97 protein-coding genes and 1 pseudogene (2 of these 98 cut by a window edge) are annotated in these 115,343 nt (G+C 62.3%); 36 read left to right on the forward strand and 62 right to left on the reverse strand.

Annotated elements, in window-relative coordinates:
* On the forward strand, positions 1–24 hold the 3' end of the coding sequence (locus AC07SI_RS16920; protein ID WP_065906497.1) for a Cof-type HAD-IIB family hydrolase. 801 nt of this gene lie to the left of the window's left edge; 24 of the gene's 825 nt are visible here — the last part of the coding sequence; its start codon lies off the left edge, out of view; the stop codon is at positions 22–24.
* Positions 25–86: 62 nt separating this feature from the next.
* Here the strand turns inward: AC07SI_RS16920 and AC07SI_RS16925 are convergent, their stop codons facing one another.
* On the reverse strand, positions 87–347 hold the full coding sequence (locus AC07SI_RS16925; protein ID WP_065906499.1) for a hypothetical protein: 261 nt from the start codon (positions 345–347) through the stop codon (positions 87–89).
* A 344-nt stretch (positions 348–691) separates the two neighbouring features.
* Between AC07SI_RS16925 and AC07SI_RS16930 the strand changes: the two genes are divergently transcribed.
* Positions 692–2,017, forward strand: coding sequence for a sigma-54 dependent transcriptional regulator (locus tag AC07SI_RS16930; RefSeq protein WP_065906501.1), 1,326 nt, complete (start codon positions 692–694; stop codon positions 2,015–2,017).
* Between the two features lie 89 nt (positions 2,018–2,106).
* Here AC07SI_RS16930 and fapF read toward each other — a convergent pair whose 3' ends face one another.
* From fapF to AC07SI_RS16965, 7 genes are all read right to left on the reverse strand, one after another.
* Positions 2,107–3,414 carry a fibril amyloid transporter FapF gene (gene fapF / locus AC07SI_RS16935; RefSeq protein ID WP_495006126.1) on the reverse strand — a complete coding sequence of 436 codons (1,308 nt, stop codon included), beginning with the start codon at positions 3,412–3,414 and terminating at the stop codon, positions 2,107–2,109.
* A 49-nt stretch (positions 3,415–3,463) separates the two neighbouring features.
* Positions 3,464–4,213, reverse strand: a complete 750-nt coding sequence (gene fapE, locus AC07SI_RS16940; RefSeq protein ID WP_201144173.1) for a fibril amyloid subunit FapE — start codon at positions 4,211–4,213, stop codon at positions 3,464–3,466.
* Positions 4,214–4,250: 37 nt separating this feature from the next.
* A complete protein-coding gene (fapD, locus tag AC07SI_RS16945) occupies positions 4,251–4,928 on the reverse strand; it encodes a fibril amyloid maturation endopeptidase FapD (RefSeq protein WP_065906508.1) in 678 nt (225 codons plus the stop codon).
* A 62-nt stretch (positions 4,929–4,990) separates the two neighbouring features.
* On the reverse strand, positions 4,991–5,698 hold the full coding sequence (gene fapC / locus AC07SI_RS16950; RefSeq protein WP_495006127.1) for an amyloid-like fimbrin subunit FapC: 708 nt from the start codon (positions 5,696–5,698) through the stop codon (positions 4,991–4,993).
* 67 nt (positions 5,699–5,765) lie between these two features.
* The gene (gene fapB / locus AC07SI_RS16955) at positions 5,766–6,329 is read right to left on the reverse strand and encodes a fibril amyloid subunit FapB (protein ID WP_495006128.1); all 564 of its coding nucleotides are present in this window, start codon (positions 6,327–6,329) and stop codon (positions 5,766–5,768) included.
* The gene (fapA, locus tag AC07SI_RS16960) at positions 6,326–6,778 is read right to left on the reverse strand and encodes a fibril amyloid chaperone protein FapA (protein WP_120448380.1); all 453 of its coding nucleotides are present in this window, start codon (positions 6,776–6,778) and stop codon (positions 6,326–6,328) included. Before fapA ends, fapB begins: the two co-directional genes overlap by 4 nt.
* Positions 6,779–7,107: 329 nt before the next feature.
* Positions 7,108–8,106: a FecR family protein gene (locus tag AC07SI_RS16965; protein ID WP_495006129.1), complete on the reverse strand. Its 999-nt coding sequence runs from the start codon at positions 8,104–8,106 to the stop codon at positions 7,108–7,110.
* 152 nt (positions 8,107–8,258) lie between these two features.
* Between AC07SI_RS16965 and AC07SI_RS16970 the strand changes: the two genes are divergently transcribed.
* Positions 8,259–8,528 carry a PepSY domain-containing protein gene (locus tag AC07SI_RS16970; RefSeq protein WP_016979404.1) on the forward strand — a complete coding sequence of 90 codons (270 nt, stop codon included), beginning with the start codon at positions 8,259–8,261 and terminating at the stop codon, positions 8,526–8,528.
* Between the two features lie 20 nt (positions 8,529–8,548).
* Here the strand turns inward: AC07SI_RS16970 and AC07SI_RS16975 are convergent, their stop codons facing one another.
* Positions 8,549–13,678: a dermonecrotic toxin domain-containing protein gene (locus AC07SI_RS16975; RefSeq protein ID WP_495006130.1), complete on the reverse strand. Its 5,130-nt coding sequence runs from the start codon at positions 13,676–13,678 to the stop codon at positions 8,549–8,551.
* Between the two features lie 179 nt (positions 13,679–13,857).
* Between AC07SI_RS16975 and AC07SI_RS16980 the strand changes: the two genes are divergently transcribed.
* A complete protein-coding gene (locus tag AC07SI_RS16980; RefSeq protein ID WP_495006131.1) occupies positions 13,858–14,895 on the forward strand; it encodes an Ldh family oxidoreductase in 1,038 nt (345 codons plus the stop codon).
* A 31-nt stretch (positions 14,896–14,926) separates the two neighbouring features.
* Here AC07SI_RS16980 and AC07SI_RS16985 read toward each other — a convergent pair whose 3' ends face one another.
* Positions 14,927–15,247 carry an ElaB/YgaM/YqjD family protein gene (locus AC07SI_RS16985; RefSeq protein ID WP_016979401.1) on the reverse strand — a complete coding sequence of 107 codons (321 nt, stop codon included), beginning with the start codon at positions 15,245–15,247 and terminating at the stop codon, positions 14,927–14,929.
* A gap of 164 nt (positions 15,248–15,411) precedes the next feature.
* Between AC07SI_RS16985 and AC07SI_RS16990 the strand changes: the two genes are divergently transcribed.
* Complete coding sequence (locus tag AC07SI_RS16990) at positions 15,412–15,666, forward strand: hypothetical protein (RefSeq protein ID WP_003190904.1); 255 nt, start codon at positions 15,412–15,414, stop codon at positions 15,664–15,666.
* On the opposite strand, the gene AC07SI_RS16995 is transcribed toward AC07SI_RS16990, so the two are convergent.
* The gene (locus tag AC07SI_RS16995; RefSeq protein ID WP_207200653.1) at positions 15,638–16,552 is read right to left on the reverse strand and encodes a LysR family transcriptional regulator; all 915 of its coding nucleotides are present in this window, start codon (positions 16,550–16,552) and stop codon (positions 15,638–15,640) included. The genes AC07SI_RS16990 and AC07SI_RS16995 overlap by 29 nt on opposite strands.
* 83 nt (positions 16,553–16,635) lie before the next feature.
* On the opposite strand from AC07SI_RS16995, the gene AC07SI_RS17000 reads away from it, so the two are divergent.
* Entirely contained in the window at positions 16,636–17,562 is a 927-nt protein-coding gene (locus tag AC07SI_RS17000; protein ID WP_495006132.1) for a carbon-nitrogen hydrolase family protein, read from the forward strand.
* Between the two features lie 526 nt (positions 17,563–18,088).
* Here the strand turns inward: AC07SI_RS17000 and AC07SI_RS17005 are convergent.
* The 3 genes from AC07SI_RS17005 to AC07SI_RS17015 are packed head-to-tail and all read right to left on the reverse strand — an operon-like array spanning position 18,089 to position 20,548.
* On the reverse strand, positions 18,089–18,640 hold the full coding sequence (locus AC07SI_RS17005; protein WP_495006133.1) for a GNAT family N-acetyltransferase: 552 nt from the start codon (positions 18,638–18,640) through the stop codon (positions 18,089–18,091).
* Positions 18,641–18,645: 5 nt separating this feature from the next.
* Complete coding sequence (locus AC07SI_RS17010) at positions 18,646–19,107, reverse strand: LEA/WHy family protein (RefSeq protein ID WP_106804151.1); 462 nt, start codon at positions 19,105–19,107, stop codon at positions 18,646–18,648.
* A 13-nt stretch (positions 19,108–19,120) separates the two neighbouring features.
* Positions 19,121–20,548: a nucleobase:cation symporter-2 family protein gene (locus AC07SI_RS17015; RefSeq protein WP_106804150.1), complete on the reverse strand. Its 1,428-nt coding sequence runs from the start codon at positions 20,546–20,548 to the stop codon at positions 19,121–19,123.
* A 233-nt stretch (positions 20,549–20,781) separates the two neighbouring features.
* Between AC07SI_RS17015 and AC07SI_RS17020 the strand changes: the two genes are divergently transcribed.
* Positions 20,782–22,407 carry a methyl-accepting chemotaxis protein gene (locus AC07SI_RS17020; RefSeq protein ID WP_065906534.1) on the forward strand — a complete coding sequence of 542 codons (1,626 nt, stop codon included), beginning with the start codon at positions 20,782–20,784 and terminating at the stop codon, positions 22,405–22,407.
* A 91-nt stretch (positions 22,408–22,498) separates the two neighbouring features.
* Here the strand turns inward: AC07SI_RS17020 and AC07SI_RS17025 are convergent, their stop codons facing one another.
* The 5 genes from AC07SI_RS17025 to AC07SI_RS17045 all read right to left on the reverse strand — a co-directional run bounded on the left by AC07SI_RS17025 (position 22,499) and on the right by AC07SI_RS17045 (position 27,618).
* The gene (locus AC07SI_RS17025; protein ID WP_495006134.1) at positions 22,499–23,476 is read right to left on the reverse strand and encodes an NAD(P)-dependent oxidoreductase; all 978 of its coding nucleotides are present in this window, start codon (positions 23,474–23,476) and stop codon (positions 22,499–22,501) included.
* Entirely contained in the window at positions 23,473–24,771 is a 1,299-nt protein-coding gene (locus AC07SI_RS17030; protein ID WP_065906536.1) for an MFS transporter, read from the reverse strand. Before AC07SI_RS17030 ends, AC07SI_RS17025 begins: the two co-directional genes overlap by 4 nt.
* Positions 24,772–24,816: 45 nt before the next feature.
* Positions 24,817–25,758: a sugar kinase gene (locus tag AC07SI_RS17035; protein WP_106804147.1), complete on the reverse strand. Its 942-nt coding sequence runs from the start codon at positions 25,756–25,758 to the stop codon at positions 24,817–24,819.
* Positions 25,751–26,533 (reverse strand): sugar phosphate isomerase/epimerase family protein, encoded by a 783-nt coding sequence (locus AC07SI_RS17040; protein WP_106804146.1) that lies wholly within the window; start codon positions 26,531–26,533, stop codon positions 25,751–25,753. Before AC07SI_RS17040 ends, AC07SI_RS17035 begins: the two co-directional genes overlap by 8 nt.
* 71 nt (positions 26,534–26,604) lie before the next feature.
* The gene (locus tag AC07SI_RS17045) at positions 26,605–27,618 is read right to left on the reverse strand and encodes a LacI family DNA-binding transcriptional regulator (RefSeq protein WP_495006135.1); all 1,014 of its coding nucleotides are present in this window, start codon (positions 27,616–27,618) and stop codon (positions 26,605–26,607) included.
* Between the two features lie 304 nt (positions 27,619–27,922).
* Here AC07SI_RS17045 and AC07SI_RS17050 point away from each other — a divergent pair, with 304 nt between their 5' ends.
* The 3 genes from AC07SI_RS17050 (at position 27,923) to AC07SI_RS17060 (ending at position 34,528) form a co-directional block, all read left to right on the forward strand.
* On the forward strand, positions 27,923–29,833 hold the full coding sequence (locus tag AC07SI_RS17050; RefSeq protein WP_495006136.1) for a hypothetical protein: 1,911 nt from the start codon (positions 27,923–27,925) through the stop codon (positions 29,831–29,833).
* 209 nt (positions 29,834–30,042) lie between these two features.
* Positions 30,043–32,040, forward strand: coding sequence for a hypothetical protein (locus AC07SI_RS17055; protein ID WP_495006137.1), 1,998 nt, complete (start codon positions 30,043–30,045; stop codon positions 32,038–32,040).
* Between the two features lie 214 nt (positions 32,041–32,254).
* Entirely contained in the window at positions 32,255–34,528 is a 2,274-nt protein-coding gene (locus AC07SI_RS17060; RefSeq protein ID WP_495006138.1) for an autotransporter outer membrane beta-barrel domain-containing protein, read from the forward strand.
* Between the two features lie 52 nt (positions 34,529–34,580).
* Here AC07SI_RS17060 and AC07SI_RS17065 read toward each other — a convergent pair whose 3' ends face one another.
* The 5 genes from AC07SI_RS17065 to AC07SI_RS17085 all read right to left on the reverse strand — a co-directional run bounded on the left by AC07SI_RS17065 (position 34,581) and on the right by AC07SI_RS17085 (position 41,484).
* Positions 34,581–35,180 (reverse strand): LysE family translocator, encoded by a 600-nt coding sequence (locus tag AC07SI_RS17065; RefSeq protein ID WP_495006139.1) that lies wholly within the window; start codon positions 35,178–35,180, stop codon positions 34,581–34,583.
* A 54-nt stretch (positions 35,181–35,234) separates the two neighbouring features.
* Entirely contained in the window at positions 35,235–36,074 is an 840-nt protein-coding gene (locus AC07SI_RS17070) for an AraC family transcriptional regulator (protein WP_495006140.1), read from the reverse strand.
* A gap of 72 nt (positions 36,075–36,146) precedes the next feature.
* Positions 36,147–36,788 (reverse strand): DUF1345 domain-containing protein, encoded by a 642-nt coding sequence (locus AC07SI_RS17075; RefSeq protein WP_065906555.1) that lies wholly within the window; start codon positions 36,786–36,788, stop codon positions 36,147–36,149.
* A 436-nt stretch (positions 36,789–37,224) separates the two neighbouring features.
* Positions 37,225–40,314, reverse strand: coding sequence for a multidrug efflux RND transporter permease subunit (locus AC07SI_RS17080; protein ID WP_065906556.1), 3,090 nt, complete (start codon positions 40,312–40,314; stop codon positions 37,225–37,227).
* Between the two features lie 12 nt (positions 40,315–40,326).
* Entirely contained in the window at positions 40,327–41,484 is a 1,158-nt protein-coding gene (locus tag AC07SI_RS17085; RefSeq protein WP_065906558.1) for an efflux RND transporter periplasmic adaptor subunit, read from the reverse strand.
* A 289-nt stretch (positions 41,485–41,773) separates the two neighbouring features.
* Between AC07SI_RS17085 and AC07SI_RS17090 the strand changes: the two genes are divergently transcribed.
* A complete protein-coding gene (locus AC07SI_RS17090) occupies positions 41,774–42,475 on the forward strand; it encodes a response regulator (RefSeq protein WP_065906561.1) in 702 nt (233 codons plus the stop codon).
* A gap of 3 nt (positions 42,476–42,478) precedes the next feature.
* Complete coding sequence (locus tag AC07SI_RS17095) at positions 42,479–43,780, forward strand: ATP-binding protein (protein ID WP_282397933.1); 1,302 nt, start codon at positions 42,479–42,481, stop codon at positions 43,778–43,780.
* On the opposite strand, the gene AC07SI_RS17100 is transcribed toward AC07SI_RS17095, so the two are convergent.
* The 3 genes from AC07SI_RS17100 to AC07SI_RS17110 all read right to left on the reverse strand — a co-directional run bounded on the left by AC07SI_RS17100 (position 43,781) and on the right by AC07SI_RS17110 (position 45,615).
* Entirely contained in the window at positions 43,781–44,455 is a 675-nt protein-coding gene (locus AC07SI_RS17100) for an anti-sigma factor (protein WP_495006141.1), read from the reverse strand.
* A complete protein-coding gene (locus tag AC07SI_RS17105) occupies positions 44,452–44,982 on the reverse strand; it encodes a sigma-70 family RNA polymerase sigma factor (RefSeq protein ID WP_495006142.1) in 531 nt (176 codons plus the stop codon). The genes AC07SI_RS17100 and AC07SI_RS17105 overlap by 4 nt, the downstream gene beginning before the upstream one ends.
* A 111-nt stretch (positions 44,983–45,093) precedes the next feature.
* Complete coding sequence (locus AC07SI_RS17110; protein WP_495006143.1) at positions 45,094–45,615, reverse strand: DUF3455 domain-containing protein; 522 nt, start codon at positions 45,613–45,615, stop codon at positions 45,094–45,096.
* A gap of 137 nt (positions 45,616–45,752) precedes the next feature.
* Here AC07SI_RS17110 and AC07SI_RS17115 point away from each other — a divergent pair, with 137 nt between their 5' ends.
* Together AC07SI_RS17115 and AC07SI_RS17120 are read left to right on the forward strand one after the other, a co-directional pair.
* Positions 45,753–46,523, forward strand: a complete 771-nt coding sequence (locus AC07SI_RS17115; protein ID WP_201144186.1) for a class I SAM-dependent methyltransferase — start codon at positions 45,753–45,755, stop codon at positions 46,521–46,523.
* A 91-nt stretch (positions 46,524–46,614) separates the two neighbouring features.
* Positions 46,615–47,400, forward strand: a complete 786-nt coding sequence (locus AC07SI_RS17120; RefSeq protein WP_065906582.1) for a sulfite exporter TauE/SafE family protein — start codon at positions 46,615–46,617, stop codon at positions 47,398–47,400.
* A 69-nt stretch (positions 47,401–47,469) separates the two neighbouring features.
* Here AC07SI_RS17120 and AC07SI_RS17125 read toward each other — a convergent pair whose 3' ends face one another.
* Positions 47,470–48,708, reverse strand: coding sequence for an acyl-CoA dehydrogenase family protein (locus tag AC07SI_RS17125; RefSeq protein ID WP_495006144.1), 1,239 nt, complete (start codon positions 48,706–48,708; stop codon positions 47,470–47,472).
* A gap of 268 nt (positions 48,709–48,976) precedes the next feature.
* On the opposite strand from AC07SI_RS17125, the gene sfnG reads away from it, so the two are divergent.
* Positions 48,977–50,062, forward strand: coding sequence for a dimethylsulfone monooxygenase SfnG (gene sfnG / locus AC07SI_RS17130; protein WP_495006145.1), 1,086 nt, complete (start codon positions 48,977–48,979; stop codon positions 50,060–50,062).
* 4 nt (positions 50,063–50,066) lie between these two features.
* Here the strand turns inward: sfnG and AC07SI_RS17135 are convergent, their stop codons facing one another.
* Positions 50,067–51,161, reverse strand: a complete 1,095-nt coding sequence (locus tag AC07SI_RS17135) for a peptidase C39 family protein (RefSeq protein WP_495006146.1) — start codon at positions 51,159–51,161, stop codon at positions 50,067–50,069.
* Between the two features lie 94 nt (positions 51,162–51,255).
* Between AC07SI_RS17135 and AC07SI_RS17140 the strand changes: the two genes are divergently transcribed.
* Entirely contained in the window at positions 51,256–52,842 is a 1,587-nt protein-coding gene (locus AC07SI_RS17140; RefSeq protein ID WP_065906589.1) for a RimK family ATP-grasp domain-containing protein, read from the forward strand.
* A gap of 6 nt (positions 52,843–52,848) precedes the next feature.
* Positions 52,849–53,781: a magnesium transporter CorA family protein gene (locus AC07SI_RS17145; protein ID WP_201144190.1), complete on the forward strand. Its 933-nt coding sequence runs from the start codon at positions 52,849–52,851 to the stop codon at positions 53,779–53,781.
* Positions 53,782–53,865: 84 nt separating this feature from the next.
* Here the strand turns inward: AC07SI_RS17145 and map are convergent, their stop codons facing one another.
* Positions 53,866–54,627 (reverse strand): type I methionyl aminopeptidase, encoded by a 762-nt coding sequence (gene map, locus AC07SI_RS17150; RefSeq protein WP_495006147.1) that lies wholly within the window; start codon positions 54,625–54,627, stop codon positions 53,866–53,868.
* Positions 54,627–54,827, reverse strand: coding sequence for a ParD-like family protein (locus AC07SI_RS17155; protein WP_027606410.1), 201 nt, complete (start codon positions 54,825–54,827; stop codon positions 54,627–54,629). The genes map and AC07SI_RS17155 overlap by 1 nt, the downstream gene beginning before the upstream one ends.
* 251 nt (positions 54,828–55,078) lie before the next feature.
* Between AC07SI_RS17155 and ilvA the strand changes: the two genes are divergently transcribed.
* The gene (ilvA, locus tag AC07SI_RS17160; RefSeq protein ID WP_495006148.1) at positions 55,079–56,101 is read left to right on the forward strand and encodes a threonine ammonia-lyase, biosynthetic; all 1,023 of its coding nucleotides are present in this window, start codon (positions 55,079–55,081) and stop codon (positions 56,099–56,101) included.
* A 233-nt stretch (positions 56,102–56,334) separates the two neighbouring features.
* Entirely contained in the window at positions 56,335–56,604 is a 270-nt protein-coding gene (locus AC07SI_RS17165) for a DUF1652 domain-containing protein (RefSeq protein ID WP_065906595.1), read from the forward strand.
* Here the strand turns inward: AC07SI_RS17165 and AC07SI_RS17170 are convergent.
* The 13 genes from AC07SI_RS17170 to AC07SI_RS17230 form a co-directional block, all read right to left on the reverse strand.
* Positions 56,601–56,999: a hypothetical protein gene (locus tag AC07SI_RS17170; protein ID WP_495006149.1), complete on the reverse strand. Its 399-nt coding sequence runs from the start codon at positions 56,997–56,999 to the stop codon at positions 56,601–56,603. The two genes, AC07SI_RS17165 and AC07SI_RS17170, sit on opposite strands and share 4 nt — an antisense overlap.
* A gap of 78 nt (positions 57,000–57,077) precedes the next feature.
* Complete coding sequence (locus AC07SI_RS17175; RefSeq protein WP_065906599.1) at positions 57,078–57,347, reverse strand: DUF2790 domain-containing protein; 270 nt, start codon at positions 57,345–57,347, stop codon at positions 57,078–57,080.
* A 106-nt stretch (positions 57,348–57,453) separates the two neighbouring features.
* Positions 57,454–58,710, reverse strand: coding sequence for a hypothetical protein (locus AC07SI_RS17180; RefSeq protein WP_495006150.1), 1,257 nt, complete (start codon positions 58,708–58,710; stop codon positions 57,454–57,456).
* Positions 58,711–58,938: 228 nt separating this feature from the next.
* Positions 58,939–59,172, reverse strand: coding sequence for a C1 family peptidase (locus AC07SI_RS17185; protein WP_083221452.1), 234 nt, complete (start codon positions 59,170–59,172; stop codon positions 58,939–58,941).
* A 217-nt stretch (positions 59,173–59,389) separates the two neighbouring features.
* The gene (locus AC07SI_RS17190; RefSeq protein ID WP_065906608.1) at positions 59,390–60,328 is read right to left on the reverse strand and encodes a carbohydrate kinase family protein; all 939 of its coding nucleotides are present in this window, start codon (positions 60,326–60,328) and stop codon (positions 59,390–59,392) included.
* Between the two features lie 12 nt (positions 60,329–60,340).
* The gene (gene xylB, locus AC07SI_RS17195; RefSeq protein ID WP_495006151.1) at positions 60,341–61,822 is read right to left on the reverse strand and encodes a xylulokinase; all 1,482 of its coding nucleotides are present in this window, start codon (positions 61,820–61,822) and stop codon (positions 60,341–60,343) included.
* A 138-nt stretch (positions 61,823–61,960) separates the two neighbouring features.
* Positions 61,961–63,442: a mannitol dehydrogenase family protein gene (locus AC07SI_RS17200; RefSeq protein ID WP_065906615.1), complete on the reverse strand. Its 1,482-nt coding sequence runs from the start codon at positions 63,440–63,442 to the stop codon at positions 61,961–61,963.
* 16 nt (positions 63,443–63,458) lie between these two features.
* The gene (locus AC07SI_RS17205; protein ID WP_495006152.1) at positions 63,459–64,562 is read right to left on the reverse strand and encodes an ABC transporter ATP-binding protein; all 1,104 of its coding nucleotides are present in this window, start codon (positions 64,560–64,562) and stop codon (positions 63,459–63,461) included.
* A 37-nt stretch (positions 64,563–64,599) separates the two neighbouring features.
* Positions 64,600–65,430 carry a carbohydrate ABC transporter permease gene (locus AC07SI_RS17210; protein WP_032886872.1) on the reverse strand — a complete coding sequence of 277 codons (831 nt, stop codon included), beginning with the start codon at positions 65,428–65,430 and terminating at the stop codon, positions 64,600–64,602.
* Between the two features lie 10 nt (positions 65,431–65,440).
* Entirely contained in the window at positions 65,441–66,367 is a 927-nt protein-coding gene (locus tag AC07SI_RS17215; protein WP_065906617.1) for a carbohydrate ABC transporter permease, read from the reverse strand.
* Between the two features lie 123 nt (positions 66,368–66,490).
* Positions 66,491–67,774: an ABC transporter substrate-binding protein gene (locus tag AC07SI_RS17220; protein ID WP_495006153.1), complete on the reverse strand. Its 1,284-nt coding sequence runs from the start codon at positions 67,772–67,774 to the stop codon at positions 66,491–66,493.
* 344 nt (positions 67,775–68,118) lie between these two features.
* Positions 68,119–69,024, reverse strand: coding sequence for an AraC family transcriptional regulator (locus AC07SI_RS17225; protein WP_065906623.1), 906 nt, complete (start codon positions 69,022–69,024; stop codon positions 68,119–68,121).
* Positions 69,025–69,096: 72 nt separating this feature from the next.
* Entirely contained in the window at positions 69,097–70,386 is a 1,290-nt protein-coding gene (locus AC07SI_RS17230; RefSeq protein WP_495006154.1) for a glycosyltransferase, read from the reverse strand.
* A gap of 159 nt (positions 70,387–70,545) precedes the next feature.
* Between AC07SI_RS17230 and tpx the strand changes: the two genes are divergently transcribed.
* From tpx to AC07SI_RS17265, 7 genes are all read left to right on the forward strand, one after another.
* Entirely contained in the window at positions 70,546–71,046 is a 501-nt protein-coding gene (gene tpx, locus AC07SI_RS17235) for a thiol peroxidase (protein WP_120448412.1), read from the forward strand.
* Positions 71,047–71,277: 231 nt separating this feature from the next.
* On the forward strand, positions 71,278–72,582 hold the full coding sequence (locus AC07SI_RS17240; protein ID WP_495006155.1) for an MdtA/MuxA family multidrug efflux RND transporter periplasmic adaptor subunit: 1,305 nt from the start codon (positions 71,278–71,280) through the stop codon (positions 72,580–72,582).
* Positions 72,579–75,680 (forward strand): MdtB/MuxB family multidrug efflux RND transporter permease subunit, encoded by a 3,102-nt coding sequence (locus AC07SI_RS17245; protein WP_065906631.1) that lies wholly within the window; start codon positions 72,579–72,581, stop codon positions 75,678–75,680. The genes AC07SI_RS17240 and AC07SI_RS17245 overlap by 4 nt, the downstream gene beginning before the upstream one ends.
* Entirely contained in the window at positions 75,677–78,784 is a 3,108-nt protein-coding gene (locus AC07SI_RS17250) for an efflux RND transporter permease subunit (RefSeq protein ID WP_495006156.1), read from the forward strand. The genes AC07SI_RS17245 and AC07SI_RS17250 overlap by 4 nt, the downstream gene beginning before the upstream one ends.
* A 167-nt stretch (positions 78,785–78,951) precedes the next feature.
* On the forward strand, positions 78,952–80,361 hold the full coding sequence (locus AC07SI_RS17255) for an efflux transporter outer membrane subunit (RefSeq protein ID WP_226939992.1): 1,410 nt from the start codon (positions 78,952–78,954) through the stop codon (positions 80,359–80,361).
* Between the two features lie 203 nt (positions 80,362–80,564).
* Positions 80,565–82,661, forward strand: a complete 2,097-nt coding sequence (locus AC07SI_RS17260; RefSeq protein ID WP_065906635.1) for a putative bifunctional diguanylate cyclase/phosphodiesterase — start codon at positions 80,565–80,567, stop codon at positions 82,659–82,661.
* Between the two features lie 54 nt (positions 82,662–82,715).
* Positions 82,716–83,462, forward strand: coding sequence for an SDR family oxidoreductase (locus tag AC07SI_RS17265; protein ID WP_065906637.1), 747 nt, complete (start codon positions 82,716–82,718; stop codon positions 83,460–83,462).
* 44 nt (positions 83,463–83,506) lie between these two features.
* On the opposite strand, the gene mapR is transcribed toward AC07SI_RS17265, so the two are convergent.
* From mapR to AC07SI_RS17280, 3 genes are all read right to left on the reverse strand, one after another.
* Complete coding sequence (gene mapR, locus AC07SI_RS17270) at positions 83,507–84,916, reverse strand: GntR family transcriptional regulator MpaR (protein ID WP_065906638.1); 1,410 nt, start codon at positions 84,914–84,916, stop codon at positions 83,507–83,509.
* Positions 84,917–85,012: 96 nt separating this feature from the next.
* Entirely contained in the window at positions 85,013–86,422 is a 1,410-nt protein-coding gene (ccoG, locus tag AC07SI_RS17275) for a cytochrome c oxidase accessory protein CcoG (protein ID WP_495006157.1), read from the reverse strand.
* Between the two features lie 184 nt (positions 86,423–86,606).
* Positions 86,607–86,846 carry a DUF3203 family protein gene (locus tag AC07SI_RS17280; RefSeq protein WP_058425476.1) on the reverse strand — a complete coding sequence of 80 codons (240 nt, stop codon included), beginning with the start codon at positions 86,844–86,846 and terminating at the stop codon, positions 86,607–86,609.
* A 122-nt stretch (positions 86,847–86,968) separates the two neighbouring features.
* On the opposite strand from AC07SI_RS17280, the gene AC07SI_RS17285 reads away from it, so the two are divergent.
* Positions 86,969–87,460: an MgtC/SapB family protein gene (locus tag AC07SI_RS17285; RefSeq protein ID WP_065906642.1), complete on the forward strand. Its 492-nt coding sequence runs from the start codon at positions 86,969–86,971 to the stop codon at positions 87,458–87,460.
* On the opposite strand, the gene AC07SI_RS17290 is transcribed toward AC07SI_RS17285, so the two are convergent.
* Positions 87,438–87,611, reverse strand: a complete 174-nt coding sequence (locus AC07SI_RS17290) for a hypothetical protein (protein ID WP_162946078.1) — start codon at positions 87,609–87,611, stop codon at positions 87,438–87,440. The two genes, AC07SI_RS17285 and AC07SI_RS17290, sit on opposite strands and share 23 nt — an antisense overlap.
* A 203-nt stretch (positions 87,612–87,814) precedes the next feature.
* On the opposite strand from AC07SI_RS17290, the gene AC07SI_RS17295 reads away from it, so the two are divergent.
* From AC07SI_RS17295 to AC07SI_RS17310, 4 genes are all read left to right on the forward strand, one after another.
* Entirely contained in the window at positions 87,815–89,803 is a 1,989-nt protein-coding gene (locus AC07SI_RS17295; protein ID WP_495006158.1) for an alpha-1,4-glucan--maltose-1-phosphate maltosyltransferase, read from the forward strand.
* Between the two features lie 149 nt (positions 89,804–89,952).
* Complete coding sequence (treS, locus tag AC07SI_RS17300; RefSeq protein WP_495006159.1) at positions 89,953–93,300, forward strand: maltose alpha-D-glucosyltransferase; 3,348 nt, start codon at positions 89,953–89,955, stop codon at positions 93,298–93,300.
* Entirely contained in the window at positions 93,297–95,534 is a 2,238-nt protein-coding gene (gene glgB / locus AC07SI_RS17305; RefSeq protein WP_213552878.1) for a 1,4-alpha-glucan branching protein GlgB, read from the forward strand. The genes treS and glgB overlap by 4 nt, the downstream gene beginning before the upstream one ends.
* A gap of 50 nt (positions 95,535–95,584) precedes the next feature.
* Positions 95,585–96,751, forward strand: a complete 1,167-nt coding sequence (locus AC07SI_RS17310; protein ID WP_495006160.1) for a GGDEF domain-containing protein — start codon at positions 95,585–95,587, stop codon at positions 96,749–96,751.
* A gap of 2 nt (positions 96,752–96,753) precedes the next feature.
* On the opposite strand, the gene AC07SI_RS17315 is transcribed toward AC07SI_RS17310, so the two are convergent.
* The 6 genes and pseudogenes from AC07SI_RS17315 to AC07SI_RS17340 all read right to left on the reverse strand — a co-directional run bounded on the left by AC07SI_RS17315 (position 96,754) and on the right by AC07SI_RS17340 (position 103,442).
* Positions 96,754–97,095, reverse strand: a complete 342-nt coding sequence (locus tag AC07SI_RS17315; protein ID WP_495006191.1) for a response regulator — start codon at positions 97,093–97,095, stop codon at positions 96,754–96,756.
* 68 nt (positions 97,096–97,163) lie between these two features.
* Positions 97,164–98,940, reverse strand: a pseudogene (locus AC07SI_RS17320) (ATP-binding protein); the annotation flags it as partial.
* Positions 98,941–99,108: 168 nt separating this feature from the next.
* Complete coding sequence (locus AC07SI_RS17325; RefSeq protein ID WP_065906660.1) at positions 99,109–99,963, reverse strand: CAP domain-containing protein; 855 nt, start codon at positions 99,961–99,963, stop codon at positions 99,109–99,111.
* Positions 99,964–100,044: 81 nt separating this feature from the next.
* Positions 100,045–101,370: an MFS transporter gene (locus AC07SI_RS17330; protein WP_106804115.1), complete on the reverse strand. Its 1,326-nt coding sequence runs from the start codon at positions 101,368–101,370 to the stop codon at positions 100,045–100,047.
* Positions 101,371–101,428: 58 nt separating this feature from the next.
* Entirely contained in the window at positions 101,429–102,622 is a 1,194-nt protein-coding gene (lhgO, locus tag AC07SI_RS17335) for an L-2-hydroxyglutarate oxidase (protein ID WP_065906664.1), read from the reverse strand.
* Positions 102,623–102,731: 109 nt separating this feature from the next.
* A complete protein-coding gene (locus tag AC07SI_RS17340) occupies positions 102,732–103,442 on the reverse strand; it encodes a FadR/GntR family transcriptional regulator (protein ID WP_065906667.1) in 711 nt (236 codons plus the stop codon).
* Between the two features lie 152 nt (positions 103,443–103,594).
* Here AC07SI_RS17340 and AC07SI_RS17345 point away from each other — a divergent pair, with 152 nt between their 5' ends.
* Positions 103,595–104,266, forward strand: a complete 672-nt coding sequence (locus AC07SI_RS17345; RefSeq protein WP_495006161.1) for a GNAT family N-acetyltransferase — start codon at positions 103,595–103,597, stop codon at positions 104,264–104,266.
* A 4-nt stretch (positions 104,267–104,270) separates the two neighbouring features.
* On the opposite strand, the gene AC07SI_RS17350 is transcribed toward AC07SI_RS17345, so the two are convergent.
* The gene (locus tag AC07SI_RS17350; protein ID WP_201144205.1) at positions 104,271–104,873 is read right to left on the reverse strand and encodes a TetR/AcrR family transcriptional regulator; all 603 of its coding nucleotides are present in this window, start codon (positions 104,871–104,873) and stop codon (positions 104,271–104,273) included.
* A 72-nt stretch (positions 104,874–104,945) separates the two neighbouring features.
* Here AC07SI_RS17350 and AC07SI_RS17355 point away from each other — a divergent pair, with 72 nt between their 5' ends.
* Positions 104,946–105,551 carry an NAD(P)H-dependent oxidoreductase gene (locus AC07SI_RS17355; RefSeq protein ID WP_495006162.1) on the forward strand — a complete coding sequence of 202 codons (606 nt, stop codon included), beginning with the start codon at positions 104,946–104,948 and terminating at the stop codon, positions 105,549–105,551.
* A 100-nt stretch (positions 105,552–105,651) separates the two neighbouring features.
* Here the strand turns inward: AC07SI_RS17355 and AC07SI_RS17360 are convergent, their stop codons facing one another.
* The 4 genes from AC07SI_RS17360 to AC07SI_RS17375 all read right to left on the reverse strand — a co-directional run bounded on the left by AC07SI_RS17360 (position 105,652) and on the right by AC07SI_RS17375 (position 109,772).
* A complete protein-coding gene (locus AC07SI_RS17360; RefSeq protein WP_065906750.1) occupies positions 105,652–106,041 on the reverse strand; it encodes a hypothetical protein in 390 nt (129 codons plus the stop codon).
* A 32-nt stretch (positions 106,042–106,073) separates the two neighbouring features.
* The gene (locus AC07SI_RS17365) at positions 106,074–107,330 is read right to left on the reverse strand and encodes a 3-phosphoshikimate 1-carboxyvinyltransferase (RefSeq protein WP_065906673.1); all 1,257 of its coding nucleotides are present in this window, start codon (positions 107,328–107,330) and stop codon (positions 106,074–106,076) included.
* Between the two features lie 545 nt (positions 107,331–107,875).
* Positions 107,876–108,430: a UPF0149 family protein gene (locus tag AC07SI_RS17370; protein WP_495006163.1), complete on the reverse strand. Its 555-nt coding sequence runs from the start codon at positions 108,428–108,430 to the stop codon at positions 107,876–107,878.
* Positions 108,431–108,524: 94 nt separating this feature from the next.
* On the reverse strand, positions 108,525–109,772 hold the full coding sequence (locus AC07SI_RS17375) for a chloride channel protein (RefSeq protein ID WP_495006164.1): 1,248 nt from the start codon (positions 109,770–109,772) through the stop codon (positions 108,525–108,527).
* A gap of 192 nt (positions 109,773–109,964) precedes the next feature.
* Here AC07SI_RS17375 and AC07SI_RS17380 point away from each other — a divergent pair, with 192 nt between their 5' ends.
* Together AC07SI_RS17380 and nudC are read left to right on the forward strand one after the other, a co-directional pair.
* A complete protein-coding gene (locus tag AC07SI_RS17380; RefSeq protein WP_106804109.1) occupies positions 109,965–110,777 on the forward strand; it encodes a crotonase/enoyl-CoA hydratase family protein in 813 nt (270 codons plus the stop codon).
* Between the two features lie 5 nt (positions 110,778–110,782).
* Complete coding sequence (gene nudC / locus AC07SI_RS17385) at positions 110,783–111,616, forward strand: NAD(+) diphosphatase (protein ID WP_065906678.1); 834 nt, start codon at positions 110,783–110,785, stop codon at positions 111,614–111,616.
* Here the strand turns inward: nudC and AC07SI_RS17390 are convergent.
* The 3 genes from AC07SI_RS17390 to AC07SI_RS17400 all read right to left on the reverse strand — a co-directional run bounded on the left by AC07SI_RS17390 (position 111,584) and on the right by AC07SI_RS17400 (position 114,337).
* Entirely contained in the window at positions 111,584–112,363 is a 780-nt protein-coding gene (locus tag AC07SI_RS17390) for a TSUP family transporter (RefSeq protein WP_495006165.1), read from the reverse strand. The genes nudC and AC07SI_RS17390 overlap by 33 nt on opposite strands.
* Positions 112,364–112,556: 193 nt before the next feature.
* Entirely contained in the window at positions 112,557–113,273 is a 717-nt protein-coding gene (gene pcsA, locus AC07SI_RS17395; RefSeq protein ID WP_065906682.1) for a phosphatidylcholine synthase, read from the reverse strand.
* 149 nt (positions 113,274–113,422) lie between these two features.
* Positions 113,423–114,337 carry a class I SAM-dependent methyltransferase gene (locus AC07SI_RS17400; protein ID WP_495006166.1) on the reverse strand — a complete coding sequence of 305 codons (915 nt, stop codon included), beginning with the start codon at positions 114,335–114,337 and terminating at the stop codon, positions 113,423–113,425.
* A 191-nt stretch (positions 114,338–114,528) separates the two neighbouring features.
* On the opposite strand from AC07SI_RS17400, the gene mdeB reads away from it, so the two are divergent.
* Positions 114,529–115,343, forward strand: the start of a protein-coding gene (mdeB, locus tag AC07SI_RS17405; RefSeq protein ID WP_495006167.1) for an alpha-ketoglutarate dehydrogenase. 1,864 nt of this gene lie beyond the right edge of the window; the window shows 815 of its 2,679 coding nt (coding positions 1–815); its start codon is at positions 114,529–114,531; its stop codon lies beyond the right edge, outside the window.

Consider the following 115,343-nt stretch of genomic DNA (forward strand, 5'->3'; position numbering starts at 1 on the left):
CGGTTTATTCTGGCCGCGCAATAAAGGCTGAACTTGCGCTCATGAAGGGTGTGTCACACCGTTAATGAGCGCAAGTTACTCTCGACTTACTTCGGCATCGCCCAGGATTGCAACTGGTGACCGTCTTTATCGAGTTCGGCGCGAGCCTGTAACAACAGGTTTTCCAATTGCGCCGGGTCGGTATATGCACTCGACGACAATTGTTTGCTGCCAATACGGGTGTTGGTGCGGTCGATGACGCTCAGGCTGAGGGCGCCGTTGCCATCGTGCCAGGCCACGCACTGAAAGGGCTGGAAAGCACGGTCTGCGATCAAAAGAGCTTCGTTGATGCGGAGCGGGGCGTTCATGTGGGTCTTCTCTCTCATTGCCCATTCAAGTGAATGCCGTTGGTTGGGCGAGCCAAACGGCGGGTTACTTGTACTGATGCACGATGACGGGGTACGGGTCACATGCTAGAGCAAGATTTTTTAACTTTCCCTGATTAACGTCATGTAAGCGGCTGTTTTGAAAGCTGAATGAAAGTTTCCACGGCGCGCAACTTTTTGCCGGCAGAGACCGGTAAGTGGCTTTTTGCCCAGACTTATAGCAAAACGGTCCAAGCGCTGCGTCAAGACCTTGCTAGTGTTAGCCCCAAGCGTCACAAACCGTTGTTTTAAAATAACTTTAACAATTTTGACGCCAAGGAATAGTCATGATTGTTACACCCGTGCAGCGCCGTTTGCTTGTGGTCGACCCGTGTGACGATTGTCACGGGCTACTGCCCGGCTTGCGCACGGCCGGATGGGAGGTCGACAGCTGTGCCTTGGAGTCCGTCGGCGATCGGTCCTGCGACGTCGGCCTGTTGCGTTTACAGCCCTATCACCTGGAGCGCCCCGAGGCGGTCAAGGAGCTGATCGGCCGCAGCGGCACCGAGTGGATTGCGGTGCTCAGCCAGGACGTATTGCGCCTGCAGAATGTCGGAGACTTTGTCTGCGAATGGTTTTTTGACTTCCATACCTTGCCCTTCGATGTCGCCCGCGTACAGGTGACCCTGGGCCGCGCCTTCGGCATGGCGCGCCTGCGTGGCAAAGGCCACACCCAGGTGGATGAGCCGGAGCACGAACTGCTGGGCGACAGTCGACCGATCCGCGAGTTGCGCAAATTGCTCTCCAAGCTGGCGCCGACCGAATCTCCCGTGCTGATCCGTGGGGACAGCGGCACCGGCAAGGAGCTGGTGGCCAAGACCCTGCACCGTCAATCGCAGCGCCACGCCAAGCCATTTGTCGCGATCAATTGCGGGGCGATCCCGGAGCACCTGATCCAATCGGAATTGTTCGGCCATGAGAAGGGCGCGTTCACCGGCGCCCACCAACGCAAGGTCGGGCGTATCGAGGCGGCCAACGGTGGCACCTTGTTCCTCGATGAAATCGGCGACCTGCCGATGGAACTGCAAGCCAATTTGCTGCGTTTCCTGCAGGAAAAACAGATCGAGCGAGTCGGTGGCAGCCAGCCGATTGCGGTGGATGTGCGGGTGCTGGCCGCCACGCACGTCGATCTTGAGGCCGCGGTCGAGAAGGGCACCTTCCGCGAAGATTTGTATTACCGGCTGAATGTGTTGCAAGTGGTCACTGCGCCGCTGCGTGAGCGGCATGGCGATGTGGCGATGCTGGCCAATCATTTTTCACGCTTCTACAGCCAGGAAACCGGACGGCGACCGCGCAGCTTCAGTGAAGACGCGCTGGTAGCGATGGGGCAGCACCCTTGGCCGGGCAATGTCCGCGAGCTGGCCAACCGCGTGCGTCGTGGCCTGGTGCTGGCTGAAGGGCGGCAGATCGAGGCCGTTGATCTGGGATTGCAGGGTGAACAGGCAATTTCGTTGCCGATGGCTACACTGGAAGACTATAAGCACCGCGCCGAGCGTCAGGCGCTGTGCGATGTGCTCAACCGGCACAGCGACAACCTGAGTGTCGCGGCCCGCGTGCTGGGGGTTTCCCGGCCCACGTTCTACCGGTTGCTGCACAAACACCAGATCCGCTAGGGCGGGTAAACCGAAAAGCCCCGCAACGACCCTTATCGTGGCGGGGCTTTTCCTTGTGGGTTTTCCATCCCTTGCCGGCGATGGTTTGCTTAGAAGTAGTACGGGAATTTCAGGCTGAAGGTAAAGTCCGGCGCATCGTCTGTCATGCCGATCGACAGGTTCGGCACGATCGTCAGGTTGTCCGAGGCTGCAATCGTCATGCCCACGTTGAAGTACCCGGCGTTGGCGTCGCTGGAGACCACCGATTGCCAGTCCTGGCCGCTCTGCTTGACCTTGCTCTTGCGTTGCACCAGATCGGAGACGGAGAACGACATACTCATCTTCTCGTTGAGGGCGAAGGCGACACCCACGCCGAGTTGGAAGCTGTCACCCAGGCTGATCTTGCCGGGGATTTTCTGGTTGACGTTGGGGCTGATATCGCTGAACGAGTCCTCGAAGTTGTGGGTATAGGACAACGAACCGAACAGCACGGCCGGGTCGAAGGTCTTGACCAGGGAGATGCCCGGCGTCACCGACCACACCCCGTTGCCCGTCGGCAGGCTTTCCGGTACGGCGAGGTTGTCGTTGCCCGGTTGTTCGATCAGCTTGATGCCATACGGATCTTGCCCGGTCGGCGCCTTGACGCGCACCGACACCACCGCATCCGGCAGGCTGGCGCTTTCGTCGAGGAATTTGTAGGCAATGCCGAAGTTGACGTCGCCAATGGTCGGGTCGCGGGTCACTGTCCCTTCCGAGGTGGCATTCGAGTTGCCGCCGGCGCCGCCGGACTGGTAGGTCGACTCGCGGTACACCACCGGCACGTTCAGGTCGAATTGCCAGCGATTGTCCAGGTTGTAGCGCCCGGTGAGGTCCAGGGTCCAACTGTCGGACTTGATCCGGTCGAGGTTGATGTTGCCGAGGAAAATCGAATCCAGCGCCAGGAAGCCGTTGAGGGACAACTGGCGGGCGTCGTAGCGGGCATAGGTGATGCCGGTTTCGAAGCTGAACTTGCCGTTGCCGAAGAAGCCACTGGCCTCGTTGTACAGGTTGCTCACGCTCTGGGCGGGGGCCGAGTCGTCCTTGAGGCTTTGCCCATAGGAACTGCCGCCGCCGCCGGCACCGCCCGATGCCGCCGCGGCACCGACGCCGGGCGCACCGGCCACGGAGGTACTTTTACTGAAGTCGGCGGGCGACTTGGCCAGGCGCTTGGGCGCAGGCGTCGCGGGCTGGTCTTCTACCTGTCGCACCCTTTGTTCCAATACCGCCAATGCCTTTTGTTGCACTTCGTAGCGTTGCTTGAGCTCCAGCAGTTCCTGTTTCAGCGATTCAATATCGGCGTCCGGCGCTGCATACAGCATCGTTGCAGGCAGGAGCGTACTCAAACAAACCACGGCACGTAACGATAAAGATCGATGCATGAAGTAAGCCGTCCCTTTCTAATGCGTAAGTGTCGTGGCTCAGCGTAGTTCAATAACCGGCAGGGCGTAGGCCTTTGAGTTGATCCAGATTGAGGTTTTGCGTGATGTTGTTCAGGCCGTTGTTGCCCAGCACCACGTTGAGCTGGGTCAGGTTGTTCACGAAGTTGCTGTTGCCTTGGATGATCGTGCCTTGCAGCACGTTGCCGCCGCCAATTTGCTGCACGACATTGCCTTGGTTGTTATTGGCCTGGAGGGCCATTTGCAACCCGCCATTCTTGGCGGTGACTGTGACCTGGCCCGCTGCGGTGCCGCCGGTAATCGGCTGGCCGGCCATCAAGGCCTGGCCGGACTGGACGAAGTTGGCGGGCGCCAAGCCGTTCTTGCTGACGTTGATATCGACGCCGTTGGTGGCCGTGTTGCCGTCACCGGCGGCACGTACGCTCTGCACAACACCTTGGCCGGTGCCCAGGCCGGCGCCACCGACGACCGTGCCGGTGCCGTTGGGCTGCTGGATCACGCCGTTGCCATCGTTGCCGGTGATCTGCACATAGAACTGCGGGGTGATGGTGGAAGCGTTGACTTGCATGTTGGCGGTGCCGGTGACGGTGGCACCGGCGGCGTTGGTCCAGGTACTGCTCATGACGATGCCAAAGCTCACGATTCGCCCGGGCATCACGTAGCGGCCGCGCAGGTCGGCCATTTCTGAATCCTTGAGCTCGATCGGCTTGAACGCCGACGAAGCATAAACAGGTGCTGAGGCTGTCAGGCACATGACCGTCAGCCAACCGAGAGTGTTCATCGTCTGCTCCTGGAGCGTCCTGCTCCTTATTGCGCTTCTAGAAGAAGTCGCTCTGGATAAAACCGAAGTCCATCAGTTCGCTGTCGCGTACCGGGCTGAATTCGTTCAGCTGGTTCTTGGCGGTCAGTGGCGTGGGCGGGTCGAGCAGGGCATTGGCCTTGTCGTAGCCTTCACCCAGCACGGCGAATACGATGCCGTTCCAGCCTTTGACGAAATCGTCCGTGGCGTAGCGCTTGTGGCCCAGTACGGGATCGCCGATGTACACCCAGTCCTTATCGGCGCGCTGCATGACCACGAAATGCTTGTAGCCGCGAATATCCAGCAGTACGACCACAGGCACTTTCACGGTGAGCAGCACTTGCGCAGTGATCCGGTAGCCCTTGGCACGCATGTTGATGCTTTCCAGGTAGCGCTTCATGTCGAGCATGGAAAAGCCCTGGGTACGCACCAGGTCCTGGTCGGCGTTGACCAGCATGCCCTTGATCACGTGCTCTTCATCCACGTCCATCCAGTACGCTTGGCGCAGGATGGTGGCCAGTGCGGCGGCGCCACAACTGAAATCGGTTTTCTGTTCCACCAGGTTGGCGAACTTGCGCTCGCGGATGCTCTCGACCTTTTTGTAGATCAACCCACCACCGGGCATGACCACGGCCATTTGCCCCGCCCAGGTCGGGCCGGTGAGTGCTAGCAGCAGGAAGAGGGCAACGAGGCGCATGATCGTATGACCTGTTGGACACTGGAATAAAAAAGGGCCTTGTTGCCAAGGCCCTATCAGGATCAGAAGCGAGTGATTGCTACGTTGTTCTGACCTTGGTTGTTGCTACCCGACAGAACGTTGGAGTTCGACACCCCGGAGCTGTAGTTCATCGAGTTGTTCACGCTGGCGTTGTTGACCACTGGTTTGGCGCTCCAGCCATGGCCACTGCTCAGGTTGAGGGTCAGGTTGCCCGACACATCCTGCACGCCGACTGCGGATGCAGCACCGCCGTCGCCATTACCCGAGGCGATTGCAACGCTGTTGCTGGCCTGGTTGGAAGTGCCCGATGCGGCGTTCAGCTGGATGACGCCCGAAGAGTTGTTGCCGCTGTCGTTGAGCGACGCGTTGTTTTTGGTGCCGCTGTTGAGCACGAAGTTGCCGGTGTTCGATTGTGCGGTACCGGTGCTGGCGAACACGAAGTCGGCATCGCCGGAAACGATGGCCACGTGGTTTTTGCCTTGGTTGTTGTCACCGCTCAGCACGTTGCCGTTCGCTACGCCACTGATGTGGTTGTAGGAGTCATTGGCCGAAGCGTTGTTTTTGGTTTTGTCGTTGATCACCACGTTGGAGTGGTTGCTTTGACCATCTGTAGTCGTCGCGGCAGCCGTGGTAGGGGCTGGTTGTGGACCGCCGCCACCACCATGGGGAGGTTGACCCGCTTGAGCAGCAACAGCCATGAGCGCAGCGAGAGCGAAAGCCAGTGGTTTGAGAGCCATTGTAGTTTTCATGGTGTATCTCCTTGCTTCTAATTAGTTGGTTAAGTGTTGGTACGGTCTAGCTATCGACCCAGCTCCATCAGTTGAGTCGTAAGTTCAGGGTGTTAGCCACTCGGTTCCCCACCCCGGCGCTCTGGTTGACCTGTACCACTCCACGGCTGCCGGTGAAGGCCTGGTCGCTGGTAACGACCTGGCGGCTGCCAGTGGTAGGGGTCAATCCTGAGTCTGTTGCAAGCGCAACGTTCTGTTGCGACATGACACTGTCGTCGATGCTTTGCGGACCTGCGTTGATGCTGATCCGCACGGCATTGATCATCTGGTTCTGGGCCCCGGCCGACTGATTGATGCTCAGTACACCGTTGCCGTTGCTGAAAGAGGTGCCCTTGATCGCCGCGTTGGCGTTGAGGGAGCGATCGGCGGGAACGCCGCTGATGCTTTGCGTGACGTTGATGTTCGCCTGGGCGTTGTGGCCTGTAGCGATGGCGACGTTGTTGCTCAATTGCTGCTGGTCACCGGCGGCCTGGTTAAGCATGACCACGCCGTTGTATTGCTTGCCCGAGTTATCCAGGGTGGCGTTGTTGTCGCTGTCGGCCATTGCCGCACTGCAACCCAGCACCGCGAGAAGCATCCATGAACGGTTCATTTCATCGCTCCTCCGACCATGCCGCTGATACCGTTCAGCGGTTCGAGGCCACGTGAGACCGCGCTGTTGATCGTGCCCGAGATGCCGCCACCACTGTGGCCGGGCGCACTGCCTGCACCCAGGCCGATACCGCCGCCGATATTGTTCAATCCGGTGATATCGCCGTTGGGCATGATGCTGCGGGTGATACTGGCGCCGGTGGTGATGCCCGCAAAGTCGTTGTCGCTGAGGACGACGCTGGTCACCGTGGCGATCTGTGCGGACGGATTGGCATTGGCGGTGGTGGGGTAGGGGTCGACGCCGCGAGTGCGGCCGATTGCGTAAGGATTCACATGGCGATCAATCACAATCACACCGTTACCGTCGGCCAGCGCTGGAAGGCTGACGCTGGTTGCCAGCACGCAGCTGACCAGGAGGAGGCTCAATGAACCTTGAGTGTGAGTGACCACGGCACTATTCCTTATTCTTCGCGCTGACCCTAAACAGCGCTGTAAGGGATAGAGCAGAAGGCGTGCCGCTTTTTATTTACCTTTGTTATTCAGGGGGTTGGGATTAGTTAGCGGCAAAGTGATGTCACGGTTGTTTCATCCATGAAACAGGCCCTTGCACACGCGCACTGAACGCACCCCTGCGCAAACGCTTCACCTGGCTGTATCAGCGGCGTAACACCTTGCCGGGTAAACGCAGGACGCCGCCCAGCACGGGCGGTCCAGCGCGTCCAGGTGTAAAAAAAATGGACACTGCGCGCGCAGCGAGGCCCTCACCGGCGCGGGCCGGCTCAGCCTTTCGGGGCTTTACGCGGGATGGAATTGAGTACGGGATTGCCGTCCTGGTTCTGGGTCAGGTAGACCGGCAAAACCTTGGGCAGGGAGGGGATGAGGTTGTTGACCTCATTGATGTTGTAGATGCCGCCGATGCGGATCGCGCCGGTGTTGGCGTCGGCCAGCATCACCGGTTTATTCAGGTAGCGATTGATCAGCGGCAACGCGTCGGCCAGGGCCAGGTTGTCGAGGATCAGCTTGCCCTGGCGCCAGGCCAGTGCGGTGTCATTCGGGCTGATCGGGCGTATGCGCGGCGTGGCATCGCCCAGTTGATAGCTGGCCTGCATGCCGGGGGTGAGGGGCACGCTGCCGTGCACCTGGTCGCTGGCAATCTGCACCGAGCCTTCGAGCAGCATCACTCGCACCTGATCCTCATACGTCCAGACATTGAACTGGGTGCCGGTGACCCGCACCTGGCCTTGGCCGGCGCGCACGATAAACGGGTGAGTGCTGTCATGGCTGACCTTGAAGAACGCCTCGCCCTTTTTCAGCGTGACCCGGCGCTGGTCCTTGTAGTTGCTGTAGACCAACTCGGTGCCAAGGTTGAGTTCCACCTGGCTGCCATCGCCGAGCGTGACCTGCCGCAGGCCCTGCTGGGTGGCCTCGAAGCGTTCGTAGGAGCTGGGCAGCCAGCCCGCTTCCCAGCCGGTAAAGGCCGCGAGTGGCAGGGCGGCCAGGCAGATCGCCGCCGCTACCGCGTAGGTGCGCAGGCGGCGGCGCGGTTTGAACGGCATCACCACTGACGTCGGTTCATGGCGGGGCAGGTGGTCGGCGACGTCCCAGATTTCCAGCATCGCCGCGTATTCAAAGGCGTGCAGCGGGTGGGAATCATGCCACTGGGTAAAAGCCTGACGTTCAGCCGGCGTGCAATCACTCGCGTGCAGGCGCATGCACCAATGCGCGGCGGCGTCGGTGATGGCGTCATATTCGGCTTCTGAAAGGGACTTTTCGCTCATTAACTCATCCTGATTTCGCACATTCTAACCTCCCGAGGCGGACGGCGAGAACAGCCATCATGGCGATTGCACATCAATTGGAACTTATTCTCGTTTGAAAACATCAGAAAACCGAGGACACGAGTCCGTCATTCCCACAATGGAGTACGAACATGCTGAAGAAAACCTTAGTCGCCCTGTGTGCAACCACTGCTTTGCTCAGCGCGGGCGCCGCCCTGGCCGATAAGCCGGGCGCAGGCTGGATCACCATCGAGAAGGCTATCGAGGTGGCCAAGACCAAGGCCGGCTACGTCGAGGTCTACGCGGCGGAAGCCGATGACAACGGCTATTGGGAAGTCAAAGGGCGCAAGTCCGACGGCACCGTGTATGAAGCCCGCATCGACGGCGCTTCCGGCAACATCCTGCGCGACCAGAAAGACTGATACACCCGCCGGGAGCCTGTTCAGGCTCCCGTCTCCAGCCTGCGCCCCAGGTCACTGATGATGCAGGTCACCGAGTCGGCATTGGCCAGGATCGTGTCGATCCGCTTGTCGGCATCGCTCATGAAAATATCCCGGGCCTGCGCAAGGCTGCGCGCACCGGTGGCGCTCAGCACTTTATCCTTGAGAATCCGGGTGCCATTGTGGCTGCCGAAATCCTCCCATTCCTGGCTGAACTCATCCCACACCTTGAACAGGATGCTGGCCGGTGTAGAGATCGAGAAGGCGGTCTGGCGCAGGTCGTCGAGTTCGGTCTTCATCTGCCAGGCACCGCTGGCCTTGACGTTGATCAGGTCCGGGAACGGTCGCATGCTGTCCAGGTAAGCCAAGTCTTCGGTCAGGGACTTGAGGTGGGATATCTCGTGGATCAACACGGTTGCCCGCGCGTGGGCGGAAATGTCGAACGGTGTGTTCAAGCGGTTCTGATAGACGTCCATGTGCGGGTCGAAAAAGCGGTCCAGCAAGTAAATCTTGTGGTCGTGGTCTTCGGGTACGACAAAGGCAAACGTGGTTTGCGGATTGTAGCGATGGGTGCCGCTGACAAAGCGTGTCGAGTGGGCGCCGATCAGCGTGGGATTGGTCAACTCATCAAGCACCTCATCGACGCGCCGCTCTACCCTTTGCACCTGGGCGGGCGTCATCGTGACCACGCCGAACAACTCACCAAAGAATTGCCCGAGCCGGCTGTTGGGGTCGCGCAGCGGCTTGAAGTGCAGGAGGTTGCGCTTGCAGTTGACCGCATAGTACGTCGCGACGTTGAGCGCCTCGTCAATGCACTGCGCCTTCCAACTGGATAACGCCTCGATTTCCTGCAGGCCCACCGCTTCGATATTGATCGCGTCGCGTTCGGCCGCCAGTGTGTAGAGCTTGCCGGTAAAGCGACTCAGGACTTTGCCGTAGCGCGGGTGGCGCCGATTGAAATCCAGCGTCCAGACGCCCTGGGCATCGCATTGCACATAGGGGCCGTGCAGGTCGCCTATGCTCAGGCGCCAGTGGTCTCCTGCTGGTTTCACCGGGTACACCTTGCCTGCCAATGGCACGAAATGATGTTCGCCGCTTGCATCCCGGTAGGGAAGGGTCAGCGCACGAAGCTCCAGTTCGCCCAGGGCAAAATCGTGGGTTTCAAACGCCTGCAGTTGCGTACGCAAGGGCCCGGTGAGGTCCAGGTCCGCCAGCGTCAGTTCGCCCGACGACGGCCTGACCTGGCTATGAGTAGCCGGGGGCTGGGGCAGCAGCCTATCCACCTCCTTGCGCAGTGACGCCAGTTGCGCCACGCCACACACAAAGGCCCTGAGCGCGTGTTGCCAGCGGTGTTGCTGCAAGTCCTCGGCGGAGATTTTGAATTGCTGGTAGCTGCGCCATACCACCAGCGGGTAGGCCAGCTTTCCGGCCATGAACTGCAAGCCCTTGGGGATGCCCTCGGTGAACAGGCTGGTGATGGCGTCCCATTGTGCCTCGCACGCGGGGGAAAACTGCGTGTCGAGCATCTGCTGCAGCATCTGGAGGTTGTCCTGATACAGCCGGCCCAGCACATTGCCGTCGATGGACGCGGCACCGAGGCGGATTTCCGAGAACCCACGGCCCCAACGCTCGCCGAGCAAATTGCGGTAGGTGGCCTGATGGGGCTCCTTCATCTGGCCGACGACCCAGTCCTGCAGGGTGCCGGGGCTGGTGATCGCGTTGACCAGGGCGGCTTCATGCGCGTATTCCTTCAGCAGGTGCTTGGGGCTGTAGGGCGCGTACAGGATCAGGGGCCCGGCAGTTCCGGTTTTCGCACCGATCAGGTAGCAGCCCAGGGCTTTGACCGGTGCTGCGCCCGGGGTGGCGACCAGCTCGAGCGGGCGAATGGTTGCATTGACGCCCGCCACCGCGTCGCGTGCCACGGCATCCGGCATATCAAAGATTTGCTGGATGTAGCTCCAGGCTGATGCGGACAATCGCTCCTCGAGGGTTTGTTCATGGGCGTATTGCAGCAACTGCCAGGGCAACTGCCGACAGAACAGTTGGCGCCGCTGGCGGCTGTCCTCGGTGTCACTTGCGAGGAGCGTCGTGAGTTTCTTCTGATAAAGGTTTTTCAACCCCACTTGCCGAACCAGTTGCACCACGGCGTTGCCGTCTAGTTCCGCCGGTAATGGCGTGGCGGTCCGCGAACGCGGGCGGATATCGTCACCGTTCAGCTGGGGCAAGTGCCGCAGCGCGAAGTCCACGAGGGTCTGGACATTGCCCGTAAGGTCGATACGACCGGGGATCAAGATGCCTTCCGGGTTGATCACCTGCCCCGGAAAGCGCTTGCTGAGCAGGTCCGAGAGGAGGGGCATGACCTCATTGCGCAAGGGCGTGATGCCATGCAGGTAGTCGCGTTCGTCCGGTGCGCTGACGCGATACTGTTCCAACAGCTCGGCCTGCAGGATCTGCTCACGGGGTGCTGCCATGCCCAACCACACCGGCAATGCCTGCTGATAGGTGATGGCCTTCGCGATCGCGATGGCGCGCGGCAGGTTGGTCGGCGGTGGTCGTCGAATCAGGTTGTCCATGCAGTCCTGAAAGCGCTCTGCGCTCAATCGCATCGAGAACAGATGGTCAATCTCGTCACGCATGAAGTCGCTGTAGGTCTGTTGCCGGTTGTGCAGCAGGTGATCGTCGATGCGTCGCAGCGGACCGAGCTGGCAGACCCGATGGGGTATGTACTGCGAGACCGGCAGGTTTTCCACCAGGGGCAGACGCTTGAGGGGATCGCGCAGGCGTCGCACCAGTGCGTCGCACAACGCCTTGATTGACCCGAATGACTCGTAGCCACTGCGCGGGGTCCATAGCAGCGCCACGCCGGAGTTGAACGGATCGATGCCGCCGCGCTCGGTCAAGACAAAACAATTGGCCAAGGCATGCGGCGTGTTGTCCGTGCCGAATCTCAAGGTCAGGCCGTACGCATCCGGTATGAACCCGTTCAGGCCATGGCGGGTCAGCCGGCTCATGCCGTCGGCGTTGAGCACGCTGTCCAGCAGCACCACGCTCTCGGCGGACAGGCTCTTGTGCAGCCAGCGCAATTGCGCCTCGCCCCGCAGCCCCTGCAACATCGCCTGGCTGAGGTGGGCCTGGTTTTGCTCCAGGAGCAGGTTGGGCAGGGTGCGCAGGTCGTTTTCGGCAAGCGTGCGCAGAACCTCGTCGATAATCGCATTGAAGGTAACCAGGCCCAGGTTGTGCAACTGGTAGGCGGTGCCGGCGGTGTACGGTCCGTAGAACCAGGTCAGCGACGATTCACTCAGCGCAGTGGCTTGCCGGGCCAGGCGGGCGATCAAGTGCTGCACCATGCTGGACGACGTCAGGGGCAGGCGTTCTTCGCGCTCCAGGGCAGGGGTGGGATAGGTATTGATAAAGACGGCGTCGGGCTGCAGCTCCAGGTGTCTGCTGTCTAATTCGTCTGCCAGCGCGTGGGCTGCCAGGCTGCGCAAGGTGGGATGGTGCTTGCGCTCCTCGGCCATGGCGACCTCGATGGCCTGCAGGCGCTGCAGGTGCCGCTTGGCTTTTTCCGCCAGCACTGTAGTCGGGCGGCCGTTGCCGCTGGTGACGGGATGCACGCTCCAGCGCCCGTCGGTTTCCTCGGCCAGCAACCGACTGTCGAGCATGGCACGCACATCCAGGGCACTGTCGAGCAACGCCGCCAGGTCGACGTCGCCGCCACTGCGCCGATACAGCCCCAGCGCATAGTCGAGGTTGTCGAGCTGCTTGCTGACAATGTCCTCGAGTGTCTCCTGAAACACATCGCCGACCACGGGCTTGCCGGTCACCTGGACCTCATCCATGCCAATAAACACGCTGCGCTCCTCCACGGAGAGGAAATTGAGCAGCTCATCCTCGTGCCCGGCGGCCTTGAGCATGGCCAATAGCGCGTCGTTGAGGTCTTGCAGGTTCGCGAGCACTTGCAAGCCGCGTGTCTGGGTATAGAGATACGCGTGGGTGTTGCTGATCATCAGCGTGCTGGCGAGGTCGACGTAATGTTGAAAAGGCGCATGCACGCGCACCTTCTCGATATTCAGCTGCGGATCGAAAGCGCTGCGTGCGGCCTGGTCCGGTAGGAACAGCGCGCGCAGTTTCTGGCTTTCCTCGGTGGACACGATCCATGCCTGGTGCTTGAGCAGCAGGTCGGCGCGAAACTTGTCACTGATCACCCGGGCGAAAAACTGCAGGCGTGACTGCGTGCCGTCGAAGTCTTCATGCCAGTAGGTCTGCAGCAGGCTGCTCAATAACGTTGAGAGGATCGCGCTGGTCTGTTCGATCACGTTGTCCCAGCGCTGTTGGTCCTCGGCCAGTTGCTGTGGAGTGAAGGCGCTGGTGTCATGCGCGAGATTGCAATACGTGTGCGTCTGGCCTGCCGGCCAGGCCTGCTGCACATAAAAACGCAACAGCGTGTCGCGCAATGGCTCAGAGGCGACCCAGTGCCCGCCCACGACGGTGAAGGAGTTCACGCGGGTGTCGGCCTGGTTCAGACCACGGAAATGAGGGTGGGCCATGATCCCGAGCAAGGTGTCGAGCATCGCGCGCAGGCTGGGGAGTTGGCGCAATTGGCTGAGCATTGCCGCGACATTTTGTTGTTGGCTGGCGCGGATCGCATCCTCTTGATCCTGCATCACCGCCCCCTGGATGATGGCCGTGGTCACCGCCAGGCGCGCACTGGCCGGCAGCGCGTCACGGGTGTCGATGGACACAAATTGCAGTAACTCACTGCGCTGGCTGGGGTGTGTCAGGCGCTCTTCGAGCGTACTGATCAGGGTGGTGCGGTGGTCGAACAGCTCGAGTCCGCCGTAAGGCGTGTAGAGCACGGCCTTGCCGTCGTCGGGCGTCGGGCTCATCAGGAACGCGCCCGCCAGCACGATGGCGGGTTGGCCGCTGAGGTTGACCAGCAACCTGTCGACCTGCATGGGAAAGCCATGCACCGTGGCGTCCTGGCGTGCCGCGTGGGTGGCGTAATACAGCGTGTGCAGCCACTCGAGGTCCCTGACCGTGAACCCCAGCGCACGCTCTCGTGGCGTAGGTTCCTTGCGGCGGGTCGGGCGAAGGAACTCATCGAAAAAGTACGGTGGGGTAACGCGCGCCATGGTGCATTCTCCGTTGTTGCAGCGGATAGGAGGCCCAAAGTAGGGGCTGGCACGGTGGGCAGGGCGGTAGATAACTGGCGCGCACTGCAAGCGCCCGTTGACAGCAGGCACGGGAGGCGTTGTTTAATCGGCGGTCTGGATTCTTGTTGTCTCTTCCAATTATAAAATCGGAGCTACAGATGTCTGCCCAGTCCCCGATAGTTGACAACGCAACAGCGCTCATCGGTTTTGACGACCTGGTGGGGTTGCTGCACGCGGTGTTCGTGAAGCACGGCACGTCGCCGCAAGTCGCCGCGATCCTGGCGCACAACTGCGCCAGCGCCGAGCGTGACGGCGCCCATAGCCACGGGATCTTTCGCATCCCCGGCTACCTCAGCACCCTGGCCAGTGGCTGGGTCGACGGCAAGGCCACGCCGGTGGTCACCGACGTCGCCTCCGGCTTCGTGCGCGTGGATGCCGGCAACGGCTTCGCGCAGCCTGCACTTGAAGCGGCGCGTGCGCTGCTGGTGGACAAGGCCCGCAGTGCCGGCATCGCGCTGCTGGCGATCCACAACTCCCATCATTTTGCCGCGCTGTGGCCGGATGTCGAACCCTTCGCCGAAGAAGGGCTGGTGGCCTTGAGCGTGGTCAACAGCATGACCTGCGTGGTGCCCCACGGCGCTGACCGGCCACTGTTCGGCACCAACCCCATCGCCTTCGCCGCCCCGCGTGCCGACGGCCTGCCGATTGTCTTCGACCTGGCCACCAGCGCTATTGCCCACGGCGACGTGCAGATTGCCGCGCGCAAGGGCGAGCGCTTGTCGTCGGGCATGGGCGTCGACAGTCTCGGCCAGCCCACCACGGACCCCAAGGCGGTGCTGGAAGGCGGTGCGTTGCTGCCGTTTGGCGGGCACAAGGGCTCGGCGCTGTCGATGATGGTCGAACTGCTGGCGGCAGCCTTGACCGGCGGTAACTTTTCCTTCGAGTTCAACTGGGCCGACCATCCCGGCGCACGTACACCCTGGACCGGGCAGTTGCTGATTGTAATCGACCCGAGCAAAACCGCCGGGCAAAGCTTTGCCGAGCGCAGCCAGGAACTGGTGCGGCAGATGCATGCGGCGGGGTTGCGGCGTTTGCCCGGAGATCGACGTCATCGCACACGGGCGAAGTCGCAGGCGGCAGGGATCGAGATTGAAGCGAAGGATTTGCGGCAGCTACAGGAACTGGCGCAAGGGTAGGAGGGGCTGCGCGCGGCGCAGCCCCAGCGCCTCAGTTGCGGCGACCCAGCAACAGGCCAACCACCAGGCCGAAGCCTGCGGAAATGGCCACGGTCTGCCAGGGGTGGCCACCGATGTAGGTTTCGGTGGCATCCACTACCGGTTTGCTGCGTTCGCGCACGTTGGACACCGAGTCCAACGCCTGCTTGAGTTTGATGGCGACCTGTTCGCGCAGGGTTTCGCCTTCCTCACCTACCAGCGAAGCGCTGCTTTTGAGCAGTTTGTCCGATTCTTCGATCAGCGCCGTCAGTTCACTGAACGCTTGATCCTTGATTTGATCTTCAACAGCTTGGGCGGCGGTTTTGCGGGCCATGGGTGTGACTCCTTGCAGGTGAATGTGACAGTGAACAATGGAGTGCCGGGCGGCGGCAAAAGTTGCAGTTTTTTTGCCTGGACGTGCTTGCCGGGAAAATCCGAATCCGGAAAATTCGACCTACAGTGTAAGATGTCGCCTATTTGTGCAGCAGGTAATTCAACATGAGCTTCAATCTCGCCAACAAGACCCTCGCCGAACGCGCCGAGCTGGAAGATGAAAAGTCGCGCCTCTACGACCTGTGGCAAACCAACCTGGGCAAGGCCAAGGGCGAAGCGGCGCGGTTGTTCGGTGAGCGCGCCAAGCGCAAGGGCAAGTGGGCTGAATGGGTGCGCGCGGAACTCGACGGCATGTCGCCACCGGAGTTCTCCAACATGGTGCGCAGTGAAGTCAACAAGCTGATGGCAGCGGCGAAGTAAAGCCTTCGACAATCGCCTCGCGCACTTTAAGCAGCATCGGGTCCAGTTGGGCCTGGGTGCGCCAGCCCAGCTCCACCGGGTAACGTGGCAATGCCAGCGGGCAGGGCAGCATGCGCAAACCCGTCAGCCCGGCGATGGCCTGCGCGGCGTGCCCGGGGATGGTCGCGACCGCCTGGCTGCCCTTGAGCAGATACGGCAGCGCGGCAAAATGGCTGGTCGACGCACACACATGTCGATTCAGCCCCCGCGCGGCGAGGGCTTCGTCGGTGATGCCGATAAACCCGCCGGATGACACCAGCACATGCTCACGGCGGATGAATTCCTCCAGGCTGATACTTGCCTGGTCCGAATCCACCAGGCAGCGGTAATCGCCTTCCCCCAGCACCTGCCGACTCAAGCGGCCGTGGGCGAACCCTCCGGCGGTAATTGCCAGGTCCAGGGTCCGGTCGAGCAAAGCACCGGCTACGATCTGGCTGTGCGTCTGCCGGAAAATCACCCGCAGCTTCGGCAACCGCAGTGCAATCGCGTCCATCAGACGACGACCGTAGGCAATCTCGAAGTCATCTGACAGCCCCAGCACCACTGAGCGCCCCTGGTAATGCGGATTGTCCGGATGGACCATCGCCAGGCTCTGCCGGCAACGCTCCAGTGCCTCACTGATCACCGGCTTCAACTGATTGGCGCGCAACGTGGGCGCCAGGCCGCGTCCGGTGCGCACGAAGAGTTGATCGTCATACACCTCGCGCAAACGCCGCAGGCCTGCACTGATGGCCGATTGCGTGACGCCCAGGCGCAACGCCGCGCGGCTGGCGCTGGACTCGTCGTGGAGGGCTTCGAAGGTTTTCAGCAGGTTCAGGTCGACCTGGGTGATATTTATTTGGCTCATATCATTCAGCACTGAGGTGGGCTTTATTCATGATCGAGCCTGGCGCAAGAATGGGCAACCCCCCCTTGTTCGGAGTGATCGTGATGCCTGTTTCTACCGTGGCCGCTTTGCAAATTGGCTCATTACCGGGCGGCAAAGCCCAGACCCTTGAGCAGATCCTGGGCTATGAGGACGAGATCCTGCGCAGTGGCGCGAAGCTGGTGGTGATGCCCGAAGCCTTGCTCGGTGGCTACCCCAAAGGCGAAGGCTTCGGCACCCAGTTGGGCTATCGCCTGCCCGAGGGCCGCGAAGCCTTTGCCCGCTATTTCGCCAATGCCATCGACGTGCCTGGCGCAGAGACCGAGGCCTTGGCCGGCTTGTCGGCGCGTACCGGCGCCAGCCTGGTCATCGGCGTGATCGAACGCAGCGCCAGCACGTTGTATTGCACCGTGCTGTATTTCGAACCCACCGGCGGCCTGGTGGCCAAGCACCGCAAGTTGATGCCCACCGGCACCGAACGGCTGATCTGGGGCAAGGGCGACGGTTCGACCTTGCCGGTGATTGACACCGCGGTCGGCCGCGTCGGCGGCGCGGTGTGCTGGGAAAACATGATGCCGCTGCTGCGCACCGCGATGTACGCCAAGGGCGTGGAGGTGTGGTGCGCGCCGACGGTGGATGAGCGCGAGATGTGGCAGGTCAGCATGCGTCATGTGGCGCATGAAGGGCGCTGCTTTGTGGTCAGTGCGTGCCAGGTACAGGCCTCGCCCGAGGCGTTGGGCATCGAGGTTGCCAACTGGCCGGCGGAGCGGCCGCTGATCGCGGGCGGCAGCGTGATTGTCGGGCCGATGGGCGACATCCTGGCCGGGCCATTGCTGGGAGGCGCCGGGCTGCTGACAGCCCAGATCGACACCGATGACCTGGTGCGCGCGCGATATGACTACGACGTGGTAGGGCACTACGCGCGTCCGGATATTTTCGAGTTGGTAGTGGATGAGCGCGCCAAGCCAGGCGTGCGCTACATCACCGACTAACACACGGTAATCCCTGTAGGAACCGGCTTGCCGGCGATAGCGGTGTGTCAGCAACACTTCCAGTGGCTGGCATGCCGCCTTCGCGGGCAAGCCCGCTCCCACATTTTTGGACCGTGGCCACTGTGGTCCAGCGATTCTCCATGGATCTGGATGCGAATCGCTCTAGGGCCAATGACGGCCATGGACTTCACAGGCGTTGCGCTAACCCCTGTGGGAGCGGGCTTGCTCGCGAATGCGGTGGGTCAGTCAAATCACCATCGGCTGACACGCCGCCTTCGCGAGCAAGCCCGCTCCCACATTTTTGGACCGTGGCGACTGTGGTCCAGCGATTCTTCATGGATCTGGATGCCAATCGCTCAAGAGCCAATGACAATCATGAGCTGCGAGTTCTCCAGGCCGACAAAGTTCTTCCTCGCTTGCGCTAACCCCTGTGGGAGCGGGCTTGCCCGCGAATGCGGTGGGTCAGTCAAATCACCAGTGGCTGACACGCCGCCTTCGCGAGCAAGCCCGCTCCCACAGGTGGTGTTCAGCCTTGATGGGATTTGCTTTCAAGCCATTCCTCACGAGTCATTTCCCAGATATCGCGTGGGAAGATGCCTTCGACGAATTCACCGTGATCGGTCCTGATCAAACGCATGCCCGTGCGCTCGGAAATCCGCCGTGACCCCAGGTTCGGCGCAGCCTTGGGCACGCGCAAGACCGCTCGCTTGAGTACGCCGAACCAGTAGTCGGTCACCGCCGCGCTGGCTTCGGTCATCAACCCTTGCCCCTGCCACTGCGGGCCCAGCCAGAAACCGCGATTGTTGTCGTGCTCGTCCATCAGGCTGACGTTGCCGATCAGTTGCCCGGGCGCTGCTTTAAGGCGGATCGACCAGTGCCATTCCTCGCCACGGGCCATGGCGGGCAAGGCGATCTGTTCCAGGTAGGTACGCGCGCCATCGGCCGGGTAGGGCCAGGGCACCAGGGCGTTGAGGTAGCGCACCACCTCCCAATGCGCGAATTGCTGCTGGATCCCGTCGGCGTCGTCCAGGGTCAGCGGGCGCAAAATCAGGCGTTCGGTGAATAGCGTCGGTTGCATGGCAGTTACCAGGTCGCGGTGTTCGGCAGGTCCAGGGTGCCCCGGTCCACGAAGCGCATCGTGCCGAACAGACCGCCTGCGAGTTTGCCGCGCAGCACGTAGGGCAGGTTATTGAGGCTTTGGGTCTGGCTCAGGCCGAGGGTCTGGCGTAACACTGAAAACGCCGAAACGCTGACCGGCACCGTCAGAACAGTCTCGGAAAAACGTGGGATGCTTCCGCCCTGATCACTCACCCCCGACGCCAGCGGCCGGCCATTGACCTCCAGGTCCAGGGCCACGCCGGTGTAGTCGATCGCCGTTTCATTGGGGTTCTGCACCCGCAGCTTCACGGCGAAGCGCACTTCCAGGTCCTGGCTTTGCAGCGGCTCGATGCCGACCACGTTGATGTTCACCGGGTCGCGGTTGGGGAACAGCGCGCAGGCGCTCAAGGTCAGCAGCAACAGCGATACAACCATGAGCTTGCGCATTTGAAAGGGGCTCCTATTGGGTGACGTCCGGATCCTGCATGACCTTGAGGGTAGAGGACTCCGGATCAAATTCATCTTCTTCCAGCTCTATGAACTCTTCCGGCAGGAAAATGTTCAGCAGGATTGCACAGAACGCACCCACGGTGATCGGCGACTCGAAGATGTTGTGCAGCGCTTTTGGCAGCTCGCGCAGCACTTCCGGCACGGCGGCGACGCCCAGGCCCATGCCCAGCGAGATCGCCACGATCAGCACGTTGCGCCGATGCAGCCCGGCTTCGGCGAGGATCTTGATGCCGGCCACGGCCACGGTGCCGAACATGATCAGCGTGGCGCCGCCCAGCACCGGCTTGGGCATCAGTTGCAGCACTGCGCCGATCATCGGGAACAGCCCCAGCAGCACCAGCAGGCCGGCGATGAAGTACGCCACGTAGCGGCTGGCGACGCCGGTCAGCTGGATCACGCCGTTGTTCTGCGCGAAAGTCACCATCGGCAGGCTGTTGAAGGTGGCGGCCATGGCCGAGTTGAGGCCGTCGGCCAGCAAGCCCGACTTGATGCGCTTGATGTACAGCGGGCCCTTGACCGGTTGCTGGGAAATCATCGAGTTGGCCGTGAGGTCGCCGGCGGCTTCCAGCGGCGAAATCAGGAAGATCACCGCCACCGGGATAAACGCCACCCAGTCAAACGAAAAGCCGTACTTGAACGGCACCGGCACGCTGATCAGCGGCACCTGGGGCAGGGCAGCCATGTCGACGCGGCCCAGCCACCAGGCGACGACAAAGCCGAGGGTCAGGCCGATCACGATCGAGCCCAGGCGCAGGAACGGGTTATTGAAGCGGTTGAGCACCACGATGGTCAGCAGCACCAGGGCTGCGAGCCCCATATTGCTGGCGGCGCCGAGGTCGCTGGCGCCAAACCCGCCGGCCATGTCGGTGACCGCTACCTTGATCAGCGACAGGCCCATCAGGGTAATGATGGTGCCGGTCACCACCGGGGTGATCAGCTTGCGCAGCTTGCCGATGAACTGGCTGAGCACCACTTCGATAAACGCCGCGAAAAAGCAGATGCCGAAGATCGTCGAGAGGATCTCATCGGTGCCGCCGCCGCGCGCCTTGACCATGAAGCCGGCGCTGAGAATCACACTGATAAACGAGAAACTTGTGCCTTGCAGGCACAGCAGTCCGGAGCCGATCGGGCCGAATGTGCGCGCTTGCACAAAGGTGCCGAGCCCGGACACGAACAACGCCATGCTCACCAGGTACGGCACTTCGCTTTCCAGGCCGAGCACGCCGCCGACGATCAGGGTCGGGGTGATGATGCCGACAAAACTGGCCAACACATGCTGCAACGCCGCAAAAATCGCCGCGGTGAAGTGCGGGCGGTCTTCCAGGCCGTAGATCAGGTCGGATTTATAACGGGGGCGGGGGGCTTGAGCGTCAGACAAAGTACGGGCCAGGCTGGGAAATGGAGGCGCAGGATGCCAGAAAGTGCCGGTCGTCAGAAGTGTGTAAATATATTTCGAAACACCCGCATTAATTTCTCAAGTCGGCCGATAGCCTGGACAGGCCCCACACACTTATTACAACAGTGGTGCCAGAGGTCCGAACAGCGCGTTGACGCTGACGGATCGTGTCGCGGCAGGGACGCTCGCCAACACTACTTCTTGAGAGCACCCCTATGTCCCTCCGTAATCTGAACATTGCTCCCCGCGCTTTCCTCGGTTTTGCGTTCATTGCGTTGCTTGTCATCATCCTGGGTGTGTTTGCGGTCAACCGCATGACCACGATTCGCCAGTCGTCGCTGGACATGGGGACCAACCAGTTACCCAGCGTGAAGTTTCTCGGCACCATGACCGAAAACGTCCTGCGCCTGCGCATCCTGTCCTTTCGCATCCTGATCAATCGCGAGCCAGCGGCCCTGGACGAGGCCAAGACCCGCGTGGCGGTGCTGATGGACAAGGTCAAGCAGGCCCAGGCGGCTTACGCCGTGATGCCGGCCGGCCCTGAAGAAGCGGCCTTGTACAAGTCCTTCGCGGCGACGCTCGACAGTTATTTCGCCGCACAGGCTGAAATGATGTCGCTGTCCCAGCAAAACAAAGTCGATGAGATGCGCACGCTGATCAACACGCGGATCAAGGACGGTACCGACCTGATGGGCGAGCAGTTGAACAAGCTGATTGCGATCAACGGTGCCGATGCCGATCAGGCTGGCCGCGAAGCCGATGACAGTTACCAGCAGGCCGTCAGCGGCATCATCATTGTGTCGGTGGTCGCTGCGCTCATGACCGTGCTGTTGGCCTGGCTGCTGACCCGCAGCATCGTCACCCCGTTGCGCAAGGCCGTGGAAGTGGCGGAAACCATCGCCGGCGGCAATTTGAGCAAAGTGATCGCGGATGACGGCAAGGATGAACCCGCCCGCTTGATCAGCGCGTTGGCGAGCATGCAAGCCAACCTGCGCCAGACCATCCAGCACATCGCCGGCTCGGCGACGCAACTGGCCTCGGCAGCGGAAGAGCTGAGCGCAGTCACCGAGGAAGCTTCGCGTGGCCTGCAGCAACAGAACAATGAGATCGACCAGGCCGCCACGGCCGTCAACGAAATGACCGCCGCCGTGGAAGAGGTCGCACGCAACGCGGTGTCCACCTCCGAAGCCTCCGGCCAGTCCAACCAGGCCGCGCGGGAAGGGCGCGACCGTGTAGTGGAAACCGTCGGTGCGATCCAGACCATGACCCAGGATGTGCAAAACACGGCAGTGCTGATCGAAGGCCTGGCCTCCCAGGGCCGGGATATCGGCAAGGTGCTGGACGTGATCCGCGCGATTGCCGAGCAGACCAACCTGCTGGCGCTCAACGCCGCGATCGAAGCGGCACGTGCCGGTGAGGCGGGGCGCGGCTTTGCGGTGGTGGCGGACGAAGTGCGGGCCCTGGCCCATCGCACGGCGCAGTCGACCCAGGAAATCGAGAAGATGGTCGCCGGCATCCAGAACGGTACCGGTGAAGCCGTACAGTCGATGCAGCAGAGCAACCAACGCACCCAGAACACCCTGGAAATGGCGCGCGCCGCCGGCGTGGCCCTGGAGCAGATCACCCAGTCCATCAGCCTGATCAACGAACGCAACCTGGTGATCGCCAGCGCATCGGAAGAACAGGCCCAGGTCTCGCGTGAAGTGGACCGCAACCTGGTGAACATCCGCGACCTGGCCACGCAGTCGGCGGCGGGTGCCAACCAGACCAGCGCGGCCAGCCATGAGTTGTCGCGCCTGGCGGTGGATTTGAACGGGATGGTTGCCAGGTTTGTAATCTGATTGGACGTACGGTCAACCCTGGTAGGCGCCGGCAAGCCGGCTCCTGCAGGGGGTGGGCGGGAGCCGATTATTCAGGCCATTTGTGCTGGGGTCATTGCTTCCAGGCCGTGGGGTTGACCAGGTTCTTCGGCCGTTCACCGGCCAACGCCGCGAGCAGATTGTCCACCGCGCATTGGGCCATCGCTTCGCGGGTTTCATGGGTGGCCGAGCCGATATGCGGCGTGGCCACTACATTGTTCAGGCGCAGCAACGGCGAGTCGTGATCCAGCGGCTCGCGCTCGAACACGTCCAGTCCCGCCGCGCGAATCGTGCGTTTTTCCAACGCCTCGGCCAGCGCCGCTTCATCCACTACCTTGCCCCGCGAAATATTGATGAAGATCGTCTCCGGGCCCATCCGCGCGAACTGCTCGGCGCCGATGAGTTTCTCGGTTTCGGCCGTGAGCGGCAGGGTCAGGCAGACAAAGTCGGCCTGTTGCAGCAAGTCATCCAGGCTGCGGTACTGCGCGCCAAAGCGCTTTTCCACGGCGGGCTTGGGCGCGTGGCTGTGGTAGATCACCGGCATGCCGAAGCCGAAATGTCCGCGCTGGGCCAGGGCCTCGCCAATGCGGCCCATGCCGATGATGCCGAGGGTCTTGCCGTGTACGTCAGTGCCGAAGTGCGCCGGGCCGATATTCTTGTTCCACTGGCCGGCTCGCACCATGTCGGCCAATTCGACCACGCGCCGGGCGGTGGCCAGGATCAGCGCGAAGCCAGTGTCGGCGGTGGTTTCAGTGAGCACGTCCGGGGTGTTGCTGAGCAGGATGCCGCGTTGGGTCAGGTAGTCGATGTCGTAGTTGTCGACGCCCACCGACACACTGGCCACCGCCTCCAATTGCGGCGCCAGGTCGAGCAATTGCGCATCCAGGCGCAGGCTGGCGCCGAGCAATCCATGGGCGCCGGGCAGGGCGTCGCGCAGCTTGGCCAGGCCGGCCTGGTCCAGCGCTTCGATCAGGGTGACGTCGGCCTGCTCATGCAAGCGCGCCATCAAGGGGGCGGAGAGTTTTTTGTACAGCACGACAGATTTTTTCATGAGGTTTTGGCCTTCAATTCAAGGGTGGGCAACGGCGCACGTTCACGGTCGCTGGCGCCGGGCTTGAGGAAAATCGTCAGCACCACTGACAGCAGCAACGCGCCGCTCATCAGCAGGTACGAAGCGCCGGGCGAGCCGGTGCTGCTATTGAGGTAACCCACCAGGTACGAGCCACCGAACGAGCCCAGGGCGCCCATGCTGTTGATCAGCGCCATGGCGCCCCCGGCGACGTTGGCCGGGAGGATTTCCGGCACAATCGCGAAAAACGGGCCGTAGGGCGCGTACATGCAGGCGCCGGCAATCACCAGCAGGGTGTAGGACCACCAGAAGTGTTCGGCGCCGAGCACGTAGGACGCATAGAACGCGATGGAGGCAATCAGCAGCGGCGGCCAGACGAAGCGTTTGCGCTTTTGCAGTTTGTCCGAGCCCCAGGACACCGCCAGCATGGCAATCACCGCCGCCAGGTAAGGCAGGGCCGACAGCCAGCCGGCCTCGACCATGTCCATCTGCAAGCCTTTCTTGAGGATCGACGGCAGCCACAACACGAAGCCGTACACGCCGATGCTCCAGCAGAAGAACTGCAGCGCGAGGATGATGACTTTCGGCGAGCGGAACGCTTCGGCGTAGTTCTTCACCGCCTTGATCCCGACCTGCTCGGCGGCCAACGCGCTTTCCAGGTCTTTTTTATGCTGCTCGCTCAGCCACTTGGCGTCGGCGGGTTTTTCATCCGCCAGCTTCCACCAGATAAACGCCCACAACACCGCCGGCAGGCCTTCGATGATGAACATCCAGCGCCAGCTGAAATGCTGCACCAGATACCCCGAGACCACCGACATCCAGAGCATGGTCACCGGGTTGCCGAGGATCAGGAAGGTGTTGGCGCGCGAGCGTTCGGCACGTGTAAACCAGTGGCACAGGTACACCAGCATCGCCGGCATCACGGCGGCCTCGACCACGCCAAGCATGAAGCGAATGACGATCAGCATGTAGGCGTTGGACACCACGCCTGTCAGCGTGGCCAGCCCGCCCCAGAGGATCAGGCTGACAAAGATCAGTTTTTTAACGCTGCGCTTTTGCGCGTAGATCGCGCCCGGCACCTGGAAGAAAAAGTAGCCAAGGAAAAACAATGCGCCCAGCAGCGATGACATGCCGGGAGTGATCATCAGGTCTTCGGCCATCCCGGAGGCGGCGGCGAAGCCGTAGTTGGCGCGGTCCAGGTACGCCAGGCTGTAGGTGATAAAAACGATGGGCATGATGTACCACCAACGACGGGTGGCGAGTTTCACGGTTTCCATGGGGTTGCTCCTGAGCTTGTTGTAGTTGTGGCAACAGGTGATGGATCAGGCAACGGATCGGTTGGGCAATTCTTCGCGCTTGGGTAAACCTTCCATGTCGCCGCGACTCTGCACGGCGCGGCTGCCGATCCAGTTGCCGCGCTGGACCGCCTCGGGAAAGCTGAGGTTTTCCAGCAGGGCACTGATCATGCCCACGGCAAAGCCATCGCCGGCACCCACGGTGTCGACGACCTTTTCGACCGGCACGGCGGCAATAAAGCCTTTGTCCATCTGCGTACGGAAGTAGGCGCCGTCCGGGCCGAGCTTGATCGCCACGGCTTCGGCGCCCTGGTCGAGGTAAAACGCGGCGATATCGGCCGGGTCGTCATAACCGGTGAGCAAGCGGCCTTCGCCCAGGCCCGGCAGGACCCAGTCGGCCAGGGCCGCCAGCGCGTTGATGGCGCTGATCATCTGCGCCTGGCTGGCCCACAGCGAAGGGCGCAGGTTCGGGTCGAACGACACGCTGCGTCCGGCCTTGCGCATTTGGGTCATCAGTTCAACGGACAGCTCGTGGGTAGCGTCAGAAAGCGCCGGCGGAATCCCTGTGGCGTGCAAGTGACGCGCCTGCAGCAGCGCCGGGCTGATGGCGGCGATTGACAAGCGGCTGGCCGCCGAGCCCTTGCGGAAATACTCCACCTGCGGGTCAGCGCCGGCTTCTTCGCGGGACTTGAGTTGAAAGCCGGTCGGGTGCAGCGGGTCGACCGCCACATGCCGGCAATCCAGGCCTTCATTTTTGAGCGTGTCGACCACAAAGCGCCCGAGGGAATCATTGCCCACCCGGCTCAGCCAGGCCACGTTGAAACCCAGGCGCGACAGGCCGATGGCGACATTGCTGTCGGCCCCGGCGATACGTTTGTGAAACTGCGCCACCTGGGCCAGGTCGCCGGTCTGCTCGGCGACAAACATCGCCATGGTTTCACCAAACGAGAGGATATCGATCTCAGACATGCGCATTCTCCGCAGGCGGTTGGCCAAGGTGGGCGAGGGTGGCGACCTGCTGTGCGGTGACCGCGACCAGGTCATCGCCCTGCAGCGGGAATTCCACGGCCCGGGTAATACCTTGAGTCATGTGCTTGAGCAGTTGTTCCCACAGATGCAGGTCGGTGGCGCCAGGCGGCAGCGCCACCAGCTTGCCGTCTGCGCGGCGCGCCACGGCCTTGCAGTGCAGGTAGTCGACGTGCCGGCCCAACAGGCGCGCGGCGGTCAGCGCGGATTGGTCCTGCCACTGCCAGTTGCCGATGTCGAAGGTCATCTTCACCGGCAAGCCTTGGCGTTCGACCTCGGTAAAAAACCGCTGCATCGGCTCGATGCGCCCGCCGTACAGGGTCTGGTCGTTTTCCACCAACAGCTTGACCGAGTGACGGTTGAGCAGGGCGTGCAGGCTTTCCAGGTCGTTGGTATCGGTGAAATAACCCAGCGAGACTTTCAGCCAGCGCGCCCCGAAGGCCTGGGCGCGGTCCAGCGTCGCGCTCAATTCGGCATTCGGCTGCGCGCGGCCGGCGACCCACAGTTCCAGCGGCGATGAGAACACGCACTCCAGGCCCTGCGCAGCAGCGGCTTCGGCCAGTTGCGCGGGTTGTTCGTGGGTCAGCAGTTCTTCACGCCATTCGATGCGCTGGGCACCGGCGGAGGCCAGTAATTGGACAAAACTCAACTGGCCCTGCTGGCGGACCAGGTCGGCGCCGTAGCTGGAAAGGCTGATGGAGACGGGGTATTTATGCATTGTTGTCTACCTCTGAAACCGGTTTCATTTTTATACGCAAATCAACGCTGCAGGAGGCGGCAAGCCGGCTCCTACGTGGGGGTTGTGGAGCCTCGGACAATCAGTTGGGGCAAGAAATCCAGGGTGCGAGTCGGCTCGGTGTCACCGCGCAAACGCTTGAGCAGACAGTCGAAGGCGCTGGCGCCAATCGCCTCGGTCGGTTGGGCGAGGGCGGTGATGCCGGTGCCTACCAGCGGGTACCAGTCCAGGTCATCGAGGGCGATCAAGCCGACGTCGGCAAACAGCTCGCAGCCCAATGCCTTGAGAGCGCGGGTGCAGGCCAGTGCGGCGATGCCGTTGGCGCAGAACAAAGCCTTGCGGCCGGGTTTGGCGAGAAAGCGCTGCAGGCGCTGTTGCAACTGGTCATCCAGTTCCACGATGGCGCCGGTCAATGCCGGACGCCGGGCGATTTCGGCCTTGAAGCTGTCCAGGCGTTCCAGGCGTGAACTGGTGCCATCGGTGGCTTCGCTCACCAGCAATACATCGCGGTAACCCTGCTGTTCCAGGTGCTCCACCGCCATGCGCACCGCCGCCGGGTTATCCAGGCCGACCAGGTCGCTGTGCAGCGGCTCGAGCTTGCGGTCCACCAGCACCAGGGGCATTTCGCGTTGCAGTTCCAGCAGTTGGTCGAGGTGATGGCCGAGCGTATTTACGATCAGCCCTTCGATGTTGTAGGCGCGCAGTGCTGCCAGGTGCTGGCGCTCCTGGGCGTCATCGCGGTCGGTGTTGCACACCACCAGGCTGTAGCCGTGCTGGCGGCAGGCGGTTTCGACACCGTGCATCACGGCAATGGAATAGGGGTTGCGGATATCGGCCACCAGCATGCCGATCAGGCGCGTGCGGCCACGCTTCAAGCCACGCGCCATCTGGTTGGGGCGGTAGCCGAGTTCGTCGATGGCTTGTTCGATGCGCAGGGCGATGGCATCGGAGAGCAAGGCGCGGTCATCGCCGATAAAACGCGACACGCTGGCCTTGGACACACCCGCGCGCTCGGCCACGTCAAGCATGGTCACACGGCTGCGCTGGGCGGCGGAAAATGAATTCACGACGGTTGCACCTTTTTATTCGAGTCAAGGGCTCCAGTGACCGTGGTGCTGGCCCTGAAACCGGTTTCAGGAAACACCATCGACGACCATTCCGTCAAGGGCGGGTGACGATAGTCCTGGCCTTCATCCCGAACCAATCCGACGAATGGCGAGTGGTACCTGTTACTTCTGACAGTATCGGAGGTGTGCGTTTGAGCGCTTAATTCTCTCCAGGATAATTGCGAGGGAAGAGAAAATGCCCAGCTCACATAAACCAGCCGCCCAACCCGGTGTACGGTCTACCAAGGAGGGAGAGGCCCGCGTATTGCCGACTTTCGACGAGGTGGTGGGGGTCGATCCTGCGGACCCGGAAGGGCTGATTCCTCTGCCGGTATCGCTGCAACCGTTGCAGTGCCGTATTCCTCAGTGGGTGCCAGGTCCCTCAGTGGGCAGAACTCATGTCCTCACGCTGTGGTGGCGGGTGCGCGGCGTGAGTGTCGAAGCTGACTCGCAGTCGTTTACCGGGCCGCTGGATCCGGCGCTTTTTCCGTACTCCTTATATGTCCCTGTCGACTTCATGCGGGAACTCGATGCGGTGGTAGAGGCGTTTTATACGGTGACGGATGAAGGCGGCTTCGCGACGCCATCGTTTCCCTGGACGCTGACGGTGGATAACAACCCGCCAAGGTTTCAGGATCCGGACGACAAGGCGCGGTTTGTCGACCCTGCAATAGAGGCCTCCGGCATCACCGAAGCGGTGTTGGCCGCCAACCCGTTCATCGAAGTCGAGATACCGGCCTACATTGGCCGCGCGGGTCGTGATCAGGTCGGTTATTACCTGAGCAATAACACACCGCCGTTTCCGCCCATCCAGACGGGCAGGCAGGAATTTCCACTGATCACCGATCCGCTGATTCTGCGGATTCCTGCCGAGCATTTTCGCGGCCTCAGTAACGGGATCGCCTATTTGCAATACCGCTTATATGATCGCGCCGAAAATTTTACGTTGGCGTTCAGTGCTCCGATGGATTTCCAGGTGAATCTGATTGCTGACCCGAGCAACTTGCCTGCGCCCGATATTCGTCCTCCTGCCTATCTGGACTTCCTGATCAAGCGTGATGATGCGCGAGCGCGGGTCGCGGCGCGGATTCCCCGTGAATACGATGATTTTGCAGCGGGCGACCGTGTCGTGATGTTCTGTGACGGTCGCCCTGTGCTGCCGGCAATACCTATCACCGGCTTCCCATTTCCGGTCGAGATACCCTGGGATATCTTGCGCGGGTCCGGCCCTCTGGCGCGTACCGAGGTGCAAGTCAGGTACGAGATTCAACGTGCGGGGCGCCCACCCGTGCCTTCGCCGTCGAGTTTTTTCTGGGTCGACCTGACTATCGCCGGACAGGATCACGCCAATGCGCCCGCGCTGCTCAATACCACGCTGGAGCGGGTGGATGTGTACGGCAAAGGCTCTGGATTACACAATGAACTAGATTTTCGTGATGCGACGGCTGGCGCTGAGGTATGGGTACGCCTCTACCAGAACCCGGTAGCGGGAGAGCGGCTGGAGCTATATTGGAACGGCGTGGGGCCGGTGGCCCACTATGAAGTGCAGCCGGGAGATATGTTCGACCAGCCGGTACCGTTCACGGATGTGCCCGGTAATGTGATTGTCAGCGGTGGTAATTTCCCGGACTTGCCGGTGTATTACACCACCAGTAACGGGGTGAACGAACAGCATTCAGACTCGACGCCCGTCAATGTTCATGCGGCGCCGTTGATTCAGTTTGATGCCCCATTGATACAACATAGGCTGCACGGTGGTGGCAACTATCTTACTTGCGAATCGCGCCCGGCTATTTGCCATGGCGTGTATTGGTTCATACGCGATGACAGTAGATTTCAAACAGGCGATGAAATTCAATTTTTTTGGCAAGGTTATGCACAGAATAACGGCGAAGAGCCGATTGCAGATACTGACTTCAGCGTGACGGTTAATTATGTCGCCAACGGGCAAGCGGTCAGGGTGTGGCCGTGGGACACGAAGATTGAACCGATGCGTAGATTTGCATCGGCGATCGCCAGGTTTTTCGTGCTTCGGCGGGGTGTTGTGATAGGCCAGTCCGCGCAGAAACTGGTGCGTATTGATCGCGTGTATCCCGGTTCTGCAAAGATTTGTCAGCCAGGCGATGACGGTTTTTGTGATTCACTCGATGATGAGTGCCCGAACAGTCAGGGATGATTGTCGGGAGGGTATAACCCACTGATTTGTTTGAGTGAGCCTGTCTCCATAATCCAGCCGTGAATACACTTCGGTTGCGGAATCGCTTGAACTTTTTTTGTCGGTGAGTAGCGGTAGGGATAATAAGAAAGTTGCACATGTTGTGTGGATCTATGGGCGTCGTCGCGCGCTCGACAGAGTAATCTTTTATACTAAAGAGAGTGACTCACATGAAAAAGATAGTTCCCAAGTCCAAACAAACAGGTGTGGGGCCCACCGCGGTTCCCATTGTACTGCCTGCCCCGACTATTACCGGGTTGGTTGATCCGATCGAATACCCGGGCCTGATTTTCAGAGAAGCGGCCGATAAAAACTTTCTTGAAGTGGATATTCCGCTGTGGTCTCCCGCGCCTACCAACCCCGCAAGGCCCGATAGCCTGGATATCCATCTTGATGATATCGGTGATTTCCAAACCGGGCGCATCATCAGTGAACCGGTATTTTTCCCACCGCCCATTCCAGCCTTCTATACGGTCAATATTGCGCGGCGATTCCTCACTGAAGGTGATCACACGGTCAGCTACAGAGTCATCCAGAGCTCCGGGAATGACTCAGGCTCGTTTGAGGCGCCGCTGGTCATCGACCGAACCGCTCCCTACGACAGCATTCCCGACGGGCCTCGCCGTTTGACGCTACCGCCTGGATGGGCGGGCAGCGTCACTCAGGCGCTGCTGGACGCAAACCCCACCGGCGTACCCTTCGGGATTCCAGCGTATGTCGCGGAGGGGGCCCAGCCCGGTGATAGATGGCGCGCGTACAACGGCGACTCACTGGAGGTTCTTGGGGAGGGCCCGGTGTTCCCCGACAGCGTGGTGCGCTTCACCCAGGCCATGGCCGATATGGGGGATGGCCCTCGTAGGTTGAGGTACCGCTTGGTCGATGTCGCCGGCAATATCAGCGACCCTTCGTTCGAACTGCCTGTCACGGTGGGGTTGCGACCTGCGCCAGTACTTAGCCCGCCGGGTGTAAGGGATGCGCTTTCCTTGACGGGCGTAGGTGACCGCCTCATTGATCGTTTCGATACCGCCGCCTCTTCCGGCATGTTTGTGATTATTCCGATTTACGACGTTGATCGTGCGAACGATCAACTGCTGGTGCGCCTGACCACCACGCATGGCTCTCGGGACGTAGGTCCCTTCCCATTGGGTGGGTCTGCACTGCCGTACAACTTCCATGTGGGCTTTCAGACGCTGGTCGACTTGTACGCTACGAGTACCGGCAGCATCAACTTGAGGGTGGAATATGCGGTGGATCGAGGGGGGGTGATGCATTGGGTCCCCACGCCTACCAACATCGACCTCGACCTGCAGGTGGGGGGGCCGATCAACCCTTGGGAGCCTGAGCTGATCAACCCCAACCTGCCACTGCCAATCCTGACGGGGCGTGGCTCAGGGTTGACCAACGAATTGGATGAACGCGACTCACAGATGAATGCCGATGTCGTCGTACGCCTGTGGAGTGGTGCTCCGCCGCCGTCTGCAATGCGGTTCTGGATCAATCTGTTCTACCAAAACGAACTGGTCGATAGAAAAGAGGTGGACCCCGCGACCGCCATGCCCGGTGATGAGATCGACATGGAAGTGCCATTTCCGTTCATCCAGAAGCATTCCAACAATCTGATTCCACTGCGTTACGAAATCGAGATCAGTGGTACCAACAACCGGGTTTCATCACCGTCCCAGGACATCAACGTCAATGCCAACGTGATTGCGTTCCCTCCACCGCGGGTCCTTAACGCCTTGCCCGAGATCCCAGGTATTGCGCCTGCAGAAATCGTGTGCAACACGTTGCAAGGACCGGATCGCGAGGTGCATGTATTTGTGCCACCTCATGAACTGTTGGCGGTCGGCATGATTATCACGCTGAATTGGACGGGCTGCAGTGACAATGATGGCGCAGTCCCTATTCCTGCGGCGAGCGGGGCGTTTCTGTTCGGGCCATTGAAATTCGAGCACACCCAGTTGGGCTTCACTGTCCCCGTCAGGCCTTACGCGACCTACGTGAAACCCATCAGTGTGGCAGCGCTGGATATGGGGTCGGTCAATATCACCTACACCGTACCCATCATTGGTACCCCGTCTCCTGTTCTTTCCGCCGAAGCCATCCTGTTGGTGAGAGGGGTTCGCCCAGGTCCGGTCTACTGTGACGGCTCACCTTGGCCGAGCTGAGTGCGGGCCTATGTCGTACTAATAAAGAGGAGCCTGGCTCCTCTTTTTTTTGACCATTGAGGCGTCGGGCAACTCAGCTATTAATCGCAGATAAGTCCTACATACCCATTCCCCCTTCCTCACTAACCTGCGCCCCGTCATGACCTGGGCCTATATCGCTTGGTGCCGGTCAATTCGTTCCCTTTCGGGAAGGTTCTTTACGGGTATACATGCAATGACTATCGATGCACGGTTCAAAAAACATCCTTTGGCCCTGGCGCTCCAGGTGCCTGCTGTCGGCCTCCTGTTGCTGGGCGCCACCTTCACCCATGCCACCACCACATTGCACCCAGGCTTGGAGCGCACTATCGAGGCCGGTGTACGGGTGGACGACTGGATCATCAGCGAGAATGCCCACTTGACGTCCAACGGTGCCCAGATGCTTCAGTCGCGAGTGACTGCCGGTGCACTGACCCTGAACGCAGGTAGCAAGGCGCAGGACATTTACGCGACCCAGGGTTCGCAAATCAACCTCGACGGCGCATCGGTAGAAGCCCGCGGTACCGCCGCCTTTGCCATCAACCTGCAAGGCAGCAACGCCCAGATCAGGGGCAGCCAGGTCATCAATCACAACGGTGTCGGCCTCTTGGCTGCACGTAACTTCCTCACTGATGAGGGTTCGACAGCCACTGTTTTCGACAGCACTATCCTGGGCTCCACTGAAGGTGCGCGGGCCACCTCATTCAGCCAGCTCGACTTCTTTGGCTCGGATGTCATTGCAACCGATGAGGATGGCATCGGCGTATTGTTGCTGGGCGGGGCCGCCAGTGCGGTCGCCAGCGTCATTACCGGTGGCGAGAATGGTGTACGCCTGAGTTATGAAAGTGCGGACATGAACAGCAGCAGCCTGGTATTGAACCGCTCGCATGTCGAAGGTCGCAACGGTGCCGCGCTATTGGTGGAAGGCGACGAATACGGCACGACCGAGGCAGATATCCACGTGCTCAACGGCTCGACCTTGAGCGGCGGCAACGGCAATATCCTGGAAGTCACCGGCGGCGCCAGCGCCAACATGAACGTCGACCGCAGCGTCCTGGTGGGTGACATCGTGGTCGAAGAGGGCGGCAGCGCGAAAGTGCAGCTCAACAATGGCTCCTGGCTGACCGGCCAGTTGAAGAACGTCGCCGAGTTGAGCGTCAACGATGCCTCCAATTGGGTATTGGTAGGCGACAGCAATGTCGACGCCTTGAAGATGGGCGGCGGCGCCGTGCACTTTGGTGGGCCGGATGAGTTCTACCAGTTGGACGTCAAGAGCCTGGAAGGCAACGGCACGTTCATCATGCACACCGACTTTGCCACTCACCAGACCGACTTCCTCAACGTGGAAGGCAAGGCCGAGGGGAACCACCGCCTGTTGCTGGACGCCACCGGTTCGGAACTGGCCAGCGGCAAGCCGATCAAGGTGGTGCATACCGAAGGCGGCGACGCACACTTTTCCCTGGTGGGCGACACCGTGGACATCGGCGCCTATGCCTATGGTCTGCAAAAGGACGGCAACGACTGGGAACTCGACCCGACGCGTCGCGGTACCAGTACCAGCGCCCACTCGGTACTGGCGTTGTTCAACAGTGCGCCAACCGTGTTGTACGGCGAGTCGTCCATCCTGCGCACCCGCATGGGTGAATTGCGCTTCAGCGATGGCAAGGACAATGGCCTGTGGATGCGCAGCTACGGCAACAAATATGAAGTGGCCGCCAACAAAAACGGTGCCGGTTATGCGCAAACCCAGAAGGGCTTCACGATTGGCGCCGACGCGCCGTTGTCCAGCGGTGATGGTCAGTGGCTGGCCGGTGTCATGGCCGGTCACAGCAGCTCGGACCTGAACCTCACCCGTGGCAGTAAAGGCGAGGTCAAGAGCTACTACCTGGGTGCCTACGCCACGTGGCTGGACGATGAGAGCGGTCTGTATTTCGACGGTGTTGCCAAGCTCAACCGCTTGCACAACGACGTGAATGTGATCATGAGCGACGGCAAGAAAGCCAAGGGCAGCTACGCGCAAAACGCCGTGGGGGCATCGGCGGAATTGGGTCGCCATATCAAACTGGATAACGACTTCTTCATCGAACCCTACGGCCAGTTGTCGGCAACCATCACCCAGGCGCAGAGCTATGAGCTGTCCAACGGCCTGCAAGCCAAAGGTGATCGCTCCAGCTCCGTGGTCGGCAAGGTGGGCGTGACCACCGGCAAGAACATCCAGCTGGACAGCGGCGGTGTGTTGCAGCCGTACCTGCGCACCGCGCTCGCCCATGAGTTCGACCAGAGCAACAAGGTGTTCGTCAACGATCAGAGCTTCAACAATGATCTGTCGGGCTCGCGGATCGAGCTGGCGGCAGGCTTGGCCATGTCGGTGTCCAAGAACGTCAAGCTGCATGCGGATATTGAAACCAGCAAAGGCAAGAAGATCGACCAGCCTTGGGGCGTCAACTTCGGTGTGCGCTACGATTTCTAAGGCGCACACACACTTGAACAGGGGAAGCTTGGGCTTCCCCTTTTTTGTGCCTTCAGATCAGTACGCCGAGCCAGGTCGAACCCAGCAGGAGCAAGGCCATGCACTGGTTGAAACGGCGCATGGCCTGCGCCGAGCGCAAGACCCTGCTGGAGCCTGCGCCCAGCATCGCCCAGGCGCCGAGACAGGGCAGGGAAATCAGGAAAAACACCAGCGACAGGATCAGCACCTGGTGCTGGCGGTCTGCGCCAGTGCCGGCGAACACGCTGACCACCGCCAATGCCATCATCCAGGTCTTGGGGTTGATCAATTGCAGGCTGGCGGCGCCCGTCAAGCCCAGGCGGTTTTGCGCCGATTGCGGGTCGATCGCGGTTGTCGGTGCGCGGAAAATCTGCCAGGCCAGATAGCTCAGCCACGCCACCCCAGCCCACTGCATCGCGCTTTGTACCCTGGGCAGTTGCACCAGCGACTGGCCCACGCCGGCCCCCACCAGCAGCACGATCCCCGCCGCGCCGGCGCACGCCCCGAGGATGATCGGCAAGGCGGCCTTGAAGCCATACCGCGCGCTGTTGCTTAGCACCAGGATATTGGTGGGGCCGGGGGTGATGGAGGCGACGAAGGCGAACAGCATGAACGGCAGCAACGTGGGCAACATGGCGGGTGACTCCGGTAAACCAATCGATGGAGTCGATCTTCGCCAGCGCACACGTTACCTGTCTGGAAGATTTGAGCAGCGCTTGCGGTACGCGGCGGGCGTCAGGCCGTAGGCGCGCACGAACCAGCGACCGAGGTGGCTCTGGTCGGCAAAGCCCAGGGCGATTGCCACATCGGCCGGTTGCTCGCCCTTGGCCAGCCAGTGCCGGGCGCGCGCCAGGCGCAGTTGCACCAGATAGGCATGCGGCGGCAGGCCAAAGGCGCTCTTGAACGCGCGGGTCAGGCGGAAGCGGTCGACGCCGCAGGCCAGCGCCAGTTCATCCATGCCGACGTCGTGATGCAGGTGGGCGTGCAGGTATTCCCGCGCCTCGTGGGCCACCCGCGGCAGGCGTGGATCCTCGCGGTAACGGCTGCGCCAGTGCAGTTGGGCCGTGAGGCGCTCGAGCAACTGGTCCATGGCCCGTTGCCGCACGATGCGCAACTCGCCACTGTGCAGGGTCTGGAACGCCTGGCTGGTGGCAATGGCCAGGCGCGGGTCGCTGGTCAAGGTGTGGGCGAACCCCAGCTGGCTGTCGAGCGGCGCCTCTTCGAACACCGCACTCACTTCCCGCGCCAGCCACTGCGGGTCGAGGTAGAGCATGTGGTAGGTAAAGCCGTCCGGCGTGGGCGCATCGCCGTCATGCAACTCGCCGGGCTCGACCAGGAACACTTGGCCGGGCACGCTGTTGTGACGGGTGCGACGGCAGTTGAATTGCTGCACGCCTTGTTCAGTCACGCCGACCAGGTAGCTGTCGTGCCAATGGGGGTCGTAGGCATGCCCCTCGAAATGCGCGCGCAGGGTCTCGATGCCGGTGTCGGCGTCCTGGGACAGGTCGATCCAATTGCGTGCGGCCATAAGACACCGGAACGGAATGTGTAAGGGTATTAGCGCCCAGCGGCTCCAGGGCGTCTAGAAGGTTTGTGCAGACTAGCCGAACAGTCCGGCGGCGATGTTGATCGAGAAACCCAGGATCGCGGTGTTGAACAGGAATCCGATCAACGACTGGCCCAGCACCACCTTGCGCATGCCCCGGGTGGCAACGCCGACGTCGGAGGTTTGCACCGCCACGCCGATGGTGAAGGAAAAATACAGGAAGTCCCAATAGTTGGGGGTCAGCAAGCCTTCGGCAAAACGCAGCGCCGGCTCCTTGCCCTCCCAGGTGTAATAGAGGCGGGCGTAATGCACGCTGAAAATCACCCCGATCAGCAGCCACGAACCGATCACCGTCAGCCCGGTAAAGCCGTAGTGCAGCAAGCGCTCGGACGTGGCCAGGTCCTTGCTGCCGACCAGCTCGAACGTGATGGTGGCCAAACTCGCGATGGCCGCGATGCACACCATGAACAGCACCAGCCCGGCGTTTTCATCCTCGATCTCGGCGATGCGTTTCACATCCTGGGCCTTGGCGCGGATGGTCAGCCACAGCATCAGCACCAGATAGGTCCAGACCCCGGCGTTCCAGCCGATGAGAATTTTGCTCACCAGAGTATCCGCCGGCGCCAGGATGCCCACGGCAAGGCCGAGCACGGCGGCGGAAGAAAGGCGAGGGTGGGTACGGGCTAGAAACGGCATGGCAGCTCACACATGGCTATTTGTGAGCACCTTAGCGCATTCTGCAGCGGCTGGCCCAATGGTGAGCTTATGGGGAGCGAGGGGGTATGGGGGGAGCATGGGTTCATGGGGTGAAGATGGCTTCATGGGGTGAGCATGGCTTCATGTGGTGAACTGGGGTCATGGGGTGAAGATGGCTCCATGGGTTGAAGATGGCTTAATGTGGTGAGCAGACCTCATGTGGTGAGCGGGCTTGTTGTGGTGAGCGGGCTTGCCCCGCGTTGGGCTGCGAAGCAGCCCCAATAATCTCACCGCGGTTTTCCAGATATTCCGGGGTGGATGGTTTTGGGGCCGCTTCGCAGCCCAACGCGGGGCAAGCCCGCTCACCACATGAAGTCCGCTCACCACAACAAGCTCACTGGCCACAACAAGCTAGTCACAAGAACCACCGCCCGCATCAGCCCTTCTTGCGCACCAGCTTCATCACCACCACAAAAAACACCGGCACAAACACCACCGCCAACGTCGCGGTAATCATCCCGCCGATCACCCCGGTACCAATCGCCTGCTGGCTCGCCGAGCTGGCGCCGGTGGCAATCGCCAGCGGCACCACGCCGAGGATGAACGCCAGGGAGGTCATGATGATCGGTCGCAACCTCAGCCGCGCGGCCTTGAGGGTCGCATCGATCAGGTCTTCGCCCTGGTCATACAGGTCCTTGGCAAATTCGATGATCAGGATCGCGTTCTTCGCCGACAGCCCGATGATGGTGATCAAGCCAACCTTGAAGAACACATCGTTGGGCATGCCACGCAAGGTCACGGCCAGCACCGCGCCGAGGACGCCCAACGGCACTACCAGCAGCACGGAGGTCGGGATCGACCAGCTTTCATACAGCGCCGCCAGGCACAGGAACACGATCAGCAGCGACAGCCCCAACAGCAAGGGTGCCTGCGAGCCGGACAAGCGTTCCTGCAACGACAACCCAGTCCATTCCTGGCCAAGGCCCGCCGGCAACTGGCTGACCAGGCGCTGGATTTCTTCCATCGCTTCGCCGGTGCTGTGGCCCGGCGCGGCCTCACCACTGATGGCAATCGCCGGATAACCGTTGTAGCGGGTCAGCTGCGCCGGGCCCTGGGTCCACTTGGCTTCGACAAACGCCGAGAGCGGCACCATCTTTCCGGCGTTGTTGCGCACGTGGATCTTCATCAAGTCCGCAACCTGGCTGCGCTGGTCACCTTCGGCCTGCACCACCACCCGCTGCATGCGGCCCTGGTTGGGAAAGTCGTTGACATACGCCGAGCCGATGGCCGAGGACAGCACGTTGCCGACATCGGCAAACGACACGCCCAGCGCATTGGCCTGCTTGCGGTCGACTTCCAACTGCACCTGCGGCGCCTCGGCCAGGGCGCTTTCGCGCACGTTGGCGAGGATCGGGCTTTTTTCCGCGGCCGCCAGCAGTTCGGTGCGGGCCTGCATCAACGCGGCGTGGCCGACGCCCCCACGGTCCTGCAGACGGAATTCGAACCCGCTGGAGGTGCCCAGCCCATCCACCGGCGGCGGCAGGATCGCATAGGCGATCGCATCCTTGAGCTCGCTGAACGTCGCGTTGGCGCGGTCGGCAATCGAGGCGGCGGAGTCATCGCTGCCACGCTGCGACCAGTCCTTGAGCGTGGTGAACGCCAACGCCGCGTTCTGCCCAGAGCCGGAGAAGCTGAAGCCCATGATCATGGTGGTATCGCCCACCCCTGGCTCGCTGGCGTTGTGCGCTTCGATCTGCTCGGCGACCTGCACCGTGCGGTTCTTGCTCGCACCCGGCGGCAGCTGGATATCGGTGATGGTGTAGCCCTGGTCTTCGACCGGCAGGAACGAGGAGGGCAGGCGGCTGAACATCAACCCCAGGCCCACCAGCAACACCAGGTAGACCAGCAGGTAGCGGCCGCTGCGCTTGAGCGCATAGGCCACCCAGCCTTCGTAGCGATCGGTGAGTTGCTCGAAACGTTTGTTGAACCAGCCGAAGAACCCCCCCTTGGCATGGTGCTCGCCCTTGGCGATCGGCTTGAGCAGGGTGGCGCACAGCGCCGGGGTCAAGGTCAGGGCCAGGAACGCCGAGAACAGGATCGAGGTGGCCATCGACAGCGAGAACTGCTGGTAGATCACCCCCACCGAACCGGCCATGAACGCCATCGGCAGGAACACCGCCACCAGCACCAGGGTAATCCCGACGATAGCGCCCGTGATCTGGCCCATGGCTTTCTTCGTCGCCTCCTTGGGCGACAGGCCCTCGGTGACCATGATCCGCTCGACGTTCTCCACCACCACGATGGCGTCATCCACCAGGATACCGATGGCCAGCACCATGCCGAACATGGTCAGCACGTTGATCGAGAACCCCAGCAACAGCATGGTCGCGAAGGTGCCCATCAGCGCGATCGGCACCACCAGCGTCGGGATCAGCGTATAGCGCACGTTCTGCAGGAACAGGAACATCACCGCAAACACCAGCGCCATGGCTTCGAGCAGGGTGTAGACCACCTTGGTGATCGAGACCTTGACGAACGGCGAGGTGTCGTACGGAATCTTGTATTCGACATTGGCCGGGAAGTAGCGCGACAGCTCGTCCATCTTCGCCCGCACCAGGGTCGCCGTGTTCAACGCGTTGGCGCCCGGCGCCAGTTGCACGCTGACGGCGGTGGACGGCTTGCCGTTCAGACGGGTGGAAAACTGGTACTCCTGGCTGCCGATTTCCACCCGCGCCACATCGCCGATGCGCACGGTGGAGCCGTCCGGGTTGGCCTTGAGCACGATGTCGGCGAATTCCGCCGGTGTCGACAGCTGGCCCTTGACCAGGATCGCGGCGGTGATTTCCTGGGTCCTGGTGCCCGGCAAGTCGCCGATGCTGCCAGCGGAAACCTGGGCGTTCTGCGCGCTGATCGCGGCATTCACGTCCGCCGGGGTCAGGTTGAAGCCGATCAGCTTCTGCGGGTCGATCCAGATGCGCATGGCGCGCTCGGCGCCATACAACTGCGCCTTGCCGACCCCGTCGAGGCGCTTGAGCTCGTTCATCACGTTGCGCGCCAGGTAATCGCTGAGCGCTACGTCATCGAGCTTGCCGTCGCTGGAGGTGAGGGTCACCAGCAGCAGGAAACCGGCGGACACTTTCTCCACCTGCAAACCCTGCTGCGTCACCGCCTGCGGCAGGCGCGGCTCGACCGCCTTGAGACGGTTTTGCACATCCACCTGGGCCATTTCCGGATCGGTGCCCGGCTGGAACGTCGCGGTGATGGTGGCCGAACCGAGGCTGCTCTGGGATTCGAAATACAACAGGTGGTCGGCGCCATTGAGCTCCTGCTCGATCAGGCTGACCACGCTTTCGTCCAGGGTCTGGGCCGAGGCGCCGGGATACACCGCGTAGATCTCGACCTTGGGTGGCGCGACGTTGGGGTACTGCGCCACCGGCAACTGCGGGATCGCCAGCAAACCGGCGAGCAGGATAAACAGGGCGACCACCCAGGCGAAGATCGGGCGATCAATAAAGAACTGCGGCATTCTCAATAATCCTTATTGGCCGGGTGCCTGGGCGAGCGGCACGGGGCTGTCATCCACCTGGACTTTTTCACCGGGGCGCGCGTGTTGCAGGCCCTCGACGACAATGCGGTCACCGGGCTTGAGGCCGCTGCTGACGATCCAGCGGTCCTCGACCACCGCACCCAGTTCCACCGGTTGCTGGCTCACGGTTTGCTCGGCGTCCAGCAGCAGCACCATGGGAATGCCGGCGCTGTCGCGGACGATGGCGCGTTGCGGCACGCTGATGCCTTGTTTATCGACGGCCTGCTCCAGGCGCACGCGCACAAAGCTGCCAGGGAGCAAATCGAGGTCCGGGTTGGGGAATTCGCTGCGCAGGATGATCTGCCCGGTGCCGGGGTCGACGCTGATTTCGGCGAACAGCAATTTGCCCGGCAGTGGGTAGAGGCTGCCATCGTCCTGGATCAGCGTGGCCTTGGCCTGGTCCTGGCCGACCTGCTTCAGGCTGCCGGCGCGGAAGGCGCGCCGCAGGTCGTTCAGTTCGCGGGTGGATTGGGTCAGGTCGGCGTGGATCGGGTCCAGTTGCTGGATGATCGCCAGGGGCGTGGCCTCGTTCTGGCCGACCAGTGCACCTTCGGTGACCAGCGCGCGGCCGATGCGCCCGGAAATCGGCGCCGTCACGGTGGCGTAGCCCAGGTTCAGCTTGGCGCGCTCGACGGCCGCCTTGTTGGCGGCGACTTCGGCGTTGGTCTGGCGCACGGCGGCGCGGGCGTTGTCGTAGTCCTGGCCGCTGATCGCGTTGCCTTCGACCAGCTGGCTGTAGCGCTGCTCCTGCAGGCGCGCCTGGAACGCATTGGCCTCGGCCTTGCTCAGGTTGGCCTGGGCGCTGTCGAGGTCAGCCTTGAACGGCGCCGGGTCAATGCGAAACAGCACGTCGCCCTGTTTGACGTCGTGACCTTCCTTGAACACCCGCTGCATCACCACCCCGGCTACCCGCGCGCGCACTTCGGCGATGCGCGGCGCGGCGATGCGCCCGCTCAGCTCGCTGCTGATGGACAGGGGCTTGGCCTGCAGGGTTTCAATGCGGACTTTGGCCAGCGGCATTTCCGGCGCTTGCGTGGCCGACTTGTCGCAGGCACTCAGTGCCAGCGTCAGGGCCAGCAGGCAAAACGGCGCAAACAGATTCTTTGACATGCTCTTATCCCAATATTGACTGGCGCATCCTAAGGTCACCTGCGCCGTGGTGCTGTGAAGCTGTGTAGGTGGTCTGTGAAGAAATGTAAGGTGCGACCCATAGTCGGCAGAGGGCGTATATCCTTGCACAATCCTGCAAGCACTGGAGATCCCATGTGGGAGGGGGCTTGCCCCCGATCGCGGTGTATCAGTCGAAACAGCCTTCACTGACCCACCGCTGTCGGCGGCAAGCCCCCTCCCACATGGGATTTGTGTACGACCAATAACTGTATTTTCTGGAAACACCTTTATGCCCAACATCCTCCTGGTGGAAGACGACGCCGCACTCTCCGAGCTGATTGCCAGCTACCTGGAGCGCAATGGCTACCACGTCAGCGTGCTCAGCCGTGGCGACCACGTGCGTGAGCGCGCGCGGCTCAACCCGCCGGACCTGGTGATCCTCGACCTGATGCTGCCGGGCCTCGACGGCCTGCAAGTCTGCCGCCTGTTGCGCGCCGATTCGGCGGGCTTGCCGATTCTGATGCTCACCGCCCGCGATGACAGCCACGACCAGGTGCTTGGCCTGGAAATGGGCGCCGACGACTATGTGACCAAACCCTGCGAGCCGCGCGTGCTGCTGGCGCGGGTGCGCACCTTGCTGCGGCGCAGCAGTTTGTCCGAACCGCAGGTGGCCAATGACCAGATCCTCATGGGCAACCTGTGCATCGACCTGTCGGAGCGCACCGTGACCTGGCGCGAGCAGGCGGTGGAGTTGTCCAGCGGCGAGTACAACCTGCTGGTGGTGCTGGCCCGGCATGCCGGCGAGGTGCTCAGCCGCGACCAGATCCTGCAACGCCTGCGCGGCATCGAGTTCAACGGTACCGACCGTTCGGTGGACGTGGCCATTTCCAAGCTGCGCCGCAAGTTCGACGACCACGCCGGCGAGGCGCGCAAGATCAAGACGGTGTGGGGCAAGGGCTACCTGTTCAGTCGTTCCGAGTGGGAATGCTGATCCATGTTTCGCGTACTGCTGCGCCTCTCCCTGATCATCATCATCACCTACAGCGCGGCAATCTTCTTGATTCCCAAGCTGGTGATCCAACTGTTCGAGCATCGCTACCTCGACTACAACGTCGAGCAGTCGCGGGGCATGCAAAAGCTGATCGTCAAGCAGTACCTGCGCGCACCGGTGGAGCGCTGGTCGCAGGTCACCGAACAACTGGACCGCGACTTCGCACCGCTGAAAGTGCAGTTGCTGCTGCGTCAGGACGCGCGCTACACCCCGGCGGAGGCCTTGCAGTTGGAGCAGGGCAAGCCGGTGATCCGCCTCGGGGAGTGGGGTTGGATGGAGGAGGTCAGCTCACCGATCAACGACCAGTTCGTGGTCAAGCTGACCATCCCTCCCGATTCGCTGGACATGAACCTGCTGTACTGGTCGATGAACGTGTTGATCGGCATCGCGCTGCTGGCGTGCCTGCTGGTCTGGCTGCGCCCGCACTGGCGTGACCTGGAGCGCCTGAAAAGCACGGCCACCCAACTCGGTCGCGGCAACCTGAGCGCGCGTACCGGGATTGCCCCCAGCTCCAACATCGGCAGCCTGGCCTCGGTCTTCGACACCATGGCCGGCGACATCGAGCACCTGCTCAACCAGCAGCGCGACCTGCTCAACGCCGTCTCCCACGAATTGCGCACACCGCTGACACGCCTGGACTTCGGCCTCGCCCTGGCGCTCTCCGAAGACCTGCCCGAAGCCAGCCGCGAGCGCCTGCAAAGCCTGGTGGCGCATATTCGCGAGCTGGATGAACTGGTGCTGGAATTGCTGTCCTACAGCCGCCTGCAAAACCCGGCGCAATTGCCTGAACGCGTCGAGGTGGTGCTCGACGAATTTATCGACAGCGTGCTCGGCAGTGTCGATGACGAGTTGGAAAACCCCGAAATCGTTATTGATGTGGCACTCGATTGCGCCGTGGAGCGCTTCAGCCTCGACCCGCGCCTCACCGCCCGCGCCTTGCAGAACCTGCTGCGCAACGCCACGCGTTACTGCGAAAAACGCATCCAGGTCGGGGTCAAGGTCTGCCCCAAGGGCTGTGAGATCTGGGTGGACGATGATGGAATCGGCATTCCGTTGGACCAGCGCGAGCGCATCTTCGAACCGTTCTACCGCCTCGACCGCAGCCGCGACCGTGCCACCGGTGGTTTCGGCCTGGGCCTGGCGATCAGCCGGCGCGCCCTCGAAGCCCAGGGCGGCACGTTAACCGCGCAGGCCTCGCCACTGGGCGGTGCCCGGTTTCGCGTGTGGCTGCCCTGCGTCGCCTGATCAGAGCACTTTGACCGCGCGGCCGATTGCCTGGATCGGCCCCGTGGGTTTGCCGGTGGGTGAGCCGCTCGGGGCTTCGAGTGTCAGCTCGAACAGCTGGTTTGGCGTCAGCGGCGGCAGTTTGTCCAGCGGCACCGAGAGGGTCTGTCCCGGCTTGACCAGGCCCAGGGACACCGGCCCTTGCCAGCCGTCGCCCTTGGTCCAGAACTGCAGGGCCTTGTCGGCCGGGACTTCCATCACGCCCAATGGAATCAACTGAATCTGCTGATTGTGGCTGGCCTGGATCACCCAGCCCGGCGCCTGGCTTTGTGGCGCCACCAGCACCACCACGAAGCTCGGCGCGGCGCCGGGTGGGCGGGTCAGCAGCAACGCAGACAGCACCAGGCTCGCCAGCAGGCCGGCACCGGCAAGGCCGCGCCACACGGCCAGCAGGTTCCACCACGGCACGCCGCTGGCGGCGGGTGCGAGGGTGCGCTCGATGCGCCGCCACAGGTGAGGCGAGGGCGGCACCGGTGCTGCCAGGGCTGTCAGGGGTAATAGCCGTTGCTCCCAGGCATCCACCGCGGCCCGCAGTTCGGCATCGTGTGGCAGGCGGCGTTCCACCTCGGCACGCTGCTCGATGGGCAGGGTGCCGAGCACGTATTCGCTGGCCAGTGCGTCGAGTGTTTCGTTCATGCCATGCACTCCCGCAACGCGGTGAGGCTACGTTTGATCCAGGCTTTGACAGTGCCCAATGGGGTGCCCAGTTTTTGCGCGATTTCGCTGTGGGAATAACCGTCGACATAGGCATGCAGGATGCAGGTGCGACGGGCCGGGTCGAGTTGCTCCAGGCAGGTGTGCATCTGCCCCGAGCGCGCGGGAAATTCAAAGGTCTCGGTGTCGGCGGCGAGCTGTTCGTGTTCCTCGCCCAGCGCCACCTCGCGATGCTGGTTGCGCACGTGGTTGAGCGCCAGGTGGCGGGTCACGCTGAATACCCAGCCGCGTGCCGAGCCGCGCACGGGGTCGAAACTGCCGGCGCCGCGCCAGATCTTGATAAACGCGTCGTGCACGATGTCTTCGGCCAGGGCCTTGTCCCGCACGATGCGCAATGCGACGCCGAGCAAACGGCTGCTGTCCTGCTCATACAACTGGCGCAGGGCGCGTTGGTCGCCCCGGGCACAGGCCGAGAGGCAGGCTGGGTAATCAAAGAGAGTCTCAGGCAAAACGTTGTATTCCTGGCACTGAATTAACCGCCGCCACGGCCCCTGTGTGGCGAGCAAGCGTGCTCGCCACGACACGCCGGCGCCCACAGGGGGCAGCGTAGCTGACTTTGCTCAGCTGGCGGACCAGAAAATGTAATCGGCCTGGTAGCTCACCACCGCCTGCTCACCCTTGTTGGCGGCGCTGCACACGGTACTCGGGGCAACGCCCCCTTTGAGCGCGACCCGTTGGATGTAGCTCACGCCGCTCATCGCGCCCTTGCCTTCGGCCGGGTTGGCCTTGACCAGTTGATAGGGCAGGTTGCCGGCACCCGACGGCGCCACGGCGAGCTGGGTGCCGGTGATTTTCGAACCGTCCTTGGCCTGCCAGGTGGCCGGTGGGCCGAAATAGGTGCCGACGGGCTTGCCGCTGCGATCATTGAGCACGGCCTTGGGGCCGACGAAGGTCCACTCGGTCTGGCCGGCGGCATTCGGCTTGTCGCGGCACTCGTAGGTGATTTCGCCAACGCCGGTGGTTTCCAGCGCGACCTTGTGGCCCGCTGGCACTTTGATGCTGTCGGGCAAGCCGGACTGGGCAAAAGCGGCGGGGGCGGCGATCAACAAGCCGGTGAGGCAGAGCAGTGTTTTAGCGTTCATCGGTGCTTCTCCATTCAGTCAAACAGCGGGGGTACTGGAAGAACTACCCATGACGCGCACGATTGGATGCAGCGATTAGAAAATAAAGTCATGAAGGCGCACACTGTGTCCCCGCTTTATCCGAGGAGAGATTGGCAATGACTGGTGTCCACGCGTCTGCTCAACAAGGTTTCTCCACCCAGGCTGTCACCTACGCCCAGGGCCGGCCGGATTATCCACGGCAACTGACCGGCTGGCTCACGGAGGCGCTCGGCGTTGACGCGCAGTCAACCGTCATCGACCTGGGCGCCGGCACCGGCAAATTCACGCGTTTGCTCAGCACCCTGGCGCCGACCCTGATCGCCGTCGAACCGGTGCAGGCGATGGGCGCGCAGCTGAGCAAGCTGTTGCCGGACGTGCGCCTGGTCGACGGTACCGCCGACTCCATGCCCCTGGCCGCCGCCAGTGCCGACGCGGTGGTCTGCGCCCAGGCGTTCCACTGGTTCTCGACCCAGGCGGCGCTGCAGGAGATCCACCGTGTACTCAAACCCGAGGGCCGGCTGGGACTGGTGTGGAATGTGCGCGATGAGTCGGTGGCCTGGGTCGCGGCGATCACCGCGATCATCACGCCTTACGAGGGCGACACGCCGCGCTTTCATACCGGGCGCTGGCGCGAAGCCTTTACCGGCGAGCTTTTTTCCGCGCCTGAACTCAGCTGTTTCCCGTATAGCCATGTCGGCAGCCCTCAAGAGGTGATCATGGATCGCTTCCTCTCGGTGAGCTTTATCGCCGCGCTGCCGGACGCGGAAAAGGCCAAGGTGACCGCGCAGTTGCAGGACTTGATCGACACCCATCCAGACCTGCGCGGGCGTGACACCGTGGCCTTCCCGTACCAGACTCAGGCGTACGTCTGCCGTCGACTGAGCTAAAAGGCATAAAGTCAGATCATATTGATATAAGTCGTTATAAGAAAAATCGCTATCCTGCGGCCAGAAATTTATAAGGCCGCGGGAAGTTGTAATGGATGTGGGTAATGTTGGTTTTGTAGTCGCGGGCCTGATCGTTGGTTTTATCGTGGGCATGACCGGCGTGGGCGGAGGCTCGTTGATGACGCCGATCCTGTTGTGGTTCGGCATCAATCCGGCCACGGCGGTCGGCACTGACTTGTTGTACGCCGCGATCACCAAGTCCGGTGGCGTGCTGGTACACAGCAAGAACAAGAACATCGACTGGACCATCACCGGCTGGCTGACCCTGGGCAGCGTGCCTGCCGTGTTGCTGACCCTGTGGTTCCTCGCCAGCCTGCACACTGACCCCAGCGCCATGAACGCGGTGATCAAGCAGGCCCTCGGCGTGGTGCTGCTGCTGACGGCCCTGGCGATCCTGTTCAAGAAAAGCCTGCTGGCCTTCGCCCAGCGCCATGCCGGCGATGGCTACCACATGAACCCGCGCAACCTGAATGCGTTGACGGTAGTGACCGGTGCCGTGCTGGGCACCATGGTCGCGCTGACCTCCATCGGCGCCGGCGCACTGGGCACCGTCGCGCTGTTTATCCTTTATCCGTTCCTGGCCACCCGCCGCCTGGTGGGCACCGAGATCGCCCACGCCGTGCCCCTGACCCTGGTGGCGGGCCTGGGCCACGCCGGCATGGGCAATATGGACTGGCACCTGCTGGGCTTTTTGCTGATGGGCTCGCTGCCGGGCATTTACCTGGGCAGCCACATGACCGGCAAAGTCCCGGACGGCGTATTGCGCCCGTGCCTGGCGATCATGTTGATGACCATCGGCTACAAACTGGCCTTTTAAGACATAACAGGGGCCAAAGGTGGGAGGGGGCTCGCTCCCTCCCACATGCTGACTGCGATCACCCTTGATTCAGGCTTTCGCTGGCCCATTACCGATCTGCCACACAAACGGCGGCTCGGTCGCATTGATCACCCAGTCGCCGACGATCCGCGCCTTGTAGATCACCGGGTTGTGCGACGACACCGTGCGCGCATTGCGCCAGTGGCGGTCCAGGGACTTGCCCTGGCGCACATCCGACGCCCCCAGCGCATTGAACAGTTCGCTGGTGGCGCGCTGGATCAATTCCGACACCACCACCTGCGCCGTGGCCGACTCGATCTCGGCGGCCAGATTGGCCGCGTGCTCAGCCGCATCATCGCCGCCAAACCGTGCCAGGTAAGCCTGTTGCGCCGGCGCTGCGGCTTTCAACGCGCTGGCTTCGGCGGCATACACCAGCGCCGCGACTTCACCCACCACCTGCTGGACCTGTGCATCCTGGCTGACATGCGGCGCATTGCCGTGGCTGTAGATGCGTTTGCGGCTGCGCACCTGATGGGCGACATCGCGCAACGCGGCGCGGCCGATACCGGCGAGGCTGGCGAGCAGCACCAACTGGTAGAACGCGGTCTGGTATTTGAAGCGGGTGGCGAAGTCGATGACGTTGTCCGCCTCCACCACCGCATCGGTAAAGCGCGAGGTGCCGCTGCCGGTGGTGCGTTGGCCGAAACCGTCCCAATCATCGCTGTGCACCACGCCGGGCTGGCGCGCGCGCGTGGCGGCGATCACATCGCCGCCGGTGTCGCTGCGTTGGGCGTACACGTCGATCCAATCAGCGAAAATGCTGCCGGTGCTGTAGAACTTTTCGCCGTTGAGCTTCCAGTTATCGCCATCCGGGCTGACCTGGGTGACTACCTCACCGATGGCCACGGCGCCGATTTCAGTCCAGGCGCAGCCGACGATATCGCCGTCGACAAAGCGCTTGAACCACAGCTCGCGGCCGGCACTCGGGGCGGCGTTGAGGCGATCTTCGGCAAACGCGAAATGCCCGCGCAGGGCCTGCGGCACGTTGGAGTCGGCTTCAGCCAGTTCGATCAGCAATTGGAACAACTGCGGCAGGGACGCGCCGCCACCGCCGTATTCCACCGGCACCCGCACGGCGCCGAAACCGGCTTGTTTGAGCCACTGGATCGGTTCATGGGGCAGGGTGCGGGTTTGCTCGCGCTCCACCGCACCCGCAGCGATACGCTGGAAAATCGGGCGAAAGCGCGCGGCGAGGGTGGTGTAGTCGACGCCGGTGGACAGCGGGTTGATGACGTGTTGTTCGGTCATGGGCAAAAGCTCCAGGGCAGTGATCAATGCCAAAGGTGATTGCACACTCCGTGCCGGGTGTCCGGGCCCATGTTTACGCGGGAGATGCTGCGCCAGCTGTTGCCCCAGCAACAGTGAACCGACAAACCGCCACGATCCGTGACAGGCGTCTTCGCCTGATCGCCGGCCGGGTTTTCCGCCGTAGCCCGCACGGCGCGTGCGTTTGCCCACGGCTGGCACGCTTGCTGCTCAACCCCTCGGTACATCCCTGTGTGCGAGGTAGTGATCGATGAGTCAGCAAGCCGTGAAATTTGCCTATTGGGTGCCCAACGTCAGCGGTGGGCTGGTGGTGAGCAAGATCGAACAGCGCACCCATTGGGGCATCGACTACAACCGCAAATTGGCGCAACTGGCCGAAGCCGCCGGCTTCGAATATGGCCTGACGCAGATTCGCTTCACCGCCGGCTACGGCGCCGAGAACCAGCATGAGTCCGTGGCGTTCAGCCACGCGCTGCTGGCGGCGACCACCACGCTGAAAGTGATTGCCGCGATCCTGCCCGGCCCATGGCAACCAGCGCTGGCGGCCAAGCAACTGGCAACCATCGACCAGCTCACCAACGGCCGCATCGCCGTGAACATCGTCAGTGGCTGGTTCAAGGGTGAGTTCCAGGCCATCGGCGAACACTGGCTGGAACACGACGAGCGTTATCGCCGTTCCGAGGAATTCATCCGCGCCCTCAAGGGTATCTGGACCCAGGACAACTTCACCTTCAAGGGCGACTTCTATCGCTTCAACCAATACACCCTCAAGCCCAAGCCGCTGGGCCAGCCGGAAGTGTTCCAGGGCGGCAGTTCGCGGGCGGCGCGCGACATGGCGGCGCGGGTGTCGGACTGGTACTTCACCAATGGCAACACCCCGGAAGGCATCAAGGCCCAGGTCGATGAAATTCGCGCCAAGGCCGCTGCGAACAACCATTCGGTCAAGGTCGGCGTCAACGCCTTCATCATCGCCCGGGATACCGAGGAAGAAGCCCGCGCCGTGCTCGCGGAAATCATCGACAAGGCCGATCCGGAGGCGGTGAATGCGTTCGGCGACGCGGCCCGGCAGGCCGGCAAGGCTTCCCCCGAAGGCGAGGGCAACTGGGCCAAGTCCAGCTTCGAAGACCTGGTGCAGTACAACGACGGCTTCAAGACCAACCTGATCGGCACCCCGCAGCAGATCGCCGAGCGCATCGTCGCGCTCAAGGCCGTGGGCGTGGACCTGGTCCTGGCCGGTTTCCTGCACTTCCAGGAAGAGGTCGAGTACTTCGGCCAGCGCGTGTTGCCACTGGTGCGCGAGCTGGAGGCCAAGGCCGCGATCAAGCAGGTGGCCTGAGCATTCACCGGGTGAAGACCACCACCGCCGCGCGCAGCTTGTTATTGCCAAAGCGGCACATGCGCTCGAACTCCGCATGGCTGACCGGCAGGTGCTGGCAGTCCAGAGGCTGGCGGTGCTGGCTGTGGTCCACATCCGGGTCGTGCAGGTAGACAAAGTCGTCGTCGCAGTCGGTGACGATCACCCAATGCGGGGATTTCGAGCGGGTGAGGCGGTAGCTGCTGATCAACACCAGCGGCTGCCCGCCCTCCTGCAACAGCCGGGGCAAGTCCAGGGCGCCGCCGAAGACCTGCTCGACGTCGCTGCCTGCCAACTCTTCCTCAAACGCGGCATGCACCACGCGCATGACGTCCTTTTTATGCGGATCGCGTACGCCATCCAGAAATAACGGCCCGCGCACATTCACCTGCATCCGCACCCGAAAGCCCCGACGCCACGCCGCCAGAGCCAGGCCTTGCGGGCTGCAGCCGCCATGGCCGGCGGTCATGAACACGGTGGTCGCTTCCCGCCAGATCTGCAGCTCTTCGCGGCGCAGGGCCGGGCGCTCCGGCACCAGCGCACCCATGGCCATCAACAGGCAGGCGGCGCCACAGGTGAAGTCGGTGGTCTGTTGGTAATACGGCACGCTGTGCGAGCGCGCATCCTGGTGCTGCAGGATGCGTTTTTCCAGGCGCAGGGCCGGGCTGTGGTCTTCGTAGTAGTCGTTGATCAGGGCAAAGCGGCGGTAGCCGTTGCGTTCATACAGGGCGAGGGCGCCGGGGTTGTCGGTGCGCACTTCCAGGCGCAGGTAGGCGCAGTCGTGTTCCACTGCGCAGGCCTCGATGCGGCTCAGCAGCTGTTTGCCCAGGCCCATGCCGCGCGCGTGCTCGGCGATGGCGATGGAGTACAGCCGTGCCAGCGAGGTGCCACGGTGGAACAGCACCAGCGCATAGCCGAGCAATTGCCCGTCCTGTTCCGCCACCAGCAACCGGCCATGGGCGCGGCTGACCATCCAGTGGAAACTGCGCGGTGACAGCCGGTCAGTGGTGAAACAATGCTGTTCCAGTGCCACTAATTCAGGCACGTCCTCGGGGGCTGCAACGCGAAAGAAAAGAGCCATATGACCGCCGTAAAAGTTGCGTAACGAAACGGGACTTCTCTAAAAGATCGTGCTTAATAGAAAAGGTCGAGTTCTCTAAAGCGGATCAAATATTATGTCGGCGGTACAAGGTCATTGGCGTGAAGTATCCGAGCAAACTGTCGCGGCGACAATAACCAATAAGGGTTATTTTTCCGCACCCCCCAAAGGCGCCAGTCAAGTTGTGATCATTGTCGAGCGCAAGGAAGACTGGGCCTCCTACTTCCCCAGCGAAGACATCGTCACCGCGCAGGAATACCTGGAGCAAACCCGCGAAAGCGAGACCGGCAAGCGCGTGCAGGTGATCAACCTGTGCCGTAGCTACAAGTACCTGGGGCACGGCTATTACTGTTCATTGCTGGCCGAAGCGCGCGGGCACAAGGTGATTCCGTCGGTGCGCACCATCAGCGAGCTGACCAAGAAGTCACTCTACGGCCTGGCGCTGGATGACCTGGATAAAACCCTCGATAAAGCCTTGAGTCATCATCTCTACAGCAATACCGAAGGTTTCACCCTGACCCTTTACTTTGGTCGAACCAATATTGAACCGTTGCAGGAGTTGGCCCGCCAGTTGTTTGAAGCGTTCCCGTGCCCGATCCTGTTAGTTGAATTCAGAAAGAACAACGGCTGGCACATTGAAGGGGTCAAGTCCGGCGTACTGCACAAGTTGCGCGATGACCAGGAAGATCAATTCGCCCACGCCCTCGACAACTTCAGCCGCAAGATCTGGCGCCAGCCCCGTTCACGTCGCCTGGCCCGTTATGACCTGGCGATTCTTCACGATCCCCAGGAGCAACTGCCGCCGTCCAATGCCAAGGCGCTGGAGAATTTCATCCGCGTGGGCAAGGGCCTGGGCATCGATGTGGAGTTGATCGAGCGCAAGGACTACTCGCGCCTGGCCGAATACGACGCCTTGCTGATCCGCGAGACCACAAGCGTCGACAACCACACCTACCGCTTCGCCAAGAAAGCCGAGAGCGAAGGGCTGGTGGTGATGGATGACCCGGCCTCGATCCTGCGCTGCACCAACAAGGTCTACCTCACCGACCTGCTCAACAGCCATCAACTGGGCATGCCCGCCACCGAGATTCTCTACAAGGAACGACCGGAAGATTTCGAACGGGTCGGCGAGCGCCTGGGTTTCCCGCTGGTGCTGAAGATCCCCGATGGCTGTTTCTCCCGGGGTGTGATCAAGGTCGAAAGCCAGGAAGCCTTGCTCAAGGCCACTGCCGAGCTGTTCGAACATTCGGTGCTGCTGCTGGCCCAGGAGTTCTTCTACACCGAATACGACTGGCGCATCGGCGTGCTCAATCGCAAGCCGATCTTTGCCTGCCAGTACTTCATGTCCAAGGGCCATTGGCAGATCTACAACCACAAGGCCATCGGCTCGGACATCAACGGCGAGTGCCGCACCCTGGCGGTCCACGAAGCGCCCAAGGCGGTGGTGGAGCTGGCGGTGAAGACCGCCAACCTGATCGGCGACGGGCTCTACGGCGTCGACCTCAAGCAGTCCGGCGACAAGGTGGTGGTGATCGAGGTCAACGACAATCCCAACCTGGATGCGGGCATCGAAGACGCCTATTTGCAGGACGACCTGTATGGCCTGGTGCTGGAGGAATTCGTGCGGCGCCTGGAGTTGAAACGCCAGGGCCAGGTCTGGTGAGTCGCGATGATCCAGCGTTTTGAGCTAATCAATGGAAAACTGCTGGGCGTGGACAGCGCCTCGGCGCCGATCCTGTTATTCAACAACCCTGACCCGAGCGAGCGTGAATGGCTGCGTGACCATCACAAGCTGGATGAGCATGCACTCGCGTCGGCCCTGGACCCTGACGAGGTCTCGCGCATCGAGTTTCACCCCGACAACCTGTTCCTGATCTGGAAGCGCCCGGAGAACTATTCCGGCGGCGGCAACCTGGTGTTCGAAGTGTCGTCCTGCGGCCTGCTGTTTTCACCCGGCCGGCTGCTGGTAATCGCCACCGATGAAACCCCGCTGAGCGGCCTGGGCCAGCGCCGGCCGTTGCACACGCCGCTCGACGTGTTGCTCGACCTGCTGCTCAACAACATTCATCACTACCTGGGCCACCTCAAGGTGATCAAGCTGGTCGCGCGTGAGTTGCAGCAGCAGTTCAACGCGTCGATGAGCAACCATCACCTGATGCAGATGTTCAACCTCAGTGAAAGCCTGATCTATTACATCAACGCGCTGCACAGCAACGGCGCCGTGCTGTCGAGGCTGCGCAACCACGCGGAAAAGGAGCACTTCGGCGCGGAAATCCTCGGCCTGATCGATGACCTGATCATCGAGAACCATCAGTGCTACAAACAGGCCGAGATCTATTCCAATGTGTTTTCCGGGCTGATCGATGCGCGCGGCAACCTGATGAACAACAGCATGAACAACCTGTTGCGCAAGCTCACGCTGATCAACGTGGTGTTCCTGCCGCTCAATCTGATTGCCAGTGTGGGTGGGATGTCGGAGTTCAGCATGATGACGGCGGGTACGCCGTGGTGGGTGTCGTACCCGTTGTTCCTGGCTGCGATGGGGTTGGGGGCAGGCTTGATGGTGCTAGTGCTCAAGCGGATGGCGGGCGCGGCGATGTAAAGGTGGCGATGCATCAGGCACGCCTCTGCGCATGGTTTGGGGCTGCTGCGCAGCCCAACGCGGGACAAGCCCGCTCGCCACAGATTACTCGCCTGGCGGTGTTTGCAGGGTCAGCACTTCAAAGCCATCCGCCGTCACCGCTACCGTGTGCTCCCACTGCGCCGACAGGCTGTTGTCCTTGGTCACCACCGTCCAGCCATCTTTCAGGCTGCGCACCTTGGAACTGCCCTGGTTAAGCATCGGTTCGATGGTAAACACCATGCCTTCGCGCAGTTCCATGCCGGTGCCGGGGCGGCCGAAGTGCAGGATTTGCGGCTCTTCATGCATCTGCTTGCCGATGCCATGGCCGCAGTATTCACGCACCACGCTGTAGCCGTTGGCCTGCGCGTGGCTCTGGATTGCATGGCCGATATCGCCCAGGCGTGCGCCGGGCTTGACCTGGCGGATGCCGGCCCACATCGCCTCAAAGGTCATTTCCACCAGGCGCCGCGCCTTGGGGGCGACGGTGCCGATCATGTACATCTTGCTGGAGTCGGCGATAAAGCCGCCTTTTTCCAGGGTGATGTCGATGTTGATGATGTCGCCGTCCTTGAGGATCTCCTTGGCGCTGGGCATGCCGTGGCACACCACCTCGTTGATCGAGGTGTTGATGGAGAACGGGTAATCGTATTGCCCGAGGCTGGCAGGGCGGGCCTGCAGGTCGTTGCGGATGAAGGCCTCGACGGCGCTGTCCAGCTCCAGGGTGGAACGGCCGGCGCTGACAAAACCGTCGAGCATGTCGAACACTTTGGCCAGCAGGCGCCCGGAGTCGCGCATGACAGCCAATTGGGCGGCGGTCTTGATCATCAGCTGCGCCCCCGGATCAGGTCGGGCTTGTCCAGCAGCAGTTTGTTGATCAACTCGTGGTAGGGCAGGCTGGGGTTCAGTTCGGCGAGCAGGCCGACCTTGATCCAGAACTCGGCCTGGGCGTTGATGGAGCGGTCCATGGCCGCACTGGCCAGGCGGAGTTGTTCGTGCAGTTGGTCGCTGATCTTGACGATGCCCATGGTCTTCACTGTGCTGGATTGATATACGAATCGTATATGTTTCGTATGCTTGAAGTAAACAGGATGTTGACTTGGTCCGGATGGCCGGTTAATTTCCTGGCATGACCTTCCAAGCCTTCCGCAGCCAGCCAAGCATTATTATTACCGCCATTCCTCATTTGGCGGGATAGCACACGGCTGCACCCAGACCCGCCCTTGAGGCGGGTTTTGTTTTTCCGTCTCCCGGGCTCTACACACACCAGGAGACACCCATGAGCAGCTGTCCCGTTCCTCCCCGCGCTGATGCAGGCCTGCTTGAACACTATGTGAAAAAGATCCTCGCCGCCCCGGTCTATGACCTGGCGGTGCGCACGCCCCTGCAAGCCGCGCCGGCGCTGTCGGCATTGCTCGGCAACCAGGTGCTGCTCAAGCGCGAAGACTTGCAGCCGACCTTCTCCTTCAAGATTCGCGGCGCCTACAACAAGCTCGTGCAACTGGCCGCAGAGCAGAAGGCGCGGGGCGTGGTCACCGCGTCGGCAGGCAACCATGCCCAGGGGGTGGCGCTGGCGGCGCGTGAACTGGGGATCCGGGCGCGAATCGTGATGCCCGCGACGACGCCGGAATTGAAGGTGCTGGGCGTGCGCTCCCGGGGCGCCGAAGCGGTGTTGCACGGTGCCAGCTTTCCCTTTGCCCTGGCCCACGCGCTGCAACTCGCCGACGCCTCCGGTTATACCTTCGTGTCGCCCTTCGACGACCCGGACGTCATCGCTGGCCAGGGCACAGTGGCCATGGAGATCCTGCGCCAGCAGCAAGGGCCGCTGGACGCGATCTTCGTCCCGGTCGGCGGCGGCGGGCTGATTGCCGGAATCGCGGCCTACGTCAAATACCTGCGGCCCGAAGTGCGCATCATCGGCGTCGAGCCCGAAGGCTCCAGTTGCCTGTTGGCGGCCCTGCGCGCCGGTGAGCGCGTGGTGTTGCCGAGTGTCGACGGGTTTGCCGATGGCACGGCGGTCGCGCAGATCGGTGCGTTTGGTTTTGAAATCTGCCGGCAGTGGGTGGATGAAGTGATCACCGTGAGCAACGACCAACTGTGCAGCGCAATCAAGTTGATCTACGACGATACCCGCTCCATCACCGAGCCTTCCGGTGCCTTGGCGGTCGCGGGCATTCGCCAATACGTGTCAACGCGTGGCATAGCGGGGCAGACATTGGTAGCGGTTAATTCCGGCGCGAACATCAACTTCGATAGTTTGCGATATGTTGCTGAAAGAGTGGTCGCGCAAGGCGCAGTTTGATACCAGGCGTGGGGTTAAACGATTAATCGCAGCGGTTCGACGAATATTTCATCTACCCGGCCAAGCTTATATAAGGGTGCCGGGTGCTTATGAGGAATGGTTACAACGAGACTGGATTTTGCCGAGTAGGCTGGTGATGGTAAGCGTCTTCCAGGGGCGGCAAGACGCGGCAGGCACACGCTTGCCAGACTAAAAACAATCGATTGGCAGTCTCAGAAAAGGAGAGGTTGGCCATGCTTTCGGAATTAGAACTTCGCAGTATTATCGAAGGAAGTTTCCTGCCTAAACGGTGCGAATGCACCAAAGCCGAAGATGCCTCGCTGACGATCAAGGTCTATGACGACCGCGACCGTGACCGGGTGGATTTGGAAGTCAAAGGTATCAACGCCGACAAACTCGACAGCAGTCGAGCCTTGTGCAACCTGATCACCGGGTTGCGTGAAGACCTCAAGCACAGCCATGCACCCGCGCTGCAACGAGCAGGTGCGCGCAACCTGTACTAGATCGACGCTTGAGAGTGAGTGACCGAAGGCCTGTGGGCCTGGATAAACGCCAGGCCCAATACGGTTTCCGTTGCCACCGCCAGCAGGATCCCCGGGCCTGCATTGCCATTGATCCACTCCCCGAACCCCAATACGGCCAGCACCAGGCAGCCGGCGATAAACCCGCTGGTCAGGGCGCGGCGTGTGTCTGAGGGTGGGGCAAGGCGAGCACGGTAGAACATGAGGCCGATGGCCAGGAACAGCGCGGCATTGCGGCGCGACACCAGCCCGGTGGCGCTGGAATATTCGACACTCCATAACCACAGCAGCAGGTCAGGACGCAGGCCCCAGACAAGTGCAAGGGCGAAGCAGAGCAGGGCGGTGAATGTTGCGAGAGAGCGGAAACTCAACTGCATGGCGAATCCCTTCAGCCGTATGACAAGCCCGCAAGACTACTCCTTCCTGTGCGGGCCTGTCCTGGGTCTTTCACCGGCTCAATTCTGGAAATCGCAGGCTTCGGACATTTTCCGATAGCTCACGTCTTCGACCTTGCCGGCCGTGTCCACAAACTTGATATCCGCCTTGATGACTTTGCAGTCATTGGTCTGGGCCTCGTTCATGGCCAGCACCTTGGCGATGTTCATCGGCATGCCGTAGTGGTAGGGCACAGGGGTGACAGTCGCCGTTTGATCGGCAGCCTGGGCCAGGCCCGACACCGCCGCCAGCGCCAGCGCGCCGCCAAGCATTAAAGTGCGCAGTTTCATGGTGGTTCTCCGCAAGTGAGTACACTTTCACTCTCGACTTGCGGGATTAACCGTCGATTAATTTTTGCCTGGCTGACAAAACCTTCATCTGAAAGGCCACGATCACTTAAGGCAACGTCGCAACCACCGCGTCGTCATTGTGCGCGCTGTCCTCGGCAATCCCTGCCACATAGCTGCCGTTAGGTGAAATGGCGGTCAGGCCGCTTTCTTCACCTGCGTTGAACTGGGGAATCGCAACGGTGCCTGCCGCTGCTGTCCACGTAGCGGCCTGAGCATGTTCGCCCGTGTTTTCGCTGGTGAGTGCAACGGTGTCGTTATCACTCAAATCGACGAAACCCACATGAGTACCGCCGGCCAGCGTCGGGATCAGCGTGGTAGCGCCAGTGGTTGACGCTGCCCAAAACGCCAATAGCGCGTGCCCATCGGTATTTTGATAAGACACAACCGCGTTGCCGTTGTTGTTCAGGCGTAGCCCCTCGATGCGGGGAGTTCCCGCGACGCCGCTGACGCTGCTCAAGATTATCGGGGTAGAAGCAGGGCTGGCCCAATAGGCGGCACTTGGGGTATCCGGGGCGGCAAAGTGGCAGGTGCCGAGCATCTGCATTGCATTATTGACACTGCTGAGGCTGCAACCGGTACTTCCGGACGGTGTGGACAGGACCGTGGTGACCAGCGCGCCGAGCAACCCGGTTTTCTGAACGACTTTGGCAGTGTCATTACCTGTCGCCGTGTTGGGGCAATTCAGGGCACTGCTGGGGAGGCCATTGATCGGTGTGTCGTTCACATCGGCAACCCTGCAGTTGTCGTGCAGGATAGACAATTGAACCGGGGCGGTACTGCCTGCGAGCCACAGGACGGCGGTGGCATCGTTGCTGCCACTGAGACTCTCGCCGCCCAGCACACCACTCTGGTTGTAGGCGGTGATAGCGGTAGCCACTTCAGGTAGCAGGCCGGTGCCAAGCACTGACAGCGATTGCAGCTTTTGGGGGAGGCTGCTGGGTGCAGTGGCGCTCCAGAACACACCCGTGGCGCGGTTGTCCGCAGTGACACATACGCCCTCTATGGTTCCGTTGTTGGCGATGCCCAACGCGTCGCAGCTTTGACCCGTGACCAGGGGCGGTAACGGAACTTCCGTGCCGGCGGTCACCGCGACCCACGCCACCGCAGGACCGGAAACATTCCCCGGCAGGCACACGCCCGTGACAACTCCGTTGTTGTTGACGCCTCTTGAGCCACATTGCGCGCCTGCGGCCGTACCTTCGCCTACAAACGTTGCTGCATTGACCAGGCTGGTGTACAGCGTGGTACCTGTCAGGCAGAGCAGCACAAGGGGTGTGAAGGCAAACTTGGTCAAGTTGTTCATGGTCAATCCTTCCCTGGTAATTGATATTGATAACAGGATGTGGATGTTCTGTTCACGCGCCCGAGATATAACGGGAGTCTTGGCGCAAAATCCGTGACTGACAACTGTCAACGTTGACAGGTTGAAGGGGGCTAGAGGCGAGTAGCAGGCAAGCGTCGCCACTCGGTAGCGAAGGGGGGGGGTACGCTCGACACGTAGGGCTGCTCTTTAGACCTGCACCTGGTGTTCTCAGGGAAGCAGATTGCTCTTTAGAAATTTAGGGGGTCTGAAATAATCCTTCTCACCCCAACCGCTACCCCAGGAGTTCTTCACTATCCAGTAATCCCTACCACTTTCGCCGCCATGGAAATCAAGCAGGCTTCGGTGATCCTGCGCAACGGGCTGGCCAAAGGCGACACTGACGTTGTAGGCGGCTAAAAAGCCCATCAAGACAATTAGCAAACGATGTTTTGATCCTTTCATGTTCAACCCTGCCTGATAGAGAGTTCAGGTCGCACAGTGGCTCGTCGTTAAACCGCTGGTTGTAAGTTGAATTAAAGAGTCGCGAAATAAAAAGCGCAACTGTCAAACTTGACAGCTTGCGCTCAACTCAAAAAAGGTATTGGGAAAGCGGGCCCTCTTCCTGCGAAGCGGACCCAGGGCACATCAAGATTAGAGGTTGCCGGGAGTGGTGGGTGCGTCAATTCAACTGATGGCGATACGGCAAATCCGGCCCAGTCTTGCCACACGTCAACGCGGCAGCGCGGATGGCGAAGCCGAGCATCGTGTCGATCTGCGTGCGCGTCAGTTGTTGCAGGCCCTCCACCGAATCCAGGTTCTGCTCGGTCAACCAGGCAATCAAGGCGGCCTGGAAGGTATCGCCAGCGCCGACGGTATCGGCCATCACCACCTTCTGTGCCGGTTGCGACCAGTTGCCGTGCTGGCGGCTGAAGACGCTGGCACCGTCGCCGCCACGGGTGAGGAATACCAGCTGGCAGCGGTGCTGCAGCCAGCCTTGCAGCACGCTTTCCGGCGACTGGTCGGGGTAGAGCAGGTGCAGGTCTTCGTCGCTGACCTTGATCAGGTCGGCGTGCTTGACCAGCTCCGCCACGCGCTCGCGCCACAGCTGGATATCCGGCTGGGGGTTGAGGCGTACGTTGGGGTCGAGGCTGATCAGGCGCTTGCCGCTTTCGCGCTTGACCAGGCTCAGCAGGGTGTCGCCGATCGGCTGCACCACCAGCGAGAACGAGCCGACATGCAGGCCGCGAATGTCCGCGCCCAGCGCCGGCAGATGCGCGACTTCCAGCAGGCGGTCGGCGCAGCCTTCGCCGCGGAAGTTGTACTGCGGTGAACCATTGGCGCCCACGGCGACCATCGACAATGTCGTCGGCGCGGCAAACTCCACCAGGAACTGCTCGCTGACGCCTTCATCCTTGAGCACCTGCAGCAAGCGACGCCCGAGGAAGTCGGTCGACAGCCCGCCGAACAGCCCGGCATCGATGCCCAGGCGGCGCAGACCCACCGCCACGTTGAACGGCGAGCCACCGGCAATTGCCTTGTAATTGACCTTGGAAGCCTGCCCGCTGGCATCTTCCTCGCTGAAAAAATCAAACAGCGCTTCACCGCACACCAGATACATAGTCGTTCGCTCTTAAAGGGTTGCTACTAGCTGTTGATAGCGCGCGTATGCCTGTTGGTAGGCGCTGACGCTGGCTGCCACCGGCAGGGTACGGCTGGCCGGGTCGACGCTCACGCACCGGTCGCACAGGCTGGCCAGGGATTCGCCGGATTGGCACCACGCCGCCTGGATCGCCGCGCCCAGGGCCGCAGCCTCGCTTTGTTCGGTGCAGATAACCTCGGTATTCATGATATCGGCGACCATCTGCCGCCACACCGGGCTTTTCGAACCGCCGCCGATCAAGCGGATGCGCAGGCTTTGCAGGCCGGTATGGCGCAGCAGGTCGAGGCCGTAGCGCAGGCCGAAGGTGGTGCCTTCGACCACGGCGCGGCACAGGTTGGCGCGGGTCAGGTTGGTCATGGTCAGGCCGTGCAGGCTGCCGGTGGCGTGGGGCAGGGCGGGCACGCGTTCGCCGTTGAGAAACGGCAGCATGCTCACGCCGTCGGCGCCGATCGGGGCCTTTTCGACCAAGGCGTTGAACGCGTTGAGGTCCAGCTCGAACAGCTCGCGGATTACCCCGGTGGCGTTCGTCAGGTTCATCGTGCAGATCAACGGCAGCCAGCCGCCGCTGGAGGAACAGAAAGTCGCCACCGACGCCTGCGCACTCACGTTGGGTTGGTCGGCGAAGGCATACACGGTGCCCGAGGAACCGAGGCTCATGGTGATCACACCGGGGGCGATATTGCCAGTGCCGATGGCGCCCATCATGTTGTCGCCGCCGCCGCTGGAGACAAGCGCGTTGGGGTTGATGCCCAGGCGTTCGGCGATGGCCGGCAGGATCGTGCCCACCGCCTGGTCGGCGTCAATCAGTTCGGGCAGCGCGGCCTGCAGGCGACCGCTGGGGTCGATGTGCTGGAGCAGCGCCACGTCCCATTCACGGGAGCGCACATTGAAGTAACCGGTGCCGGAGGCATCGCCGTATTCCGCCACGGCGCGGCCGGTGAGCCAGTAGTTGAGGTAGTCGTGGGGCAGCAGGATATGCGCGATGCGCGCGAACACGTCCGGGTGCTGCTCGCGGGTCCAGAGCAACTTGGACACGGTGTAGCCCGGCGCGATGGCCACGCCGAGGCGTTCCAGCGAGCCACTTTCGCCGCCCAGGTACTGCAGCAGACGATCATTTTCGGGTGCGGTTTCGGTGTCGCACCACAGCTTGGCCGGGCGCAGCACCTGGCCGCTGTCATCCAACAGCACCAGGCCGTGCTGCTGGCCGGACACGCCGATGCCGAGGATGTCCTGGCCGTCGACGCCGGCCTGTTGCAAGGCGCGGTGGGTGGCTTCGGTAAAGGCGTCCAGCCACTCCTGGGTGTGCTGTTCGCGACGGCCATTCGCGCCGCTGATCAGAGTGTGCGCCGCAGCACCGAGGCCCAGCACCTTGCCGCTGGACGCGTCGAGGACGATGGCCTTGGTGCCTTGGGTGCCGCAGTCGATACCGAGGAACAGGTTTTGCTGGGTCATGAGGGTGTGCTCAGCGGTGTTATTTTTTTGGATTGGCAACCCGGTCCAGTGTGGGAGGGGGCTTGCCCCCGATGGTTGTGGGTCAGTGAAGGATATTTGCCTGACACACCCTCATCGGGGGCAAGCCCCCTCCCACATTTAAACCGGTTTCTTCAGGAGGTTCTGTAGGGTTTCGGTGACGCCGTTATCACGCAAGCTCCCATAGCAACGCTCGAACGCTGCCACAAACTCCGGCGAGTTGGGAATAGCCGTGCCGAAAATCTCTTCCACGCCCAGCAGTCGCTGGCTGATCAGCGCCTCATCACTCACCAGCCCCTGGCAGAATTCCGCACGCGGGTCGGGGATTTTATAGCTCACGCCATTCTCATCCACGCCCTTCAAATACAAGGCCCAGGCCGCGACCACCAGCGCCGCACGCTCGGTCTCGCGCCCATCGGCTATCAGGCGGTTGATGGTCGGCACGGTGAATTTTGGAAACTTCGAGGAGCCATCCGAGCACACGCGCTCCAACTGGTCGGCAATCGCCTGGTTGGAAAAACGGTCGACCAGGGTCTGCTTGTAGTCGGTCAGGTCGATACCCGGTACCGGCGCCAGGTTCGGCGTGACATCCAGGTCCATGTAGGCGCGCATGTACGCGACGAACAACGGGTCGTTCATGGTCTCGTGCACGAACCGGTAACCCTTGAGAAACCCCAGGTATGTCAGGGCCAGGTGGCTGCCGTTGAGCAGGCCGATCTTCATCTCTTCATAGGGCGTCACGTCATCGGTGAACTGCACGCCGACCTTTTCCCAGGCCGGGCGGCCGTTGACGAACTTGTCTTCCAGCACCCATTGCACAAACGGTTCGCAGACCACCGGCCAGGCATCGTCGATGCCGTGCTCGTCGTGCAACTGCAGGCGGTGGGCGGTGCTGGTCATCGGTGTGATGCGGTCGACCATGGCGTTCGGAAAGCTCACATTGGCCTTGATCCAGTCGTGCAGGTCGGCATTGTGCAGCGCGGCAAAGGCCAGCAACGCCTTGCGCGTGACGGCGCCGTTGTGGGGCAGGTTATCGCAGGACATCACCGTGAACGCCGGGGTGCCGGCGGCGCGGCGCTGGGTCAGCGCGGCGCAGATAAAGCCGAACACGGTTTTCGGTGCGCCGGGGTGCGCCAGGTCATGCTGGATCTGCGGCAGGTGGGCCATGAACTCGCCGTTGCTGTCGTCGATGCAGTAGCCGCCTTCGGTGATGGTCAGGGAGACGATGCGAATCTCGGGGCTGGCCAGTTTGTCGATCAATGCCTGGGCGCTGTCTTCGGCGAGCAGCATGTCGCTGATCGAGCCGATCACGCGCACTTCGGTGTCGTCGGTGTCGCCCAATTCATAGAGGGTGAACAGGTAGTCCTGGCCCGCCAGGTCGTCGCGGGCCTTGCGGTCCTCGCTGCGCAGGCCGACGCCGCAGATGCTCCAGTCCAGGCCTTCGCCGGTGTTCATCAGCGCATCGGTGTAGTACGCCTGGTGCGCACGGTGGAAACCGCCGACGCCGATATGGGCGATGCCCTGGGAGGTGCTGGCAATCGCATAGGCCGGGATGTTCACGTGCGGCGCCAGTTGGGTAAGGTTCTGCTTATTAAGTTTCATCACAACTCTCGCGAAATCAGGCGGCAGCGCGCAGTGGACGGGCCACGGCTACACCGTCGGTGTCGAACAGATGGCAGTGCGCCGGGTCCAGGTGCAGGTGCAGCGTCTCGCCGTATTGGCTGGCCATGTCGCCACGGATCCGCATGGTCAACGGCTCGCCATTGGCGGTGATGACATGGCAGAAGGTGTCGCTGCCCAGGCGCTCGCCGACGTCGGCGGTGACGGTCAGGGAGGTCTGGCCCGGCGTGGCGATTTCCAGGTGTTCCGGACGAATGCCCAGGGTCACCGCGCTGCCCACGCTCAGGGTCGCGCCGCTCAACGGCAGGCTGATGGTGGTGCCGGCATCGAGTTGCACCTCGCAGCCGTGGCCTTCGACGCGCGTGACCTTGCCCTTGAGGAAGCCCATCTTCGGCGTACCCAGGAAGCCCGCGACAAACAGGTTGGCCGGCTGGTGGTACAGCTCCAGCGGCGAGCCCACTTGCTCGATACGGCCGCTGTTGAGGACCACCACCTTGTCGGCCAGGGTCATGGCTTCGACCTGGTCGTGGGTCACGTAGATCATGGTCGCCTGCAGCTCTTTATGCAGGCGCGCCAGCTCCAGGCGCATCTGCACGCGCAGGGCGGCGTCGAGGTTCGACAGCGGCTCGTCGAACAGGAAGATTTTCGGGTTACGCACAATCGCCCGGCCAATCGCCACACGCTGGCGCTGACCGCCCGACAGCTGCTTGGGCTTGCGCTCCAGCAACGGGCCGAGTTCGAGGATGCGCGCCGCTTCGCTGACTTTGCTCTCGACCAGTTTCTTGTCGACGCCGGCCAGGTCCAGGGCAAACGACATGTTCTTGCGCACGCTCATGTGCGGGTACAGCGCGTAGGTCTGGAACACCATCGCCAGGTCGCGCTTGGCCGGGGTCACTTCGGTGATGTCGCGGCCGTCCAGTTCGATGGTGCCGTCGGTGACTTCTTCCAGGCCCGCGATCAGGCGCAGCAGGGTGGATTTGCCGCAGCCCGATGGACCGACGAAGACCACGAACTCCTTGTCGTTCACTTCCAGGTCGATGCCTTTGATGATCGAGAAACCTTCGAAGCCTTTTTGCAGATTCTTGATTTTCAGGTTGGCCATGATGGGCCTCCGCTTTGAATTTTTTATTGAAAGGCCGTTATTTCACGGCGCCGAAGGACAAACCGCGTACCAGCTGTTTCTGGCTGATCCAGCCAAAGATCAGGATCGGCGCGCAGGCCAGGGTCGAGACGGCGGACAACTTGGCCCAGAACAAGCCTTCAGGGCTGGAGTAGGAGGCGATCAGCGCAGTCAGCGGTGCTGCGTTGGACGAGGTCAGGTTCAACGACCAGAACGCTTCGTTCCAGCACAGGATCAGCGACAGCAATACCGTGGACGCCAGGCCGCCCTTGGCGATCGGCAGCAGCACCCGGACCATTTCCTGCCACAGGGTGGCGCCGTCCAGGCGCGCGGCTTCGAGGATGTCCTTGGGGATGTCCTTGAAGTAGGTGTAAACCATCCAGACCACAATCGGCAGGTTGATCAGGGTGTAGATAATGATCAGCGCGATGCGCGTATCCAGCAGGCCGAAGCTCTTGGCCAGCAGGTAGATCGGCATCAGCACGCCCACCGGTGGCAGCATCTTGGTGGAGAGCATCCACAGCAGCGTGCCCTTGGTGCGCTTGGTCTCGTAGAAGGCCATGGAGTAGGCGGCGGGCACCGAGATCAGCAGGCACAGGGCGGTGGCGCTGAACGAAATCAGCACCGAGTTCCAGGCGTAGCTGAAGTAGTTGCTGCGCTCGTTGATGTGCAGGTAGTTCTCCAGCGTCGGCGTGAAGATGAACTGCGGTGGGGTAGCGAACGCATCGATTTCGGTTTTGAAGCTGGTCAGCACCATCCAGAAGATCGGGAAGAAAATCAGGATCGCGATGGCCCAGGCCAAGGTGCCGAGCAACAGGCTTTGCAGGCGGCGGGATTGTTGAAGCGTCATGGCGCGGCCCTCAAGGCTTGTCAGTCAGGTTTTTGCCGATCATCCGCACCAGGATGATCGCCGCGATATTGGCGATGACAACGGCAATCAAGCCGCCGGCCGAGGCCATGCCCACGTCGAACTGCACCAGCGCCTGGTTGTAGATCAGGTAGGCGAGGTTGGTCGAGGCGTAGCCCGGGCCACCGTTGGTGGTGGTGAAGATTTCGGCGAACACCGAGAGCAGGAAGATGGTTTCGATCATTACCACCACGGCAATCGGGCGTGCCAGGTGGGGCAGGGTCAGGTGCCAGAAGATCGCGATGGCGCCGGCGCCGTCCAGGCGTGCGGCTTCCTTTTGTTCCTGGTCGAGGGACTGCATGGCGGTCATCAGCAGCAGGATCGCAAACGGCAGCCACTGCCACGACACAATGATGATGATCGACAGCAACGGATAGTGCGCCAGCCAGTCCACCGGCTCGGCGCCGAACAGCTTCCAGACGGCGGCGAGAATCCCCGATACCGGGTGGAAAATCAGGTTTTTCCAGATCAGCGCACCGACGGTGGGCATGATGAAGAACGGCGAAATCAGCATCACCCGCACGATGCCACGGCCCAGGAACTCACTGGCCTCCAGCAAGGCACTGATCAACACGCCGAACACCACGCTGATCAACAGCACGCTGCCGACCAGCAACAGGGTATTGGTGGCGCCCGGCAGGAAGCCTGAGTCGGTGATGAAGTAGGTGAAGTTCTCCAGCCCCACGAATTGGTTTTCGCCAGGGTAGAGCAGGTTGTAGCGGATCAGCGAAAAGTACAGGGTCATGCCCAGCGGCACGATCATCCACAGCAGCAGCATGGCGACCGAAGGGGTGACGAGGAACCAGCCGGGGTTGGCCAGGCGGCTTTTGCGTGGCGTGTGAGGCGTGGTCGTTTGCACTTGGGCAGTGGTGGTATTCATAGGATCAGGACCAGTCAGGTACATGCAGAACGAGAATCGGAGCGCGGTCAGGGTGGGAACTGGCTTGCCTGCATCGCCGGCAAGCCAGTTCCCACATAAAGCAGTTACGGCGGTGTGCCGGCTTTATTTGGGATAACCCGCCCGCTTCATTTCACGCTCGGTGGTGGTCTGCGCGGCGGTCAATGCAGCATCCACCGTCTGCTGACCGGTCAGCGCACCCGAGAAGAACTTGCCGACCTGGGTACCAATCGCCTGGAATTCAGGAATGGTCACCAACTGGATCCCGATATACGGCACGGGCTTGAGGGTCGGTTTGGTCGGGTCGGCGACTTTCAGCGATTCGAGGGTCACCTTGGCAAACGGCGCGGCCTTCATGTACTCGTCGCTGTAGGTCGATTTGCGCGTACCCGGCGGTACGTTGGCGATGCCGTCGGTCTTGGCCACCAACTGGCTGTATTCCTTGGAAGTCGCCCAACTGGTGAACACCTTGGCGGCGTCCTTGGCCTTGGAACTGGTCGGGATCGCCAGTGACCAGGAGTAGAGCCACGAGGTGCCCTTGTCGGTCTTCTCGTGCGGGGCAAAGGTGAAGCCGACATGGTCAGCCACTTTGCTTTGGGTCTTGTCGGTGACAAACGAGCCGGCCACGCTGGCGTCGATCCAGATTGCGCACTTGCCGCTGTTGAACAGCGCCAGGTTTTCGTTGAAGCCGTTGCTGGAGGCACCCGGCGGGCCGGATTTCTTCATGTTGTCGACGTAGAAGTTCAGCGCGTCTTTCCATTCGGGGCCGGTGAATTCCGGCTGCCACTTCTCATCGAACCAGCGCGCCCCGTAGCCGTTGGCCAGGGTGGTGATCAGCGCCATGTTTTCGCCCCAACCGGCCTTGCCGCGCAGGCACAGGCCGTATTGCTCTTTGCTCTTGTCGGTGAGTTTGGCCGCGAATTCGCCGATCTGGGTCCAGGTCGGGTGCTCGGGCATGCTCAGCCCGGCGTCCTTGAACAGGTCGGTGCGGTAATAGGTGATCGAGCTTTCGGCGTAGAACGGCAGGGCATACAGCGAACCCTTGACGGACAAACCGTCACGCACCGAAGGGAATACATCATCGAGGTCGTAGGAAGCCGGCAGATCCTTCATCGGTTCCAGCCAGCCCTTGGCGCCCCAGAGTGCGGCTTCGTACATGCCGATGGTCAACACGTCGAACTGCCCGCCTTGGGTGGCGATGTCAGTGGTCAGGCGTTGGCGCAGCACGTTTTCTTCAAGCACCACCCAGTTCAGCTTGATATCCGGATGCTCGGTCTCGAAGGTTTTCGAGAGCTTTTGCATGCGGATCATGTCGCTGTTGTTGACGGTGGCAATGGTCAGGGTTTGCGCGCCAAAGCTGACGGCGCTGAGGGTCATGCATACAGTCATGCAAGAACAGGCAAGCAGAGTTTTTGCTGTGAACTTCATCGCGCACTCCATTTCTGCGCCCAGGGGCTGCAGAAGGACAGTTATTGTTGTTGTGTCTTCCCGCGAACGGCCAGGAAGAGTGTGCGTTGATTACAGCCTTCAAATGGGGTTATGACAAATCCTTGGGCGCACTTGCACTGATACTTTTTTGCACTCGCGTTGAAAGCAGCTGAAACGATTCGCCGAGTGTGTCCCCCGGCAGGCTGGCGATGCTCGTAGACGAATACGCGCAAACCTGGATCAACGCGGCGTTTGTGGGACGTTCGCCGGCAAGCCGGCTGCTACGGGACCGTACAGCGTTCGGTTCAGGCCAGGTTCTGCTCGGTGAGCCGCTGCACCGCCAGGCGCCGATAGTGGGAAGGGGTCATGCCTTTCAATTGCTGGAAACGCCGATTGAAGTTGGAGATGTTGTTGAATCCCGACTCAAAGCACACGTCCGTCACCGCCTTGTCGCCATCGGCCAGCAGTTCGCAGGACTTGCTGATGCGCAACCGGTTCACAAACTCGATAAACGTGCGGCCGGTGGCCTGCTTGAACACCCGGGAAAAATACGTCGGCTTCATCCCCAGGTATTCCGCGACTTCCTCCAGCGGCAACTCGCGTGCGTAGTGGGCGAAGATGTAGTCCACCGCGCGGTTGGTGCGGTCCACGCTGTGTTCGTCTGCCAGGTGCGCGGTATTTACCCCCGACAGCAACTGGTAGTCCTCACACGCGCTGAGCACCTCCAACAGAATGAAAAAGTGCCCCAGGCGCGCCATGCCCTGGGCATCCTCGATGCGCTGCATCAGGGTCATGGCCTGGGCGATGGTCTTTTTGCAGCGAAATTCGATGCCGTATTGCGCCCGTTCCAGCAGCGGCGTGAGCGTCTTGAGTTCGGCGAAAATATGGCTGCCGTGCTCGAACAGCTCATCGGTGAAGTTCACCAGCATGTCGCGCTTGGGCACCACCTCGTCTTCCTCGACCTGGCTGATCCAGTTGTGCGGCAGGTTGGGGCCGGTGAGAAACAGGCTTTCGGGGTAGAAATTGCCGATGTAGTCGCCGATAAACACTTTGCCCGAACTGGCGACGATCAGGTGCAGCTCGTATTCCTTGTGGAAATGCCAGCGCACCAGCGGGCAGGGGAAGCCGTGTTGGCGATAGATGATGGACAGACCGTTGTGATCGTCCATCAGCTCGTAGGAAGGGTCGGTGATTCGCGCTGCTCGGGTCATGCTGCCGTCGCTTTATTGTGGTTGCTGCCTGGGATAATGCCCCCTCGCGCGCGACCTCGCCAGCACCGGTGTTCAGGCGAGGCGGTTTTTGGCCTCGATCCACTGGGACATGTACTGCGTACTTTTATGCGCGTGATGGCGCAGCATGCTGCCGGTGAAGTTATCCCGGCGATGGGCGGCAAGGTGGCTGCGGCAGTGTTCCAGGCAGGCCACCAGCGCCGGGCCGTGCAGATCCTGGTCATAGCGGCTGGCCAGTAACTGGCGGCCGCGTTCCTGCGCCTGGGTCCAGCGTTCGCGGTCCTGGTACAGGCTGACCGCCGCAGCGGCGAATGCCTGCGCGTCCTCGGCGATTACGCCGGGCCAGGGCTGCTCGTCGCCCATGGCTTCGGCGCCGATCGGCGTGGTGATATTCGGCGTGCCACACAGCATGGCATCGGCCAGCTTGCCCTTGATACCGGCACCAAAGCGCAGCGGCGCGAGGCAGATGCGTGCAGCGGTCATCACTTGCAGCGCGTCTTCGGCCCAGTTCATCACGTGGAAGCCTTGCGCCGGGTTGTGCAGGGCGGTGGCCTTGGGCGGGGTGTAGGCGCCGTAGATATGCAACTGGGCGCCGGGCAATTGCTGGCGGATCAGCGGCCACAGGCTGTTCTTCATCCACAGCACCGCATCCCAGTTGGGCGCGTGGCGGAAGTTGCCGATGCTGAGGAAGTGCGCGCGGTCTTCAAACGGCACAAACGCCGCGGTCGGCGGCTGCAGCATCAGCGGGCACCAGTGGAGCAGGGCGGCGGGCACCTTGAACTGCTCGGTGAGCAGGCGGATTTCGACGTCGGAGATCATCAGGCTGATGTCACAACGATAAATCGCGGCGATTTCGCGCTTGGCCAGGTCGGTGTCGGCCATCAACTCGAATTCCTCCCGCAGCGCGGGGGTGAACAGGGCGCTGAAGTCGTCAGTGTCGGGATGGGCCTTGAGGTGCTCCTTGAAGCGCTGCTGGCGCGCGTCCCGCAGGCTTTGCAGGTCGGAGGTCTCGAGCACGCGCAGGGCGTCGGGGCAGCATTTCTCCACGCGCCAGCCGAACTGCTCTTCCATCATGAAACGGTCGAACAGCACGATGTCCGGGGCCAGTTCGCGGATAAAATCGTCGAAACTGCTGTTATTCAGTTCAATCGCGCATTCGCGGATGCCGAGGGCGGGCAGGTCCGCCTTGTGTTCGCCGATGGTCGCCGGACTGCTGAAGGTAATGTCCCAACCTTGTGTAAGAAAACTCTCAAGGATCTGCATCATGTGCCCGCCCGCCGCCGAAGAACGCGGCTCCGGCCAGACATAACCAATGACCAGGACTTTGGTGGCAGGCTGATTCATCAACAACGGCTTCCTTTAAGGGCAGGGCAAAAGCGCGCAATTAAACCACAACCCGGTGGCATGACAATTTGCGTCTGGTGGTAGGTAGCCACGGTACTTTGTGGTTAACTTCGGCCTCTCGAATTCGTTTAACCAAAACCCAGCATAAGGATTCTGTTCATGGCTCAAGTCACCCACCGTGGCAACCCAATCAAGGTTGAAGGCGAGCTGCCGCAAGTCGGTTCCCAGGCTCCGGATTTCATCCTCACCGCCGGCGACCTGTCGGACGCAACCCTGGCGACCTTCGCCGGCAAGCGCAAAGTGCTGAATATCTTCCCAAGCGTCGACACCCCGACCTGCGCGACCTCGGTTCGCAAGTTCAACGCCCAGGCCAATGACCTGAACAACGCCGTAGTCCTGTGCATCTCCAGCGACCTGCCGTTTGCCCAGGCGCGCTTCTGCGGCGCTGAAGGCCTGGAAAACGTGAAAAACCTGTCGGACTTCCGCGACCCGGGCTTCGCCGTTGATTTCGGCGTCTCCATCGCCGAAGGCGCACTGCGTGGCCTGACCGCCCGTGCCGTGGTGGTGCTGGATGAACACGACAAGGTGCTGCACAGCGAACTGGTCAGCGAAATTGGCCAGGAACCCAACTACGAAGCCGCCCTGGCTGTTTTGAAGTAACTGTTTCGGCGCATTACTGTCGTTTTGCAGTAACACGCGTGCTACATGATTGCGGCCTGGCCTAGTCCAGGCCGTTTTTATTTGTCGTTCAGGCGCTTAGCGAAATAGGCAATGGACTAAGGTCAGAAGTTAAAAGTTGTAAGCCCAAGGTAAATAGCCGGTAAAGGCGCTTTTCTTAAAGCGCTCCAGTGCTTATCTTTCAGCCTCCCAAAGAAGAAGCTCTCGCGCCCAATGGTTGATCACTCCATGCAATCCTCCCCCCGCAACTCCCGCCGCTGGCTGTTCGGCCTGCTCGTGCTGCTGGTCATCGCCGGCCTGTGCTGGAAATTCTGGCCCGGCAGCCACAAGGAAGCCGACGCGAAAAAACCGGCTGGGCATGCCGGCAAGTCGGGGATGATGCGCCCGGGCTTCGGCGGGTCTACCGGCCCGATCCCGGTGCGTGTGGCGCCTGCGGTGCTGGGGGAGTTCCCGGTGTACTACAAGGCCTTGGGCACGGTGACGGCGCTCAATACCATCAATGTGCGCAGCCGGGTGGGCGGCGAGCTGGTGAAGATCGCCTTTGAAGAAGGGCAGATGGTCAAGGCGGGCGACCTGCTGGCCGAGATCGACCCGCGCAGCTACCAGAACGCCTTGCTCCAGGCCCAGGGCACGCTGATGCAGAACCAGGCCCAGCTGAAAAACGCCCAGGTCGACGTCGAGCGTTATCGCGGCCTCTACGCCCAGGACAGTATCGCCAAGCAAACCCTGGACACCGCCGAAGCGCTGGTCCTGCAATACCAGGGCACGGTCAAGACCAACCAGGGCGCGGTGGACGACGCCAAGCTCAACCTCGAATTCACCAAGATCCGCGCGCCAATCAGCGGCCGCGTCGGCTTGCGCCAGGTCGACGTCGGTAACCTGGTCGCGGCCAACGACACCACGTTCCTCGCGGTCATCACCCAGACCCAGCCGATCAGCGTGGCGTTCACCCTGCCGGAAAACACCCTGGAAACCGTGCTCGCCCGCTACCACGCCGGTAACAAGCTGCCCGTCGAAGCCTGGGACCGTGGCGACGTGAAGCAGCAGGCCACCGGCGTGCTGCAAAGCCTGGACAACCAGATCGATGTCACCACCGGCACCCTGAAATTCAAGGCGCGGTTCGATAACAAGGACCAGGCACTGTTCCCGAATCAGTTCGTCAATGTGCACCTGCTGGCCGACACCCTGCACAATGTAGTGCTGGCGCCGTCGGCGGCGATCCAGTTCGGCAACACCGGCACCTTTGTCTACGTGCTCGACGGTGACAAGAAGGTCAAGGTCCAGCCCCTGGTGGTCGGCGATACCGACGGCGACAACACGGTGATCAAGGAAGGCCTGAAGGCCGGCGACCGTGTGGTGCTCGAAGGCACCGACCGCCTCAAGGACGGCAGCGAAATCGAAGTGGTCAACGACAGCAGCGAAGTACCGACCACCCCCACCGAACACCTGCAGGGCCAGCCGGCAGCTAAAGGGGAGACCGGCGCCTCCGCCGGCAAGGCGCAAAAGGTCGGTTCATGAACCTGTCGCGGCTGTTTATCCTCCGCCCGGTCGCCACCACGCTGAGCATGCTGGCGATTGTGTTGGCCGGCATCATCGCGTATCGCCTGCTGCCGGTATCGGCGTTGCCCCAGGTGGACTACCCGACCATCCGGGTGATGACCCTGTACCCCGGCGCCAGCCCCGATGTGATGACCAGTGCGGTGACCGCGCCGCTGGAGCGCCAGTTCGGGCAAATGCCCGGTCTCACCCAGATGGCGTCCACCAGCTCCGGCGGCGCGTCGGTGCTGACCCTGCGCTTCAACCTCGACATCAATATGGATGTCGCCGAGCAACAGGTGCAGGCCGCGATCAACGCCGCCACCAACCTGCTGCCCAAGGATTTGCCGGCGCCGCCGGTGTACAACAAGGTCAACCCGGCGGATACCCCGGTGCTGACGCTCGCGATCACCTCCAAGACCATGCTGCTGCCCAAGCTCAACGACCTGGTCGACACGCGCATGGCGCAGAAAATCGCGCAGATCAGCGGCGTCGGCATGGTCAGCATCGCCGGCGGCCAGCGCCAGGCCGTGCGCATCAAGGTCAACCCCGAGGCCCTGGCGGCCAACGGCTTGAACCTGTCGGACGTGCGCACCCTGATCGCCGCCTCCAACGTCAACCAGCCCAAGGGCAACTTCGACGGCCCCACGCGAGTGTCGATGCTGGATGCCAACGACCAGTTGGTCTCGCCGCAGCAATATGCCGAACTGATCCTGGCCTACAACAATGGCGCGCCGCTGCGCCTTAAAGACGTGGCTGAAATTGTCGACGGTGCGGAAAACGAGCGCCTCGCCGCCTGGGCCAATGAAAACCAGGCCGTGCTGCTGAATATCCAGCGCCAGCCGGGTGCCAACGTGATCGAGGTGGTCGACCGTATCAAGGCGCTGCTGCCGAGCATCACCGACAACCTGCCGGCCGGCCTCGATGTGACGGTGCTGACCGACCGCACCCAGACCATCCGCGCCTCGGTCACCGATGTGCAACACGAATTGCTCATCGCCATTGCCCTGGTGGTGATGGTGACGTTCCTGTTCCTGCGCCGCGTCAGCGCCACGATCATCCCGTCCATCGCCGTGCCGCTGTCGCTGGTGGGTACCTTTGGCGTGATGTACCTGGCCGGTTTCTCCATCAACAACCTGACGCTGATGGCCCTGACCATCGCCACCGGCTTTGTGGTGGACGATGCGATCGTGATGCTGGAGAACATCTCGCGCTATATCGAGGAGGGCGAGACACCCTTGAATGCTGCGCTCAAGGGCGCCAAGCAGATCGGCTTCACCCTGATTTCCCTGACCCTTTCGCTGATCGCGGTATTGATCCCGCTGCTGTTCATGGCTGATGTGGTGGGGCGGCTGTTCCGCGAATTTGCCATCACCCTGGCCGTGGCGATCCTGATTTCCCTGGTGGTGTCGCTGACCCTCACGCCAATGATGTGCGCACGCCTGCTCAAGCGTGAACCCAAGGAAGAGGAGCAGGGCCGTTTCTACAAGGCCAGCGGCGCCTGGATCGACTGGCTGATCGAAGCCTACGGGCGCAAGTTGCAGTGGGTGCTCAAGCACCAGCCGCTGACCCTGCTGGTGGCCATCGCCACGCTGGGCCTTACCGTGGTTCTCTATCTGGTGGTGCCCAAGGGCTTCTTCCCGGTGCAGGACACCGGCGTGATCCAGGGGATTTCCGAAGCCCCGCAGTCGATTTCGTTTGCGGCCATGAGCCAGCGCCAGCAGGAGCTGGCGAAGATCATCCTCGCCGACCCGGCGGTGGAAAGCCTGTCGTCGTATATCGGCGTGGATGGCGATAACGCCACGCTGAACAGCGGTCGCTTGCTGATCAACCTCAAGCCCCATGGCCAGCGCGACTTGAGCGCGGCCCAGGTGATCACCCGCCTGCAACCGGAAATCGACAAGATGGTCGGCATCCGCCTGTTCATGCAGCCGGTGCAGGACCTGACCATCGAAGACCGCGTCAGCCGCACGCAGTACCAGTTCAGCATGTCCTCGCCGGACGCCGACCTGCTGGCGCTGTGGAGCGACAAGCTGGTGCACGCCCTGAGCCAGATGCCGGAACTCACCGACGTGGCCAGCGACCTGCAGGACAAAGGCCTGCAGGTGTACCTGGTAATCGACCGTGATGCGGCCTCGCGCCTGGGTGTCAGTGTGTCGACCATTACCGACGCGCTGTATGACGCCTTCGGCCAGCGGCAGATTTCGACCATCTATACCCAGGCCAGCCAGTACCGCGTGGTGCTGCAGGCGCAGTCCGGGGAAACCCTCGGCCCTGCGGCGCTGAACCAGATCCACGTGAAAACCACCGATGGCGGCCAGGTGCGCCTGTCCAGCCTGGCCCATGTGGAGCAACGCCAGGCGCAGTTGGCGATTGCGCATATCGGTCAGTTCCCGGCGGTGATGATGTCGTTCAACCTGGCCCCCGGCGTCGCGCTGGGCAAAGGCGTGGAGCTGATCAACCAGGCGCAGAAGGACATCGGCATGCCGGTGGGCGTGCAGACCCAGTTCCAGGGCGCGGCGCAGGCGTTCGAGGCGTCGTTGTCGAGCACCTTGCTGCTGATCCTGGCGGCGGTGGTCACCATGTACATCGTGCTCGGCGTACTCTACGAGAGTTACATTCACCCGATCACCATCCTGTCCACGTTGCCGTCGGCGGCGGTGGGAGCCTTGCTGGCGTTGCTGCTCAGCGGCAATGACCTGGGCATGATCGCGATCATCGGCATCATTTTGCTGATCGGTATCGTGAAGAAGAACGCGATCATGATGATCGACTTCGCCCTCGACGCCGAACGCAACCAGGGCCTCGACCCGCAGACCGCGATCTACCAGGCGGCGCTGTTGCGTTTCCGGCCGATCCTGATGACCACCCTGGCCGCACTGTTTGGTGCGGTGCCGCTGATGCTGGCCACCGGTTCCGGTGCCGAACTGCGTCAGCCCCTGGGCCTGGTGATGGTCGGCGGTTTGCTGGTGAGCCAGGTATTGACGCTGTTCACCACGCCGGTGATCTACCTGTACTTCGATCGCCTGGGCCGACGCTGGCGCAAAGAGCCGCAAAGCCTGGAGCCGGTTGAGTCATGAATTTGTCCGGACCGTTCATTCGCCGGCCGGTAGCCACGATGCTGCTGAGCCTGGCGATCATGTTGCTGGGGGGCGTGAGCTTCAACCTGCTGCCGGTGTCGCCGTTGCCGCAGATCGACTTCCCGGTGATCGTGGTGTCGGCTAGCCTGCCGGGGGCCAGCCCCGAGGTGATGGCGTCCACCGTGGCCACGCCGCTGGAGCGCTCCTTCGGCGCGATTGCCGGCATCACCACCATGAGCAGCTCGTCGAGCCAGGGCTCCACGCGGGTGATCCTGGCATTTGACTCCGACCGCGACATCAACGGCGCGGCGCGAGAAGTGCAGGCGGCAATCAATGCTTCGCGCAACCTGCTGCCCAGCGGCATGCGCAGCATGCCCACCTACAAGAAGATCAACCCGTCCCAGGCACCGATCATGGTGCTGTCGCTGACCTCGGACGTGTTGCAGAAGGGCCAGTTGTACGACCTGGCGTCCACCATCCTTTCGCAAAGTCTGTCCCAGGTGCCGGGCGTGGGCGAAGTGCAGATCGGCGGCAGTTCCCTGCCGGCGGTGCGCATCGAGCTGGAACCCAAGGCCCTCGACCAATACGGCGTGGCTCTGGACGACGTGCGCAACACCATCGCCAACGCCAACCAGCGGCGGCCCAAGGGCTCCCTGGAAGACAGCGAGCGCAACTGGCAGATCCAGGCCAACGACCAGCTGGAAAAAGCCAAGGACTATGAGCCGCTGCTGATTCGCTACCAGAACGGCGCGGCCCTGCGCCTGGGTGACGTGGCGAAGATCAGCGACGGCGTCGAAGACCGCTACAACAGTGGTTTCTTCAACAATGACTCGGCGGTGCTGCTGGTGATCAACCGCCAGTCCGGCGCCAACATCATCGAGACCGTCAGGCAGATCAAGGCGCAACTGCCGGCGTTGCAGGCGGTGCTGCCGTCCAGCGTCAAGCTCAGCCTGGCCATGGACCGCTCGCCGGTGATCACCGCCACTTTGCATGAAGCCGAGATGACCTTGCTGATTGCGGTGGGGCTGGTGATCCTGGTGGTCTACCTGTTCCTCGGCAACTTCCGTGCGTCGCTGATCCCGACCCTGGCGGTGCCGGTGTCGCTGGTGGGCACGTTCGCGATCATGTACCTGTACGGATTCTCGTTGAACAACTTCTCGTTGATGGCGCTGATCCTCGCCACCGGCCTGGTGGTCGACGATGCCATCGTGGTGCTGGAGAACATTTCCCGGCATATCGACGACGGCGTGCCGCCGATGAAGGCGGCGTACCTGGGCGCCCAGGAAGTGGGCTTCACCTTGCTGTCGATGAACGTGTCGCTGGTGGCGGTGTTCCTGTCCATCCTGTTCATGGGCGGCATTGTCACCAACCTGTTTCGCGAATTTTCCATCACGCTGTCGGCGGCGATCATTGTGTCGCTGATTGTTTCGCTGACCCTGACGCCGATGCTCTGCGCGCGCTGGCTCAAGCCGCATGTGAAAGGGCAGATGACCGGCCTGCAGCGCTGGAGCCAGAAGATCAACGACCGCATGGTCGCCGGCTACGCCACCAGCCTCGACTGGGTGCTGCGCCACCGCCGCCTGACCCTGCTCAGCCTGTTGCTGACCATCGGCGTGAACGTGGCGCTGTACGTGGTGGTGCCGAAAACCTTTATGCCGCAGCAGGACACCGGCCAGTTGATCGGTTTTGTGCGCGGTGATGACGGGCTGTCGTTCAGCGTGATGCAGCCGAAGATGGAAACCTTCCGCAAGGCCGTGCTCAAGGACCCGGCAGTGCTCAGCGTGGCCGGCTTTATCGGCGGCAACAACGGCACCAACAACGCGGTGATGCTGGTGCGGCTCAAGCCGATCAGCGAGCGCAAGATTTCCGCCCAGGCGGTGATCGAGCGCCTGCGCAAGGATGTACCGCTGGTGCCGGGCGGGCGCCTGTTCCTGATGGCCGACCAGGACCTGCAATTTGGCGGCAGCCGCGACCAGACCAGCGCGCAGTACTCCTACATCCTGCAAAGTGGTGACCTGGCCGCATTGCGCCTGTGGTACCCGAAAGTGGTCGCCGCCTTGCGCGAGCTGCCGGAGCTGACCGCCATCGACGCCCGCGAAGGGCGCGGCGCGGCCCAGGTCACGCTGATTGTCGACCGCGACCAGGCCAAGCGCCTGGGCATCGATATGAACATGGTCACGGCGGTGCTCAACAACGCCTACAGCCAGCGGCAGATCTCGACCATCTATGACAGCCTCAACCAGTACCAGGTGGTGATGGAGGTCAACCCCAAATACGCCCAGGACCCGATCACCCTCAACCAGATGCAGGTGATTACCTCCACGGGCGCACGGGTGCCGTTGTCGACCATTGCCCATTATGAAAACAGCCTGGCGGACGACCGCGTCAGCCACGAAGGCCAGTTCGCCTCGGAAACCATTGCCTTCGACATGTCGCCCGGCGTCACGGTGGAGCAGGGCACGGCCGCCATCGAGCGGGCGATTGCCAAGGTCGGCCTGCCGGAAGACGTGATCGCCAAGATGGCCGGTACTGCCGATGCCTTCGCGGCCACGCAGAAAGGCCAGCCGTTCATGATCCTCGGCGCGCTGGTGGCGGTGTACCTGGTGTTGGGCATCCTGTATGAAAGCTACATCCACCCGCTGACGATCCTCTCGACGCTGCCGTCGGCCGGGGTTGGCGCCATGCTCGCCATCTACCTGACCGGGGGCGAGTTCAGCCTGATCTCCTTGCTGGGGCTGTTCCTGCTGATCGGTGTGGTGAAGAAGAACGCGATCCTGATGATCGACCTCGCCCTGCAACTGGAACGCAACGACGGCATGGGGCCGCTGGAGTCGATTCGCAGTGCCTGCCTGCTGCGTTTGCGCCCGATCCTGATGACCACGTTGGCGGCCATCCTCGGGGCCTTGCCGTTGCTGCTTGGCACCGGCGATGGCGCGGAAATGCGCCACCCGCTGGGCCTGACCATTATTGGCGGCCTGGTGTTCAGCCAAGTCCTGACCCTCTACACCACCCCGGTGGTCTACCTCTATCTCGACCGCGCGCGCCACCGTTTCAATGCCTGGCGCGGCGTGCGCACCGATGCTGCCCTGGACACTGCGCTATGACTGACTCAATTCACGCCAACGCACCGCATCCGGTTGCCGTGGCGGACCTCGACAACGCGCCTTGCTCCGCAAGCGCCGGCTTGCCGGCGAAACCCCCTCGGACACCGCGTGTGCCCCGGCTGGGCGCGTTATCGTTGGCGACCTTCGCGAGCAAACTCGCGCCTACGATGGGGCTTGCGCTGCTGCTCAGCGCCTGCGCCGTCGGCCCGGATTACAAGCGCCCGGAAGTGGTCGAGCCTGCACAGTTCAAGGAAGCCCAGGGTTGGCGCCAGGCCACGCCGAGTGATTCCCTGGCCCGTGGCGCCTGGTGGGAGTTGTACGGCGATCGTCAACTCAATGACCTGGTGTTGCGCCTGAACAACTCGAACCAGACCGTGGCCCAGGCCGAGGCGCGCTTTCGCCAGGCCCAGGCCCTGGTGCGCAGTTCGCGCGGGGCGTTTTACCCCACTGTCGACCTGAGCGCCGGCAAAACCCGCGCGAGCCAGGGCACTGGCAGCAGTAACGCGAGCCTCAGCAGTTCCAGCAGTGGCATCCGCGACACCCTCAATGCGCAGTTGGGCGTGAGTTGGGAGGCGGATATCTGGGGCAAGTTGCGCCGTGGCCTGGAAGCCAACGAAGCCAGTGCCGAGGCCAGCTCGGCCGACCTCGCGGCGATGCGCCTGAGCCAGCAGTCGGAACTGGTGCAAAGCTATCTGCAACTGCGCGTGATGGATGAGCAGACGCGCCTGTTGCAAGCGACCCTGGAGACTTATCAGCGCTCCCTGCAAATGACCGAAAACCAATACCGTGCCGGCGTCTCCGGCAAGGATGCGGTCGCCCAGGCGCAGACCCAGCTCAAGACCACCCAAGCCAGCCTGATCGACCTGATCTGGCAGCGCGCCCAGCTGGAAAACGCGATTGCCGTATTGATCGGCGAGGCTCCGGCCAACTTCAACCTGGCGGTGAGCAAGGACATCCCGGCGCTGCCGCAGATTCCGGTGAGCCTGCCGTCGCAACTGCTGGAACGTCGCCCGGATATCGCCTCGGCCGAACGCTCGGTGATCGCCGCCAACGCGAATATCGGCGTGGCCAAGGCAGCCTACTACCCGGACCTGAGCCTGAGCCTGGCCGGCGGTTATTCCAGCAGCACCTACGCCGACTGGATCAGCCTGCCGAACCGCTTCTGGTCGGTGGGCCCCAAGCTGGCCATGACCCTGTTCGACGGCGGCCAGCGCTCGGCGGAAGTCGACCGCAGCGTGGCCTCCTATGACGAAACCGTGGCCAAGTACCGCCAGACCGTGCTCGATGGCTTCCGTGAAGTGGAAAACTACATGGTGCAGCTCAAGGTGCTGGAAGACGAAGCAGTGGTCAGCAATGAAGCACTCGACGCCGCGCGCGAGTCACTGCGCCTGACCCAGAACCAGTACAAGGCCGGGCTGATCGCCTACCTGGACGTGGTGACGGTACAGGCCACCGCGCTGAGCAACGAGCGCACCGTGCTGACCTTGCTGCAGACACGCCTGGTGGCCAGCGTGCAACTGATCGCCGCGTTGGGCGGTGGTTGGGATGGGCAAACGCCCATCGCCGAAAAGGACTGACCCCCCAATTCACTGCCGGCGCCGGCTTGCAAAGGCGGCGTCTGCAGTGCCTTGCGCAGCGCCCGCGAGCCAGATCATTGGCGTCAAATTGCCACTAATGGCGCTCTGATAATTAATCAAGTGCTCAAGAATTAATCTCGCTACAATCGCCCGCTTTGCCATTTCGCACGGGTCTCTCGGGCCCGTTGTGTACGAGAAGTCCCATGCTCATCGGTAGTTATTCCCCCTCGCTCGTCGTGATTTCGCTGTTTGTCGCGATTCTCGCTTCCTACACCGCCCTGGACCTGACCGGTCGTCTCGCGACGGCCAAGGGACGCGCCGTTTACCTGTGGATGGCCGGCGGGGCGTTGGCGATGGGAGTGGGCGTGTGGTCCATGCACTTTATCGGCATGCTGGCGCTGCGCCTGCCGTTTGCCCTGGGGTTTGACCTGGGCATTACCGCGCTGTCGTTATTGATCGCAGTGTTGTCCAGTGGTTTTGCCTTGTGGTTGGTCAGCCAGCCACGATTGCCCGCGTGGCAGCTGGCCTTGGGTGCGCTGATCATGGGGGCCGGCATCGCCAGCATGCATTACACCGGCATGGCCGCGATGCGCATGACCCCCGGCATCGACTACGACCCCACCTTGTTTGGCGCCTCGTTGCTGATCGCGGTGGTGGCCTCCGGTGCTGCGCTGTGGATTGCGTTCAATCTGCGCCGCAACACCCCCTACGTGCGCCTGGCCCGGGGCGGCGCGGCGGTGGTGATGGGGATCGCCATCGTCGGCATGCACTACACCGGCATGGCGGCGGCGCAATTTGCCGATGAGAGCTACTGCGGCGCCGCGTTGAGCGGCTTGAGCGGCAAGGGCCTGGATAACCTGGTGCTGGTGACCTCGTTGGCGGTGTTGATCATCGCGTTGCTGACCTCACTGCTCGATGCGCGCCTGGAAGCCCGCACGGCCGTACTCGCCGACTCGCTGACCCTGGCCAATCAGGAACTCACCCACCTGGCGCTGCACGACATGCTCACCGGCTTGCCCAATCGCACGTTGCTGGCGGATCGCATTCAACAGGCCATGCAAGCGGTGAAAGAGCAGGGCGGTTGCTTCGCGCTGATGTTTATCGACCTCGACGGCTTCAAGCCGGTCAACGATGCCTTTGGTCACCATATGGGCGACCAACTGTTGCGCGAAGTCGGCCTGCGCCTGCGCGAGGACCTGCGCAGTCAGGACACCCTGGCGCGCATCGGCGGGGATGAGTTTGTGTTGCTCGTACAACTGACCCAGCCGGATGACGCCCTGGGCCTTGCTGAGCGCCAGGTGGTACTGATCAACCGCGCGTTCCAGGTGGCCGAGCATGAACTGAAAATCTCCGCCAGCGTCGGCATCGCCATGTTCCCGGGCAATGGCAACAGCCCCCAGGAACTGCTGATGAACGCCGACGCCGCGATGTACCACGCCAAGGGCATGGGCAAGAACGGCTACAGCTTTTTCGATGTGTCGATGAATACCAATGCGCGCAAGCAGCTGCAGTTGCTGCAGGACCTGCGCAATGCCGTCGAGCAGCAGCAATTTCGCCTGTACTACCAGCCCAAGTTCGATGCGGTCAGTGGCATCCCGGTCGGTGCCGAGGCGTTATTGCGCTGGGAACATCCGCAACAGGGCCTGTTGCTGCCGGCGACCTTTATCGAGCTGGCGGAGAAGACTGGCCTGATCATTCCGATTGGTGAGTGGGTGCTCGACGAGGCCTGCCGCCAGATGAGTCTGTGGTACGCGCAGGGCTATGAAGACTGGCGCATCGCCGTGAACCTCTCGGCGCTGCAGTTCTGCCATGCCGGGCTGGTCAAAAGTGTCGCCACGGCACTCGCGCGGCACCAGTTGCCGGCCAACAGCCTGACCCTGGAAATCACCGAGACCACCGCCATGAGCGATGCCGATGCGAGCATGACGGTGTTGCAGCAGTTGTCGGAAATGGGCGTGGATTTGTCCATTGACGATTTCGGCACCGGCTATTCCAGCCTCATGTACCTCAAGCGCTTGCCCGCCAACGAGTTGAAGATCGACCGCGGCTTCGTGCGTGACCTGGAGCACGACAGCGACGATGCCGCCATCGTCTCGGCGATCGTTGCCCTGGGCCAGGCCCTGGGCTTGCGGATTGTCGCCGAGGGGGTGGAGACCGATGTGCAGCAGAATTTCCTCACCCGGCTGGGGTGTAATTCCCTGCAGGGCTACCTGCTCGGCCATCCGCTGCCGGCCGACAGTTTCATGCTCGACATCCAGCGTGCCGAAGAGGCAGTCGCGCCTGACAAAAGCCGTGCGTGACGGTTAGTATTGGATCCAACCATAACCATCAGGTTGGATCAGGAGACCGCACGCATGGACAAAGTTGTCATCATCACCGGGGGTAGCCGCGGGATTGGCGCCGAGACGGCACTGCTGGCAGCTCGCGAGGGCTATCGCATCTGCATCAACTACCAGTCCGATGAAACCGCCGCCCACAGCGTCCTCGAACAGGTGCGTGCCTTGGGCGCCCAGGCGATTGCCGTGCGCGCGGATGTCAGCATTGAAGATGAGGTGATCGCGCTGTTCAACCGTGTGGATGCCGAGTTGGGGCGTGTCACCGCGTTGGTCAACAACGCCGGCACCGTCGCGCACAAGGCGCGGGTCGATGAAATGTCTGAATTCCGCATCCTGAAAATCATGAAGACCAACGTGCTCGGCCCGATCCTCTGCGCCAAGCACGCGGTGCTGCGCATGTCGCCCAGGCATGGCGGGCAGGGTGGCAGTATCGTCAACGTGTCATCGGTGGCGGCGCGCCTGGGTTCGCCGGGGGAGTACGTTGACTATGCGGCCTCCAAGGGCGCACTCGACACCTTTACCCTGGGCCTGTCCAAAGAGGTCGCGGGCGAGGGCATTCGCGTCAACGCGGTACGCCCGGGGTATATCTTCACCGACTTCCACGCCTTGAGCGGCGACCCGGACCGCGTCAGCAAACTCGAATCCGGTATCCCCATGGCCCGTGGCGGACGCCCGGATGAAGTCGCGGAAGCGATTATCTGGTTGCTGTCAGACAAGGCCTCGTATGCCACCGGTACGTTCCTGGACCTGGGCGGCGGCCGTTGATGTTGAAGTGAGGGAGCAAGCGCCCTCGCCACAAGGCATCGGGATCAAAAGGAGCGGACGATCCGCCCCAAGGTCTCCATGGCTTTTTCCGACGCTTCAGTCCACGGGCTGCCGTAGTTCAGGCGGATGCAATTGCGAAAGCGCTGGGTAGCCGAGAAAATCGGGCCCGGCGCAATGCTGATGCCTTGCGCCAGCGCCATCTGGAACAGCTTCAATGAGTCGGTTTGCTCGGGCAATTCCAGCCACAGGAAATAGCCGCCGGCCGGTTGGCTGACGCGGGTCTGGGCCGGGAAGTAACGCGCAATGGCGGCGAGCATGGCGCTTTGCTGTTCCTCCAGGGCATAGCGCAATTTGCGCAGGTGCCGGTCGTAGCCGCCGTGCTGCAGATAATCGGCAATCGCCGCCTGGGCCGGCATCGATGGGCACAGCGAGGTCATCAGCTTCAGGCGTTCGACTTTCTGCGCATAGCGCCCGGCGGCCACCCAGCCCACGCGATAGCCGGGCGCGAGGCTCTTGGCGAAGGAGCCGCAGTGCATCACCAGGCCCTCGGTATCAAACGCCTTGGCCGGTTTCGGCGCGTGTTGGCCGTAATACAACTCGGCGTACACATCGTCTTCGATCAGTGGCACCTGATGGCTGCGCAGCAGTTCTACCAGCGCCTGCTTCTTGGCCTCTGGCAGCGTCGCGCCCATCGGGTTCTGGAAGCTGGTCATGGTCCAGCAGGCCTTGATCGGGTAGCGCTCCAGGGTTTGTGCCAGCGCGTTGAGGTCAATGCCGTCGCGCGGGTGCACGGGGATTTCGACTGCCTTGAGTTTCAGGCGTTCGAGCACTTGCAGGCAGGCGTAGAACGCCGGGGCCTCGATCGCGACCAGGTCGCCGGGTTCGGTCACGGCCTGCAGGCACAGGTTGAGTGCCTCGAGGGCGCCATTGGTGATCAGCAGTTCTTCCATGGGCAGCATCAGCCCGCCGACCATGTAGCGCAGGGCAATCTGCCGACGCAGTTGCGGGTTGCCCGGCGACATGTCGGTGACCACCAGGCGCGGGTCCATCTCGCGGCTGGCGCTGGCCAGGGAGCGGGCCAGGCGCGGCAGCGGGAACAGCATCGGGCTGGGGAAGGCCGAGCCGAACGGCACGGTGTTGGGGTCCTTGATCGAGTCGAGCACCGAGAACACCAGTTCGCTCACATCCACTTCAGTGGACTCGTGCACGTGCTCGCTCACCACCGGCTCGGAAAACGGGCTCGGTGCGTGGGTATTGACGAAGTAACCCGAGCGCGGCCGGGCGCGGATCAGCCCACGTCGCTCGAGCAGGTAATACGCCTGGAACACCGTGGATGGGCTGACGCCGTAAGTCTGGCTGGCGTAGCGCACCGAAGGCACACGCTGGCCGGGGCCGAGCACGCCGGAGCGGATCAGTTCTGCAATGTCGTCGGCAAATTTTTCGTAGCGTTTCATGGGGGCCTAATCAGCTTTTTGAAAGTGTACGCAAGTCCATGGCAGGCGCCGGCAAGTCAGCGCCCACAGTTGAATCGCCACTGGATCGGATAGACCTCAGCGGTTCAGCGGGGCGACAAAACGGCTGTCGGCCGCGCTGTAGATCCAGGGTTCATCCACATCCGTGACCTTGAAACGCAAGGTCTGCGAGCTGCTGGCCGGTTTGTCGGCCAGCAGGGCCACGGACACCGGCACATCGCTGATCTCCCCAGGCGCCAGGCTGATCTCGGTCTTGCCCTGCAACTGGAAGCCTTCGCCGTCCACCAGTTCCAGGCGGTAGTCCTGGCGTTGCTGGGTCTTGTTGATGACCTTGAGGCTGTAGATATTCTCGATCAGGCCCTGGGCATTTTCGCGGAACATGCCGCGGTCCTTGGTCACATCCAGCGACACCATCGGCCGCCCCACCAGGGCCACCACCAGCGCGGCAATCATCACCAGCAGCACGGCACTGTAGCCGATCAGGCGTGGCCTGAGCAGATGAGTCTTGCCGCCTTGCAGTTGATGTTCGGAGGTGTAGCTCACCAGGCCGCGCGCGTAACCCATCTTGTCCATGATCGAGTCGCAGGCGTCGACACAGGCCGCGCAACCGATGCACTCCATTTGCAGGCCGTCGCGGATGTCGATACCCGTGGGGCACACCTGCACGCAGAGCTGGCAGTCGATGCAATCCCCCAGGCCGACGTCGGCCGGCCTGGCCTCACGTTTGCGCGGGCCACGGCTTTCGCCACGGGCGGCGTCATAGGAGATGGTCAGCGTGTCTTTGTCGAACATCACACTCTGGAAGCGCGCATACGGGCACATGTGCATGCACACCGCTTCGCGCAGCCAACCGGCGTTGAGGTAGGTGGCGGCGGTGAAGAACAGCACCCAGAACAGGCTGACGCCGCCCATGTGCCAGGTCAGCAGCTCGGTGGCCAGCGGGCGGATGGGCGTGAAGTAGCCGACAAAGGTCAGCCCGGTGAGCACGCTGATGCCCAGCCACAGGGTGTGCTTGGCCGCCCGCCGCGCCAGTTTGTTCACGCTCCACGGCGCCGCTTGCAACTTGATACGTTGATTGCGCTCGCCTTCGGTGACTTTCTCACACCACATGAACAGCCAGGTGAACGAGCTTTGCGGACAGGTGTAGCCGCACCACACGCGGCCGGCGAACACGGTAATCGCAAACAGGCCGAAGGCGCAGATGATCAGCAGCGCCGACAACAAAATGAAATCCTGGGGCCAGAAGGTCGCGCCAAAGATATGGAATTTGCTCTGCGCCAGGTCCCAGAGTACCGCCTGGCGGTCGCCCCAGTTCAGCCACACGGTGCCGAAGAAGGCCAGGAACAGCAAGCCGGCACCGCCGATACGCAAGGTGCGGAACAGGCCGGTGAAGCTGCGGGTATGAATCAGGTTGTCGCTGGATTTGGCCTTCACCTTCTTTGGGTGTATGGGCACAAAGGTTTCCACGGTGGGGATTCTTTCGCTCATGGTCGTTCGCTCATCAGCCTCCATCAGGCGGATGAACTATGCGCGTGGCGCTGTGTGCATAACAGACTCAGCTAGGGCGATAAAAAGCGGATCAGATAAGGGCTTCAAGCGCCGCTGCGACAATGTGCTGCACCCCGTTGCATCAGGGGTGCAGCGCTATCCTGGGCGTGCTGATACAGATCAATTAAATCAACGAACCAGGTTCTTCGGCCTTCACATGTTGGCGACCGTCGTGGGCGCCGGCGACCGTGAGCGCATCGGCCTCGGCTTCAGTGATATAGATCCGCTCGGCCGCCAATTCCACGTAGGACATGGATTTGTCGGTGTCGGTGACGATATTGACCCGTGTCGCCGGCACGCTCTGTTCCTGGCCATTGTCATCGAGCATGAAGTAGCACAGCTGGTTTTCGATACGAATGGGCATGCCGTTCTCCTTTCTCATGGGCTATGAACGTTAGGGCGCAGCGATGTGCGCGGGTTCAAGGCAACTGACTGGCGGTCGCCGCTGTCCATCGTTGACCCATAAAGACAAAAAGGACGGCATCCATGGACGCCTGGTGGCAAGAAGTGTGGCAAACCCTGCAAGCTGAATTTGCCGATATCGGCGATGCGAAACAACTCACCCAAATCACCGTGCGCCTGCTGATCGCAGCGGTCCTGGGTGGGATTCTCGGCTTCGAGCGCGAGAGCAAGGGCAAGGCCGCGGGGGTGCGCACGCACATGCTGGTGGCCCTGGGCGCGGCGCTGTTCGTGATGGTGCCGCAGATGTCCGGCAATCAGGCCGATGCCATGAGCCGCGTGGTCCAGGGCGTGATTGCCGGGATTGGGTTCCTCGGCGCCGGGACCATCATCAAGGGCAAGGATGAGGAAGAAGGGCACGTGAAGGGCCTGACCACCGCCGCCGGCCTGTGGATGACCGCTGCGATTGGGGTCTCGGCCGGGTTGGGCCGGGAATCGACAGCGGTGCTGAGTACCTTGCTGGCTTTGCTGGTGTTCAGCGTGATGCCAAAAATCGTCAAGCGCTTTGAGAAGGGCTGACAATCACGGGTGGCATGGTGGTCGGCGGCTCCTCCACGGGTGGCGGGTCTTGGGGTGGGTCTTGTTCCGGAATCGGCTCCGGCTCGGTGGGTGGCAGCGTCGGGTTGTCGATATTCGGGTCCGGGGTTTCTGCCGGGATCGGGATATTCATCGGTGTGGCCTCCTTTGTGCTTTGCTCTATCGGTGGACAGCCGCCGGGGCGATTTGATTCCCGCTCAATGGCCGCACATCCACCTGAACTTTTCCCGGTGAGGCAGGCTCGGACCTTATACGGCCCTGCTCAGGGAGAGCGGCGTCGTCTCAGAATTCAGATCAAGCAAAGAGCGTCCACAGGGCGTAAGGGGAAGATGCTCGATGACTGCTGAAACACAGGTTCCAGAAGAATCCCTCTTGCCGCTGTCCCAGGCATTGTTGCTGCCCAGGATCGCGATCGAAAGCACCACCCCCGTGATCGATGGCGGCGAATTCGCCGTCAAGGCGGTGGTTGGCCAGCGCATTGACGTCACCAGCACAGTCTTTGCCGACGGCCACGACAAGCTGGCGGTGCTGATCCGCTGGCGCCCGCTGCACCAGGAACACTGGCACAGCGTGGTGATGAACGACGTGGGCAACAATGGCTGGGAGGGCGGGTTTACCGTCAGTGACCAGGGCCCCCACGAATACTGCATTGAAGCCTGGATCGATACCTTCGCCAGCTTCTGCTACGAACTGCGCAAGAAACATGAGGCCGGGGTACCGGTCAGCCTGGAGTTGCAGGAAGGCCGCAGCCTGGTGCTGCAGGCCGCCGAACGCAGCGACAACGAGTTGCGCGACCGCCTGATGCTGCTGCACCACGAACTCTCCGGCCTGCTGGAAACCGAGCAGGTTGCGCAGTTCCTGCACGAAGACAGTGCACATTTGATGACCCAGGCCGACCACCGTGCCTATTTGAGCATCAGCCGGGTCTACCCGATTGATGTCGAGCGCGAGGCGGCGCAATTTGCCAGCTGGTACGAGCTGTTTCCGCGCTCGATCACTGACGATCCCGCCCGCCACGGCACCTTTAACGATGTGCACTCGCGCCTGTCGATGATCCACGACATGGGATTCGACGTGCTGTATTTCCCGCCGATCCACCCCATCGGCCGCAGCCACCGCAAGGGCAAGAACAATTCCCTGACCGCCGGTCCGGAGGATCCGGGCAGCCCGTATGCCATCGGCAGCGAGGAGGGCGGCCATGAGGCGATCCATCCGCAATTGGGCAGCCGCGATGACTTCCGGCGCCTGGTCAAGGCTGCCGCCGATCACGGCCTGGAAATCGCCCTGGACTTCGCCATCCAATGCTCCCAGGACCATCCGTGGCTCAAGCAACACCCGGGCTGGTTCAACTGGCGCCCGGACGGCACGATCAAATACGCCGAGAACCCGCCGAAGAAATACCAGGACATCGTCAACGTCGACTTCTATGCCGCCGACGCGATCCCGAGCCTGTGGACCGAATTGCGCGACATCGTGGTGGGCTGGGTGGAAGAGGGCGTGAAGACTTTTCGCGTCGACAACCCTCACACCAAGCCGCTGCCGTTCTGGCAATGGCTGATTAGCGACGTGCGATCCAAGTACCCCGACGTGATCTTTCTCGCCGAGGCGTTCACCACGCCGGCGATGATGGCGCGCCTGGGCAAGGTCGGCTATTCCCAGAGCTACACCTATTTCACCTGGCGCAACACCAAGGCCGAACTCGGTGAGTACCTGACGCAGCTGAACCAGTCGCCGTGGCGTGAATGCTACCGGCCGAACTTCTTCGTCAACACGCCGGACATCAACCCCGGCTTCCTGCACGAATCCGGTCGGCCGGGCTTTCTCATCCGCGCCGCACTGGCGACCATGGGCTCGGGCCTGTGGGGCATGTATTCGGGTTTCGAGCTGTGCGAGGCGGCGCCGGTGCCGGGTAAAGAGGAATACCTCGACTCGGAGAAATACGAGATCCGTCCACGGGACTTCACTGCGCCCGGCAACATCATTGCCGAGATCGCCCAACTCAACCGCATTCGCCGACAGAACCCGGCCTTGCACACGCACTTGGGCCTCAAGCTCTACAACGCCTGGAATGACAACATCCTGTATTTCGGCAAACGCAGCGAGGATGGCAGCAACTTCATCCTGGTGGCCGTCAACCTCGACCCGTTCAACGCCCAGGAAGCGCATTTCGAGCTGCCGCTATGGGAGTTGGGCCTGCCCGACGATGCCCAGACCCAAGGCGAAGACTTGATGAACGGCCATCGCTGGACCTGGTACGGCAAAAACCAGTGGACCCGCCTGGAGCCGCATATGCCGTTCGGGATCTGGCGCATCACTGTTGCCTGAGACCGTCTCCCCTGCAGGCGCCGGCTCGCCGGCGATGGCAGCGGGCCTGACACCTTTTTTTCGCTGAAACACCGCGACCGCCGGCAAGCCGGCTCCGACACGGGTTCGCGGTGTTTCAAGTGGATGTTCACGCATTTCAGGAGTTTCCAATGGCGAAGAAACCCAAGGCTGCCACCTTTATCAAAGACCCGCTCTGGTACAAGGACGCGGTGATCTATCAGGTTCACGTCAAATCCTATTTCGACTCCAACAACGACGGCATTGGTGACTTTCCCGGGCTGATCGCCAAGCTCGACTACATCGCCGACCTGGGCGTGAACACTATCTGGCTGCTGCCGTTCTACCCCTCGCCGCGCCGCGACGATGGCTATGACATTGCCGAGTACCGGGGCGTGCACAGCGACTACGGGACCATGGCCGACGCCAAGCGCTTTATCGCCGAGGCCCACAAGCGCGGATTGCGGGTCATCACCGAGCTAGTGATCAACCACACCTCGGACCAGCACCCGTGGTTCCAACGCGCCCGCAAGGCCAAGCCCGGTTCGGCGGCGCGGGACTTCTACGTGTGGTCGGATGATGACCAGAAGTACGACGGCACACGCATCATTTTCCTCGACACCGAAAAATCCAACTGGACCTGGGACCCGGTCGCCGGCCAGTACTTCTGGCACCGCTTCTATTCCCACCAGCCGGACCTCAATTTCGACAACCCGCAGGTGATGAAAGCCGTGCTGTCGGTGATGCGCTACTGGCTGGACATGGGCATCGACGGCCTGCGCCTGGACGCGATTCCCTACCTGATCGAACGCGATGGCACCAACAACGAAAACCTTCCTGAAACCCACGGCTTGCTCAAGCAGATCCGCGCCGAGATCGACGCGCATTACCCCGACCGCATGCTGCTCGCCGAGGCCAACCAGTGGCCTGAAGACACCCAGCTGTACTTCGGTGACCGCAAGGGTGATGACGGTGACGAGTGCCACATGGCCTTCCACTTCCCGCTGATGCCGCGCATGTACATGGCGCTGGCCCAGGAAGATCGCTTCCCGATCACCGACATCCTGCGCCAGACTCCGGAGATCCCCGCCAACTGCCAATGGGCGATTTTCCTGCGCAACCACGATGAGCTGACCCTGGAAATGGTCACCGACAAAGAACGCGATTACCTGTGGAACTACTACGCCGCTGACCGCCGCGCGCGGATCAACCTGGGCATCCGCCGGCGCCTGGCGCCGTTGGTGGAGCGTGACCGTCGACGTGTCGAATTGCTCAACAGCTTGTTGCTGTCGATGCCAGGCACACCGACCCTGTATTACGGCGATGAAATCGGCATGGGCGACAACATCTACCTGGGCGACCGTGACGGGGTGCGCACGCCGATGCAGTGGTCCATCGACCGCAACGGCGGTTTTTCCCGCGCCAACCCGGCGAGCCTGGTGTTGCCGCCGATCATGGACCCGCAATACGGCTACCAGTCGGTCAACGTCGAAACCCAGGCCCAGGACCCACACTCGCTGCTCAACTGGACCCGCCGCATGCTTGCGGTGCGCAAGCAGTCCAAGGCGTTCGGCCGTGGCAGTCTGAAAATGCTCTCGCCAAGCAACCGCCGCATCCTCGCCTACACCCGCGAATTCACCGGCGACGATGGGCGCACCGAAATCATCCTGTGCGTGGCCAACGTGTCGCGCAGTGCCCAGGCGGCCGAGCTGGACCTGTCGGCCTTCGCCGGCATGGTACCGGTGGAGATGCTGGGCGGTAATGCGTTCCCGCCGATTGGCCAGCTGAATTTCCTGCTGACCCTGGCGCCCTACGGCTTCTATTGGTTCGTGCTGGCGGCGGAAAACCAGATGCCGAGCTGGCATGTGGAACCGGCGCAAAGCATGCCGGACTTCACCACGCTGGTGCTGAAAAAACGCATGGAAGAGCTGCTCGAAGAACCGTGCCGCGCGACCCTGGAGCAGACCTCGCTGCCGGCCTGGCTGCCCAAGCGGCGCTGGTTTGCCGGCAAGGACACGGCCATCGACAGTGTGCGCATCGTCTATGGCGCACGCTTTGGCGACCCGCAGCACCCGGTGTTGCTCAGTGAGCTTGAGGTGACCGCCGGTGGCCAGGTCAACCGTTATCAGCTGCCATTCGGCTTTCTCGGCGAAGACCAGTTCACCAGCGCCTTGCCGCAGCAACTGGCGCTGGCCCGCGTGCGCCGTGTGCGCCAGGTCGGGTTGGTGACGGACGCCTTCAGCCTTGAGCACTTCATTCGCGCGGTCATCCAGGGCCTGCAAGCCGGCACCGTGCTGAACACCAGCGATGGCGACCTCCGTTTTGAAGCCACGCCGCACCTGGCCAAGTTGCAGCTCAATGACGAGTCGGTGGTGCGCTACCTGTCGGCCGAGCAGTCCAACAGTTCAGTGGTGGTGGGCGAAAGCCTGGTGCTCAAACTGATCCGCAAAGTCAGCGCCGGGGTGCACCCGGAGCTGGAAATGAGCGCCTACCTGACCGCCGCCGACTACCCGAACATCTCGCCATTGCTGGGCTCGATGGTGCGCCGCGATGCGGCGGGCGACGACAACCTGTTGATGATTGCCCAAGGCTACCTGAGCAACCAGGGCGATGCCTGGAGCTGGACCCAGAACAACCTCGAACGCGCGATCCGCGACGAACTCGCCGAAGCCATCTCCGAGCAGGAACAGCACTACAACGCCCTGGGCGAACTGGCCGACTTTGCCGGATTGCTCGGGCAGCGCCTGGGCGAAATGCATGGGGTACTGGGCGCGAAGACCACCAACAAAGACTTCAAGCCCGAGGTCACCACGGTCAAGGATACCCAGGCCTGGGCCAAGGATGTCGGTGCACAGATCGACCGCGCCCTGCAATTGCTCAAGCTGCACCAAAGCCAATTGAACCCTGGCGATCAGGCGCTGGTCAGTGAATTGCTGGCGCAGAAAAAAGCCATCGCCAGCCATGTGCAGGCCTTGGCGAAAGCCACGCTGGGCGGCCTGCGCATTCGTGTCCACGGTGATTTGCACCTGGGCCAGGTGCTGGTGGTGAAGGGCGATGCCTACCTGATCGACTTTGAAGGCGAGCCCGCGCGACCGCTGCATGAGCGCCGGGGCAAGCACAGCCCGTACAAGGATGTGAGCGGGGTGTTGCGTTCCTTTGATTACGCGGCGGCGATGGCGCTGAATGTGCAGGGCGTGGATCACTCGACGGAGGCGGACGTTGCCCGCAAGCGCGTGACCGACCGTTACCTGAAAGAAGCGCGCCAGGCATTTATCCAGGCTTATCAGGCAGCTACGTCTACACTGGCGCATGACTGGCAGGATGCCAAAGGCCAGGACGCTGCGCTGACGTTGTTCAGCCTCGAGAAGGCCGCGTATGAAGTGGCTTACGAAGCGGAAAATCGCCCGACCTGGCTGCCAGTGCCCCTGCAAGGGTTGCACGGCTTGCTGAGTGGGCTTGTACCTATATCGAAAACTGTACGCGGTGGGGAGACGTCATGAGCTTTACACATAAAGAACCGCTGCAGCCGAAATTGACTGCATTGCCGGCGTCCAACGACGTCGAAGCGCTGGTGCGCGCCGAGCACCATGATCCGTTCTCGATCCTGGGGCCGCACGATGACGAGCAGGGCGGCCAGTTTATCCGCGCCTTCCTGCCGGAAGCCCTCAGTGTGCAGGTGCTGGCACGCGACAGCGGCGAGCAGATCGGCAGCCTCGATGCGAGCCAGGTGCCGGGTTTGTTTGTCGGGCACTTCGCGACTCGCCAGGCCTACCTGCTGAAAATCCAGTGGGCGGGCGGTGAGCAGATCACCGAAGACCCGTACAGCTTCCAGCAACTGCTGCTGGGTGAAATGGACCTGTACCTGTTTGCCGAAGGCAATCACCGCGACCTCGGCAGCTGCCTGGGCGCCCAGGTGACCAGCGTCGACGGCGTGGAGGGCGTGCGATTTGCCGTGTGGGCGCCGAATGCCCGGCGTGTGTCGGTGGTCGGCGACTTCAACATCTGGGACGGGCGTCGGCACCCGATGCGCCTGCGTCATCCGTCCGGTGTATGGGAGATCTTTATCCCACGCCTGCAACCGGGCGCAGCCTACAAATACGAAATTCTCGCTGCCAACGGGATCCTGCCGCTCAAGGCCGACCCGATGGCGCTGGCGACCCAACTGCCGCCGGACACCGCCTCCAAGGTCGCGGCGCCATTGCAGGTGGACTGGCAGGATCATGCGTGGATGCAGTCGCGCGTCGAGCGCCAGAAGACCACCGCGCCGCTGTCGATCTACGAGCTGCACGTGGGTTCCTGGCAGTGCGAGCTGGACGAGGCGGGCGAGGTCTCGCGCCAATACAACTGGCGCGAGCTGGCCGAACGGCTGGTGCCCTATGTGCAGCAACTGGGCTTCACCCACGTTGAACTGATGCCGATCATGGAGCACCCGTTCGGCGGCTCCTGGGGGTATCAGGCGCTGTCGCAATTCGCCCCGACGGCACGCTTTGGCTCGCCGGAAGACTTTGCCTACTTCGTCAATGCACTGCATCAGGCGGATATTGGTGTGATTCTCGACTGGGTGCCGGCGCATTTTCCTACCGATACCCACGGTCTGGCGCAGTTCGATGGCACCGCGCTGTATGAATACGCCAATCCGCTCGAAGGCTTTCACCAGGATTGGGACACGCTGATCTACAACCTGGGCCGCACCGAAGTTCACGGCTTCATGCTGGCTTCGGCGCTGCACTGGCTCAAGCACTTCCACATCGATGGGCTGCGCGTGGATGCCGTGGCGTCGATGCTGTACCGCGATTATTCGCGCAAGGCCGGCGAATGGGTGCCCAATCGCCATGGCGGTCGCGAGAACCTCGAAGCCATCGACTTCCTGCGCCACCTCAACGACGTGGTCGCCCTGGAGGCGCCTGGCGCGCTGGTGATCGCCGAAGAATCCACCGCCTGGCCCGGCGTCAGCCAGCCCACCCAACAGGGCGGCCTGGGTTTCAACTACAAGTGGAACATGGGCTGGATGCACGATTCGCTGCACTACATCCAGCAGGACCCGGTGTACCGCGCCCATCACCACAATGAACTGAGCTTCGGCCTGGTGTATGCCTGGTCCGAGCGTTTCATCCTGCCGATTTCCCACGATGAAGTGGTGCACGGCAAGCACTCGTTGATCGACAAGATGCCCGGCGACCGCTGGCAGAAATTTGCCAACCTGCGGGCTTACCTGGCGTTCATGTGGATGCACCCTGGCAAGAAGCTGCTGTTCATGGGCTGCGAATTCGGCCAGTGGCGCGAGTGGAACCACGACCAGCAGCTGGATTGGTACCTGCTGCAATACCCGGAACACCGCGGCGTGCAGAAACTGGTGGGCGACTTGAACCGCCTCTACCGCGAGGAACCGGCCCTGCACGAACAGGACGACGCGCCCCAGGGCTTCCAATGGCTGATCGGCGACGATGCGATCAACAGCGTGTATGCCTGGCTGCGCTGGAGCAAGGATGGCAAGCCGGTGCTGGTGGTTGCCAACTTCACCCCGGTGCCGCGTGAGGCGTATGCCGTCGGGGTGCCGTTTGCCGGGAGCTGGAGCGAAGTGCTCAACAGCGACGCCGACCTGTATGCGGGCTCCAATTACGGTAACGGTGGCACCGTTTCCACGCGTGATGAGCCGCGTCATGGGCAGGCGGTCTCGCTGTCCTTGAATCTGCCGCCGTTGGGGGTGCTGATTCTGCGGCCGCAAGCGCTTTAAAGCGCTCTACACGGCTGGATTCTGTTGTCCGCTACTGGCAGGGTGCCACAATGGCACCCTTGTCGTGGCAGTTGAATCAGGCGAATTTCATGAACGGCCTTGGGCGTAGGCAGGACCAGGATTGCTTTATAGAGGAACAGGTGCGGACTGACCGTTTGCATCAGTTGTTTCGGCAGTCCTTTGCCGCGATTTTCGGCAGTTACCTCGCTGCGGTGATGCTCTGCTGGCTGTGTTGGGAGCGTTTTGACCACACGGTCATGCTGGTCTGGCTATTGGTGCTGGCAGCCACGTCATTGCTGCGGGTCAAGATGTTCATGGAGTGGTTCCGCTGTCCCAACGACGAGCGCACCCCGCAGCGCTGGGAACGTCGCTACTGGATCACGCTGATGCTGTCTGCCGGCGTTTGGGGCGCCGGCGCACTGGCCGTGATGCCGACCGACGACCGCGTGTCGCAGGTGCTGGTCATGCTGTTTACGGTGGGCATGTCGGTGAGTGCCGTCTCGTGTTATTCCGCGTATCGCTACATGACCCTGGCGTCCTTGGCCCTGGTGCTGCTGCCGTGCACGCTGTGGCTGTTGTTCCAGCCGTCGTCGATGCAAGTCGGGGTGGCTGTCGCGGTGCTGGTGTTCTCCACCTTTGTGGTCAGCGCCACGCGCAAGCTGTCGGATGCGCTGGAAAAAGCCTTTCGCCTGACCCGGCAAATGGAACGGGCCCACAACATCTCTACACGCGCCGCACAGACCGACGAACTCACCGGGCTGATGAACCGTCGCGCGTTTTTCGAACATGCCCAGGTGTTGTACGCGCAATGCCGCCACAACCAGCAGCCGTTGTGCGCGCTGATGCTGGACATGGACCACTTCAAGCAGATCAACGATACCTACGGTCACCAGGCCGGTGACCAAGTGCTGCGCCAGATTGGCGGGGTGATCAGTGCCTCGTTCCGCCAGGCCGATGTGTACGGCCGCCTGGGGGGCGAGGAGTTCGCGGTGCTGCTGCCCAATACCTCGCTGGAAGCGGCGCGAGACATTGCCGAGCAGTTGGTCAAGGCGATTTCCGGCCTGGTCTCCGAGCCGGTGCATGGCTTGACCGCCAGCCTCGGCGTGGCCTCCACCCATTCCCTTGATCAGGATTTGCACGGCCTGATGAACACCGCCGACAAGGCGCTGTATCGCGCCAAGGCGTTGGGTCGCAATCAAGTGGCCGTGGCGGAATAGGCTCAGTCCTTGAGCATGGCCTTGGCCAGCACCCGTGCGACCTGGTCGGCGGAGTAGGGCTTGGCGAGGAACTCGAAACCCTCATAGCCGCTGTCAGCCAGCTCCTCGCTGTAGCCCGACGTGAGGACTATCGGCAGGTCCGGCCGGCGCTCGCGCAGCACTCTGGCCATCATCACGCCGGTGATCCCCGGCATGACCACGTCCGAGAACACCCCGTCGAAGGCCATGGCGTCCGGGCCGGCCATCGCCAGTGCCTGTTCGGCATCGGTGGCCCAGGTGGTCTGGTAACCCAGGTCCTGGAGGATCTGGTTGGCGAAGCGGCCCACGTCGAGGTTGTCTTCCACGATGAGGATATGGCGGTGCGACGGGTCATGGTCCGGGCACGCGGCTTGCTGCAGGTGCGCCAACTGGACTGCCTGGGACTCAACGGCCGGCAGGTACAGGGTAAATACCGTGCCCTGGCCCGGCGTGCTGGCCACGTCGACGTTGCCGCCGGACTGCTTGGCGAAACCGAACACCTGGGACAAACCCAGCCCGGTGCCTTTGCCGACGGCCTTGGTGGTAAAGAACGGCTCGAAGATGCGCTCCAGGTTGTCGCTGGCCATGCCGCTGCCGGTGTCGGCCAGGGACACCGTGACGAAGGGCTGGCGCGACTCGGCGTCGCCACGGATACGCGGCAGGGCCGCCACGGTGGCCACGCGCAGGGTCAGCGTGCCTTGGCCGTTCATGGCGTCACGGGCGTTGAGGGCCATATTGATCAGCGCGGTTTCGAACTGGCTGGAGTCGACGCGCACATGGCACGGGCTGTCGGGCAACTCGACGCGCACCTGGATCCGCGCCCCGGTGAGGCTTTCCAGCATCTCGCCGATATTCCTGACCCGCAGGCTCACATCGAACACTTCCGGGTTCAATGGCTGGCGCCGGGCGAAGGCGAGCAACTGGCTGGTGAGTTTGCTGGCCCGCTCGACGGTGTCCGACACCGCGCCCATGTAACGCTGGCGCCGCTCCTCGGAGAGACCGGGCTGGCGCAGGAAATCCACCGACGAGCGAATGATCGTCAGCAGGTTGTTGAAGTCATGGGCGACGCCGCCGGTCAACTGGCCGATGGCTTCCAGCTTCTGGGACTGGCGCAGCGCGGCTTCGGCCTGGGAGAGGGCGGTGGTGCGTTCCGCCACCCGCTGTTCCAGGGTCGCATTCAGCTCGGTGAATGCCGCCAGGCCCTCACGCACGGCGACGTCGGCGCGCACGCGCTCGATATGTGCCCAGGAGCGTTCGGTGACTTCGCCCACCAGCGCCAGGTCATAGGGCGACCACACGCGCGCCGCTTTGTGATGCACGGCCATCAGCGCGGTGAGCCGGCCATGCTTGATCAGCGGGAAACACACGGTCGCCAACGCGCCCAAGGCCTGGTAGCTGGCGGCGATGTGCGGCTCGAATTCGATGCGATTGTCCTGCACCACCACCGGCTCGCCGGCGTGCAGGCGTTGTACGGCCAACTCACCGAACGAGGCCAGGCTGTAGCGTCCGACGATGCTCGGCGAGCCGGGCGCCGCCCAATTGCCGCGAATGGTGAAGCCGTCTTCATCGGCGTCCATGTCCGCATAGGCGCAGTTGGACACCTGCAGGTGCTCGGCCAGCAGGCGCGTGGTGGTGGACATGATGGTTTCGGCATCGGTGGCATTGGTCACGGCGTTGCCGATCGCATCCAGCACCGCCAGGCGCCGCGCTAGAAATACCGTGGCGGTGGTTTCGGTCACCGTGTCCAGCAAGCCGACGACCTTGCCCTGCGGATCGCGGATGGGGCTGTAGCAAAAGGTGAAGTAGGCCTGCTCGGGGCCCGCGCCACGCTCGATCAGCAGCGGGAAGTTCTCGATGTAGGTGGCATGCCCTTCGAAAGCCGCGCCCGCGATGGGCCCGACCTGGTCCCACACTTCGTGCCAGGTTTCGCTGAATGGTCGCCCCAGCGAGTAGGGCTTGTCGCCAAGGATGGGCACAAACGCATCGTTGTAGAGCGTGATCAGGTGGGGGCCCCAGACGATGGCCTGGGGAAAGCTCGAGGCAAAGCACAACGCTACCGTGGTCTTGAGCACATCCGGCCATTGTTCCAGCGGACCCAGGGGCGTACTTGCCCAATCATGCTGGCGTACCCGCTCAGCCATGTCGCTGCTGCTTTGCAGCCAATTCATCATTGGGAGAACACCTTGTTTGCCACAATCGGTCGAGCGCCTGAAGAGGTCAGGCTAACAAGCAACAGACCGGAATGACCGTTGCCAGTTCAGCGGAATTATCCACGAGATGGCAATTTGATGCTGCATCCATTTGAATAGATAAATATTCCGCGATCCGGGCGCTGTTTTTTACTGCGATGTGCCGAACAAACCGGTCCAGTAGATCCCTGCGTCACTTTTCGGGTCCATGGCATAGGCCGCGCCCAATTCGCGAAACTGCGGGTTCATCAGGTTGGCGCAATGCCCGGGGCTGGCGAGCCAGCCGTCGACGACCTTGCGCGGCGTGTCCAGGCCGGCGGCGATGTTTTCGCCGATGTTTTTTGCCGGGTAGCCGGCCAGTTCGGCGCGGTCACCGGGGGTGCGGCCGTCGTGGTCGAGGTGGTCGAAGAAATTGCCGTTGGCCATGTTGCGCGTGTGGCTGTTGGCGGCGCCGGCCAGGTCGTCATTCCAGGACAGCGGGGTGGTCGCGCTGAATGCCTGGGTGCCGCACTGGCGCGGTTGCGCGCGCGCGGTGTTGATCAGGGTGAGCAGTTGCTTGCCTTCGGTCTGCCAGTCGCCGAGGCCGCTGGACAGCAGTGGACGGGCGAGCACGATGCGCCAGTCCTGGCCGCTGTTGCTCACACCGATATCGACAAATTGCGGATCGAGCACCACGCGGCAGAAACTCTCGCGCACCGCCTTCATGGCAGCCTGGGCATCCTTGGGGCCGGACAGGCTGATGGCCTGCACATTCACCATCGGATATGCCGCCCGGGCCAGGGCCTGTTGCAAGTCGCCGACATTGGTGGCCGGCAGCACCAGGCGGGTGTCGCTGGCCAAAGGTGGCAGTTCCTGGGAACCCTGGTCACCGCAGCGCTGTACCTGGCTGCGGTAGTCGTTGATCTGTTGCACCAGCTGGATTTCTTCATTCGCCATCGCGCTGGCGCAGAACACCGTACTGGCGGCCAGCGTCGTAAGACCCATCATCAATGACAGAACGCGCATGGACGTTACCCTTGAGCTTGAAAGTGCCCATGATGCGCGATGTAGGTGCGTCCATGCACCCGTTGGTCCGAACTTTTTTCCTCAGTTCTTGAATGCCGAGTGCTTGCGGCCCTGGTCACACAACGCAAACACCACCACCAGCAGCGCCGAAATGGCGAGGATTATCACCACGCCATCAGTGGAGTGGGTGGCCGATGCCGCCACCATCGACAGCGCACCCAGTGGCGCCAGGCCACCGGCGATGGCGGTGCCGATTTCACGGCCGGTACCGAAGCCGGAAGAGCGCGTCTGGGTCGGGAACTGCCGGCTCAGGAACGAGCCCTGCGGGGCAAACATCATCGGTGCGAGGACGCCGGTGCCGACGCCGATCGCGATGTAGATCATCAGGCTTTCGCCGCTGTTGAGCAGGGCCAGGAACGGGTAGGCGAACAGCAGCGAGCACAGCCCGCCGAGGATCAGCACGTGCTTGCTGCTCCACTTGTCGCACAGCCAGCCGAAGCAGGGCACGGCGACGATGGCGATCAGGCTGGCGATGGTTACCGACAGCGACGTGACGTGCACATCCACGCCTTTGAATTGGGTCAGGTACGCCAGGGAGAAGGTCTTGAAGATGTAGCTCAGGGCGTTGTAGCCGATGGCCACGAAGAACACTACGGCCAGGCCTTTGAGGTCGTTCTTGAACAGGGCCTTGAGCGGCGAGGCCTTGGCCTTGGCGGCTTCTTTGCTCAGTTCCTTGAACTGCGGGGTTTCCGGAATGCTCTTGCGTACCCACAGGCCGACGCCCACCAGCACGATGCTGCAGACGAAGGGAATACGCCAGCCGCCGGCCAGCAGGAACTCGTTGCCGTTGATGGTCAGCAGGTACACGGTGAGCGACGACAGCAACAGGCCCAGGTTCAGGCCCAGCGCCGGCCATGCGCCCTGGCTGCCGCGCTTGCCCTGCGCCGCGTGCTCATAGGAGGTGACCGCCGCGCCGGACAGTTCGGCCCCCGCACCCAGGCCCTGGATGATGCGGATGAACACCAGCACGATCGGCGCCCAGATGCCGATGGAGGCGTAGCTGGGGATCAGGCCGATCAGCGTGGTGCACACGCCCATCAGGCAGAAGGTCAGTACCAGCACTTGCTTGCGGCCGAACTTGTCGCCCAGGTAGCCAAACAGGATGCCGCCGAACGGGCGTGCGATAAAGCCGATGGCAAAGGTTGAAAAGGCCATCAGCGTGGCGGTCTTCGGGTCGCTGTTATCGAAGAAGATTTTCGAGAACACAATCGCCGCCATGGTCGCGTACAGGTAAAAGTCGTACCACTCCAGCATTGAGCCAAAGATGGTCGCGGCGGCGACTTTGCGCAGGCGCTTGCGGGTTTGCTCGGGCGTTTCGGTGCCGGGGATGGAGGCAGATGCCGTCATGCTGTACTTCCTTCTGAGTCTTTGTAGTTATTGTCAAATGGAGGCGTATTGCCGGGTGTTACTGGGGCGTGAACAGGCGGTCGGCGATCATCGCGCCGATCGGCATGGCTGACGTCGCGGCCGGTGAGGGCGCGTTGCAGACATGGAGCATTCGCGAGGTCTGGGCGAACAGGAAGTCGTGCACCAGGCTGCCGTCGCGCATCACCGCCTGGGCGCGGATCCCGGCTTCATAGGGCAGCAGGTCGTCGAGGGTCAGTGACGGGCAATACTTGCGGCACTGCTCCAGGTAGCCGGATTTGAACAACGAGTTCTTCATCTCGGTGGTGCCCGAACCGAGGTTCTGCCAGAGGGTTTTCCAGAAGCCGGGGAAGCGCGCGTACTCTGCCACGTCGCGCCAGTTGATCGAGAACTTGCGGTAGTTTTCGCGACCCAGGCCCAGCACGGCGTTCGGGCCGACGGTGATGCTGCCGTCGATCATGCGGGTCAGGTGCACACCGAGGAACGGCAAGTCCGGGTCGGGAATCGGGTAGATGAGGTGATTGACGAGGCCGTTTTTTTCAGGCGGCAGGCGGAAATATTCGCCGCGGAACGGGATGATCTGGTGGTCGATCTTGATCCCGGCCAGGGTCGCCAGGCGGTCCGACTGCAAGCCAGCGCACACCACCAGATGACGCGCCTGCCAGGTTTCGCCAAGGGTGTTGATGGTGACGGTGTCGGTGTCTTCATGGATGCCGGTGACGGTGCGTTCCAGGCAGATCTCGCCACCGCTGCGGCGAATCACCCGCGCCATGGTCTCGCACACCTGGCGGTAATCGACGATGCCAGTGGCATCCAGGAACAGCCCGCCCAGGCCGACGATGTTCGGTTCGCGCTCGCGCAACTGGTCCGCATCGAGGCGCTCGACCTGCATGCCGTTGAGTTGGGCGCGGGCATGCAGCGCTTCCATTCGCTGCATTTCCAGCGGGCTGGACGCCACCAGCAGCTTGCCGCACACCTCGAACTTGATGCCGTGCTCGGTGCAGAACTGCTTGGTGGCTTCGGCGCCACGCTTGCACAGGTCGGCCTTGAGGCTGCCCGGCGCGTAGTAGATGCCGGCGTGGATCACGCCGCTGTTGTGGCCGGTCTGGTGCTTGGCCAGCACCGATTCCTTTTCGAGGATCACCAGCGAGGCGCCCGGCTGGCGCTTGAGCAGCTCCATGGCGGTGGCGAGGCCGACGATGCCGCCGCCGATGATGCAAAAGTCGTGAATCATTGCGTGGGGTACCTGCGGTTGCACATCAGTCTGCTTATCAGGTTGTCAGACTAATGTTTTGGTTAAAAAAATGGCGTGTCGGGGACACGCTGCAAAAGGGTGGATTCGGTCAATGTTTGGCGGGCAGTTCCAGGCTCAGGCGGCGTGCTGCCGCGCGCAGGTGGGCCTCGGCACTCGCGGCGGCACGCTGGGCGTCGCCGTCGGCAATCGCCTGGAACAGCGCCTGGTGTTCCTGGGTGGCGTCGGCAGAGCCGGTGACAAAACGCGAGGCGGAGTTTTCCCAAGCGGTCTTGCGGGCGCTGGCCAACTGGCTGCGCAGGAAGTCATGGAAGGCCACGAAGTAGTCATTCTTGCTGGCGTCGGCGATGGCGCGGTGGAACTCCACATCGGCGAGGGCGGCCGCTTCGAAGTTGTCGCGGTGCTCCTGCATGTCCTGCAGCGCGCTTTTCATGCGCTGCAGGTCGGCTTCGTCGCGGCGTTGCGCGGCAATCGCGGCGGCCTGGGTCTCGATCCACAGGCGCACTTCGAACATCTGCGCGAGGTCGGGGCGCCGTCCATTCGGCTGCGGGAAACGGAACACCGTACCGGCTGGAGTCTGCGAGATAAACGAGCCCAGGCCCCGGCGCGCAGTGATCACGCCATCGGCCTTGAGCTGGGCAATGGCTTCACGCACCACGGAGCGGCTGACGTTGAGTTGTTCGGCCAGTTGCTGTTCCGTGGGCAAGCGCGACTCGGGCGGCAGTTGGCCGGAGTCGATTTCGGCGCGGATGGCACTGACAACCCGGACGACCAGCGAATCGGGGCGTTGAAGCTCAAGCATGGGAAAACCTTGTTGATCAGGTTGTCAGACAATAGTCGTTACGATTTTACCTTGTCAATATCGGCGTGGCTTTTGGGTGCGGCCTGCAGGCCATACACTTGCCGCAACAGGTACAATCGCCGCTGCCTTGACGCGAAACCCCAGGAATTTGCATGTACAGCCTTACCCGCTACACGACACCGTGCCCCGAGCCCATCAACGCGCAGGTCCTGCAGATGGTGGTGGACAACCTCACCGACATCAGCAGCGTCGCGCTGCCGCCGAGTAACCTGCTCTACAACATCTACCAGTACGCCATCGGTTTTGAAGTGCACCTGTACCTGGAAGCCCTGGACGGTTCAAAGGGGATTGCCGTCGAGTTGGTCGTGGCGATGGACGCGGAAAAACTGCTTGGCTTTTGCCTGTACCTGCCCGTCAAGGACGATCCGCAAGCCTGTGGGATTGCGTTCATGGCCGTGCAAGTCGGCCATCGGCGCCAGGGTGTGGCGCGCGCGATGATGCGCGATGTGCTGGGCCGTTATCCCCATGTGGAACTCGCGTGCTCGGTAGAAAAAGTACCGGCTTTTGAACGCATGGGCTTTCAGGTGCGGGGCGCGCGCGGCACCCAGGTGCTGATGAATACCCGCGACTACGGCACTGATGGCCTGATGGGCGTGCTGGACGTGGCGTCGATCTACAGCTCGCTGGAAGTGCGCCAGATCCACACGTACCTGCTGCAAAAGCACGGCAAGCGCGCGATGCTCGACGCCGAGAAACAGCGCGACCGGCATCTGGATCAACTGACGCGCAAGGTGCGGTTGTTCGTCCAGAACCTTCCGGCGTAAACCGTCAACCGCGCCCGCGATTGACCATCGCCAGCAGGGTCTCGAGCAACTCCTGCTGCGCCTCTTCACGGCTGACTTCGCCACTGGCTGCCGCCTGGGACAAGGCTTCCGCCGCGCCCAGCACCGCCCGCAGGCCGACCTGGGACACCGTGCCGCCGGGCGCGAAGGGCGACAGCGCATCGCGGCACTTGGCGAGGAAAATCGCCTCGTATTCGCGCTTGAGGGTTTCCAGTTCCGGTGAGCTGCTCAGCGCGGCGATCACTCCCGGAATCTCCCGGCCCTGCAACAGCACGCAATCGACATAACTCGAGGCGATCACCCACGCGCGACCCTCCAGCGTGGCATCGCTGGCCTCGATGGCTTGAGTAAACACTTTGTCCTGGCGCGCGTCGAAGTCGGCATACAGCGCGGCGAGCAACCCCGCGCGGGTGACGAAATGGTCATAGACCACCGGCTTGGTCACTCCCGCGAGTTCCGCCAGGCGCCCCAGCGTCAGGGCTTCGGTGCCTTCATCGCGGACCAGTTGCCAGGCCACATCGAGCAACTGGCGCAGACGATCTTCACGGCTCAAGCGCCGGCGTGGGGCAGGGGACTGACTGCTTGACATGCTTATATACCAAAAGTAACTTAGTGGCTGTAACTTACTAAACGTAGCTTAAGCCCAAAGGGAGTCAATGTCATGCATGCACTCATCGTTGTCGCGCACCACGACCCGCAATCCCTCACTCACGCCGTCGCGGCGCAGGTGGCCGCCGGCCTGACTGCCAGCGGCCACACCGTGGAAATCGCCGACCTCGCCGCCGAAGGCTTCGACCCGCGCTACACCGCCGCCGACCACCGCGTACACCGCACTCGCGCCACGCCACCGGACGACGTATTGGTCGAGCAGGCGCGCATCGACCGCGCCGATGCGCTGGTACTGGCATTCCCGATCTACTGGTGGTCGCTGCCGGGCCTGCTCAAGGGCTGGGTCGACCGCGTGTTCGTCAACGGCTGGGCCATCGACTACGGCCCGGACACGCCGGTGGTGAAAAAGCTGCGGCACTTGCAGGTGCATCTGCTGGCGCTGGGCGCCGCTGATGAAAGCGCATTTGAACGGCATGGTTATGCCCAAGCGATGCGTACGCAGATCGACTACGGGATTTTTGACTACTGTGGAGCGCAGGTGCTGACGTCCGAGCTGTTGCTGGAGTCGGAAAGCGACAGCGCGCAAAGCCATTTACGCACCGCCGAGAAGCTCGGCCGGCAGTTGTTTGCCCCGCGTCAGGTACGAGAGAACGCCTGAGCGCCAGCCTGTTCCAGGTCGCTTTGAATGAATCAAGCGTGCCCAGTGCCATGTGCCAGGGAATCCGTCGTGGCGGGGCAACCGGTGGTACGAGCGCGGTTCAACCGTCGCGAAACAGGTCGTGGGCATCCAGCAGGCGGTAGGCGATCTCGGGGTGTTTTTCCATGCCCCGGCGAATCGCCGCCGGGATCGATTGGCGGGTCTTGCGGCACAGGCCTGGCAGGTCGTCGATGACGATCTGGATGCCGCGCATGCTCTTGACCTCGGCGTGGCCGGGGGCGATGTGCACGCGGATTCCGAGGAGTTCGTACATGCGCTGCTGCATGCGTTCGAGGTCCTGCAGGCTCTGCAGGTTTTCGAGGCGTTCGACCAGGCGTTTTTCTTCCTGGCGCGTCAGGCTGAGGATGCGCAGGTCGGCGCCGGGACGTTCCAGCAGTTGTTCACGTTCGCAGACGCAGGCGCCGGGTGGGCAGGGTTGGCGAATTGTCATGTGCATTGCCTCCCCATTCCGGCGCCGATGCCTCAGTAGGTCAGTTGGACCCCGAGACTGCCCAAGGCCTTCCAGTACTCAGGATAGGTCTTGGCCACGCAGTCCGGATCCTGGATGCGGATGCCCGCAACCTTCAGCCCGGCCAGCGCAAAGCACATGGCGATGCGGTGGTCGGCGTGGGTGTCGATCAACGCGTTGCACGCGGTGCCGGCCAACGCAGGGTCGGCGGCGACCAGCAGGTCATCGCCCTCGATCGTGGCCAGGCCCGCACGGATTTCATTCAGGCCATCATGCAGCGCCTGCACGCGGTCGCATTCCTTGACCCGCAGGTTGGCCAGCTCGGTGAAGCGCACCGGGGTGTTGTTGAATGCGGCGAGCACCGCCAGGGTCGGGATGGCGTCCTGCATCTGCGAACCAACGACCGTGGCCTGCATGTTCGGGAATTGCGCGATCACCGCCTGGGCCTTGGCGTCCGGCTGGGTGAAGTCCTGCGCGGCGACGCCGATGTCGATGCGCCCACCGGTCAGCACTTCAGCGGCCCACAGGTAGGTGGCGGCGGAGGCGTCGGGTTCGATCAGGTAGTCGTGCGCGGTGTAGCCGGTCGGCGCCACACGCCAGGTGGTGTCGTCGACCACCTCGACCTGCGCGCCGAACGCGCGCATGCAGTCCAGGGTCAGGTCGACGTAGCCGCGTGCACCGATGTCCTTGCCGGTCAGCGCCACTTCAATCGGCGCTTCGCCGCAGGCCGCCAGCATCAGCAGGGCCGACACGTACTGGCTGGACAAGCCGCCGTCGATCTCGAAGCGCTTGGCCGCGACTTTGCCCGCACCGTGCACGGTGACCGGTGGGCATCCGGTCGGGCTGTCGACCGCGATGCCGTTCTGGCGCAGGGTGGCCAGCAGCGGGCCGATCGGGCGTTTTTGCATATAGTCGTCGCCGTCCAGCACGACGGTGCCTTCAACGGTGGCGACGGCGGCGGTCAGAAAGCGCATGGCGGTGCCGGCATTGCCGAGGAACAGCGGCTGCGTCGGCAACTGCAGTTTGCCCTGGCCGGTGACGACGAAGGTGGTGTCATCCGGCTCGTCGATGGTCACGCCCATCTGGCGCAGGGCGACCGACATGTGGCGGGTGTCATCGCTTTTCAAGGCGCCGCTCAGGCGGCTGGTGCCCTTGGCCAGGGCCGCCAGCAGCAGGGCGCGGTTGGTAATGGATTTGGAGCCGGGGGGCGCGACCTTGCCATTGAGGGGGAAATTGGGCGGTGTCACGGTCACGGTTTTCTGCGAACTCAAGGTACGAGGCTCCTGATTCTTGGCGAGGTGGCACGGAGTGGCCGACGGGGCGGACTTGAATAATCGGGTATAGATGCGGTGCTTGTCGAGCTTGGGGTCGTGGTTGCTGATATTTATTGGGTGGGATTTGGTGTCACTGTGGGGGGATCAGGTGGGGGGCATATCCGTTTCTGTGGTGACGGCGGGCTATGGTTCCGCCCTTACGGCGGGTCACTTTTGGAAAGGAGCCCCAAAAGTAACCAAAAGGGCTCTTGCCCCAACACTCGGCACCTCGCTCACGCTCGGTGTGCCCGTAATCCGACATTGATTTGGGGGGGCGCCGCCACGCGCCATCCATGGCGCGGGGCGGCTAAACCGGCATCCCTGCCGGTTTACCCCCCAAATCAATATCGAATTCCGGCCAGCGTGTTTGATGGGGCGCCTAGGATCAAGATCAAAAGCAACAGCACGGCGGCCTGGCAGCCGGCCTGAGTGGTTAGATCAAGAGCGGGTAGGTGTTGGAGCCGGCTTGGCGACTCGGGGTTTCAGATGGGCTCTGCAGCTTTTTATCGTTTTGCCAACCAGTAGTCATGCAGCGCGCGTGCGGCGGGTTCGAGTTCGCTGACTCGCTGCTGGTGTGTTTGCACGTCGAGGTCGACGGGTAATTCGAAGTTGTCCTGTTCGGCGCACCAGGAGATTTTTTCCAGCAGTGCGGCTTGTTCCGCCGGCAGTTCCGGCCAGTTGCCGATGGCCGCGCCGCGGATGTAGCCAAAGCACCATTCTTCGGCCAGGGTGACGTTCTGGCCCTGGTGTTCGGTTTCGTCGAAGCGAGCCTTGAAGCCACGGGCGTCGGTGGCCAGTTGGCTGGCCAGGGTGTTGAGGTGGCGCACGCACAGTTCGAGGAAGCTTTGTGCTTCGTCCATGTTGTCCCACTCCGGGTTCTGCCCGCCCCATATCGCCGGGAACCACTCGGCCACGTCGACCTGGGCTGGGCTGGAGACCAGCGCGGTGAAGTAACCGTCGAGTTCGGCCAGGTTCAGCACCGAGTGGTCGTCGCCGTACTTGAGCAGGGTCTCTTCGATGAAGTCGAAATCGGCGGCGGTGAGGGGTTGGGCGTGCATGGCATTTCCTTGAGCGTCGAGCGCCGCTGATGGGGCGGCTTAAAGCGCAAAGGATGGCGCTTGAGGCGGTTTTTATCCAGCGGTTTGCAGGTTTTTACCCGAGCCGCTGGCACAGTTTGCTCACGCACACCGCGCCCACCACCGCCAGAATGATCGGCACCAGGAAGTCATGGTCGATGCGGGTGAATTCCGCCACCAGCACGATCGCGGTCAGCGGCATGCTCATGCTGGCGGCCAGGAACGCCGCAGCGCCGATGATCGCGAACGCGCCCAGCGGCACGCCGGGCCAGGCCAGGCTCCAGGCGCCACCGAGGATGATCGCCAGCAGCGCGCCATTCGCCAGGCCCGGCGTCAGCAGGCCACCCTCGGCGCCGGCGCGCAGGCTGCTGGTGGTGATCAACACCTTGACCAGCAGCAACAGCGCCGCCAGGCCGATCGTCAGTTCATTGTCGAAACCCAGTTGCGCCGGGCCTTTGCCATTGCCGAGGATCTGCGGCAGCAGCATCGCCAGGCCGCCGATCAGGGTGAAGTTGATCAATGACCACACCGGCAGGCGCCAGCCGCGCGCGGCGTTGGCCCGCGCCGCACCGGTCAGGCGGGTGAAGCCATACGCCGCCACGCCGAACACCGGGCCGCACACCAGCGCCCAGGCGATCAATGCCGGGCTCAGCACAAAGTGCGGCACCACATACTGCGATTCGGCACCCAGCCCGACCCAGGCCACCGCCGCGCCAATCGCCGAGGTGGCCAGGGCGATGATCGCCGCCGGCCAGCTGAACGCGCCCACCAGCACTTCCAACACAAACACCGCGCCGCCCAATGGCACGTTGTACACCGCCGCCAATCCGGCCCCTGCACCGCAGGCGACGATCAGGCGATGCATGTGCGGTTCCAGCCGCGCCCGCTGCGACAACCACGTCGCCGCCAGCGCACCGACTTCACGCGGCGCCACTTCACGCCCCAGCGGCGAGCCGAGGGCCACGGTGATGATCTGCAGCAAGGCGTGGGCGAGGGTGGTCTTGGGCGGCATGATCGGCATCTTCTCGGACACCGCCTGCCGGATGCTCACCAGCGGGCGGCCGTTGCGATAAAGCGTCCACCAGCCCAGCCCCGCGACCAGCCCGCACACCACCAGCACCAGCAGGCGCCGTTCGGGCGCTGCAGCGGTCACGCCGGATAAAAAGGTTGCATGGCTGACCAGGCTGTCGAGGCTGTAGCCGTAAGCCAGGTGCTGGATGCCATGCAGCAGCAACGCCAGGAGCATCCCGCCCAAGCCGGCACCGATGCCGGTCAGCACGACCACCAGGGCCAGGATCAAGGATGAGCGAAACGTGGTCGGCATAGGCGGCTCCAGGCAGTGGCCCTGATTGTATAGCCGATAAACCGGGCCTTACGGATGAAATGTATCGGCACTGCACGCAGCGCGTCCTCACAACATTCCATTACCTTTGCCAGTCCCGGTTTTGGCCGATGCGCCGTGGCGTACCCTTGTTATAGTTCGGGCCTTATCACTCGCCAGTCAGGGATCACTGCCATGTCCGAATACCAAGCTTTTGTCGTCGAACTCACCGGCAACGTTGCCCATGTGCAGATCAACCGCCCGGAAAAGATCAACGCGATGAACGCCGCGTTCTGGACCGAGATCATCGACATTTTCCAATGGATCGAAGACACCGACGCCGTCCGTGCGGTGGTGCTCAGTGGTGCCGGCAAGCATTTCTCCTCGGGTATCGACCTGATGATGCTGGCCTCGGTCGCCAATGAATTCGGCAAGGATGTGGGGCGCAACGCACGCTTGCTGCGCCGCAAGATCTTCGAGCTGCAAGCCTCATTCAACGCCGTCGACAACTGCCGCAAACCGGTATTGGCGGCGATCCAGGGTTACTGCATCGGCGGCGCCATCGACCTGATCAGCGCCTGCGACATGCGTTACGCCGCCGAGGGCGCGCAGTTTTCGATCAAGGAAATCGACATCGGCATGGCCGCCGACGTCGGCACCCTGCAGCGCCTGCCGCGCATTATCGGCGACGGCATGTTGCGCGAGCTGGCCTACACCGGCCGCCAGTTCGGCGCCGAGGAAGCGCGCAGCATCGGCCTGGTCAACCGGGTGTATGCCGATCAGGACAGCCTGCTGGCCGGAGTCTTCGAAATCGCGCATGAAATCGCCGCCAAGTCGCCGATTGCGGTGACCGGCACCAAGGCGATGATCAGCTACATGCGTGACCATACGGTCAATGATGGTCTGGAATACGTTGCCACCTGGAACTCGGCTATGTTGCAATCCAACGACCTGCGCGTGGCCATTGCGGCCCATATGAGTAAGCAGAAACCCGAATTCGTGGATTGACTGACATGACCCCAGGCTGGATTACCACAACGCTGCTGGACAACGACGCCCCCGGCGGCTGGGCCGTCGCCCGCAGCCGCGACGGCTTTTTGCATGATGCCAACGGCCCGCTGTTCCCCCGGGAATGGCTCAAGCGCCAGGACCTTGCTGTGTTCGCCGAACACGGCATCGGTCACCTTGATGGCGAACCGGTGTACCTGCTGGAACTCGACGCGGCGGCGCAAGTGCCCGACTGCAGCTGGCAAGGCCTGCGCGGCTTCATGCTGCAAGGCGATCACACCCTGTACAAAGTGCTCGGCTACGCCGCGCAGATCGGTACCTGGGCGCGCGAACACCGTTTCTGCGGCAGTTGTGGCCAGGCGATGGTCCAGGTGCCACGGGAACGGGCGATGTTTTGCCAGGCCTGCGACCTGCGCAGCTATCCACGGATCTCGCCGAGCATGATTGTGCTGGTGACGCGTGGCGACGAAATCCTGCTGGCGCGTTCGCCGCGTTTTGTGACCGGTGTCTACAGCACGCTGGCAGGGTTTGCCGAGCCGGGCGAGTCGGCCGAAGACTGCCTGATCCGCGAAGTTCGCGAGGAAGTGCAGGTCGAGGTCAAGAATATCGAGTACCAGGGCAGCCAGTGCTGGCCGTTCCCGCATTCGATGATGCTGGGCTTCCACGCCGAGTACGCCGGCGGCGACATCGTGCCCCAGGCCGACGAGATCGAGGACGCGCAGTGGTTCAACATCCACGACCTGCCGCCGCTGCCGGCGTCACGTTCGATTGCGCGTTACCTGATCGACCTCTATGTGGCTCGGCGCCTAGGCCACGCTGAACCAGTGTTGCCAGGCTAGGCGCACTGTCAGCCCGAGCACCACGGTGATAAACACCGGGCGAATGAATTTGGCGCCGCCGCTGATAGCGCTGCGTGCGCCAAGAAACGCGCCGCCCATCACCGAGAAGCCCATGGCCAGGCCGACGATCCAGTCCACCGAGCCATTGAAGATAAACACCGACAGCGCTGCCGCGTTGCTGACAAAGTTCATGCTGCGCGCCACGCCGCTGGCCTTCACCAGGTCGATGGGGTGCAACAGCATCGTGCTGACGGTCCAGAACGCCCCGGTGCCGGGCCCGGCCACGCCATCATAGAAGCCCAGGCCAAAGCCCTGGGTGGATTGCCATTTCTTCTTGATCGGCGCATCGGCGTCCAGCGGCGCCTTGGGCGTGCCGCCGAACAACAGGTACAGGCCGCAGCCGAACACAATCACCGGGAGCATCTTGTTCAGGGTTTCGGCAGGCAGGTAGTGCGCGACCACGGCACCGGTGAGGGCGCCGATCAACGTCCCGACGATGGCATGCACCCACTGGCGCGGGTGGAACAGCTTACGCCGGTAAAAGGTGAAACTGGCGGTGGCGGAGCCGAAGGTGGAACTGAGCTTGTTGGTGCCCAGCACCAGGTGTGGCGGCATGCCGGCGGTGAGCAGTGCCGGGGTGGTGAGCAGGCCACCGCCGCCGGCGATGGCGTCGATGAAACCGGCGATAAAGGCAACGACGGCGAGAATGGCGAGGGTGGTCAGGTCAACGCTGAGTTCGAAGGGCATGGCAGGGCTTATTCTTGGAAGGGCGCAGCGAAGGGGCTACACCGAAGGCCTGCATCTTACCTGCCTGCTGTACACAGATCCAAATGTAGGAGCCGGCTTGCCGGCGATAGCGCAACATCAGCCACTCTCTCTGGAGCTGACGAACCGCAATCGCCGACAAGCCGGCCCCTGCAAATGACTGGTGTCGGCGCGGCTATTTGTGGTTGCCCAGCCACTCCAGCGCTGTACGCCAGATACAAATCCCGAGGAAGTACGCCGACATCAACGACCACAACCCAAATGTCCACGGGTTGGTATTCGGGTAATCCATCACCATCAAAAAGCTACACAGCAGCCAGATGGTGGTCACCGCGATGTTGATCGGCATGAACCGCTTGACCCGGAACGGGTGCAGGAACTTCATCGGGGTCACGGTCAGCAGTGCCAGGCCGATCACCGTCAGCAAGGTCACCCAGGCTTCCGGCTGGATGATGTACACGCACAGCGCCACCACGTTCCAGGCGGCGGGGAAGCCGACGAAGTAGTTGTCCTTGCTCTTCATGTTCACGTTGCAGAAGCAGAACAGCGACGACACCAGGATCACCGACACCGTGAACAGGTGAGTAAATTCCGGCAGGTCGATATAGCGGTAGATAAACAGTGCCGGGATAAACACGTAGGTGAGGTAATCGATCACCAGGTCCAGCACCGAGCCGTCGAAGCTGGGCAGCACCGTGCTGACATTGACCCGTCGCGCCAGGGAGCCATCGACGCCATCCACTACCAGCGCGAAGCCGAGCCAGAGCAGGCAGGCCTTGGGCGAGTTTTCCAGCAGCGCCAGGGTGGCCAGGAAGGCCAGTACCACGCCGGTGGCGGTAAAGCCGTGGGCGCCCCAGGCTTTGAGTCTGGCTACATGCAGGGTCGATATCACGGGCGGTTCTCCAAAAGGTGAAACGGGGCAGCCGACGGTGTGACACCGTCGGGTCTGGCCGGGGAATGCAGGTATCGACCGGGAAGGGGGGGATAAGGTTCACCACCCCGGTGTATTGCTTAGCGTAGCAAGCGTAGGACGTTTCGGCATCAACCCTGGCGGAACACCAGGGCCTTCAAGCCGCTTTGTGGGTCGATATCCGGAAATTCCGGCGGATTCTGCAGCCGCTCGACAAAGCGCAGGCCCGGTGCTTCGCGGGTTACGCCGTCGATCAGGAAGTCTTCGCCGAAGGCCGGGTCGTTCATGCACGCCAGCACCGTGCCCTGTGGCGTCAGCAAGTCCGGCAGGCGACGCAGCACGCGCTGGTAGTCCTTGGTCAGCAAAAAGCTGCCTTTCTGGAACGACGGCGGGTCGATGATCACCAGGTCATAAGGGCCGCTGTTGGTGACCTTGGCCCAAGACTTGAACAGGTCGTGGCCCAGGAAGCTGACCTTGCTCAGGTCGTGACCATTCAGGCGATGGTTGTCGCGGCCACGGCTGAGCGCGCCACGCGCCATGTCCAGGTTCACCACATGGTCGGCGCCGCCTTCGATGGCCGCCACGGAAAACCCGCAGGTGTAGGCAAACAGGTTGAGCACGCGCTGGCCCTTGGCCTGTTCGCGCACCCAGTTGCGTCCGTAGCGCATGTCGAGGAACAGACCGCTATTCTGTTTTTTACCCAGGTCGATCAGGTAGCGCAGCCCGCCTTCGGTAATCACCTTCTCGTCGACAGCGGCGCCCGCCAGCCATTCGGTGGTGCTTTGCGGCAGGTAGCGGTGTTGCAGGGCAATGGTATGCGTACCGAACTCAGCCTGCAGCAGGTGTTTCAAGGCCTGCAGGTGCGCGGCCTCGGGCTCCTTGAACAGCGCGACCAGCAGCACGCCTTGCAGCCAGTCCACAGTCAATTGTTCCAGGCCCGGCCAGCAACGGCCACGGCCGTGGAACAGGCGCCGGGTTTCACTCGGTGGAGTGGCGAGGGCAGTGAGCAGGTGGGCGTGCAGGGTGGCGAGGGCGTCTTGGGTCATCGTTAAACGTCAGTCATTGAGCGGGCGGCATTTTAAACACACTTGCGGGCTTGCGGGTTGGCTGAGCACAACGTGCTGGTAAAACCAGGATTGGCAGTGATTCATGCTCAAAATTCTGCTATCTGCGCCTGATAACAGGCAAAAAATCCTCCGGCACCCACATAAACTGGAAAAAAAGCCCGGAGGTGCCCATGAACGGTTTCGCGAGTGCAGTCAATCACACAGCCACGGATCAGTTGGAGCAGGACGAGTGGCGCGATGCCCTGGCCTCGCTGGTGGCCAACGCCGGACCCGAGCGCGCCCGCCAGATCCTCGACCTGCTGGCCCGCGACGCCAGTGCGCCGCACATCGACTGGACACCGCGCCACGGCACGCCCTACATCAACAGCATCAGCGTCGAGCAGCAGCCGGCGTTCCCCGGTGACCTTGCGACGGAAGAGCGCCTGGCCTCGCTGGTGCGCTGGAACGCGCTGGCCATGGTGGTGCGCGCCAACCAGGCGTATGGCGAACTCGGCGGCCACATCGCCAGCTACGCCAGTGCGGCGGATTTGTTCGAAGTGGGCTTCAACCACTTTTTTCGCGCCCGCAACGATGGGTTTGGCGGCGACCTGGTGTTCTACCAACCGCATTCCGCGCCGGGCATCTATGCGCGTGCGTTTCTCGAGGGGCGCCTGAACGAGGGCGACCTGGCCCACTATCGGCAGGAACTCGGCGGGCCAATAGCCGGTGCGCGCGGGCTCTCCAGCTATCCGCACCCATGGTTGATGCCGGACTTCTGGCAGTTCCCCACCGGCTCCATGGGCATTGGCCCGATCAGCTCGATTTTCCAGGCGCGCTTTATGCGGTACCTGCAGCATCGCGGCTTGCAGGACACCACCGACCGCCACCTGTGGGGCGTGTTCGGCGACGGTGAGATGGACGAGCCGGAGAGCATGTCTGCGCTGACCCTGGCCGCGCGCGAAGGCCTGGATAACCTGACGTGGGTGGTCAACTGCAACCTGCAGCG

The sequence above is a fragment of the Pseudomonas sp. GW821-FHT05D12 genome, from assembly GCF_059419825.1.

Excerpts from the sequence above, each read along its gene's own strand:
- AC07SI_RS17120 (WP_065906582.1), top strand. The coding sequence starts at position 46,615 with ATGGATGTGGGTAATGTTGGTTTTGTAGTCGCGGGCCTGATCGTTGGT.
- mapR (WP_065906638.1), bottom strand. The coding sequence starts at position 84,916 with ATGAAACGCTACGAAAAATTTGCCGACGACATTGCAGAACTGATCCGC.
- lhgO (WP_065906664.1), bottom strand. The coding sequence starts at position 102,622 with ATGATTCACGACTTTTGCATCATCGGCGGCGGCATCGTCGGCCTCGCC.
- AC07SI_RS17345 (WP_495006161.1), top strand. The coding sequence starts at position 103,595 with ATGTACAGCCTTACCCGCTACACGACACCGTGCCCCGAGCCCATCAAC.
- AC07SI_RS16980 (WP_495006131.1), top strand. The coding sequence starts at position 13,858 with ATGTCTGCCCAGTCCCCGATAGTTGACAACGCAACAGCGCTCATCGGT.
- AC07SI_RS17180 (WP_495006150.1), bottom strand. The coding sequence starts at position 58,710 with ATGAACAACTTGACCAAGTTTGCCTTCACACCCCTTGTGCTGCTCTGC.
- AC07SI_RS17250 (WP_495006156.1), top strand. The coding sequence starts at position 75,677 with ATGAATTTGTCCGGACCGTTCATTCGCCGGCCGGTAGCCACGATGCTG.
- AC07SI_RS17165 (WP_065906595.1), top strand. The coding sequence starts at position 56,335 with ATGCTTTCGGAATTAGAACTTCGCAGTATTATCGAAGGAAGTTTCCTG.
- AC07SI_RS17000 (WP_495006132.1), top strand. The coding sequence starts at position 16,636 with ATGCCTGTTTCTACCGTGGCCGCTTTGCAAATTGGCTCATTACCGGGC.
- AC07SI_RS17115 (WP_201144186.1), top strand. The coding sequence starts at position 45,753 with ATGACTGGTGTCCACGCGTCTGCTCAACAAGGTTTCTCCACCCAGGCT.
- map (WP_495006147.1), bottom strand. The coding sequence starts at position 54,627 with ATGATCAAGACCGCCGCCCAATTGGCTGTCATGCGCGACTCCGGGCGC.
- AC07SI_RS17220 (WP_495006153.1), bottom strand. The coding sequence starts at position 67,774 with ATGACTGTATGCATGACCCTCAGCGCCGTCAGCTTTGGCGCGCAAACC.
- AC07SI_RS17090 (WP_065906561.1), top strand. The coding sequence starts at position 41,774 with ATGCCCAACATCCTCCTGGTGGAAGACGACGCCGCACTCTCCGAGCTG.
- AC07SI_RS17140 (WP_065906589.1), top strand. The coding sequence starts at position 51,256 with ATGTCGGCGGTACAAGGTCATTGGCGTGAAGTATCCGAGCAAACTGTC.
- AC07SI_RS17035 (WP_106804147.1), bottom strand. The coding sequence starts at position 25,758 with ATGTCTGAGATCGATATCCTCTCGTTTGGTGAAACCATGGCGATGTTT.
- AC07SI_RS16965 (WP_495006129.1), bottom strand. The coding sequence starts at position 8,106 with ATGAGCGAAAAGTCCCTTTCAGAAGCCGAATATGACGCCATCACCGAC.
- AC07SI_RS17205 (WP_495006152.1), bottom strand. The coding sequence starts at position 64,562 with ATGGCCAACCTGAAAATCAAGAATCTGCAAAAAGGCTTCGAAGGTTTC.
- AC07SI_RS17030 (WP_065906536.1), bottom strand. The coding sequence starts at position 24,771 with ATGGAAACCGTGAAACTCGCCACCCGTCGTTGGTGGTACATCATGCCC.
- AC07SI_RS17230 (WP_495006154.1), bottom strand. The coding sequence starts at position 70,386 with ATGAATCAGCCTGCCACCAAAGTCCTGGTCATTGGTTATGTCTGGCCG.
- AC07SI_RS17065 (WP_495006139.1), bottom strand. The coding sequence starts at position 35,180 with ATGTTGCCCACGTTGCTGCCGTTCATGCTGTTCGCCTTCGTCGCCTCC.
- AC07SI_RS17285 (WP_065906642.1), top strand. The coding sequence starts at position 86,969 with ATGGACGCCTGGTGGCAAGAAGTGTGGCAAACCCTGCAAGCTGAATTT.
- AC07SI_RS17215 (WP_065906617.1), bottom strand. The coding sequence starts at position 66,367 with ATGAATACCACCACTGCCCAAGTGCAAACGACCACGCCTCACACGCCA.
- AC07SI_RS17100 (WP_495006141.1), bottom strand. The coding sequence starts at position 44,455 with ATGAACGAAACACTCGACGCACTGGCCAGCGAATACGTGCTCGGCACC.
- AC07SI_RS17210 (WP_032886872.1), bottom strand. The coding sequence starts at position 65,430 with ATGACGCTTCAACAATCCCGCCGCCTGCAAAGCCTGTTGCTCGGCACC.
- AC07SI_RS16930 (WP_065906501.1), top strand. The coding sequence starts at position 692 with ATGATTGTTACACCCGTGCAGCGCCGTTTGCTTGTGGTCGACCCGTGT.
- AC07SI_RS17025 (WP_495006134.1), bottom strand. The coding sequence starts at position 23,476 with ATGAAAAAATCTGTCGTGCTGTACAAAAAACTCTCCGCCCCCTTGATG.
- fapD (WP_065906508.1), bottom strand. The coding sequence starts at position 4,928 with ATGCGCCTCGTTGCCCTCTTCCTGCTGCTAGCACTCACCGGCCCGACC.
- AC07SI_RS17375 (WP_495006164.1), bottom strand. The coding sequence starts at position 109,772 with ATGCCGACCACGTTTCGCTCATCCTTGATCCTGGCCCTGGTGGTCGTG.
- fapB (WP_495006128.1), bottom strand. The coding sequence starts at position 6,329 with ATGAACCGTTCATGGATGCTTCTCGCGGTGCTGGGTTGCAGTGCGGCA.
- AC07SI_RS17175 (WP_065906599.1), bottom strand. The coding sequence starts at position 57,347 with ATGAAACTGCGCACTTTAATGCTTGGCGGCGCGCTGGCGCTGGCGGCG.
- ilvA (WP_495006148.1), top strand. The coding sequence starts at position 55,079 with ATGAGCAGCTGTCCCGTTCCTCCCCGCGCTGATGCAGGCCTGCTTGAA.
- AC07SI_RS17245 (WP_065906631.1), top strand. The coding sequence starts at position 72,579 with ATGAACCTGTCGCGGCTGTTTATCCTCCGCCCGGTCGCCACCACGCTG.
- AC07SI_RS17255 (WP_226939992.1), top strand. The coding sequence starts at position 78,952 with ATGGGGCTTGCGCTGCTGCTCAGCGCCTGCGCCGTCGGCCCGGATTAC.
- AC07SI_RS17265 (WP_065906637.1), top strand. The coding sequence starts at position 82,716 with ATGGACAAAGTTGTCATCATCACCGGGGGTAGCCGCGGGATTGGCGCC.
- AC07SI_RS17170 (WP_495006149.1), bottom strand. The coding sequence starts at position 56,999 with ATGCAGTTGAGTTTCCGCTCTCTCGCAACATTCACCGCCCTGCTCTGC.
- tpx (WP_120448412.1), top strand. The coding sequence starts at position 70,546 with ATGGCTCAAGTCACCCACCGTGGCAACCCAATCAAGGTTGAAGGCGAG.
- AC07SI_RS17080 (WP_065906556.1), bottom strand. The coding sequence starts at position 40,314 with ATGCCGCAGTTCTTTATTGATCGCCCGATCTTCGCCTGGGTGGTCGCC.
- AC07SI_RS17400 (WP_495006166.1), bottom strand. The coding sequence starts at position 114,337 with ATGACCCAAGACGCCCTCGCCACCCTGCACGCCCACCTGCTCACTGCC.
- AC07SI_RS17070 (WP_495006140.1), bottom strand. The coding sequence starts at position 36,074 with ATGGCCGCACGCAATTGGATCGACCTGTCCCAGGACGCCGACACCGGC.
- treS (WP_495006159.1), top strand. The coding sequence starts at position 89,953 with ATGGCGAAGAAACCCAAGGCTGCCACCTTTATCAAAGACCCGCTCTGG.
- AC07SI_RS17155 (WP_027606410.1), bottom strand. The coding sequence starts at position 54,827 with ATGGGCATCGTCAAGATCAGCGACCAACTGCACGAACAACTCCGCCTG.
- AC07SI_RS17330 (WP_106804115.1), bottom strand. The coding sequence starts at position 101,370 with ATGACGGCATCTGCCTCCATCCCCGGCACCGAAACGCCCGAGCAAACC.
- AC07SI_RS17085 (WP_065906558.1), bottom strand. The coding sequence starts at position 41,484 with ATGTCAAAGAATCTGTTTGCGCCGTTTTGCCTGCTGGCCCTGACGCTG.
- AC07SI_RS17310 (WP_495006160.1), top strand. The coding sequence starts at position 95,585 with ATGGCACCCTTGTCGTGGCAGTTGAATCAGGCGAATTTCATGAACGGC.
- fapE (WP_201144173.1), bottom strand. The coding sequence starts at position 4,213 with ATGAACACTCTCGGTTGGCTGACGGTCATGTGCCTGACAGCCTCAGCA.
- AC07SI_RS17145 (WP_201144190.1), top strand. The coding sequence starts at position 52,849 with ATGATCCAGCGTTTTGAGCTAATCAATGGAAAACTGCTGGGCGTGGAC.
- AC07SI_RS17010 (WP_106804151.1), bottom strand. The coding sequence starts at position 19,107 with ATGCGCAAGCTCATGGTTGTATCGCTGTTGCTGCTGACCTTGAGCGCC.
- xylB (WP_495006151.1), bottom strand. The coding sequence starts at position 61,822 with ATGACCCAGCAAAACCTGTTCCTCGGTATCGACTGCGGCACCCAAGGC.
- AC07SI_RS17200 (WP_065906615.1), bottom strand. The coding sequence starts at position 63,442 with ATGAAACTTAATAAGCAGAACCTTACCCAACTGGCGCCGCACGTGAAC.
- AC07SI_RS16970 (WP_016979404.1), top strand. The coding sequence starts at position 8,259 with ATGCTGAAGAAAACCTTAGTCGCCCTGTGTGCAACCACTGCTTTGCTC.
- AC07SI_RS17075 (WP_065906555.1), bottom strand. The coding sequence starts at position 36,788 with ATGCCGTTTCTAGCCCGTACCCACCCTCGCCTTTCTTCCGCCGCCGTG.
- AC07SI_RS16975 (WP_495006130.1), bottom strand. The coding sequence starts at position 13,678 with ATGGCGCGCGTTACCCCACCGTACTTTTTCGATGAGTTCCTTCGCCCG.
- AC07SI_RS16985 (WP_016979401.1), bottom strand. The coding sequence starts at position 15,247 with ATGGCCCGCAAAACCGCCGCCCAAGCTGTTGAAGATCAAATCAAGGAT.
- AC07SI_RS17125 (WP_495006144.1), bottom strand. The coding sequence starts at position 48,708 with ATGACCGAACAACACGTCATCAACCCGCTGTCCACCGGCGTCGACTAC.
- AC07SI_RS17370 (WP_495006163.1), bottom strand. The coding sequence starts at position 108,430 with ATGCACGCCCAACCCCTCACCGCCGCCGATTTCGACTTCATCGAAGAG.
- AC07SI_RS17260 (WP_065906635.1), top strand. The coding sequence starts at position 80,565 with ATGCTCATCGGTAGTTATTCCCCCTCGCTCGTCGTGATTTCGCTGTTT.
- AC07SI_RS17390 (WP_495006165.1), bottom strand. The coding sequence starts at position 112,363 with ATGCCCTTCGAACTCAGCGTTGACCTGACCACCCTCGCCATTCTCGCC.
- glgB (WP_213552878.1), top strand. The coding sequence starts at position 93,297 with ATGAGCTTTACACATAAAGAACCGCTGCAGCCGAAATTGACTGCATTG.
- AC07SI_RS17295 (WP_495006158.1), top strand. The coding sequence starts at position 87,815 with ATGACTGCTGAAACACAGGTTCCAGAAGAATCCCTCTTGCCGCTGTCC.
- fapC (WP_495006127.1), bottom strand. The coding sequence starts at position 5,698 with ATGAAAACTACAATGGCTCTCAAACCACTGGCTTTCGCTCTCGCTGCG.
- AC07SI_RS17135 (WP_495006146.1), bottom strand. The coding sequence starts at position 51,161 with ATGGCTCTTTTCTTTCGCGTTGCAGCCCCCGAGGACGTGCCTGAATTA.
- nudC (WP_065906678.1), top strand. The coding sequence starts at position 110,783 with ATGACCCCAGGCTGGATTACCACAACGCTGCTGGACAACGACGCCCCC.
- ccoG (WP_495006157.1), bottom strand. The coding sequence starts at position 86,422 with ATGAGCGAAAGAATCCCCACCGTGGAAACCTTTGTGCCCATACACCCA.
- AC07SI_RS17280 (WP_058425476.1), bottom strand. The coding sequence starts at position 86,846 with ATGCCCATTCGTATCGAAAACCAGCTGTGCTACTTCATGCTCGATGAC.
- AC07SI_RS17355 (WP_495006162.1), top strand. The coding sequence starts at position 104,946 with ATGCATGCACTCATCGTTGTCGCGCACCACGACCCGCAATCCCTCACT.
- sfnG (WP_495006145.1), top strand. The coding sequence starts at position 48,977 with ATGAGTCAGCAAGCCGTGAAATTTGCCTATTGGGTGCCCAACGTCAGC.
- AC07SI_RS17360 (WP_065906750.1), bottom strand. The coding sequence starts at position 106,041 with ATGACAATTCGCCAACCCTGCCCACCCGGCGCCTGCGTCTGCGAACGT.
- AC07SI_RS17325 (WP_065906660.1), bottom strand. The coding sequence starts at position 99,963 with ATGCGCGTTCTGTCATTGATGATGGGTCTTACGACGCTGGCCGCCAGT.
- AC07SI_RS17350 (WP_201144205.1), bottom strand. The coding sequence starts at position 104,873 with ATGTCAAGCAGTCAGTCCCCTGCCCCACGCCGGCGCTTGAGCCGTGAA.
- AC07SI_RS17005 (WP_495006133.1), bottom strand. The coding sequence starts at position 18,640 with ATGCAACCGACGCTATTCACCGAACGCCTGATTTTGCGCCCGCTGACC.
- AC07SI_RS17225 (WP_065906623.1), bottom strand. The coding sequence starts at position 69,024 with ATGACCCGAGCAGCGCGAATCACCGACCCTTCCTACGAGCTGATGGAC.
- AC07SI_RS17380 (WP_106804109.1), top strand. The coding sequence starts at position 109,965 with ATGTCCGAATACCAAGCTTTTGTCGTCGAACTCACCGGCAACGTTGCC.
- AC07SI_RS17110 (WP_495006143.1), bottom strand. The coding sequence starts at position 45,615 with ATGAACGCTAAAACACTGCTCTGCCTCACCGGCTTGTTGATCGCCGCC.
- AC07SI_RS17020 (WP_065906534.1), top strand. The coding sequence starts at position 20,782 with ATGTCCCTCCGTAATCTGAACATTGCTCCCCGCGCTTTCCTCGGTTTT.
- AC07SI_RS17055 (WP_495006137.1), top strand. The coding sequence starts at position 30,043 with ATGAAAAAGATAGTTCCCAAGTCCAAACAAACAGGTGTGGGGCCCACC.
- AC07SI_RS17040 (WP_106804146.1), bottom strand. The coding sequence starts at position 26,533 with ATGCATAAATACCCCGTCTCCATCAGCCTTTCCAGCTACGGCGCCGAC.
- AC07SI_RS16995 (WP_207200653.1), bottom strand. The coding sequence starts at position 16,552 with ATGAGCCAAATAAATATCACCCAGGTCGACCTGAACCTGCTGAAAACC.
- AC07SI_RS16925 (WP_065906499.1), bottom strand. The coding sequence starts at position 347 with ATGAACGCCCCGCTCCGCATCAACGAAGCTCTTTTGATCGCAGACCGT.
- AC07SI_RS17190 (WP_065906608.1), bottom strand. The coding sequence starts at position 60,328 with ATGTATCTGGTGTGCGGTGAAGCGCTGTTTGATTTTTTCAGCGAGGAA.
- AC07SI_RS16990 (WP_003190904.1), top strand. The coding sequence starts at position 15,412 with ATGAGCTTCAATCTCGCCAACAAGACCCTCGCCGAACGCGCCGAGCTG.
- AC07SI_RS17240 (WP_495006155.1), top strand. The coding sequence starts at position 71,278 with ATGGTTGATCACTCCATGCAATCCTCCCCCCGCAACTCCCGCCGCTGG.
- AC07SI_RS17340 (WP_065906667.1), bottom strand. The coding sequence starts at position 103,442 with ATGCTTGAGCTTCAACGCCCCGATTCGCTGGTCGTCCGGGTTGTCAGT.
- fapF (WP_495006126.1), bottom strand. The coding sequence starts at position 3,414 with ATGCATCGATCTTTATCGTTACGTGCCGTGGTTTGTTTGAGTACGCTC.
- AC07SI_RS17095 (WP_282397933.1), top strand. The coding sequence starts at position 42,479 with ATGTTTCGCGTACTGCTGCGCCTCTCCCTGATCATCATCATCACCTAC.
- AC07SI_RS17290 (WP_162946078.1), bottom strand. The coding sequence starts at position 87,611 with ATGAATATCCCGATCCCGGCAGAAACCCCGGACCCGAATATCGACAAC.
- AC07SI_RS17185 (WP_083221452.1), bottom strand. The coding sequence starts at position 59,172 with ATGAAAGGATCAAAACATCGTTTGCTAATTGTCTTGATGGGCTTTTTA.
- AC07SI_RS17060 (WP_495006138.1), top strand. The coding sequence starts at position 32,255 with ATGACTATCGATGCACGGTTCAAAAAACATCCTTTGGCCCTGGCGCTC.